The sequence below is a fragment of the Microbacterium sp. 05N427 genome (genome assembly GCF_056397105.1).
Genome location: NZ_JBFTMT010000002.1, coordinates 167,780 through 253,962, shown reverse-complemented (window position 1 = coordinate 253,962; position 86,183 = coordinate 167,780). Strand labels below are relative to the sequence as shown.

Genomic DNA, 86,183 nt, shown 5'->3' with positions numbered 1-86,183 from the left:
GTACGAGAAGCGAGCGTTTCGGACCTGGTTCGACCCCGACGGGATCCGCCGCGCCTCGATCGCGTTCGACGACGAAGGCGGCGCCTACCTCGACACGATCTTCAACGCCGCACTCCGCCCCCGCCGCGGCGGACCCCGATTCGTCGACCCCTCCGAGCAGACATCCGCGGCCGACCTCGCCGCGGATCCCCGGACGAACGACCAGCTCTCCTACGACCTGCTCCTSGACCTCATCCGTGCGGGCACCCTCGCCGACCCCACCGCCGTGTTCGGCACCCGRCAAGCCGGMMTCCGCCTCATCCAGACCATTRCCSCRGACGGCACACCAGCCCCGGTCGCCATCACCGAAGACGGCCTCACCGCCCTCCCCGCGACGGTCACAGAGCGACGGATCTGCGACACCGGGSTGGTGCCGGTCACCRTCGACACSWGCGGGAACCCCCTCGACGTCGGCCGCGAATCACGRCTCTTCACCCCGAAACAACGCATCGCCCTCGCCATCCGCGACGGCGGCTGCCGATGGACCGGCTGCGACCGCCCCGCCTCCTACTGCGAAGCCCACCACATCGACGAATGGGCCAGAGACGAGGGTCACACGGACATCGACCGCGGCATCCTGCTCTGCCGCTTCCACCACATGCAACTCCACCACGGGCAATGGACGATCACCCGCGACCAGAAACACGACTTCATCCTCCACAGCGCTGACGGGCACCAGACCGTCCTCACTGGGCGGTTGCCCCTGCGCTACCTCTGGGGCGACGTGGACCCACCACCCCCACGCTTCCACCCCGCCGCCTGACCACGCCAAAACCGCGGTAGAGGTCAGACGCGTCTGGCGTGCGTGCGGCTCAGCATGAGCATGACGGAACGTGCAGTTCGGCCGGATGCGGGCGGCGAGCCGACCTCACGGCGAACGACCTGCATGCATAGACAGATTCCGGGACGACGAGCATACGAGCAGTCTGCGCAAATGAGTCCGTGAGCACACACGCGAACGTGCCATCCGCACAGACGATCGATCGATCATGCGCGACACAGCCCGCCGTAGGCCCCGCGAACTCAGGCCCCGGAAACGGCGTTGGGAGTATCGACCGCCCCGCCGAAACGTCGGTCACGCGAGAGATAGACCCCGATCGCCCGCCACAGCTCCTCGCGGGAGAAGTCGGGCCACAGCGTGTCCAGAAACACCGTCTCCGCATACGCCGACTGCCAGAGCAGGAAGTTCGACGTGCGCTGCTCCCCCGAGCTGCGCAGGAACAGATCCACGTCGGGCATGTCAGGGACGTACAGGCGCCGACGGATCGCCTTCTCCGTGATCGCGCTCGGGCGCATCCGCCCTGCCCTCACGTCCTCGGCGATCGCGCGCATCGCATCGACGAGCTCGATGCGCCCACCGTAGTTGATGCACATCGTGAGCGTGAGCGTGTCGTTGCCGCGCGTCAGCTCCGACGCGTACTCGAGCTCCTTGATGACCGAACCCCACAGGCGCGGCCTGCGCCCCGCCCAGCGGATCCGCACACCCCACTCGTTGAGCTGGTCGCGACGACGGTGCAGCACATCGCGGTTGTACCCCATGAGGAAACGCACCTCCTCCGGAGAGCGCGCCCAATTCTCCGTCGAGAACGCATACACGCTGAGATGCTTGACACCGGCCTGGATCGCACCGGCCACGACGTCGAGCAGCACCTCCTCGCCCGCCTTATGCCCCTCGATGCGGTTGAGTCCGCGGCGGTTCGCCCAGCGGCCGTTGCCGTCCATGACGATCGCCACGTGGTTCGGCACGGCGGGGAACGCGGGCGGCTGCGCGCCGGTCCAGTCCAACGGCCGGTACGGGACGGCGTCCTTGTGCGTGTACGGCTTGGGACTCAACGGGTTCCCTCCATGAGCGAGAGCGAGCGGATACCCCGCTCGAGATGCCACTGGGCATAGGCGGCGATGACGCCGGAAGCGGCCGCTGTATCGTGATCGGACGCGGAGTCCACGCGCTCCCAGTCCCCCGCGATCAGGGCGCGAAGCACCTCGATCGCCGTCGCGGGCATGCGCGGACTGCCCACGGGCGCGCACTCGTCGCAGACGATGCCGCCCATCTGGGCCACGAAGACCGAGTGCGGGCCGGGCTTCGCGCAGCGCGCGCAGTCGTCGAACGACGGCGCCCAGCCCGAAAGCGCCATGACCCGCAGCAGATAAGAGTCCAAAATGCTGCGAGACGCATGCTCGCCACGCGCGAGAGCACGCAGACCACCCACGAGCAGCAGATACTGCTCCGGCGTCGCCTCGGAGTCGTTCAGACGGTCCGCCGTCTCCACCATCGCGTTGGCGGCCGTGTAGCGGTCGTAATGCAGCGCGATGTCGGCGCCATAGGAACCGAGCGACTCGGCCTGCTGCACGATGTCGAGCGAACGCCCCTGGTACAGCTGCACGTCCGCCACCATGAACGGCTCGAGCCGCGAGCCGAACTTCGACGAGGTTCGGCGCACCCCCTTCGCCACAGCCCTGACCTTGCCGTGCGCACGCGAGAGCATCGTGACGATCCGGTCAGCCTCGCCGAGCTTGTGGGTGCGCAAGATCACCGCTTCGTCTCGGTAGGTGGGCATTCCTCGATCATCCCACTCCCAGGGACAATAGAGCTGTGACCGAACCGACCTTCACCATCCCGCTGTGGGCCGATCTGCTGGGCGTAGGCCTGGGCGGAGTGCAGGGCGCCATGTTCGCCTCCGGCTTCCAGGGGCAGCGCCGACTGGACCTGCTCGGCGTCGCGATCATCGGCATCATGATCGGCATGGGCGGCGGGCTCATCCGCGACATCCTGATCGGTCAGACCCCGGCTTCGCTGCAGAGCAACTGGTACCTGATCACGGCGACCGGAGCAGCGCTGGTCGGAATGCTGCTCGCCGGCGTCCTCAGTCGCGTGAACACGTTCATCGTCGTGCTCGACGCCGTCGTCATCGGCATGTTCGGCGCCTTCGGCACGAGTAAGGCCATCGCGTTCGGGCTGCCCGAGGTCCCGGCCGTGTTCATCGGCGTCTGCGCGGCCGCGGGCGGCGGGATCCTCCGGGATGTCCTGATGGGGCTGCCGGTTTCGATCATGCATGTCGGCTCGCTGTACGCGGTCGCCGCCGGCGCAGGGTGCACGTTCATCGTCGTGGCCCACGCGCTCGGCATGGACATCGTCCCCGCCGCGATCATCGCCATCGTGGTCACCGCGGTGATCCGCGTGCTCGCGGTCGTCTTCGACGTCTCCCTGCCGGAGCAGCGGCGACTCTACCGGCGCAGGGTGGCGGCGGAGACCGGCATGATCCCGATCATCAAGCCGTGATGACGTGCCACGGCAGGCGGGGGCACCCCCAGCCGTGACCTGCGCAGGCGCGTTCCGGGTATGCGCCTGCGCCCCGGACACGGCGGGTCAGCCGGTTCCGGGGCGCAGCGCAGTGACGCGGACGGTTAGGTCGCGGACTGTTCCTCCGCACGCGGGGTGACGGCGCGGAAGAGGATCTGGCGTCGGCTCAGGCGCCGACCAACTCCGCCTCCGAGGCCTGACGCGCGCGGATGGAGCGGTTCACGCAGGACACGATGGCCTTGAGCGACGCCGTGGAGATGTCGCCGTCGATCCCGACCCCCCACAGTCGCTGGTCGCCCACCTGCAGCTCGACGTATGCCGCCGCCTGCGCGTCTCCGCCGGTCGAGAGCGTGTGCTCGACGTAGTCGTACAGCGAGATCTCGAAGCCGCGCTCGCGCAGAACCTCGATGAACGCCGCGACAGGGCCGTTGCCGCGCCCCTCGGCCTCGACGCGCTCCTCGTCGTCGCGCAGCACGACGTCGAGCGTGACCTCGCCGGACATGTCGCTGTTCGTGCGCGTGCCGAGCAGCTCGAACCGGCCCCACTTGGCATCGTCGGCCGAGGCGGGCAGGTACTCGTCGTTGAAGATCGCCCAGATCTGCTCGCTGGTGACCTCGCCGCCCTCGGCATCGGTCTTGCCCTGCACGACGCCGGAGAACTCGATCTGCAGCTTCCGGGGCAGATCGATCGCGTGGTCCGTCTTCAGCAGGTACGCGACGCCGCCCTTGCCGGACTGGGAGTTGACCCGGATGACGGCCTCGTAGGACCGGCCCAGATCCTTGGGGTCGACCGGCAGGTACGGCACACCCCATTCGATGTCGTCGACCGTGACGCCCTGCGCCTCGGCTCGCGCTGCCATCGCCTCAAAGCCCTTCTTGATCGCGTCCTGGTGGGACCCGCTGAACGCCGTGAACACCAGATCGCCCGCCCAGGGGCTGCGCTCGGGCACGGGCAGCTGGTTGCAGTACTCAGCCGTGCGCTTGACCTGGTCGATGTCGCTGAAGTCGATCTCGGGGTCGATGCCCTGCGTGAACAGGTTGATGCCCAACGCGATCAGGTCGACGTTACCGGTGCGCTCGCCGTTGCCGAACAGGCATCCCTCGATGCGGTCGGCACCGGCCATGTAGCCCAGCTCCGCCGCCGCGATCGCGGTGCCGCGGTCGTTGTGCGGGTGCAGCGAGAGGATCACGTTCTCGCGGTGATTCAGGTGACGACTCATCCACTCGATCGAGTCGGCGTAGACGTTGGGGGTCGCCATCTCCACCGTGGCCGGCAGGTTGATGATGACCTTGCGACCAGGGCTCGGCTGCAGGATCTCCAGCACCTCGTTGCAGACCTCGACGGCGTATTCGAGCTCGGTGCCGGTGTAGCTCTCGGGCGAGTACTCGTAGTAGACCTCAGTGTCGGGGATCCGCTTCTCGAACTCGCGGCACAGCCGTGCTCCCTCGAGCGCGATCTGCTTGACGCCTTCGCGATCGGAGCGGAACACGACCTCGCGCTGCAGCACACTGGTGGAGTTGTAGAAGTGCACGATGGCTTGCTTGGCGCCGGCGATCGCCTCGTAGGTGCGCTCGATGAGGTGCTCGCGGCACTGCGTCAAGACCTGGATCGTCACATCGTCGGGAATCAGATCCTCTTCGATGAGCTGGCGCACGAAGTCGAAGTCGGTCTGGCTCGCCGACGGGAATCCGACCTCGATCTCCTTGTAGCCCATACCGACGAGCAGCTCGAACATGACGCGCTTGCGCTCGGGGGACATCGGGTCGATGAGGGCCTGGTTGCCGTCGCGCAGGTCGACCGCGCACCAGCGCGGCGCCTTCGTGATGCGGGCGGAGGGCCAGGTGCGATCAGGCAGGTCGACGCGGATCTGCTCGTGGAACGGCCGGTACTTGTGGATCGGCATCGCGGAGGGGCGCTGGTTGTTCATCATGAGGGGTTGCTCTTCTCATCGCTTCAAGTGTGGGGCGGGCCAACACGAACACCGCGACGAGTGGGGCCCTCAGTTACGGGACTCGTCGCGGCAGCTAAGAAGAAGCAAACCGCTTGCGCGCATGCCGCCATGCTAGCACGGCGTCATCCGGGCCCCGGGGCTGTGACGGACCTGCGAGAATCAATGCACACGGATCCGCACGCCCACGCGCGGATCCGAGACGCCCGACTTTCGAGGAGCAACTCGTGCAGTACATCTCCACCCGCGGTGGCGGGGAGCCGAAGACCTACAGCGAGGCACTCCTGGAGGGGTTGGCCGTCGATGGCGGCCTGCTCATTCCGGAGCAGCTGCCGAAGGTCGACGCCGCGATCCTCGAATCCTGGCGCGCACTCGACTACGCGCAGCTGGCGACCGAGGTGCTCGGCCTGTTCGCCACCGATATCCCCCGCGAGGATCTCGCGGCGCTCTGCGCCGCCGCCTACTCCCCCTCCGTCTTCGCGACTCCCGTGCCGCTCACGCCGATCGGGGGCGGGATCACGCTCGTCGGCCTCTCCGAAGGTCCGACGCTGGCGTTCAAGGACATGGCGATGCAGTTCCTCGGGCAGGCCCTCGAGTACGCGCTCGAGCGCACCGGTGGCGTGCTGAACATCGTGGGCGCCACCTCGGGCGACACCGGGTCGGCAGCCGAGCACGCGCTCCGCGGCAAGGACCGCATCAGCGTCTTCATGCTCTCGCCGCAGGGGCGCATGAGCCCCTTCCAGCGCGCACAGATGTACTCCCTGCAGGACGCGAACGTGCACAACATCGCCGTCGACGGGGTGTTCGACGACTGCCAGAACCTGGTCAAGGACCTCGCCGGAGACCTCGACTTCAAGAACGCGCAGCACCTCGGCGCAGTGAACTCGATCAACCTCGCCCGCATCACCGCACAGGTCGTCTACTACTTCTGGGCGTGGCTGCGCGCGACCGACCGCCTCGACGCGGCGGAGCGTGAGGGCTTCGAGGTGTCGTTCACGGTGCCGTCCGGGAACTTCGGCAACATCCTCTCCGGCTTCTTCGCCCGCGGCATGGGTCTGCCGATCCGCCGGCTCGTGCTCGCCGCCAACGAGAACAACGTGCTGGACGAGTTCTTCCGCACAGGGGTCTACCGCCCCCGCAACGCCGCGCAGACGCTCGCGACGTCGAGCCCCTCGATGGACATCTCCAAGGCATCGAACCTGGAGCGCTTCATCTACGACCTCGTCGGCCGTGACCCGCAGCGCCTCGTCGAGGCCTGGGACGACCTCGCCCGCACCGGCGCCTTCGACTTCACCGCGGATCTGCCGCGCTTCGCCGAGGAGTTCGGCATCGTGAGCGGCACCAGCACCCACGCAGACCGGCTCGCCACGATCCGCGCCGTGCACGAGGAGAGCGGCACGATCATCGATCCGCACACGGCCGACGGCGTGCGAGTCGCGCGCTCGTTCGTAGAGGACGGCGTGCCGATGCTCGTGCTCGAGACCGCCAAGCCGGAGAAGTTCGGCGAGACGATCACCGAGGCGCTCGGCATCGAGCTGCCGCTGTCGGACGAGCTGCAGACCCTGCTCGCCGCCCCGCAGCGCGTCACCGAGATCCCGAACGACGAGGCAACGCTGCGCACGATCATCGAGACGAGCGCGCTGCACTGATCGTCGCAACGCCGCGACGGTGCATCAGAGCGCCGCACCGGAAACCGAGGAGCTCGGAGCGGGGGTCGCGCCGGATAGTCTGGCAGGCATGACGGCTCGACTGCGCGCCCGGCTGCTCGCCCTGTTCGGCGCCCTCGCCCTCGTGCTGGCCCCGCTGCTGGCGGCGCCCGCCGCGCACGCCGACACGAACGACTTCTCCTATGCGTCCTGGGATGCGCAGTACCGACTCAGCCGCGACGCCGACGGCCGCGCGATGCTGGCGGTGACCGAGACGCTCGTCGCGGACTTCCCCGACTTCGACCAGAATCATGGCATCGTCCGTGGCCTCCCCACCTGGTACGAGGGTGCGCCGCTCGGACTGCACGTCCTCTCGATCACCGACGGCGCGGGCAAAGCCGTGCCTTACGACGACAGCGAGACCGACAACAGCGAGCGTCAGCTGAAGATCGGCGACCCTGACGTCTTCGCCCACGGACGCACCACCTATGTGATCCGCTACACGATGCGCGACGTCGTGCACCGCCCCACCGACAGGGCGATCGACGAGTGGTACTGGAACCTGCTCCCGTTGAACTCCACACAGCCGATCGCTCACTTCTCTGCCGAGCTCTCCTTCGCCCCGCCCGTCGCTGCCGCCATGATCGATGGCGCCTCCTGCTACTCCGGGTCGGCCGGTTCCACCACGTCGTGCACGCTCACCCCCGCACCCGCCGGCTTCGCCGTGGCCCAGGACGACGTCCCCGCCGGATCCGGCGTCACCGTCGCCTTCCCGATGAAGGCGGGAACCTTCGCGCAGGCCCCGGCACGACAGCCGGATCCGATGACGGATGTGGCACCGTACCCCGTCGCAGGCCTCGCCGCGCTGCTCGCGATCGGCGGCCCGATCCTCGGCATCGGGCTGCTGCGCAGGAGCGGGCGCCGCAGCGGGCGCGGCATCGTGGTCGCACAGTACGACGTGCCCGATGCGCTTCCGCCCGTCCTCGCCGCCGAGATCGAGGGGCGCCGACCCGTCGCGGATTCCGCGGAGATGGTGCACCTCGCCGTCCACAAGGCGATCCGCATCTCCGACGGCGCGAGCAAGCCCGTGCTCGAGCTGCTCGACCCGTCCATCGCCCCCGATGCGCTGGACGCAGAGGCGCTGGGTGCCCTGTTCCCGGGAAGCCCCGTGGGCACGACATTGCATCTCGAAGTGCCGAACGATGCGCTGGTCACCCGGCTCAAGGCTCTCTCCGGCTCCGCCCATGTCGCGGCGTTCGAGCGCGGACTGCTCACCCGGCGGCGTTCGACGCTCGCGGTGCTCCTGAGCGCGTTCGGAATCGCCGCCGGCCTCGGTGCGATCGCGCTGGCGGTTCCCGGCATGGCGGTGGGCCGTCCCGCAGCCATCGCGACGTTCGTGGTCGGGATCGTCGCGTCTGCGATCGCGCTCGTCGCCCTCCTCGTCTCGCTGCCGCGCCGTGCGGTGCTCACGCCGCAGGGCGCCGAGACGCGCGAATACCTGCTCGGGGTGCGCGAGTACATCCGGCTGGCCGAAGCGGACCGGATCCGCATGCTGCAGTCCTACAGCGGCGCGGAACGCCGCACGGACGGCACGGTGGACGTCATCGTGCTGTACGAACGGCTCCTGCCCTACGCGATGCTGTTCGGCATGGAGCGCGAGTGGGGCCAGGTGCTCGCCGTGCAGTACGAACGGGACGGCATCACGCCCGGTTGGTACTACGGCTACACCGGCGCGAGCTTCGCCGGATCGCTCAGCGGCATGAACAGCTCGCTCAGCCCGACCCCCACGCCCAGCACATCCTCCAGCTCCAGCGGCTCCTTCGGGGGCGGGTTCTCCGGCGGCGGAGGCGGAGGCGGATCCTCCGGCGGGTGGTGAGCCGCGGAGCCGTCGTCCGGGGGCGCCAGAATCTCTGAGATCCCGCTCGGGACCTCAGCCGTCCGTCAGGGGATCAGTGCGAGCTTGCCGCCGGGATGCCCCTCGGCGAGGAAGCGCGTGGCCTCGACGGCCTCGGAGAGCGGATAGGTGCGGGCGAGCGGCACCTCGAGTCTGCCCTCATCGGCCAGGCGGACGAGCTCGCCACGGATCCCGTCCCGGAAGACCGCGCTGGAGGGCTGCGATCCGGCGATGGCCTGGAAGCCGTGCTCTGCGGCGCGACCGGGAGCCGCGATCGTGACGATCCGCGCGCGATCCTCGACCAGTTCGAGGGATACATCGACCGCCTCGTCCGTGCCGACGGCATCGAGCGCCGCATCCACAGAGACGTCCGGGGTGCGCACCCGGTCCAGGAGACCGTCGCCGTGCGCGATCGGGATCCCGCCGAATCGGCGCACGCGCTCCGCACCGGCCTCGCTCGTCGTCCCGATCACCCGGATGCCGCGCAGCGCGGCCAGCTGCAGCACCATGACCCCGACCGCACCCGAAGCGCCGTGCAGCAGAATCGTCTCGGCCGCGGCGGCGTGCACGCGCTCGAGCATCTCCGCCGCCGTGGTGCCGACGAGCAGCAGGTTCGCCGCCTCGGCATGCGAGAGCGGCGCCGGCTTGCGGAACGCCTTCTCGGCGGGGAACGTGAGGGCGGTCGCATAACCGCCCTGCACGCGGAACGCGACGACCTCGTCGCCGACCTGCGCCTCGCCCGATCCGATCCGGGTGCCCGGTCCGATCGCGAGGATCTCACCGGAGACCTCGTAGCCGATCGGCACCGGCAGCGCGACGCCGGGTCTCGGCGCAGACAGGTGCTTGCGGTCGGCCGGGTTCATCCCGGCAGCACGCACGCGGATCGTGACCTCGCCCTGTTGCRGATCCGCCGCCGTCGTGTCGGCCAGCCTCCAGCGCTCGGGACCGCCCCACTCCGTGGCGATCCACTGCTGTGCGGCGACGGCCACGTCAGAACCCCAGCCGACCGAGCTGCTTCGGGTCGCGCTGCCACTCCTTGGCGACCTTCACGTGCAGGCCGAGGAACACCCGGGTTCCGAGCAGCTCCTCGATCCCGGCGCGGGCGGTCGCACCGACCTCGCGGAGCCTGGCGCCCTTACGCCCGATGATGATCGCCTTCTGGCTGTCCCGCTCCACGACGATCGAGGCGTGCACGTCGGTGAGGTCGGAGTCCTCGCGCCGCGCGATGTCGTCGACGACGACCGCGATCGAGTGCGGCAGCTCGTCGCGGACGCCCTCGAGCGCCGCCTCGCGGATCATCTCGGCGATGCGGTCCTCGGTGGACTCGTCGGTCACGATGTCCTCGTCGTAGAGCGACGGCCCCACCGGCATGAGCGAGAGCACCTCGTCCGCGAGCACGTCCAGCTGCACCCGCGTGAGCGCGGAGAGCGGGATCACCGCCGCCCAGTCCTCGCGCAGGGAGTCGACCTCCATGAGCCGCTCGGTGATCTCGTCGCGTTCGGCGATGTCGACCTTGGTCACGATCGCGATCTTCTTCGCCCGCGGGTAGCCGTCCAGCGATGCGGCGATCCGCCTGTCGCCGGGGCCGACCTTCTCGGTCGCCGGCACGCAGAAACCGATCACGTCGACGTCGCCGAGCACCTGCCCGACGAGGTCGTTCAAACGCTCTCCCAGCAGCGTCCGCGGGCGGTGGATCCCCGGGGTGTCCACGATCACGAGCTGCCCGTCCGGACGGTTCACGATGCCGCGGATGGCACGCCGCGTGGTCTGCGGCTTCTCGCTGGTGATCGCGATCTTCTCGCCGACCAGCGCGTTGGTCAGCGTGGACTTGCCGACGTTCGGCCGGCCCACGAACGTCACGAACCCGCTGCGGTGCGGGGTCGGGGTCTCGGTGTCGCGCTCATCGCTCATCGTGGTTCTCCTTGTTCTGATCCCCCGCGAGCGGCTCCTCGGCCCGCTCCACGAAGACGTATTCGATGCCGCGCCCGCGGCCCCGCGAGGCGCCGCCGGTGAGGAGCAGCCCGCGTACGACGGCCGTCGCACCGGGAGTAGGGATGCGGCCGAGCTCCTTGCCCAGGAGCCCGCCGATGGAGTCGACGTCGTCGTCCTCCAGCTCGACTCCGAAGAGCTCGCCCACGTCCTCGAGGCTCAGCCGCCCGCTCACCCGGTAGTGCCCCGGCTCGAGCTCGACGACCTCGGAGCCTGGCCGGTCGTATTCGTCGGAGATCTCCCCGACGAGCTCTTCGATGAGGTCCTCCATCGTGACCAGCCCGGCGATCCCGCCGTGCTCGTCGATCACGATGCACACGTGCACGGCCTCGCGCTTCATCTGCTGCAGGAGGGTCTCCGCGCGCATGGACTCCGGCACGAACACCGCGGGGCGGGCGAGCCGGCGCACCGAGGCGGCTCGCCAGCTGCGGTCGTCCCGATAGGCGAACTGCACCAGGTCCTTGAGATAGAGCACACCGACGATGTCGTCGGCCTCGTCGTCGACGACCGGGATGCGGGAGACGCCCCGGTTGAGGAAGAGGTCCATCGCCTCCGACGTCGTCGCGGTGGCGTCCACCGTGACCATGTCGGGGCGCGGCACCATGACGGCGCGCACGAACTGGTCCGTGAAGTCGAAGACGGAGTGGATCAGCTCGCGGTCATCCGCCTCGATGAGGTCATGCGAGGCCGCCTCGTCGACCATGCTGAGCAGCTGCGTCTCGGTCGCGAACGTGCTCCGCCCCGCCCCCGGCGTGACCCTGCTGCCGAAGACGGCGAGCCCCTGCGCGACCGGCCCGAGGATCACGCGCACCGCGCGGATCGTGGGAGCGCACGCCCGCAGCATCGCGTCGGCGTGCTGACGTCCGAAGGATCGGGGGCTCGCCCCGACCAGGACGAAGGTGATGCCCGTCATGATCACCGCGGCGGCCAGCATCGCCCACCAGATCTGATCGTCGAACAGCAGCACGAGGGCGACCGTGACGAGCACCGCCGCCGCGGTCTCCACGAACACGCGCATGAACGCGACCGCGTTCGCGTGCGGATCCGGATCCGCCGCGATCCTGGCGAGGGCCGGCGCATTCCGCCCCTCGGATCCCATCTCCTCCAGATCCGCACGGGAGGTCACCGAGAGAGCCGCGTCGATCGCGGCCATGAGCCCGCCGAAGGCGACGAGGAGGATCGCGCCGGCGAGCAGGAGGAATGGAGTCATCGACCCTGGGAGCGCTCGTCCGCGGCGAAGCCGGCGATGAGCTCGCGCTGCAGGCCGAACATCTCCTTCTCGTCCTCGGGCTCGGCGTGGTCGAATCCGAGCAGGTGCAGCAGTCCATGCGTCGTGAGAAGGATCAGCTCGTCCATGAGCGTGTGCTTGGCGGCGGCGGCCTGAGTCTCCGCGACCTGGGGGCAGAGCACGATGTCGCCGAGCAGCCCTGGCGGAGTGGGACGGTCGATCGTGCCGGGACGGAGCTCGTCCATCGGGAAGCTCAGCACGTCGGTGGGGCCAGGCTCATCCATCCACTGCACGTGCAGCGCCTCCATGGCGCCCTCGTCGACGAGGACGATGGCGACGTCCGCATCCGCACTGACGTTCAGCTGGCCGAGGTTGCGCTCGGTGAGGCGCAGAAGCACCGTCTCGTCGATCGCGATGGCCGACTCGTTGTTGATCTCGATCATTTCAAGCCTCGTTTCGGCATGCGGTCTCGTGGTCCTGGGCGCTGCTGCCCCGCGCGGCGCTCGGCGCGGTTGGCGAACTCCGCCGCCTGCTCGCGCTCGGTGCGGACCGCTGTGCGCTGCTCGTCGTACTCGGTGTACGCATCGACGATGCGCCCGACCAGCGAGTGGCGCACCACGTCGTCGCTCGTCAGCCGGGAGAAGTKGATGTCGTCGATGTCCTTCAGCACGCGGGTGACCACGCGCAGGCCGGAGGCCCCCAGAGGGAGGTCGACCTGGGTGATGTCGCCCGTGACGACCATGCGGGTGCCGAATCCGAGCCGGGTGAGGAACATCTTCATCTGCTCCGGCGTGGTGTTCTGCGCCTCATCGAGCACGACGAACGAGTCGTTCAGGGTCCGGCCGCGCATGTACGCGAGCGGGGCGACCTCGATGGTGCCGCTCGCCATCAGGCGGGGCACGATCTCCGGATCCATCATCTCGTTCAGGGCGTCGTAGAGCGGGCGCAGATACGGGTCGATCTTGTCCGTGAGCGTCCCGGGCAAGAACCCGAGCCGCTCCCCCGCCTCGACGGCCGGGCGCGTGAGGATGATCCGCTCGACCTCCTTGCGCTGCAGAGCCTGCACGGCCTTCGCCATCGCGAGGTACGTCTTGCCGGTACCGGCGGGGCCGATGCCGAACACGATCGTGTTCTCGTCGATCGCGTCGACGTACTCCTTCTGGCCCAGCGTCTTCGGCCGGATCACCCGTCCGCGCGTGGACAGGATCGCCTCGCCGAGCACCTCGCTCGGGCGCACGCCCTCGCGCTCCAGCATGCGCGCCGACTGCGCGACATCACTGGGGGCGAGCGCATGCCCGGAGCGCGTCAGCTCGATGAGCTCGTCCACGAGCTTCTGCGCCGAGCGCACGGCGGCAGGCTCTCCGGTCAGGGTGACCTCGTTGCCGCGCACCATCACGTCGACCGCGGGATGCTCCTTCTCGAGCATGCGCAGCAGCCGGTCCTGGGGGCCGAGCAGCTGCACCATCGCGACCCCGTCCACCTCGATGCGGGCCGAAGTCATCGACTCCGCCATGTCGTCAGAAGCCAACGAGCTTGTTCTCCTCGAGATTGCCGAGCACGTGAGCGTGCACGTGGAAGACGGACTGCGCGACGCTCGCGCCGTTGTTGAAGATCAGTCGATACTCGCCGTTCGCGTGCTCGTCGGCGATCTCCTTGGCCGCGGCGACCATCTTCGCCATGAGCTCGGGGTCGCCCGCGGCGAGTTCGGTGACGTCGCGGAACTGCTCGGCCTTGGGGATCACGAGCACGTGCAGCGGCGCCTGCGGGTTGATGTCGCGGATCGCGAAGACGTCATCGGTCTCCAGCAGGATCTCGCCGGGGATCTCCCCGTTCAGGATGCGCGTGAAGATCGAGGGTTCGCTCATTCGTCCAGTCTATCGGCGCGGTGCTGCGCGACGGCGGACTACCAGCGCCCGCGCGCCACGTTCAGGACCGCGATCGCGGCCGGACCCGCGGTCGACGTGCGCAGCACGGTGTCGCCCAGGAGCACGCGCTCCGCACCGGCGGCGACGAGCCGCTCGATCTCCTCGGGCGCGATCCCGCCCTCCGGTCCGACGACCAGCACGATGTCGCGCTCGTCCGGAATCAGAGCGGACAGCGCCGCGGGCGCCGCGGGATCCAGGATCAGCACGCGCTGCGTCGCCGCACGGCGCGCGAGGTCTCCGGTCGTCTCGATGGCGGTGACCTCAGGAATCCAGGAGCGGTGGGCCTGCTTGGCGGCCTCGCGCACGATCGTCGACCAGCGCTCACGCCCCTTCGCAGCCTTGGCGCCCTCCCACCGGGAGACGCTGCGCGCCGCCTGCCACGGCACGATCTCATCGACGCCGAGCTCGCAGGCGGCCTGCACCGCGAGTTCGTCGCGATCGCCCTTCGCGAGCGCCTGCACGAGCAGGATCCGAGGATCGGGGCGCGGATCCTGACGGCGAGAGAGGATGCGCACCTCGACGAGCCCCGGCGCCGCCGAGGCGACCTCGCCCTCGAGCCAGGTGCCCGCCCCGTCGCCGAGCGTGATCGGCTCCCCGATCCGCACCCGGCGCACGACAGCCGCATGCTTGGCCTCGGCGCCGGTGAGGGCGACGACGGATCCGGCCGTCGCCGCCGTCGCATCGGGCGTCACGAAGTGCAGCGCCATCGCGGATCAGCCCCGGAAGCGGTCGCGCAGCTTGGAGAACAGCCCCTGGTGGAACTCGGCGAGCCTGGGTGCCGGCGCCTTGGTGCGCTTGGCGAAGTCCTCGATGAGCTGGCGCTCCTTGTGGTCGAGCTTCGTCGGGGTGAGCACCTGCACGCCCACGCGCAGGTCGCCCCGCTGGCTTCCGCGGAGCGGCGTGATGCCGCGGCCCTTGATCGTCAGCACGTCACCCGACTGCAGTCCCTGGCGGATCTCCAGATCCACGGGCCCGTCGAGGGACTCGATCGTCGTCGTCGCGCCGAGGATCGCATCGCTCATCGCGACCTCGAGGGTCGCGAGCAGGTCATCGCCGTCACGGCTGAATCTGGCGTTCGGAGCGACGGAGACCTCGACGTACAGGTCGCCGTTCGGACCGCCGGCGCGGCCGACTTCGCCGGAACCGGGCAGCTGCAGGCGCAGGCCGGTCTCGACGCCGGCGGGAATGTCGAGCCCCACCGTGCGGCGCGAGCGCACCCTGCCCTGGCCGTTGCAGGTCTGGCACGGGAACGGGATCGTCGTGCCGAAGCCCTCGCAGGAGCCGCACGGCGCGGTCGTGATGACGTTRCCGAGCAGACTGCGCACCTGCTGCTGGACGTGGCCCGACCCTCCGCAGATGTCGCACGTGACGGGCGAGGTGCCCTCCTGGCAGCACGATCCCTGGCATGTCTCGCAGAGCACAGCCGTGTCCACCTCGATGTCGCGGTGCACGCCGAACACGACGTCGCCGAGTTCGAGCGTGACGCGCACGAGGGCGTCTTGACCGCGCTCCCGGCGCGAACGGGGACGGGCCGCGCGCGCCCCTCCGCCGCCGAAGAAGGTCTCGAAGATGTCGCCGAACCCGCCGAAACCTCCGAAGCCGCCGTTGCCGTTCTGGTCGCCGCCCATGTCGTAACGGCGCCGCGAGTCCGCGTCGCTCAGCACGTCGTAGGCGTGCGTGACGAGCTTGAACCGCTCCGCCGCGTCCTCACTGGGATTCACATCGGGGTGCAGCTGACGTGCGAGCCGCCGATACGCCTTCTTGATCTCATCCTCGCTCGCATCGCGCGAGACGCCGAGGACCTCGTAGTGATCCGTCACCATCGCCTTTCCGGGCCGCCGTGCGGCGGCGCGTGTGTTCTGCGGCCGCTCAGCGGCCGGACTCGTCCTCTTCGAGCAGCCTCGACAGGTAGCGGGCCACGGCCCGCGCCGCCGCGAGATTGCTCGGGTAATCCATCCGGGTCGGCCCCATCACGCCCACGCGTGCGGTACCGCCGTGCGTCATGTAGTCGCTCGCCACGATCGACGCCTCGCCGAGGCCGAAAGCGGCGTTCTCCGTGCCGATGCTCGCCGCGAGACCATGCTCGTCGACGCRCATCTCGCTCATCAGCCGCAGCAGCGTCACCTGCTCCTCGATCGCCTCGAGGAGGGGGTGGATGCTGCCGCGGAAGTCGTGCTCCCGCCGGGCGAGGGTCGCCGCTCCCGCCATCACCAGGCGCTCCTGGCGGAACTCCGCGAGCTCCTCCGCCACGGCGCGCAGCACGGCGGCGCGGGCCGCGTCGATACGAGGGCCGTACGACGTCTCGCCCGCCGCCTCCACGCGTTCGGCGCCGTGGCGCACCGAGCGGCCGGTCAGCAGCTCGGTGATGACGGCGCGGAGCATCCCCAGTTCGGAGTCGTCCAGCTCGACCGGCAGCGGCACGATCCGCTGCGACACGCCGCCCGCGTCGGTGACGAGCACGATCAGCAGCCGGTTCGGGGCGAGGGCGACGAGCTCGACGTGGGAGATATGGGCTCGGGCGAAGGACGGGTACTGCGCGAGGGCGACCTGGCCCGTGAGCCGCGTGAGCACGCGCACAGTGCGCACCATGAGGTCGTCGAGATCGGCGGGATCCGCGAGGAAGACCGTGATCGCGCTGCGCTGGGCCGCCGTGAGCGGTCGCACCTGCGCCAGGTGGTCGACGAACACGCGATAGCCCTTGTCGGTCGGCACCCGCCCCGAGGAGGTGTGCGGCGCCGCGATGAGGTCCTCGTCCTCGAGCTGGGCCATGTCGTTGCGGATCGTCGCGGCGGAGACGCCGAACGCGTGCCGGTCCACGATCGATTTACTGCCGACCGGCTCATTCGTCTCGACGTAGTCCTCGACGATGGCGCGGAGCACCTGGAGTCCGCGTTCCGAGACCATCGCTCCTCCTCACCGTTGGCACTCCTGCATCCTGAGTGCCAATCCTATCCTGCCGGGCCCTTCGACAGGCTCAGGGACCGGACAAGTCGAGGATGCGGCACTGCCTAGGATGTGGCCATGGACCAGGACGTCGTGCGCGCAAGGATCTCCTCCGGTGAGCTGATCGGCCGACGCGTCGACGGCATCGATCGGTATCTCGGCGTGCCGTACGCGGCACCCCCGTTCGGAGAAGGCCGTTTCCGGTCGCCCCGGCCCGTCGACRCGTGGTCCGCGCCGCGCGACGCCGTGGCGTTCGGCCCGACGGCTCCGCAGCTGCCGTACACGGGGGCGACCGCGGAGATCCTCAGCAGCCTCCGCATCGCCGGCGACGACATCCTCACGGCGAACGTCTGGGCACCGGCGGGCGCGGACGCCGCACCTGTGGTGCTGTGGATCCACGGCGGAGCCCTCGAACGCGGCACGGCGGCGCTGTCGATGTACGACGGCACCGAGTTCGCGCGGGACGGCGTCGTGTTCGTCAGCGTCAACTACCGGCTGGGGTCCGAGGGCTTCTCCGTCCTCGCGGACACACCGCGCAACCTGGGGCTCCAGGACGTCGCGGCGGCCCTGCGCTGGGTGCGCGATGAGATCGCGGCGTTCGGCGGCGATCCCGGCCGGATCACGCTCATGGGCGAATCCGCGGGCGGAGCGCTCGTCGCCGCGCTGCTCTCGCGTCCGGACACCCGGTCGCTGGTGCGCGGCGGGATCGTGCAGTCCGGCCCGCTCGAGGCGCAGACCCCCGAGCGCGGCGGCCGCGTGACCCGGCAGCTCGCGAAGCGGCTCGGCGTCGCGGCGACACGCGAGGCGTTCGCCGCGCTCGCCCCGGACGCCCTGCTCGAGGCGCGACGAGCCCAGGCCGCCGGCTCGTCACCGCTCGGCGGCGCGCCGGGCTTCCAGCTCGTGCGGGATCCCGAGTCGCTGCCGCACTCGCCGCATGAGGCGCTCGCCGATGCCGACGTGCCGCTGCTCATCGGCACGAACACGGACGAATACCGGCTCTGGTTCCCCCCGGAGGCCGTGATGGGGATCCGCCCCTCGAAACTCCTGCTCGCCCGCCTCGCCCTGCGGATCCCGGCCGCAGCCGCCAGGGCCGTGCGCGCCGATCATCCCGGCGCGAGCACCGGAGAGGTCTTCGGCCAGCTGGCCACGGATCTGCTGCTGCGCGCGCCGGCCACACGGACCGCACGGACCCGGCCCGCCCCCACCTTCCTGTACGAGTTCTCCTGGCCCAGCCCCGTGCGCGATCTGCGCGCGGCGCACGCCCTCGAGATCCCGTTCGTGTTCGACCGACTCCATGATCCGGAGAGCGCGAAGATCGCGGGCGCCGCGCCGCCGCAGCCGCTCGCCACCGCGATGCACGACGCCTGGGTGCRCTTCATCGTCGACGGGGACCCTGGCTGGCCTGCGTTCGATGCGCAGCGCACGGCGGCGCTGTTCGACGGTGCGGGCGACGACCCCGTGGTCGGACCGCAACGGCGGACGGCCGTGGCAGACCTGCTGCCGGCCGAGAAGGGCTGACAACCGCGCCGCACCCGGCGCAATGGTGGTGCGACGCCTGCACGAGCGAGCGACGCATGCAGGTCCGATCGGGCGGATCCATCGTGCAGGCGTCGCCAGATCGTGCAGACGTCGCACGCTCCGGCGCCCGCAGCGAGGCACGCGCCGTCGGGCGGGCTGGCTCCTCAGTCGGTCAAGGCCCGGACCACGGCGTCGGCGAGCAGCCGTCCGCGCAGCGTGAGCACGAGGGTGCCGCGCAGGGCGGCGCCGGCATCGACCAGTCCGTCCGCGATGAGCCCCGCGACCCTGGTGCGTGCGTCGGTCGCGATCGCGCTGAGAGGCATCCCCTCCGACATCCGGGAGCGCAGCAGGATCCGCTCTAGCTGCGCGGCCTCGGCGTCGGGGCGCTCGGTGGCGGCAGCCGGAGACTCCCCCGCTGCGAGCCGCTGCGCATAGGCGGCCGGGTGCTTCACATTCCACCACCGCAGGCCGGCGACGTGGCTGTGGGCTCCGGGCCCGAAGCCCCACCAGTCAGTGCCCCGCCAGTACGCCATGTTGTGCCGGGAGCGCTGGTCCGCACCGCCGCCCTCGCCCGGCCGACGGGCCCAATTGCTCACCTCGTACCAGTCGAAGCCGGCCTCGCCCAACAGGCTGTCGGCGAGCTCGTACATGTCGGCCTGCAGATCGTCATCGGGAGCGGGCACCTCGCCGCGACGGATCTGCCGGGCGAGCTTGGTGCCGTCCTCGATGATCAGCGCATACGCCGAGATGTGATCCGGATCCAGGCCGATCGCGGTCGTCAGCGAGGAGCGCCAGTCGTCCAGCGATTCCCCCGGCGCGCCGTAGATGAGGTCGACGCTGACGGCCAGCCCGGCAGCACGGGCCGCGTCGACGGCGGTGCGCACGTTCTCCGGCCGATGCGTACGGTCGAGCGCCGCGAGCACGTGCGGCACGGCCGACTGCATGCCGATCGACATCCGCGTCACGCCGGCGGCCGCGAGCTCCTCGGCGACCTCGGAGGTCACCGTGTCGGGATTCGCCTCGACGGTCACCTCGGCACCGTCCGCGATGCCGAACGCGCCGACCACGGCGCCGAGCATGCGGCCGAGGTCGCCCGCCGGCAGCAGCGTGGGCGTGCCGCCCCCGAAGAACACCGTGCTCAGCGGGCGCAGCGGACCGCGTTCGGCGAGCACCTCCCGTGCCAGGTGGATCTCCTGGATCAGCGTGTCGGCATACGTGTCCTGGCGCGCCCCGCGCAGTTCGGACGCGGTGTAGGTGTTGAAGTCGCAGTAGCCGCAGCGCACACGGCAGAACGGCACGTGCAGATAGGCCGAGAACGCGGCTTCCGGCTCGATCCGCAGATCGGCGGGAAGCCGGCCGTCCGCAGGCGCCGGATCTCCGAGCGGCAGGGGGCCGGCCATCAGGACTCCGCCATCAGACGGGCGTCGCGTACAGCGGGGAGATCGCCCGCAGATACCGGGCGAAGAGCTCCCGACGGCGGCGCTTCACCAGATAAGGGAAGGTCCGGTACAGGAAGCTGTTCGGGCGGTCGAAGGCGCGCACCGTGAACCACACCTCGTCGGCGTCGTTCCACTCGATGTCGAACGACTCCTCACCGCTCACGACGGATCCGGCGACCGTGCCCAGCACGAAGCCGATCCGGTGCGTCTGCTCGGTCACCGAGATCACCCGCAGCTCGGCGTCCGCGCGCATGCCCGAGACCCGTCCGTGCAGTTTCAGCGTCATCCCGGGACCCGCCCATGGGGTGCCGTCCTCGTCGTAGCGCGGCTCGACCTCGGAGGGGCTCGGCGCGATCGGAGCGCCCTCGGCGTCGAAGCTGACACCGGCGTACCCGGGGCTCGAGGCGGGACGCACGTCGGTGAGCTGCAGTCCGGCCGCACGCTGCGCCGTCCAGGAGAGCAGCGCATCACCGGCGGTGCGGAACCGCTCCTCGCCGCTGCCGAGCCGCCACGACTCCTCGGCGGGGACGCTGCGCTCCGGCGGATACTGCATCAGGTCGGGCGCGTGGGTCGCCCCCACGGCGGCATAGTCCACCGTTCCTTCTCGGAATGTCCCGCGACGCATGACAACCAGACTACTGGCCGAGCCCGACGGACTCATCCAGGTTCTCCTAAGGCTGGGATGCTGCTCGCGCGGGCGCGCGCGAGTCGTCCCGCGTCTCCTCTGGTGTCTGGTCGACGGTGGGAGGGCGGTTGTCGCCCAGTCGCAGCACGGAGGCCGCCGCCCCGAGCACGAGCCCGACCGCGCCCGCCACGGAGAGCGGCTCACCCAGCACGATCAGCGCCGTGACGGCCGTTGCCGCGGGGATCACGCTGAACAGGATCGACGCGGCATCCGCTCCGACGGCGCGCACGAGGGCCGAGTACAGCACGGTCCCGCCCAGACCGATCGCGACGATCCCGCCGAGGAGCGCCCAGGACGCGAGGCCGGAAGGCGGACGCGGGGGCTCGGTCAGCGCCAGCGCACCCACGACCGGCGTGGAGACCACGACGCCGATCAGGGTGAACATCGCCGGGTGGACCTCGCGCAGGGACCGCCCCTGCCAGAGCGCCCCGAGCGAGACCCCCAGCAGAGATCCGCCCACGCTGAGGATCATCGGACCGATCCGTGGATCCGCGAGCGCGATCGGCAGGCAGGCGACGATGACCGCGGCCGCTCCGAGCGCGGTCGACAGCAGAGCCCGGCGAGAGGCGCGCCGACGCAGGATCAGACGCGACAGCAACGCGGTCACGACAGGGTTCATCGCGATCACGAGAGCGGTGAACCCCGCGCCGACGCCGTGCCCGAGCGCCCAGTAGGTGCCGACGAATTGTCCCGCCTGCGACAGCAGCCCGGCGCCGGCTGCGGCCGCCAGGAGGCGACCGCGCGGAACGGGCGTGCGGAGCAGCGCGCACGCCACGAGCAGCACGAGCACGGAGAGCCCGAAGCGCAGCAGGAGCAGCAGGAACGGGCTCATCGTGCGCAGGGCGAGCGAGGTCAGTGCATAGTTCACCGCATAGAGCGTCACCATGGTGCACGCGGAGACGGCGACGGTCGTTCTGGTCATGCCGCCAGGTTCGCCGCTCGCCGCTTCCGTCGACGCATCACATCACGAATCCTGATGGATAGCCCTACCTGTCGTCGCGGTGCCGCAGGATGGATCCATGAGCAGCATGGAGATCGCTGAGCTGCGCAGCCTCATCGCGGTCGCGGCGTTCGCCGGCGTCGGCCGGGCGGCGACCGCGCTGCACCTCTCCCAGCCCACGGTCTCGGCGCACCTGCGCCGCCTCGAGGCCACGCTCGGCCTTCCCCTCGTCGAGCGGCGCGGACGCAGCATCGCGTTCACCGTCGCCGGCGAGTCGCTCGTGCGCGACGCGCACCGCATCGTCGCGCTGCACGACGAGGCCCTCGACCGGATCGTCGGGACACCCGGGGATGACATCGTCGTCGCGTCGACCGACATGGCCAACGCCTCCATCCTGCAGACCGTGACCAGGGTGCTCTCCGATCGGCACCCCGAGCGGAGGGTCCGATTCCGTTTCCACCGCACCGACAGCCTGCGCCGCTTCGTCCGCGCGCACACCGCCGACGTCGTCCTCGGCTACGGCGACCTCGGCCCTGGGCGCATCGACATCGGCCCCGTCCCGCTCGCCTGGTTCGGCGCGGTGGGCACCCCCGCGGACGCCGGGCTCATCGTGTTCTCGCCGCCGTGCACCCTGCGCGACGCGATCCTCGCCGCCCCTGCGGGCGAGCGGCGCACGGTGGTGCGCGAGTGCCTCGACCTGTCCAGCGTGCTCGCGACCGTGCGTTCCGGGGCGGGGATCACAGCACTGCCGGCGTTCCACCGGACCGAATCGCAGCTCCGCGAGCTCGACCTGCCGGCTCCCCCGCCGCTCCCGCTGACGATGGTCGCCTCGGAGCGCATCCCCGCGGACACGCGGAACTCCCTGATCGCGGAGCTCCGCCGAGCCGTGGCGAGCGTCTGAGGCTGCCGCCTACTTCTTGTCCTTGCCTTCGACGTCTCCCGAGAGCGCGGCGATGAACGCCTCCTGGGGGACCTCGACGCGGCCGACCATCTTCATGCGCTTCTTGCCCTCCTTCTGCTTCTCGAGGAGCTTGCGCTTACGGGTGATGTCGCCGCCGTAGCACTTGGCGAGAACGTCCTTGCGAATGGCTCGGATCGTCTCGCGAGCGATGATGCGGGCGCCGATCGCGGCCTGGATCGGCACCTCGAACTGCTGCCGCGGGATGAGCTTGCGCAGCCGCTCGGCCATCATCGTGCCGTAGGCGTATGCCTTGTCGCGGTGCACGATCGAGCTGAACGCGTCGACCTTGTCGCCCTGCAGCAGGATGTCGACCTTGACGAGATCCGCCTCCTGCGATCCGGCGGGCTCGTAGTCCAGCGAGGCGTAGCCCTGCGTCTTGGACTTGAGCTGGTCGAAGAAGTCGAACACGATCTCGCCGAGCGGGATCATGTAGCGCAGCTCGACGCGCTCCTCGGAGAAGTACTCCATGCCCAGCAGCGATCCGCGCCGGGTCTGGCAGAGCTCCATCACGGTGCCGACGTAGTCCTTGGGCAGCAGGATGGCCGCCTTCACCATCGGCTCGGAGACGGATCCGATCCGTCCGTCCGGGTACTCGCTGGGGTTCGTGACGGTGACCGTCTCCCCCGTGTCTGAGGTGAGGACCTCGTAGATCACGCTCGGCGCGGTCGTGATGAGATCCAGCCCGAACTCGCGCGACAGGCGCTCGGTGATGATCTCCAGGTGCAGCAGGCCGAGGAATCCGCAGCGGAACCCGAAGCCGAGTGCGACCGAGGTCTCCGGCTCGTACTGCAGCGATGCGTCGGAGAGCTTGAGCTTGTCCAGTGCTTCGCGCAGCTCCGCGTAGTCGCTGCCGTCGATCGGGTAGATGCCGCTGAAGACCATCGGCTTCGGGTCGGTGTAACCGGCCAGGGCGACGGATGCCGGCTTCCTGGCGGTCGTGACGGTGTCACCGACCTTCGACAGGCGCACGTCCTTGACACCGGTGATCAGGTAGCCCACCTCCCCGACACCCAGGCCCTGGGTCGGGGTCGGCTCCGGGCTGGACACGCCGATCTCGATGAGCTCGTGGTTCGCCCCCGTCGACATCATCTGGATGCGTTCCCGCGGTGCCAGCGAGCCGTCGATCATGCGGACGTAGGTGACCACTCCCCGGTAGGCGTCGTACACCGAGTCGAAGATCATGGCGCGGGCCGGCGCATCCGCATCGCCCTTCGGCGCGGGGATCTCCTGCACGATCCGGTCGAGCAGCTCCTCGACTCCGGCGCCTGTCTTGCCCGAGACGCGCAGGACGTCCTCCGGCTTGCCGCCGATGAGCGAGGCGAGCTCCTTCGCGTACTTCTCCGGGTCCGCGGCCGGCAGATCGATCTTGTTGAGAACCGGGATGATGTGGAGGTCGTTCTCGAGCGCGAGGTAGAGGTTGGCGAGCGTCTGCGCCTCGATGCCCTGCGCGGCGTCGACGAGGAGGATGGCGCCCTCGCACGCCGCAAGCGACCGGGACACCTCGTACGTGAAGTCGACGTGCCCTGGCGTATCGATCATGTTCAGCGCGACGGTCTCGCCACCGATCTGCCACGGCATGCGCACGGCCTGGCTCTTGATCGTGATGCCGCGCTCGCGCTCGATGTCCATGCGGTCGAGATACTGGGCACGCATGTCGCGGTCCGACACCACGCCGGTGATCTGGAGCATCCGGTCGGCCAGGGTCGACTTGCCGTGATCGATGTGGGCGATGATGCAGAAGTTGCGGATCTGCTGCGGGGGCGTGGCGGCCGGCTGCAGCGGAGTGAGGGCGCGAGGTGACATGGGGTCCTGAACGATGCGGGTCCGGCGGGCGGATCGGGCTGGCCCGGGAGTGAACCGGGTATCCCGACGATTCTACGGGAGTGCTCGGCGGGCCATCCCGCATGCCCTTCCCGCGCCTTCCACACGCGCAGACTGAGGCGAGCCTCATCCCACATCGCGCCCGGCCGGTGATAGTCTCGCGAAGTTGCCGCGCCCCCGGAACCGGGTCTCAGCGGTGACAACACTCCGTCCCGCGCTGCGCGGGGTGGAGCACCGTGTCACCGGTTCGGGTCGTGTTGATATGGCAACGACCCAGCGCTGCGTCGGAGATCCCGCGCGGTGTCTGTGACAAGAGAGAGAACACCATCTTGATCAAGTATCTGCTGCGCCGAGCACTCGGCTGGCTCCTCATGATCGTGGTGGCGACCAATGTCACGTACTTCCTCGCGTGGGCCTTCCTCGATCCCCGCAGCAATTACGTCGGACGTCGCCCTCCGCTCAGCGAGGACCAGATCAATCGACTCCTAGAACCCCGCAACCTCAGCGACACCACGCCGCTGCTGCAGCGCTGGTGGGGCTGGTTCACGGACATCGTCCTGCATTGGAACTGGGGCATGAGCCCGACCGGACAGTCGGTGAACGCTCAGATCTCCTACCGCATGTGGGTCTCCGGCGAACTCGTGCTCGGCGCGACCATCCTCGCGGCCGTGCTCGGCATCGCGGTCGGCGTCTACACCGCCTCGCGGCAGTACAAGGTCGCGGATCGGGTCTGGCAGGGCATCTCGATCGTCACGATGAACATCCCGATCATCGTCGCGGCCCTCGGCATCGTCCTCGGCGCGATCGCGATCAACGACGCGCTCGGCTTCCGCCTCTTCTACGTCACCGGCGCCTCGAGCGATGGCGTGACCGGCTTCTTCCCGGTGCTGATCGACTCGCTGCAGCACCTCATCCTGCCGACCATCGCGCTCGTGTTCATCGGGTACTCGAGTTATCACTTCCTGCAGCGATCCCTGCTGCTGGACAACATCAAGGCCGACTACGTGCGCACCGCACGGGCGAAGGGCCTGACGAAGCAGCAGGCGATCCGCAAGCACGCGCTGCGCACATCCCTGATCCCCGTGGCGACACAGCTGGCGTTCAGCATCCCGACCGTCTTCACCGGAGCCGTGCTGACCGAGACGATCTTCGCGTGGAACGGCATGGGCCGTTACTTCGTGCAGACCATCGGCACGAACGACGTGCACGGAGTGGTGGCCATCGCCGCCTTCACCGCCGTGCTCACCGCGATCGGCGCGATCCTCGCCGACGTCGCCGTGGTGGTCCTCGATCCGCGAGTGAGGGTGAGCTGACATGACTTCCGCAACCATCCAGCCCCCTGTCGGGCCCGACACCACCGCAGCGCGCATCCCGCGCAAGCGCATCGGCACGTTCCGGCTCTACTACCGCCGCTTCGTGCGCAACCGCCCCGCGGTCGCGGGCGTGTTCGTCTTCGCCTTCCTGGTGCTGTTCGCCGTCGCGGGGCCGCTGATCGCGCAGTTCAGCTTCAGCGAGCTCGACTTCCTGGCACTCGGCACCCCGCCCGACGGCACCCACTGGTTCGGCACCGCCGCCGACGGCGGCGATCTGTTCGCACAGACCGCGGTCGGCCTGCAGCGCTCGCTGATGATCGCGCTCACGGTCTCGATCGGCACCACGGTGATCTCCGCGATCGTCGGCACCGCGGCCGCCTACTTCGGTGGCACGACCGAGCGCATCATCCTCCTGATCATCCACTTCCTCATGGTCGTGCCGACGTTCCTGATCCTCGCGCTGGTGTCCTCCAACGCGGGCGGCGACTGGCGCGTGATCTCGGCGGCGATGATCTTCATCAGCTGGTTCTTCCCCGCGCGGGTCATCTGGACCATGGCCCTGTCGCTCCGCGAGCGCGAGTACGTGCATGCCGCGCGCTACATGGGCGTGCCGGGTATGAAGATCGTGCTCCGCCACCTGCTGCCGAACATCGGCTCGCTGCTGGTGATCAACTTCACGCTCGGCGTCGTCGGCGCGGTCATCACCGAGACGGGGCTGTCCTTCATCGGCTTCGGCGTGAAGATCCCCGACGTCTCGCTCGGATCCCTCATCGGCATCGGCGCGAACTCGCTCTCCAGCGCGCCGTGGACCTTCTACTTCCCCGCGCTCGCGCTGACTCTGCTCACCGTCTCGATGGCGCTCGTCGCCGACGGTCTGCGTGACGCGCTCGATCCCACCTCGGCGGCGGGAGGCCGCGCATGACCACTCCTCTTCTCTCCGTCCGCGATCTGCACGTCAGCTTCGCCTCCGAGGCCGGCCGCGTCGACGCCGTCCGCGGCGTCTCCTTCGACCTCGAACCCGGTCGCACGCTCAGCATCGTCGGCGAGTCCGGATCCGGTAAATCCGTCACGTCGCTCGCCATCATGGGCCTGCTCGACGACAACGCCAAGGTCACCGGCTCGATCATGTTCGACGGCATCGAACTCGTCGGCAAGGGCGACAAGGAGCTGTCCACGCTGCGCGGCAACGGGATCGCGATGATCTTCCAGGATCCGCTGACCTCGCTCACGCCCGTCTACACGATCGGCGATCAGCTCGTCGAGGCGCTCACGGTGCACCGCAGCATGTCGCACGCGGATGCGAACGCGCGTGCGATCGAGCTTCTCCGCATGGTCGGCATCCCGAGCCCGGAACGGCGGCTGAAGTCGTTCCCGCACGAGTTCTCGGGCGGAATGCGCCAGCGCGTCGTCATCGCGATCGCGATGGCGAACAATCCCAAGCTGATCATCGCGGACGAGCCCACCACGGCGCTCGACGTGACGATCCAGGCGCAGATCCTCGATCTCATCGCCACCGCGCAACGGGAGACCGGCGCCGCGGTCATCATGATCACGCACGACATGGGCGTGGTCGCGAAGACCGCCGACGATGTGCTCGTGATGTACGCCGGCAAGCCCGTCGAGCAGGCGCCCGTGCGCGAGCTGTTCCACGAGACCCGGATGCCGTACTCGATCGGCCTTCTGGGAGCGATCCCCCGCGTCGACAAGGCGGAGAAGTCTCCGCTGGTGCCGATCAAGGGCAACCCGCCCCTGCTCGTGAACCTGCCCGACGAATGCCCGTTCGTGGCACGGTGCCCGATCGCGACCGAAGCGTGCCGCGTCCGCGAGCCCGAACTGCGCCCGATCGCGACGGCCGAGGGCGGCGCGCACCTGGTCGCCTGCGTCCGCGCGGACGAGATCGAGAACGGGATGATCGGCGGAGCACCCGTGTATCCCGTGCCCGAGCTTCCGACGAGCGCGCTGGACCGCGTACCCCGCGAGGACCGGCCCATCACGCTCGACGTGAAGAACATGCAGAAGACGTTCCCGCTCACCAAGGGCGCGTTCCTCAAGCGCAAGGTCGGCGAGGTGCACGCGGTCAAGGGCCTCACCTTCGACATCCGCGAGGGCGAGACCATGGCCATCGTCGGCGAGTCCGGCTGCGGCAAGACGACGACGCTGCTGCAGATCATGGATCTGGTGAAGCAGACCGACGGCGAGATCACGATCGCGGGCACCAAAGTCTCCGAGCTCCACGGCGGCAAGGCCGAGCGCACGGTCCGTCGCGATCTGCAGATCGTGTTCCAGGACCCGATGGGCGCCCTCGACCCGCGTCTCACCGTCGCGGACGTCATCGCAGAACCGCTGCGCGCGATCGGAGTGCCGCGGACCGAAGCCGACGTGCGGGTGGACGAGCTCATGGACCTCGTGGGCCTGGACCCCGCGCATGCGAGCCGGTTCCCCGGCGCGTTCTCCGGCGGTCAGCGCCAGCGCATCGGCATCGCCCGCGCGCTCGCGACCAACCCGAAGATCGTCGTTCTGGACGAGCCGGTGTCGGCGCTCGACGTGTCGATCCAGGCCGGAGTGATCAACCTGCTCGACGAGCTCAAGGTCAAGCTCGGCCTGTCCTACCTCTTCGTCGCGCACGACCTCTCCGTGGTGCGGCACATCGCCGACCGCGTCGGCGTCATGTACCTCGGCGAGTTCGTCGAGCACGGCGACGTGGACGCGATCTTCGACAACCCCCAGCACCCGTACACGCAGGCGCTGCTCTCGGCCATCCCTGTGCCGGATCCCGACATCGAGCGCACCCGCGAGCGGATCGTGCTGCAGGGCGACCTGCCGAGCCCCACGGACCGCCGTGACGGCTGCTCGTTCGCCTCACGCTGCCCGCTGTACAAGATGCTCCCGCCGGAGCAGCAGTCGCGCTGCGAAACCGAGGCTCCGACCCTCAAGGGATCCGATGTGCACGCCAACGCGTGCCACTTCCGTTGACATCGAATCAATAACGGTATCGAGCCGCCTCCGGCGAATCTGGTTCATGCCGGTTAACTGTGTCTGTCCCCAAAAGAGCCGAAAGGCAATAGAAGGAGAACCATGAAGAAGCAGCACAAGCTGTGGGGCGTCGTCGCCCTCGGCGGGGCGCTGGCAATCGCCATCAGCGGTTGTTCAGCGGCCGGAAGCGCGGGCAACGGGAGCACCGACAAGCCTGCAGAGACCAAGACCGCGGACTACAACCCTCAGCCGCGCGAGAACCTCAAGCAGGGCGGCGAAGCACACTTCTGGATTGCAGAAGTGCCGCCGCAGATGAACTTCATGAGCGGCGACGCCTCCGCCGACACCGCGCGCCTGGCCGCGTGGTACATGCCGCAGGTGTTCCTCATGGACCCGGACGGCACCGTCAAGGCCAACCCCGCCTACCTCGACAAGTGGGACACCTCGGTCAAGGACGGCAAGACCGTCGTGACCATGAAGGTGAACGACAAGGCCGTCTGGAACGACGGCACTCCGATCGACTGGACCGCGTTCGAGACCACCTGGAAGGACAACAACGGATCCAACCCGGACTTCAAGGCCAACGCGACCGACGGCTACAAGGACATCGAGTCCGTCACCAAGGGCGCGACGGACAAGGACGTCATCGTGACGTTCAACCGTCAGTTCGCCTGGCCCGCGATGCCCTTCCTCACGGGCATCCTGCACCCCAAGGTGAACACGCCCGCGCTCTTCAACGACGCGTTCAACGGCAACGCGCGCCCCGAGTGGGGCGCCGGTCCGTACAAGCTCACGAACTACGACGTCAACGGCCAGAAGATCACCCTCGAGCCGAACGAGAAGTGGTGGGGCGACAAGCCGCTGCTGGACAAGGTCACCTTCGCGGGCATGGACCGCGCGGCCTCGCTCAACGCCTTCAAGAACGGTGAGGTCGACCAGGTCGAGACCACGTCCGCCGACGCGATCAAGCAGGTCTCGGGTGTCAAGGACGCTGTCACGTACCGCGCCCAGCAGACGGCCAAGACCGTGCTCCAGCTCGACAGCACCAAGCCGCAGCTGAAGGATCCGAAGGTGCGTCAGGCCTTCTTCTCGGCGATCGACATCGCTCAGCAGGAAAAGATCGCCTGGAACGGGCTGAACTACACCGAGCCGGCCGCGGGATCCCTGGTGCTCTACAACTTCCAGAAGGGCTACAAGGACTCCTTCAAGGAGGCCGGCCTCACGCACGACGTCGACGCCGCCAAGAAGCTGCTCGACGACGCCGGCTGGAAGGCGGGTTCCGACGGTATCCGCGAGAAGGACGGCGTCAAGCTGAGCGTCGTCTACCCCGTGTTCAGCGACAGCCCGGTTCAGGCCGCGCTCGCGAAGGCTCTGCAGCAGCAGGAGAAGGCCGTGGGCATCGATCTCAAGATCGAGACGCGCCCGTCGTCGAACTTCTCGACCGACCTGAGCACGAAGAACTGGGACGCCGTGAGCCTGCGTTTCACGGACTCCGACCCGTTCGGTCCGGCCTGGTTCTGCCAGATGTACTGCTCGGACAGCCAGCTGAACCTGTCCAGCACCGGCACCAAGGCGATCGACGAGAAGATCAAGAGCGAGATCGAGTCCCAGACCACGCCGGAGGCGTGGACCGAGGCCGCGATGAAGCTCGAGCCGGAGATCATGAAGGAGACCTGGGGCGTCATCGCGCTCTACAACGGTCCCGAGATCATCACCGCCAAGAAGGGTCTCGCCAACCTGACCCCGGAGACCTACGTGGGTCTCGACCTCTACGGCGTCACGCCGGTCGAGAACGTCGGCTGGGAGAAGTAACCACCCGTTGTTGCGGAGCGGGGTCGGTGGTTCGCCACCGGCCCCGCTTCGTCGTCAGCGCCGGCCGAGCGCGCCTAGAATGACGCGCATGCGCCGCTCCCCCGACTCGGTCCCGCCGGTCTCGGTCGTGCTCGTGCACGGGATCCGCACCTCGGCCACGATGTGGCGTGCGCAGGAGGATTTCCTCGCCGAACGCGGCAACCCCGCGATCGCGATCGACCTGCCCGGCCACGGTACCCGCATGGACGAGCCGTTCTCGCTCGATGAGGCGATGCGCACGATCGACGCCGCCGTGCGCGGCACCGATGGACCAGTGCTGCTGGTCGGACACTCGATGGGCGGGCTGCTGTCGACCGCATACGCCGGGGCAGATCCTGCGCCGCCGATCGCCGGCTTCATCGGCGCATCGTGCACCGCGCTCCCCCGCGGCGCCGGACTCGCCGCCTATCGCGTGCTGGCGGGCGCGCTGAACGCGATGCCGGATCGAGGGTTGTGGCTCAGCCAGCAGGTGCTCGACGCGACGCTCCCCTCCTCGACGCGCGAGGACTTCGGCGCGGGCGGCTACGCCATGGCGGCGCAGGACGAGGCGCTGCGCTCGCTCGCCGTGCTGGATCTGGTCTCCGCGGTTCCTCGGATACACGTCCCGACCTGGTACGTGAACGGACAGTTCGACCAGCTCCGCACGCACGAGACGCTGTACCGTCGGCTGGCGCCGCAGGCCGAGTTCATCATCGTTCCCCGCACGACGCATCTCGTGACCGCGATGCGTCCCCGGGTGTTCAATGCGGTGCTGCAGCTGGCACTGGCGACGCTGGAGACGACGCTCTGACCGCGTAGGTCATCGCCGCCCCCACGACCGAGAGCGCGGCCGCGGCGCCGAACAGCAGCCAGAACCCGCCGACGAGGGCGACGAGGCCCGCGCCGAGAAGCGGGCCCAGCAGCTGCCCGAGCTGCGCGGAGACGTTGACGAGTCCGAGGTCGCGCGCGTGGTCGTCCGGATCCTTCAGCAGATCCGTCGCGAACGCCAGGYTCACCGCCATGTACGCGCCGTAGCCCGCCCCCATGATCCCGGCGGCGACCGCTGTCATCTCGAACGAGGGACTGATCAGGATCACCACGCCGGAGACCGCCTGCACGACCGCGGAGACGGCGGTGATGGTACGGCGACGGCGCAGTGGGCTCGCGGAGGGTCGATCCGAGAGGATGCCGGCGATGACCGAGGCGATCACGACGAAGACCGTGTAGATCACGATCAGGATCAGCAGGTCGTCCTGGGCCGCAGCAGACGGGACGCGGACGCCGTAGAGCAGGAAGAACAACAGCAAAGAGGTGCCGAAGGCGTTGCCGATGTTCACCACGAAGCGGCTGATGAGCAGCCACAGGAAGTCGCGGTCACGCCACGACGCGGTACGGGAGGCGGTGCGCGGAGCGGGAAGGGCGAGCTCGTGCGCCGGCGCGTCCGGCAGCAGCAGCGCGGTGCCGGACCCGATCACCGCGATGATCGCGGCGAGCAGGTAGTAGGACTGCTCCACGTTCAGCCCGATCAGCACGACGGCCCCCACGCCGACGACGATGCCGACCGCCTGCGCAGAGCTCGCGGCGGCGGCGGCCGCGCCGCGCTGGGTAGTGAGCTGATCCGCGATCATCGCCGTCAGGGCCGCGGAGGCGACAGATACGCCGACCGAGACGACGATCCAGGCGCCGCCGAYGGCGACAGGACCCGTCACCAGGCCCGTGAGCACGAGCCCGACGGCAGCGACCAGGGATCCGCCGATCGCCCACGGCCTCCGCCGGCCCCAGCGCGAGCGGGTGCGGTCGGACCAGCGGCCGGACACGGGTGCGGCGACGATGCCGACGAGTCCGCCCACCGACAGCACGACGCCCGCCCACACGACGCCGGCGATCCAGTTCTCGCCCGGTGCGCCGGTGTCGAGTTGCAGCGGCAGGAGGAGCTGGATCGGTGTGAGCTGGACGGTCCAGATCGCGAGCCACGCGAGGGTGAACAGCGTCATCCAGAGCGGGCCGACCCTCCTCGCCGCGTTCGTGGCGGGGGTGCCGGAGTGTTCGGTCACGAGCGTGCCTCCTCGATGAGCGCGCGGTACCAGGAGTACGAGGCCTTCGGAGTGCGCTGCCCCGTGGCCATGTCGACGTGCACGAGTCCGAACCTCTGCGTGTACCCGTCGGCCCACTCGAAGTTGTCCAGCAGCGACCACACCGTGTACGCGTCGACCCGCACCCCCGCGCGCATCGCCGCGAGCACCGCGGCGAGGTGGCCGTGCAGATACGAGATCCTCGCGGCATCGTCGATCGGTGCGTCCACGTGGTCTGGCTCCGGGAATGATGCACCGTTCTCGGCGATCACCACCGCGGGCAGCGCGGCACCGTAGCGCTCTTTCGCATCGACGAGGAACGCGGTCAGCGCCTCCGGCACGATCGGCCAGAGCGGGCCGAACCCGGTGACGGGCGCACCCGGCGTGGGGACGACCTCGAAGGGAACCGGCCCCGCCGATGCCGCCACCGTGGTCGGGTTGTAGTAGTTCACGCCGTACAGCTCGCAGGGTGCGCTGATCAGGGCGAGGTCGCCGTCCTGCACGGGCAGCACGACGCCGAGCGGCTCCAGGTCGGGATAGCGACCGAGCAGCACCGGATCGGCGTATATCCGGTTGTGGATGAGGTCGTAGACATACGCGGCCTGCTGGTCGGCCTCGGAGTCGGACGCGGGCAGCACCTGCGTGTGGTTGTTGACGATCCCGACGCTGGTCGCGCCGCGCGCGTGCAGGATGCGCGCCGCATACCCGTGCGCGAGCAGCTGGTGATGCACGGTCGGCAGCGCATCGAAGAGCAGCGCGCGCCCCGGCGCGAGCTCCCCGATCGCGTAGCCCTGCAGCGTCGTGGAGACCGGTTCGTTGATCGTGTACCACTGCCGCACCCGGTCGCCGAGGGCGTCGGCGACCACCTCGGTGTACTGCGCGAACCGCTCCGCGGTCGTGCGGTTCAGCCAGCCGCCCGTCTCCTCCAGGCGGGAGGGCAGATCCCAGTGATACAGAGTGGGCGTCGGCGTGATCCCGGCGTCGAGGAGGCGATCGACGAGGCGGTCGTAGTAGGCAAGGCCCTGGGGACTCGGACGTCCGTCGGGGAGCACGCGCACCCACGACATCGAGAACCGGTACTCGTCGACGCCGAGCCTCGCCAGCAGTGCGACGTCCTCGTCGCCGCGATGGTAGCTGTCCGGTCCCGGATCCGCCGTGCTGCCGTCGCGCACGCGGCCCGGCGTCTCCACGAAGTCGTCCCAGATGGATCTGCCGCGGCCGTCCTCATCCCTCGCCCCCTCGATCTGGAAAGCCGCCGTCGCGGCGGAGAAGCGCAGCCGGCGAAGCGATGCGCGATCGAGCGGGGGCACGTCAGGGGTGACGGATTCGGGCATGGACGACTCCTTCGGGTCCGTCGCCAGCATGCACCATGGTGTGCCGCCGGTGCCATCACGACGCGCCCGGGACCCGGCCTGTGCTCCGGCGCTTCGCCGGTTCGGCATCAGACGGGATCCCTGATAAGATCGGTGATTGGCTTGCGTGTCAGGTCCCACCCCTGCACGCTGCCGGAGGCGCCCCTCTACCGCCAGGCCGGCACAACCATCCATCACTCGAACGAAGGTTTCCATCCGTGGCGAACATCAAGTCGCAGATCAAGCGCAACAAGACCAATGAGAAGGCGAACGAGCGCAACAAGGCCGTCAAGAGCGAGCTGAAGACCGCCGTCCGCAATACCCGCAAGGCTGTCGCCGGTGGCGACAAGGCCGCTGCCGAAGCCGCGCTGAAGACGGCGACGAAGAAGCTCGACAAGGCCGTCAGCAAGGGCGTCATCCACGCGAACCAGGCCGCGAACCGCAAGTCGTCGATCGCGAAGCAGGTCTCCGCTCTCTGAGCCGGATCCGACTCTGACGAAGGCCCGTTTCCCCTGGGGAGCGGGCCTTCGTCGCACCCTGGGCTTCGTCATGCCCCGGGCTCGTCGTCCGGGGGCTCGCCGTCCGCGTGATCCGTTTTCGGGGCGCCGATCCACGTTTTGGGGCGCGCCCCACCACGGAATCGCGGCGAGGCACGCCCCAAAACGCGAGGATGCGCCCCATTCGGGGCGAGGGCGCTCCCACGCGGGCGTTAGCGGACGGACTCGCCGTAAGGCGCGCGGGTCGCGATCACGGTGATCATGCGCTCGAGCGCGAAGATCGGGTCGCGGGCCGCACCCTTGACATCGGCATCCGCTCGCGCGGCGGCCTGGATCGCGAGGCCCAGGCTGCGTTCGTTCCAGCCGCTCAAGTCGCGGCGGGCACGATCCACCTGCCAGTCCTTCATGCCGAGCCGCGCTGCGAGGGCGGCGTTGGACTCCCGGGATCCCGCCACGCGCGCCATCGACCGCAGCTTCATCGCGAACGCGGCGACCATCGGCACCGGATCAGCACCGGACGCCAGCGCGTGCCGGAGCGCGATGAGCGCGTCGCCCAGGCGTCCCGCGATGGCCGTGTCGGCTACGACGAAGGCGGAGACCTCGACGCGCCCTCCGTAATAGCGCTCGACGAGGTCGGGGGTGACGTCCCCCTGCACATCATTGATGAGCTGCTGACAGGCCGCGGCGAGCTCGGTGATGTCGTCGGAGAATGCGGAGACCAGCGCTCGCAACGCCTGCGGCTGGATCCGGCGTCCGGCGACGCGGAACTCGCCCGCGGCGAAGTCGGCCTTCTCGTCGTCGCGCTTGATGGCGGGGCACGCGATCTCGATCCCACCGCCGGCGCCGGCACGGATCGCGTCGAGCAGCTTCTTGCCGCGGACGCTCGCACCGGTGTGCCGGAGCACGACCGTCGCCCCCTCCTGCGGATGCTCGAGATACGCGACGGCCTCGGCGAGGAACGCGTCGGTGCAGCGCTCGACCCCGGAGATGCGCAGYAGTCGCGGCTCGCCGAACAGCGACGGCGAGGCAAGGCCGAGCAGACTGCCGGACTCGTAGTCGTCGGCGCGCAGATCGCTGACCTCGAGCGCCGGGTCCTCGGCGCGCAGGTAGGCGCGCAACCCCGCGATCGCGCGCTCGGCGCAGATCTCCTCGGGTCCGGACACCAGGACGATCGGCGCCGGCCTCGGCTCACGCCATGGCACCTGCGGGATTTTCGCGCCCTTGCCCCCACGTCGTGCGGCGGAGGACGAGCGCGATGCGGGCATGGTTCCAGAGTACCGGCGGGCGCGGACGTCGACGGCGCCCCGAAGACGCTGGGATGCCCTGAGCCCGCTCACTTTCGGCACCGCGGGCCGGATCTGCATTCGGTCCAGATATCGACTTCCCTTCGTCGTCAGTTTCAGGTAGCCTGAAAGAGAGGCAAGGTCGCCTCCGTGCTCCGCACGAAGCGATGAAGCGATAAGGAGTGCCATGACTGCTGCGGACGTCTCCGTGACCGTCGAGGATCTGCCGGGCCTGGAGGGTGCCGAGTTCGGCCCGTCCTCGTGGCGCGAGGTCACCCAGGAGGAGGTGGATCTCTACGCCGTGGTGTCCGGCGACGACAACCCGATCCACATCGACGAAGAATTCGCCGCGACCACGCCGTTCGGCACGCGCATCGCCCATGGCCTGCTCACCCTGAGCCTCGTGGTCCCGCTCATGCGCGAGGTCTTCGAAGTCTCCGGCGCGAGCATGGGGATCAACTACGGCATGAACAGGGTGCGGTTCCCCGCCCCCGTTCCCGTCGGATCCCGTATCCGCCTGAGCGGACGGGTGGACGCCGTGACGGACATCGGCGGAGGGTGGCAGCTCGAGGTACCCGTGACTTTCGAGATCGAAGGCGGCGAGAAGCCCGCCTGCGTGGCCGAGCTGGTGCTGAGGTACTACCGATGAGCGGCGCGATCCGCCTGGACGGCAAGGTCGCGATCGTGACCGGCGCCGGCCGCAGCCTGGGGCGCGCCTACGCGATCGCCCTGGCCCAGGCAGGGGCCGCCGTGGTCGTCAATGATGTCGATGCCGGAACGGCGGCTCAGACCGCTGCCGACATCGAGGGCGCTGGGGGACGCGCCGCGGTCGTGGTGGGGCCGGTCGGTCCCACCACGACCGCCGAAGAGCTCGTCGCCACCGCGATCTCCTCCTTCGGACGGCTCGACATCCTCGTCGCGAACGCCGGTGTGCTGCGCGACCGGGTGCTGTGGAAGATGGAAGACGACGACTTCGACGCGGTGATCGGAACCCATCTTCGCGGATCCTTCACCTGCGGACGCGCCGCCGCGGTGGCCATGCGAGAGCAGGGATCTGGCGGGCGCATCGTGCTCATCGGCTCGCCCGCCGGTCAGTTCGGCAGCTTCGGCCAGACCAACTACGCTGCGGCGAAGGCCGGGCTCGTCGCGATGGCGCGCACCTGGTCCCTCGAACTCGCCCGCGCGGGGATCACCGTGAACGCCGTGGTCCCGACGGCCCTCTCCCCCATGACCGCGACGATCCCGGCCTACACACAGGTGTACGAGGACTACGTCGCGGGCGGGGAGATCCCCGTCGAATACCGGCGCGATCACGCGCTCGGCACTCCCGAGGACGTCGCCTCGCTGATCGTGTGGCTGGCCTCCGACGCTTCCGGTGAGGTGACAGGACAGGCGATCGGCATCGGCGGCGACCGGCTGACGCTCTATTCGCATCCCGCAGCGCTGCGAACGCTCGACCACGACGGCGGCTGGACCGCGGCGGAGCTCGACGACGCCTGGCGCGAGGATCTCTCCGCTGACGCCCAGCACTCCGGCCCGCCGCAGGGCTGATCGATGCGCGCCCACTACACAGATCTCTGGCAGGCCGTCGCGCGCGCCCTGCCCGACCGCATCGCGATCCTCACCCCGCAGGACACCTGGACCTACGAGCGCCTCGTCCGCGAGGCCGGCGCACTCGCCGGCACTTTCGCACGGCGGGGCCTGCGCTCCGGCGACGTGGTCGCGATTCTCCTGCACAACCGGCCGGAGTTCCTCATCACGCTCTTCGCGTGCCTCGCGACCGGCCTCATCCCGGTGCCGGTGAACTTCCGCTTCCGCGCCGGCGAGATCGCGACGCTCCTGGACGACTCCGGCGCCTCAGCGATGGTGCATCCGACCTCGCTCGCCTCGATCGCCCGGGATGCGGCCGCTCAGGCATCCGCCGACGTGCTGCTCGTGAGCGTGTCGGACGACGACGGGGACGCTCCTGGACTTGCCTGGGCCGACGCCATCGCCGAAGAGGCGCCCCTCCCTCCGAGGGCACCGGAGGGCACGGAGCTCTGGATCTACACCGGGGGCACGACGGGGCAGCCGAAAGCCGTGCGCTGGGCGGAGCTGGATCTCTTCGAGGGCCAGATGTTCCCCACCTACTCGATGTGCGCCCTGCCGTGGCCGCGCACGAGTGAGGAAGCGCTCGCGATCGCGATCGATCCCGCGGGTCCGCATCCGGTCACACTCCCTCTTGCACCGCTCATGCACGGCACCGCACTGACGATGTCGATGAACACGTTCACTCTGGGCGGCACGGTGCTGCTCACCTCCTCCGCACGCCTGGACGCGGAGAGCGCGCTGAGGTTCGCCGGTGCGCATGGTGCGACCCGGATCATCGTCGCAGGCGATGCCGTCGCCCTCCTCCTCGCGGAGGCTGCGGAGCAGGCCGGCGGAACGCTGGGTGCCGTCACGTCGATCATGAGCTCCGGCATGCGCTTCAGCCCTGACACCAAGCGCCGACTGCACACCCTCGGCCCGCTCACCATCTTCGATCTGCTCGCCTCGTCTGAGGGCGGCGGCCTCGCGGTGACCGTCACCGCGGGCGTGGCCGATCTGCCTGGCCGGCCGCGGCTGCTCCCCACCGCGGTCGTCCTCGACCAGGACTTCGCCGAGATCCAGGATCGGCCTGGGGCACTCGGCGTCCTCGCCCAACGTGGGGCGCTGCCGCTCGGATACCACCGTGATGAGGAGAAGACCAGAGCGGCGTTCCCCGTCATCGGCGGGGTACGCCATGTGATCCCCGGCGACTGGGTGCGCGTCGAGGACGACCGCCACGTCGAGTTCCTCGGGCGCGGCAGCGCGGTCGTCAACACGGGCGGCGAGAAGGTCTACCCCCTCGAGGTCGAGGAGGCGCTCCTGACGCATCCCGCGATCGCCGACGCCGTCGTGCTCGGCGCTCCCGACCCGCGGTTCGGGGAGATCGTCACCGCGGTGGTCGAGCGCTCTGGCGAGGTCACCGCCGAGGAACTGCTCGCGCACGTGGACGGCCTCCTGGCCGGGTACAAGCGGCCACGGCACATCCTGTTCCGTGCGTCGATGGACCGGACGCCGACAGGGAAGGTGGATCTGGTCCGCCTCCGCGAGGAGATGATCCGCGCCCGCGGAGAGGGAGGATCCGCATGACCGCCCTCGGGAGCATCACGGCGATCGACACGCACGTGCACATCCAGATCGATGACACCGGCCGATTCGGCGCCTCCGCCGAGCAGCGCGAGGCCATGGATCGCTATTTCGGCACCACGGACCCGGCCAAGACCGTCGATGAGACCGCCGCCTACTTCCGCGAGCGCGACATGATGGCGGTCGTGTTCACCGTCGACGCGACGACGAACACCGGTCACGCGCCGAACAGCATCGACGACATCGCCTCGGGCGCGGCGCGCAACCCTGACGCACTGATCGCGTTCGGATCCGTGGATCCGCTGCAGGGGCCGGCGGCGCTGCGCGAACTGGACCGACAGGTCTCGCAGCTGGGCGTCCGCGGTTTCAAGTTCCATCCAACCCTGCAGGGGTTCGACCCGTCGGCGACGGAGTTCGATCCCCTCTTCGGGGCGATCGAGGATCTCGGGCTCCCCGTCGTCGTGCACACCGGGCAGACCGGCGTGGGCGCGGGCGTCCCCGGCGGCCTCGGGCTGCGGCTGGGTCTGTCCAACCCGATCCTGCTGGACGATGTCGCGGCGCGGCATCCCCGCCTGCAGATCGTCATGGCCCATCCCAGCGTTCCCTGGCAGGACGAAGCGCTCTCCGTCGCGACGCACAAGGCCAATGTCTGGATCGACCTCTCGGGATGGTCACCGAAGTACTTCAGCGCCGGGCTCGTACGTGCGACCCGCACCTATCTGCGGCACAAGATGCTGTTCGGCTCCGACTTCCCCGCCCTGACGCCCGACCGCTGGCTGAGCGACTTCGCGGCGCTGGAGATGCCGGAAGAGGTGGAGCGCCTCGTGCTGCGGGAGAACGCGATCCGCCTGCTCGGCCTCGACGGCGGAGTCGCCTGATGGGCATTCCTCACGGCGACAGCGCTCCCGCCCTGCACATCGAAGGGCTCAGCGTCCGATACGGACGATCCATCACGGCTCTGCGAGACATCTCGCTCACCGTCGCGGACGGCGAAGTCGTGACGCTGATGGGATTGAACGGCGCGGGCAAGTCCACCCTCGCGCGGGCGGTCACCGGACTCCTTCCCGCGCAGGGCGGGTCGATCTCCGCGGGCACGATCACGAGCCTCGGGGCCCCTCTGACGCGTCGCTCCCCCCGCGCCATCGTGCGCCATGGCGTCGCCCAGGCGCTCGAAGGGCGACGGATCTTCGGCGCGATGACCGTGGCGGAAAATCTCGACATCGGCGGGACCACCGTGGGCGCGAGCGAACTCAAGGCCAACCGCAGCCGCATGATGGACCTGTTCCCCCGTCTCGCGGAGCGGCAGGATCAGGCGGCGGGCCTGCTCTCCGGCGGAGAGCAGCAGATGCTCGCGGTCGCCAGGGCGCTCATGTCCTCGCCGCGGCTGCTCATCCTCGACGAGCCGACGCTCGGCCTCTCCCCCAAGCTCGTCACCCACGTGAGGGACACCATCCGCGCCATCCGGGCCGCGGGGGCGAGCGTACTGCTCATCGAGCAGAACGCCACGATGGCCCTCGCCGTCGCCGACCGCGGCTACGTGATCGAGCACGGCCGCATCGTCCACGAGGCCGCGGCCTCGGAGCTGCGAGCCGACACCGGCCTCCAGCGGCTGCTGCTCGGTCTGGGATCGGAGGACGTCGCATGACCACCCCTGCCGCACCACTGCTCGAGGTGCGCGACGTCGAGCTCCGGATCGGCGGCCTGCACATCCTCCGCGGGGTCACCTTCGACGTGCGCGAGAACGAGTTCTTCACCGTCATCGGTCCCAACGGCGCGGGGAAGACCTCCCTGCTGAACGTCCTCAGCCGCATCTACCACCCGACCGCCGGATCCGTCGTCTTCGACGGGCAGTCCCTGCTCGACGTGCGACGCACCGGTCTGGCCGACCTGGGCATCGCCCGCACCTTCCAGAATCTCGCGCTCTTCGAGCACATGGACGTCATGGACAACGTCGTTCTGGGCCGCCAGCGCCTGATGCGGTCCGGGGTGCTGACCGGCGCGGTGTGGTGGGGCCGCGCCCGCCGTGAGGAAGCGGAGGCTCGCCAGGCGTGCGAGCCGCTGATCGACCTGCTGGGGCTCGGCGACTTCCTGAACCGCCCGATCCGCGACCTTCCCTACGGCATCAAGAAGCGCATGGAGCTCGCCCGCGCCCTCGCCGTCGAGCCACGCCTGCTGCTGCTCGACGAGCCCGCCGCAGGGATGAACGACGAGGAGACGGACGAGCTCGCCGGCTGGATCCTCACCGCCAAGCGGGAACTGGATCTCACGATCGTCATGATCGAGCACGACATGGGCATGGTCACCCGCCTCGGCGACCGCTCGCTGGTCCTCGACTTCGGAACCGTCGTCACGATCGAATCGCCCCGCGCGGCGATCGCGGACCCGCGCGTCATCAGCGCCTACCTCGGAGATGAGAACGAGGAACCGGAAGATCCCACGGCGACCGGGAACATCGCGCTCAGCATCCCTCGCAGCAAGGACCGGAAGGAGAGGCGCGCATGACCGAGTTCCTCCAGACATTGACCTCCGGCATCGCGCTCGGATCGCTGTACGCCGTGCTCGCTCTCGGGTTCGTGATCGTGGCACGGGCATCCGGCATCCTGAACCTCGCGCAGGGCAGCTTCGTCGTCCTCGGCGCCTACCTCGCCTATGCGCTCATCCATCAGGCCGGCCTGCCGTTCTGGGCGGGTGTGGTCGTCGCGATGGCTGTCGTCGCACTGTTCGCCGTGCTCCTGGAGGCGTTCGTCCTGCACCGCGTCAGCGATCACTTCGCCGCGCTTCTGGTCACCTTCGGAGTGACGATCGCCGTCGCGCCCGTCGTGACGGGGATCTGGCCGGGCGACTCCCTGAACCTCGGCGATCCGTGGGCGCTGAGCGTGCTGCGGATCGGCGGCATCGGCATCACCGCACGTGATGCCACGCTCATCCCGATCACCGCGGTGCTCCTGCTCGGGTTCTTCCTGTTCTTTCGCTATACCCGCATCGGGCTCAGCCTGCGCGCGACCGCGATCGACAGCGAAGCCGCCATGGCACAGGGCGTCAGCACGCGGTTCGTCTACGGCATCTCCTGGGGAATCGCCGGAGCCCTCGGAGCCTTCGGCGGGGTCATGCTCTCGACCACCGTCGGCGGCGGCGTACGCCCGGGGCTCGAGGTGTACGCGTTCCTCGCCCTTCCGGTCATCATTCTCGGCGGGCTCGAATCGCCGCTCGGAGCGGTCGTGGGAGGCCTCATCATCGGTATCGTCCAGCAGTTCGCCGTCTCCCTCGTGCCACAGAGCTGGGGTTCGGGATTCTCCGAGGTCGTGCCGTATCTCGTCATGCTCGCGATCCTGCTCATCCGCCCCGCCGGATTGTTCGGCCGAAGAGAGGTGCGCCGCGCATGACCACCACGACACCCGGATCCGTCCTCGCACCGCGCACGCGGGCAGGCGCCCCACGACTCTTCGACACTCCGATGAGGAAGATCCTCGCGATCGTCTTCCTCGTCGCGATCGTCGCGATCCCGCTCAACGTCGCCGACAGTTACATCCTGACCGTGCTGACGACCGCGGCCATCGCCGCGATCGCCGCGACCGGACTGAACCTCCTCACCGGATATGCGGGGCAGATCTCCCTCGGGCACGCGTTCTTCGTCGGCGCCGGGGCGTTCTGCGGGCAGGTCCTCGGAGGCCAGCTCGGCCTGCCCTTCCTGCTCTGGCTCCCCCTGGCCGCGCTGTTCGCCGGCGCGCTCGGAGCGGTCGTCGCACCCTTCGCCCTCAGGCTCAAGGGTCCGTATCTGGCGATCGTCTCGCTCGGGCTCGTCTTCATCGGCATCTACGCGGCGCGGAACCTGCCCGCCCTCACCGGCGGCCTCAACGGCACCGTCGTGACGGCACCGGTATCGATCGGCCCGCTGGACTTCGCCGCACTCAGCGTCGGACCCTTCCTGCTCTCCCGCGAGCAGGGCATGTTCATCCTCTGCTGGCTGGTCCTCGCGCTCATCCTCCTGGCGACCGCCAACATCGTGCGCTCGCGGTCGGGCCGCGCCATGCAGGCGTTCCGGGACCACGACCTCGCCGCCGAGGTGCTCGGCGCGCGGCGGCTGCCGACGATGATGAACGCGTTCGTCGTCTCCTCCGCGTTGGGCGGCCTGTCCGGAGGACTGCTCGGCGTCGAGCTGCAGTACATCCGTCCCGAGAACTTCGGCCTGGACCTCTCGATCCAGTACGTCGCGATCGTGGTCATCGGAGGACTCGCGAGCATCTGGGGTCCGGTGCTGGGCGCTCTCTTCATCGGGCTGGTCCCCGTGATCGCGATCCGGCTCGCCGACGTCCTGCCCTTCATCTCGAAACCCGGCGAGCAGGGCGGCGTGAGCGTGTCCGGCTTCGGACTCATCGTCTACGGCGTCCTCATCGTCGTCTTCCTCCTCTTCCGGCGCGGCGGCCTGATCTCGTTCTTCCGCCGTCCGGAACGGCGACGCCCTGCGGCGTCGACCAAGACGCAGGCCGTGCCCGCGGCCTCGCCCCCCGAACCCGCACCAGGGATCACGACACATGAGAAAGGACACAGCCTGTGAGAAAGAGAACTCCCGGCGCCATCGGCATCGTCGCCGTTGCCGCGCTGCTACTCACGTCCTGCGCCGTTCAGACCGCTCAGAGCGGCGGTTCCACCACCGCCTCCACGACACTGGCAGCGGTGCCAGGTTTCAGCCTGTCCGACGGCGTCATCCACGTCGGCGAGATGACCGCGCTCAGCGGTCCGATCGCGCCCTCGGCGAATGAGCAGGTCGCCGGGCAGCAGGCGTACTACGACATCGTCAACGCGAAAGGCGGCATCGCCGGTAAGTACCCGGTGAAGGTCATCACCGCGGACAATCAGTACAACCCGCAGCTCGCCGTCCAGGAGTACCAGCGGATCAAGGACCAGGTCGTCATGCTGTCCGGCATCCTCGGCGACGCCTCGACCGAGGCCCTGCTGCCGATCCTGAAGCAGAACAAGGCCGTCGCCCTCCCCTCGACCCAGAGCTCGCGCTTCACCGCGCAGGAGAACCTGGGCATGACCTTCACGTCCTACCAGTCGAATGTGTGGAACGCGCTGTCCTACCTGTTCGAGAAGGGCAGGATCAGCAAGAGCTCCACCGTCTGCTCCATGGTCCAGGCGGACCAGTCGGGGCAGGCCCGCCAGGACGCGCTCGAGCACGCGGGCAAGAAGCTCGGCTTCACCGTGGGTCCGAAGACGGAGTTCGCGCCCACGGACACCGCGTTCACCGCGCAGATCCAGACGCTCAAGACCGCGAAGTGCGACCTCGTGGTCTTCGGCGGCGCCAACGGCAACGTGCCCAACGTCGTGGCGGCGGCGACCCAGCTCGACTACGCGCCGATCTGGGAGACCGAGTTCTTCTCGATCGCCCAGTCCTTCAAGGACACGGACATCGCGACCTACCTCAAGGACAACTTCGTGGTCACCGGCCTCGCCGGAGACCTCGACGACACCTCGATCGAGGGCATCAAGCTACTGACCGACAAGCTCGGGAAGACGCCGACGATGCAGAACGTCTACGGATTCATGCAGGCGATCACCGCGACGACGATCCTCGAGAAGGCCGTCCAACTCGGCGATCTGTCGGGTCCCGGCCTCATGAAGGCCATGGACGGGATCGAGAAGATCGAATACCTCGGCTTGAACGGCGACATGACCTACGGCCCGGTCGCGAAGCGTCTGCAGCCCGATACGTCATCGATCTTCTCGTACGATCCGACCGCGCCGGGCAGTCTCAAGGCGCTCACGGCCCAGTACGTGGCGCCGAAGGGGCGCGGCCCCGGGTTCTGAATCTCAGGCGAAGGGCCCGTCCGCGTTCACCGCGGGCGGGCCCTTCCTCGTGCGCCGGGAGGTCAGTCCATCGTGCGCAGGAGGGCGATCACCCCGTCGAGGTGAGCGCGGGTGGCCGCCTCAGCAGCGTCCGGATCCCCCGCGAGGACGGCATCGATGATCGCGGCGTGCTCCGGCGCCGAGGTCGCGGCGCGGCCCGGCAGGAATCCGAGACGGAACTGGTGCCGCGCTGACTGCGCCTGCAGCCGCTCCAGCAGCAGCGTCGCCGTCTCGTGGCCGCTCAATGAGCGCAGGAGCCGATCCAGATCCTGATTCAGGCGCGAGTATCCGATGAGGTCGCCCGTCGACACCGCGGTCTCGAGTGCGGCGCAAAGCGTGCGCAGTTTCTCGGCGCCGTCCTCCGTGAGATTCTCCGCGGCCTTCCTCGCACACAGCGACTCCAGTCCGACGCGCACCTCGACGATCTCGATCGCCTCGCCGATGCTGATCGCACGCACGCGTGCCCCGCGGTTCGGGAGCCGCTCGATCAGCCCTTCGCCCGCAAGGGTGAGCAGTGTCGTGCGCACCGACGCACGGGTCGCGCCGTACTGAGCGCTGAGGTCCGCCTCGACGAGACGCTGATGCGGCGCGAACTCCGCATTCAGGATCGCGTCTCGCAACTGCGCGGTCAGTTCGGGGCGCGCACCGGCGCCCCGCTCGGCTGCCGTCATGACTCCACGCTCCCGCCCGCGCCCGCCATGGCACACGGCGACCCGCTTCGCCCCGAAGACTATCGTTCGGGGCGAAGCGGGAACGGGCCGGGGTCAGCGTGTTCCGATGTCCTTGCGCCGACGACGCGCTGCCGTCAGGAGGAGCAGACCGGCCAGGATCCCGCCCGCGGCGATGAGCGATACGAGCAACGGTCCCTCGGATCCCGTCGCGGCGAGCCGGCCGGACGCGCCGGTATCGGCGGCAGAGCCGGTTGAACCGCCGGGTGCTGGCGTCGAGCTCGGCGTCGGCGAGTCGCTCGGGACGACGGTCGGCGAGGGGCTCGGGCCGGGACCTCCTGTGCCGCCCGGTTCCGTCGGCACGCCGGGTGCCTTGCGCGTAATCCGTCCCTCGATCACGGGCGCCACCGGACTGTGCGCCACGATGTAGTCGCTGAGCATCTCGGTCACGCCGGGGTACTCCGCGAGGACCGTTCCGCTGAGGGCGCTCGCCGCGCCGGTGGTCGTCACCACCGTGTAGCTCGCATCGGGCTCCAGCGGCTTCCCGCCCACCTTTACCTGATGCACCTTGGATGTCGCCCCGTCCGGATCCAGGACGACCGACAACCCGGTCACCTGAGCGAAGGATCCGGACGGCGTCGGGTAGCTCGCATAGAGCGTGTTCAGGAGGCGGAGCAGCTCGGAGCCGGCGAGGACCTTCTTCGTGACCGCGGTCGGGGCCCGGGACAGCGTGAGGACGTCTCCGCGGGTGATCGGTCCCGGCTCCTGGCGTCCGCCCACGTATCCCGCGGGAAGCAGCGTGATCTCCGCGCCCGTGGCTGCGGTGATCGCGTCCGCGAACATGTTCCCCAGCGCCGTCTCCTGCGTGCGGACGATGTCGCGGGTGCCTTCGAGCAGCACGGAGGTGCTGCCGATCGGCGCGGCGAAGTACGCCTCCGACACCGTCCGGAACGCCTCCACCGCGGCCTTGGTCTCCGCCTTCTCCGGGACGTTCGCCACCTCGCTGCGCGAGACCAGTCGCGCGGCCGCGCTCGTCACCTTCCCGTCCACGATGCCCAGGTCCACGACGCCCAGGTTGCGCCCGAACTCTCCTGTCTGCACGATCAGGGTGCCGTTCTGCAGCCGTCCCTGGGGCAGCGTGCTGTGACTGTGCCCGTCGATGATGACGTTCATGCCGGTGACCGCGTCGGCCACCTTCAGGCTCGTCATCGCGGGATCCTGATCGCCCAGATGCATGAGACCGATCACGAAGTCCACGCCCTGCGCGGTGACCTCGTCGACGAGTGCCTGGGTCGTGACGATCGCGTCCCGATAAGCCACGTCCTGCGACCCCATCGCCGCAGAGGCGGGCGCGGTGATCCCGATGACCCCCGCCTTCATGCCGTTCGGCAACGTGACGATCGCGTACCCCGGCAGCACCGCCTGCCCGGTCGCCGAGTAGACGATGTTGCCGGCCAGCATCGGGTGGTCGAGGCGCGACGCGAGCTCCCGGAGATAGGCCGAGCCATAGGAGAACTCGTGGTTGCCCGCGGTCATCGCGTCGATGCCCAGAGTGTTCACGATCGGCACGATGCTCGACCCGCGGTCGATCGCCGTGTACTTCGACCCGGAGAACGTGTCGCCCGCGTCCAGGAACAGAGTGTTCGGGTTGTCGGCCCTCAGTTGATCGACGTAGCCGCCGATCCTGGCATAGCCGATCTCGGTGGCGGTCTCGAAGACGTTGCCGTGCACGTCGTTCAGATGCGCGATCGACACGGTGCCGGTGAAACCGGACGCCGCGTACGCGGGGGGCGCGAGCGCGCCGCCCGCCCCCAGTCCGAGCAGGGCGGTGAGCCCGAGGACCAGGACTCCATGGATTCTTCTCGTACGCTTCATCGCGTTCTCTTCCCCAAGGAACGGATCCTCCTCGCTGAGGATCCGGGATGGTACGGACCGGGCCGCGGGATGCGGCCGGTCGCGGATTCGCTCGGACGCAGTCAGCGTTCGAGCACGACGGCGAGTCCCTGCCCGACGCCGATGCAGATCGCCGCGACGGCGACGCCGCCACCGCGACGGGCGAGCTCGTGCGCGGCGTGACCGATGATCCGCCCGCCCGAAGCGCCCAGCGGGTGCCCGATCGCGAGCGCCCCGCCGTGCCTGTTGACCTTCTCCGGATCCAGTTCCGGCCAGCCTTGGATGCACGCGAGCGTCTGCGAGGCGAAGGCCTCGTTGAGTTCGACCACGTCGACGTCGGCCCAGGTGCGGCCCGCCCTGGCGAGCGCCTTGTTCGCGGCTTCGATCGGCGCGATCGGGAAGTCGTCGGGGTCCACTCCGTGCGCGGCCCGCGCGGCGATCCGGGCCAGCGGCTCGGCGTCCAGGACTCCCTCCGCGCCGATGAGCACGGCGGAGGCTCCGTCGTTGATGGGCGAGGAGTTCCCCGCCGTGACCGAACCGTCCGCAGCGAAGAGCGCCTTCAATCCGGCGAGGCGCCGCACCGTGGTGTCATCGCGGATGCCCTCGTCCCGGCCCAGCTCCGCGCCGGGGACCTGGACGATCTCATCCGCGTAGACGCCCTCGGCCCACGCCGCAGCAGCGAGCCGATGCGAGCGCACGGCGAAGCCGTCCTGCTCCTCGCGCGAGATGCCGCGCTCGCGGGCGATCTTCTCGGCGGACGCACCGTTGGAGATCGTCCAGTGCGCGGGCAGACCAGGGTTGACCATCCGCCAGCCGATCGCCGTGTTCCACAGCGTCTGGTTGCCGACGGCCGGCCACGCCTTCGCCGACTTCTCCACGACGAACGGCGCGCGGCTCATCGACTCGACGCCACCGGCGAGCACGATGTCGGCGTCGCCGGCCTCGATGGCCCTCGACCCCTGCACCACGGCCTCCACCGACGATGCGCAGAGACGGTTGACCGTGGTCCCGGTGACCGACGTAGGAAACCCTGCGAGCAGCGCGGACATGCGCGCCACGTTCCGGTTGTCCTCGCCCGCCTGGTTCGCGTCGCCGAGGATCACATCGTCGATGTGGGCGGGGTCGAGCCCGGTGCGCTCCACGATCGCCCGCAGCACGACCGCGGCCAGATCATCCGGACGCACGCCCGACAGCGCTCCCCCGGCGCGGCCGAACGGCGTGCGGACAGCGTCGTAGACGAACGAGGCGGTCATCGCAGCACCAGCCCGGTGATCTCGGCGAGCTCCGCGATCGTGGCGCCGAACGTCTCGCGGACGACGAGGCCCTCCGCGGTCACGTCGAACACCGCGTGGTCCGTGTAGATGCGGGTCACGCATCCGACGCCCGTCAGCGGATAGGTGCACCGGGGCACGAGCTTCGACGCCCCGGAGCGCGTCAGCAGATCCGTCATCACATACACCTGCTTCGCGCCGATCGCGAGATCCATCGCGCCGCCGACGGCGGGGATGGCGTCCTCCGCGCCGGTCGACCAGTTCGCCAGGTCACCGGTCTCGGAGACCTGGAAGGCACCGAGCACACACACGTCGAGGTGACCGCCGCGCATCATGCCGAAGGAGTCCGCGTGATGGAAGTATGCGGCGCCCGGCAGCGCCGTGACGGGCTGCTTTCCCGCGTTGATGAGATCGGGATCGATGTTTCCCTCGACCGGGGCCGGACCCATGCCCAGCATCCCGTTCTCGGTGTGCAGTACGACCTCCCGCCCTTCGGGGAGGAAGTCCGCGACCAGGGTCGGCGCGCCGATCCCGAGGTTCACGTACGAGCCCTCGGGGATGTCCGACGCGATCCGCGCGGCCAGTTGCTCCCGGCTGATCCTGGTCACGAGGCCGCCCTGCCTTCCCGGTCGACGCCGCCGACGAAGACGCCGTCGTCGAGCCACGCCCGCTCCCCCACGGCCACCACCCGATCGACGAAGATGCCCGGGGTCACCACACCCTCGGGATCGAGAGCGCCGAGCGGCACGATCTCATCCACCTGTGCGATGGTGGTCGTCGCCGCCGCGGCCATCACCGGCCCGAAGTTGCGCGCGGTCCCGCGGTAGACGAGGTTGCCCCAGCGATCGCCCTTCCGTGCCGACACCAGGGCGTAGTCGGCCCGGATCGGGTGCTCGAGCACGTACTCGCGGCCGTCGATCACCCGGTGCTCCCGTCCGTCGGCCAGATGCGTGCCCACCCCCGTCGGCGAATAGAACGCCCCGATTCCGGCGCCCGCCGCGCGGATCCGCTCGGCGAGGTTGCCCTGAGGCACGAGTTCGAGCTCGATGCGCCCTGACCGGTACAGGCCGTCGAACACCCCCGAGTCGGACTGCCGCGGAAACGAGCAGACGATCCGCCGCACCCTGCCCGTGGCGAGCAGCGCCGCCAGGCCGGTGTCCCCGTTGCCTGCGTTGTTGTTCACGATCGTGAGGTCTCCCGCGCCCTGCTCGATGAGGGCGTCGATCAGCTCGACCGGCTGCCCCGCTCGCCCGAAGCCGCCGATCATCACCGTCGCGCCGTCCGGGATGCCGGCGACCGCCGCGGCCGCGTCCCGCACCGTCTTGTCGATCACGGCGCCTCCTCCGCGAGGACCCCTGCGGCTATCCGGAAGGCGGTGTTCGCCGCCGGCACGCCCGCATACACCGCCGACTGCAGGATGACCTCGCGGATCTCGGCGACGGTGAGCCCGTTGCGTCGCGCAGCGCGCACGTGCATCGCAAGCTCCTCGTCGTGGCCCAGGGCGATGAGGCTCGACAGCACGGCGATCGAGCGGGACCGGCGATCGAGCCCAGGCCGGGACCACACGTCGCCCCACGCGACCCGCGTGATGAAGTCCTGGAAGTCGGCGGTGAAGTCGGTCGTGCTCGCGATCGCACGCTCGACGTGCGCGTCCGAGAGCACCTCGCGCCTGACGGCCATGCCCTGCGCGCGGCGTTCCGCATCGGTCTGTCCGGTCATCTCGGGGTCCTCTCAGGGATAAGGAATCCGCCCAGCAGCCGGATCACTGCGGCCGGGTCGTCGACGGGCGCGAGGTGCGATGCGTCGGGGATCCCGACCGCGCGGCCCGCGCGCACGCCGTCTGCGACCTCGCGCGCCGAGGCCTCGGGCGTCACCGCGTCGTGCGCACCCCAGACCGCCAGGACCGGAGCGGCGATCTCGCCGAGACGTTGTCGCACGTCAAATGCGGCGAGGGCCTCGCACGCCAGGGCGTAGCTCTCGTCATCGGTGTTCTGCAGCGTGTGCAGGAGGCGGCCGACGAGGTCGCGATGCTCCGCGACCGAGCCGGGCGCGAACCAGCGCTGTGCGGATCCGACGACGAGCGAGGAGGTCGATTGGGCGCGCACCTGAGCCGCCCTGTCGCTCCATCCCTGCGGCGTACCGATCACGGCGCCGGAGCAGAGGATCGCGGCGCTGCCGATGAGCTGCGGGTGCCGCAGCAGGAGCTCGAGCCCCACGGCGCCGCCGAGGGAGACGCCCGCATAGTCGAACCGCCTCACCCCGAGGCTGTCGGCAAGGGCGAGGACGAGGGCATCCGCGAGGTCTGCGACAGAGAACGGCTCCAGCGCGGGCTCTGAGGCCCCGTGACCGGGCAGCTCCCATGTGATGACCCGATGGTCCTGGGCGAGAGCAGGCAGCACCGCTTCCCAGAGGATGCTCGTCGTCCCGAGAGACGGACCGAGGACGAGCAGCGGAGCGTCCTCGGGTCCGACCGCCGCCGACACCGCGACCTCGATCATCGGATGCCCTCGTCTCGGGCGGCGCGGACGGCCTCGTCGACGAGGGCACCGGAGCGCCCGGTGTACCGGGCCGGATCCAGCAGGTCGTCCACGTCCAGCTCCGCCGTCTCAGGCAGCGCGCGCAGCAGTTCAGCGAGTGGTTCGCCGGCCGCGGCCCGGTCGATCACCTCGGCGAACCGGGCGGCGCCGAGGCGGGGCTTCAGGACGAGGGCGAGGCGTTCCGACACGATCAGCCCGTCGCTGAGTGCGAGGTTCGCCCTGGCGCGCTCCGCATCGAAGGTCAAAGCGGCGCACAGGTCCCGTGTGCGCGCAGCCGCGCCGACGAGCAGTCGCAGCAGCTCCTGCAGCGCCGGCCACTCGGCGTGCCAGGCGCCGTCCGGGCGCTCGTCGCCGGCGAGGCCCGCAGCGAGATGGAGCTGCCCGATCAAGGCCGGGGCGCGCATCGCGGCCGACCGCACGAGCACGGCGTCGACCGGATTGCGCTTCTGGGGCATCGTGCTGGATCCGCCGCCGCGCGAGACGGACGCCTCCGCGATCTCGGGGCGGGTGAGGCTCACGACGTCCGACGCGAGGGCGCCCATCGCCGCGAGCGCCGCGCCGGCGGCGTGCGCGAGACCGAGGATCGGGTACCGGTCGGTGTGCCATGGCGCGGGCGGCGCTGCGAGGCCCGTGGCCGCCGCGAAGGCGGACGGCAGCCGCGTCGCGAGCTCGGATCCGAACAGCTCGACGAAGGACGCCTGGGTTCCCGCGGCTCCGCCGAGCTGCGCGGGCAGGGCCGCCGCAGTGTCGAGGAGCATGCGGCGGGCGCGCACGAGGGCGCGCAGCCGGCCGGCGATCCGCGCCCCGACCGTGATCGGGACAGCGTGTTGTCCGAGGGTCCGCGCGGCGGCCGGATCGTCACGATGCGTGAGCGCCAGCGCGACGAGGTCCGACGCCGCGGCGGCGACTTCCTCGACGGCCGCGCCGATGCCGTCCTTCGCGACGAGCATGAGCGCGGTGTCGAGGATGTCCTGACTCGTCGCGCCGCGATGGATCCAGCGCACAGCGTTCGCGTCGTCGGTGCGATGGCGCAGCTCCTCGACGAGGGGCACGACCGGGTTGCCGGTCTCCAGAGCCGACGACGCGAGCGATCGCACGTCAGGTCGGAACCCGGGCGCGACCTCCGCGGCGAGAGCGCGGGGCATGACGCCGAGCTCGGCGTAGGCCGCGAGTAGGCCCCGTTCCGCTCGCACGAGCGCGGAGGCGACGTGCGCGTCGCCGGCGATCCCCGCCCCGCCGTCAGGGCGCGCTTCGGCGGCGGAACCGGCGAGCACCGGATCCAGAAGGCCGAACACGCCCGACCGGAGCGCGCTGTCGGTCGCGTCGTCAGTAGGCAAGGAACACCGTCTCCCGATCCCCCTGCAGCCGGATGTCGTGGCGCAGGCTCCCGTCCGCCTCTCGGGTCGCGACGAGGGTCGCGCGCTCCTGCGTGGACAGCGACGCCAGGAACGGATCGCCCTCGGCATCGGGCAGGTAGATGCGGGTGTGCAGCTTGTCGGGCAGCCCTCGCGCGTAGATGATCGCCGCGAAGAAGGGCGCGCCGGGTCCCGATGGCCCCGGCTCGCGGGTCCAGAACTCGTAGCGGCCGTCATCCGTCGTGAAGGAGCGGCCGAATCCGGTGAAGGTGTGGTCGTCGCGGCGGAACGCACCGCGAGCGCGCGAGACCGTGCCGTCGGCGTCGGCTCCCCAGATCTCCACCATCGCGTCAGGGATGGGCGCGCCGGCCCCGTCGTACACCGTGCCCGAGAGCACGATCGAGCCCGGGCTGTGCGGGAAGACGACCTCGTGCATCCGGTCGTACTCGGTGCCGTAGGCGAAGAACGGCCCGACGGTCTGTCCCGCCGTGGGCTCGAGACTGGGCTTGAGGGTCGGGTCGAGAGTCACTGGTCCTCCTCCTGCTCGGACCACGTCGCATCGGGTCCGCCCACGACGATGTCCCAGCGGTAGCCCATCGAGAACTCCGGCACCGTCGCGTCGTGGTCGTACGCCGCGATCATCCGCTCTCGATCCGACGCGCGCCGGATCGAGTTGTAGATCGGGTCGAGGGCGAACAGCGGATCACCCGGGAAGTACATCTGGGTGACGATGCGCTGGGTGAAGGCGCGGCCGAACACCGAGAAGTGGATGTGCGCCGGGCGCCACGCGTTGACATGGTTCTTCCACGGATACGGACCCGGCTTGATGGTCGTGAAGAGGTACTCGCCGGCCTCGTTCGTGATCGCCCGACCCGCACCCGTGAAGTTCGGGTCGAGAGGCGCCGGATGCTGATCGCGCTGGTGGATGTAGCGCCCGGCGGAGTTCGCCTGCCAGACCTCGATCAGCTGGTTCGCGAGCGGCCGGCCCCACGAGTCCAGCAGCCGGCCCCGCACGGTGATGCGCTCCCCGAGCGGCTCCCCGATGTGCTGCAGAGTCAGGTCGGACTCGATCGCGGCCACGTCGCGCTGCCCGAAGGCGGGCGAGAGCAGTTCGATCGTCTCAGGATCGACGAGTTTCGGATTCTTCGTCGGGTGGCGGAGGATGCTCGACCGATACGGCGGGAAGTCGTGCATCGTGCGAGGCAGCGACTCGCCCGCCGCCTCGCGGCGCGTGTACTCGGCGTGCGCGGTCTGGATCTCGGCGGTGATCTCCGTCTGCGTGACCTGGTCGGGCGCGGCGAGCAGCGACTCGGGTGCCGCGGCGGTGTCGTACATCGTGGTCTCCTTCGACCTTTTGGGAACAGCAGAATCGTGCGTCGCGGCTGCGCTGCGTGGTCACGGATTCTCACCCAATGGGAATCGGCTCCGAGCAGTGGCATCCTGGATCCATGGCGAACTCCCCCTCCGGCGACTCGGTGACCGACCGGCTGCTGCGCGTGCTCGAGACGTTCACCCCGACGCGCACCGTGCAGACGGCCGCCGAGATCGGGCGGAGGGCAGGCCTGCCCACCTCCACGGCGCACCGCATGGTGGGCGAGCTCGTCGACGCGGGTCTCCTGGAGCGCGATGAGGATCGGCGAATCCGCATCGGCATGCGGCTGTGGGAACTCGCGACCCGCTCCTCGCACGCGCTGCGGCTGCGCCAGGCGGCGATGCCGTCGATGGAGCGCGTGCAGAGCCGGCTGCGCGAGCACACGCAGCTCGCGATCCTGGAGCAGGACGAGGCGCTTTTCCTGGAGCGCCTGTCCGGCCCGGAGTCCGGCGCGAACGTCACACGGATCGCCGGCCGTCTGCCCCTGCACGCCTCATCCTCCGGTCTCGTTCTTCTGGCGTTCGGCACGCGCGACCTGCAGGAGCGGATCCTCGCGGGACCGCTCGTCCCCGTCACAAGAGAGACCATCACGGAGGCGGGAGCGCTGCGCCGCGCGCTCGCCGACATCCGGCGCCTCGGGCACGTCGTCGCGCCCGGGTACATCGAGGACGTGTCGACCGGGGTCGCCGTGCCGATCCGCGATGAGACCGGTGCGGTGATCGCCGCCCTCTCCGCCGTGCTCCCCCGCGACGCGCAGACCGACATCGCGCTGTACGAGCTGCACGCTGCGGCCCGCGACATCGAGCGGTCACTCGGCTTCCGTCGCTGACCTCCAAATCCCGTTCAACGGGAACGGTCGGCACAGACCGCGGACCGGACCGGGTGAGCGACAAAGGCAGCCGAGCCGAGTGGGTCGCCCCAAGTTCCGAGTCGTCCCCACCAGCGCACGCCCTGGACTCCGCTCACGGGGACGACCCGAGGGTGGTTGCCCCGACATACCGAGTCGTCCCCACCAGCGCACGCTATGGGCTCCGCTCACGGGGACGACTCGGAGGGGGTGACCCGGGGGTGGGCACGGGGACGGCCCGGAGGGGGTGGGCGGATGCGGGAATGGGGCGCTCGGGCGCGCATGTGGACGACGCTGAGGTGCTCATACGAGCGACGGGAGAAAGTTCACGCGCGCTTTGTTGTCGCCGTCATCCGGGCGTGGTTGCATCGGTCCTCATGACAGATGAAACACATCTCCACCGCCACGCCGACGCCCCGCAGCCCCGCTGGTGCTCGTGCGCCGTCCCCGACGACGTCGAGCAGGAGCGCCGCTCAGGGCTGAGCCGGCGCGGATTCCTCACCGGCGTCTCCGCGGCGAGCGCCCTCGCCGCGGCGGGCTGGGTCGCCACCAGCTCGGATTCGGCGTCCGCAGCCGCGGGCGGTGTCGGCAAGTCCGTGACGATCACGATCATGGGATCCTCCGACATCCACTCGCACGCGGTCAACTGGGACTACTACAAGGACGCGGAGTACTCCGACAAGGCCGGCAACGTCGTCGGCCTTGCGCGCGTCTCGAGCGTCGTGAACCAGATCCGCGCCGACCGCGGACGCGACCGCACGCTGCTCTTCGACGCCGGCGACACGATCCAGGGCACCCCGCTCGGCTTCTACTACGCGACGGTGGATCCGATCACCAAGAGCGGCGCGATCCACCCGATGGCCGCGCAGATGAACGCGATCGGCTACGACGCCGTCGCCCTGGGCAATCACGAGTTCAACTACGGCCTCGACTTCCTCGACACCTGGATCTCCCAGATGAAGGCACCCGTGCTCGGTGCGAACGCCGTGCGGGCGGGGACCACCGTGCCCGCGTACACGCCGTACACGATCAAGACGCTGCACCCCAAGGGCGCCAAGCCGATCCGGGTCGGCGTGCTCGGCCTCACCAACCCGGGCATCGTGATCTGGGACAAGGCCAACGTGAGCGGCAAGCTCGAGGTGCTGGACATCGTCGAGACCGCGAAGCGCTGGGTGCCCGTGATCCGCGCCCAGGGCGTCGATCTGCTCGTCGTGAGCGTGCACTCCGGCGACAGCGGCACCTCGTCCTACGGCAGCGACCTGCCCAACGAGAATGCGGCGGGGATCCTCGCCGAGCAGGTCCCCGGGATCGACGCGATCCTGTTCGGGCATGCGCACAAGGACATCCCGCAGCGCTTCGTCGCCAACGCGACCACCGGGCAGCAGGTCGTGCTCAGCGAGCCGATGTGCTGGGGCCAGCGGCTCAGCGTGTTCGACATCGAACTGCAGCAGGTCAAGGGCCAGTGGACCGTCGTGTCGAAGAAGGCCACGAACGTCAACACGAACACGGTTCAGGACGATCCGGCCCTCGTCTCGCTCATCAAGGCGCAGCACGACGCCGTGGTCGCGTACGTCAACAAGCCGGTGGCGAACTCCACCGAGGAGCTGTCCGCCGCCGAGTCCTGCTGGAAGGACACCGCGATCCTCGACTACGTCAACAAGGTGCAGGTCGACACCGTGGCGCAGGCCATCGCCGGCACCGCGGAGGCGGCGCTGCCGATCGTGTCGATCGCGGCGCCCTTCAACCGGCAGGCGACGTTCCCGGCCGGAGAGGTGACGATCCGCGACGTCGCGGGGCTGTACATCTACGACAACACGCTCATGGCCTCGGTGCTCACCGGTGCGCAGATCAAGGACTACCTGGAGTACTCCGCGAAGTACTTCCAGCAGGTGGCCCCCGGCGCGCCGGTGGATCCGGCGAGCTGGACGAACGCGCTGAACACCCCGGACTACAACTACGACCAGTTCTCGGGTGTGACCTACGACGTCGACATCGCGCAGCCGCAGGGATCCCGGATCCAGAACTTCTCCTGGAACGGCGCCCCCGTCGACCCTGCGCAGAAGTTCGTGGTCGCGGTGAACAACTACCGTCAGTCCGGCGGCGGCGGCTTCCCGCACATCGCGACGGCGCCCGTCGTCTACAACGCGCAGGTCGCGATCCGCGAGGCCATCGTGGCGTACGCCTCGGCGGCGGGCACGATCGATCCGAAGGACTTCCACATCCTGAACTGGCAGCTCACGCGCGCGGGAGCCCCGGTCTTCTGATCACCCACCGACGCCCCTCCGTCCCGATCTCGGGGCGGAGGGGCGTCGTCGTTCCCGCACTACTTCACGGTCGGCGGCGCGGGGATCGCGTAGCCGGACGGGGCGATGTTCGCATCGAGCGACTTCTTCCACGCTCCGGAGGAGATGTACTCCTTGAGCGCCGCGCGGACCTTGTCGAGCCGGTCGTCCCCCTGCTTCAGGCCGACGCCGTAGTTCTCGTCGGTGAAGCCCTTGCCGATCACGCGCAGCACGCCTTTGTACTCGGGCTGCGTCGCGAAGCCGGCGAGGATGAGGTCGTCCGTCGACACCGCGTCGACCGTGCCGGCGGCGAGGTCACGGACGCACTCGGACCAGGACGGCACCTTCACGACGGTGATCTTGCCCCGGTAGTGCGAGGTCAGGTAGTCGATCGAAGTCGTCCCGGCGGCCGCGCACACCTTCTTCCCGTCCAGCGTCTCCGGCCCGGTGATCGTGTCGTCGTTGCGGCGGATGAGCAGATCCTGATGAGCGACGAAATACGGTCCCGCGAACGCGATCTCCTTCTCTCGCTCGGCCGTGATCGAGAACGTCGAGACGACGAGATCGACCTTTCCCGAGGTGAGCGCGCTCACCCGTTCGGACTGCTCGATGCGCTGCCAGGTGATGTTCTTCGTGGGCACGCCGAGCTTGCCCGCGACGTAGTTCGCGGTGTCGATGTCGAACCCCGCATAGCCCGCGTCGGTCTTGAGGCTCACACCGGGCAGGTCGTCTGCGATGCCGATCGTGAGCGTGCCGGATCCGGTGGYGCTGTTGTCTCCCGTGCTCTGCGGGGTCGCGGACGAACAGCCGGCGACGAGGACCGATGCGGCGACGAGGCCGATCGCGACAGTGCTGAGACGGCGCATGTCACCGGCCCCCTTCGCTCTTGTCGCCGGCGTCATCGGGCGGATTCTTGTCCGGCTCCTCGAGGTTGTCCCACTCGTGCATCTCGACCTCGACCGGCCCGATCTCGATGCCGTCGTCCTCTTCGTCCTCGTCCCGACGGTGCACGTCGAACTGCACCGTGCCGATGGCTGCGATCGACTCCGTGCGCGGGCCGGGTTCCCGCGGCGGATAACGCAGGCCCGTGTCCGTCCACTTGCTCAGCATGCGCCCGTCGGCGTGCGCCGACACCCGCCCCTTCACGATCAGCCAGCCGAGTTCGAAGATCACGAGGAGCACGGGGATCCCGACGACGACCACGACGAATCCGGTCTTGTGCCAGAAGTACGGCGACGCCTGCCATCCGGAGATCGCCATGCCGACGATCACGAACACGAGGAACGCGAGACCCAGATAACTCGTCCATGGAGTGCCGGGCGCGCGGAACGTGCTCGCCGGGAGCACCCCCCGGTCGCTGAGCTTTCGCAGGCGCAACTGGCAGATGAAGATCGTCCCCCAGGTGAACACCACGGCGATCGAAGCCGCCTCCAGCGCGATCTCGAACGCGTCGGGGCTCACCGCGTTCAGGATCGATCCGAACACATAGACGACGGCGGTCATCACGATGCCTGCCCACGGGACGCCCGACCCGCTCATCTTCAGCGTGAACCCTGGCGCCTGCTTGGCCATGCCGAGGCTGCGCAGCACCCGACCTGTCGTGTACAGCCCGGAGTTCAGCGACGACATCGCCGCGACGATGAGGATCGCCTGGATCACATTGGCCATCCAAGGGATGCCCATCCGGCCGAAAACGGTCACGAACGGGCTGATGCCCGGCGTGAACTCACTCGTCGGCAGGATGCACACGAGCAGGAGCAGCGCGCCGCAGTAGAACACGCCGATCCGCACGATGACGGCGTTGACGGCCTTGGGGACCTCTCGCTTGGGATCCTCCATCTCGCCCGCCGCGATACCGACCATCTCGATCGCGGCGTAGGCGAACACGACGCCCGACATCACGATGATCGGCCCGTACCAGGCGAAGCCGTTGCCACTCGGCCAGAAGCCGCCGGGGTTCGACCACAGGTTCTGGATCCCGGCCTTGTGTCCGCCGACGTCCATGCTGAACACCACGACGACGAGCCCGACCGCGATGAAGACGACGATCGCCGTCACCTTGAGCACCGACGCCCAGAACTCGAACTCGCCGAACGCCTTCGCGGAGAGCAGGTTGACCACCAGCACCACGGCGAGCGCGATCAGCACCGTGGCCCACGTGGGCATCTGCGGCCACCAGTACTGGACGTAGAGGCCGACGGCGCTGAGTTCGGCGATGCCGGTGAGCGCCCAGTTGGTCCAATACATCCACCCCGTGTAGTAGGCCGCCTTCTCACCGAAGAACTCGCGCATCCACGACACGAAGGCGCCGGAGGTGGTGCGGTACAGCACGAGCTCGCCGAGCGCCCGCATGAGGAAATAGGCGATCACGCCGACGAAGGCGTAACTGAGCACGAGGGCGGGCCCGTTGCTGTGCAACCGGGAGGCCGACCCGAGGAAGAGGCCGGTGCCGATCGCGCCCCCGATCGCGATCATCTGCACCTGACGACGGTTCAGGCTCTTCTTGTACCCGGCCTGTTCCGCATCGTGCTCTGCGCCGTGGTCCTCCGCGTGCGTGAGGTTCCTGGCATCGGTCTGCGACATGCGATCCCCCTGTCGTTCACCCGTGGTCACCGGTGGGGCGGGTCGCTGGACGGCTCGGAGCATCGGCGCTGGCGTGGTACTGAGGATGCCACGGTTTCTGGACCGAGGGCAATCGGTCCGCGGCGCGTTCCCGTTCCGGAACTCAGTCCTCCCGCTCGGCGATGTCCTTCACGCTGCGCACGACGCTGTCCCACATCGTCGTCGAATGCAGCGCAGCGGCCTCGTCGGGGTTGTTGTCCTGGCTCAGCGTCAGCTCGACCGGACCGTCTCCCGCGATCGTCCACGTGAGCGTGTGGTAGTTTTCCGGGACGTCCGGCTTCCCCGTGAGCGGGCTGAAGTGCGTGCAGACGAGACGCCGGCCCGGCTCGGCCTCGAGAATCACGCCCTTGTCCTCATAGGAGCGTCCCTGCCACTCCCCCTGCCAGCGGATCGGCCCGCCGACCGTCCAGTCCGTGACGACTGTCGTCCCGAACATGAACTCGCGGGCGGCTTCCGCATCGGTCAGCACTTCCCAGACGCGATCGGAGGACGCCTCGATCGTGATGCTCGCTGTGGCGACGTGGTCCTCTGGCATGTTCTGCTCCCGTTCGCTCGGCCCCCGCCCCATGATCCGCCGAAACTGTCGGCGCGTACAGAGCCGCTCGCGGACCCGGTCCCGCACCGTGTCGCGGTCGCACGGCAAGATGAGGTGCAGGGAACCGGACTCGGATCCCTTCCCGGCGAAAGGCTCCGCGCGTGGCAGGCGACAACATTCAGGACTGGGTACGGGCGCGTGCCGACGAGCTCCCCGGCGTCACGGTGGATCAGCCGTTCGGGCCCGACGTGGATGTCTACCGCGTGCGCGGACTGATGTTCATGGCGCTCTCTCCGTCGACGTCGACACGCGTGACGCTCAAGTCGGCTCCCGAGGACGCCGAGGCCCTGCGCGGCACGTATCCCGCGATCATCCCCGGCTATCACATGAACAAACGGCATTGGATCACGCTGTTGCCCGACGGCAGCCTCGAGCAGGGTCTCGTCGAGGAGCTCGTGACCGAGGCCTATCGCCTCGTGGTGGCGAAGCTGCCCAGGGCGCAGCGCCCTGTGGATCCGGAGATCTTCGGGCGGGTGTGATCCGCCGTCAGTCCGCTGTGACGACCACCTTGCCGACGGTGCGTCCCGCGGCCAGATGGGCGAGGGCTGCATCGGCCTCAGCGAGCGGCCACGTGCGCTCGATGACCGGAGCGATCCGGCCGTCCGCGGCGAGCGCGAGGAGTTCGCGGAGCACGTCGGGCTTGGCGGTCGCGGCCAGCGGACGCAGCGGGCGCCGGGAGAAGAGCGAGAGCGCGGCTGCGCGGGCGATGCGAGGAATCGGCCCGAGTACGCGCCCGCCCTCGCCCGCGATCAGGACGGCGGATCCGCCATCACGTACGAGCCGCCGCACAGCACGCAGCGGATGGTCTCCCGCGATGTCCACGACGACGTCGAAGCCGCCTTCGGGCAGATCGGCGAGCGACACGGTCTTTCGGTCGTAGGTGGTCGATGCCCCGAGCGACGCGACGAGCGCGCGGTTGCCCTCGGAGCACATCGCGTGCACCTCCGCGTCACGCAGTGCGGCGAGCTGGACCGCGAACGTGCCGACGCCGCCGGACGCGCCGAGCACGAGCACGCGATCGCCCGCTGCCACGACGGCCCATTCGAACGCCTGCCATGCGGTGCCGCCGGCGATCGGCAATGCCGCGGCCGCCACGGGGTCGACCTCGGCAGGCCGTCGAACGAACCGCGCCGCCGGAGCGATCGCGTACTCGGCGAGTCCGCCGCCGCCGGGGAGCTCCCCCACCACCTCGTCGCCCTCAGCGATCCCCCAGGCGTCGGGACCGACGGCGACGACGGTGCCCGCCACGTCCAGACCTCGGACCGGCTGCTTCGGGCGCGACCAGCCGAACGCGCTGCGCAACAGCAGCGGCTCGCCGGTCATGATGTGCCGGTCCGCGGCGTTCAGCCCGGTCGCCCGCACGCGCAGCAGGACCTCGCCGCGCTGCGGCCGGGGGATGTCGATACGAGTCCGTGCGACCTCTCCCACGCCTCCGTAACGCGACTGGGTCCATGCATCCATGTCGTTCATTTCATGCCTCCGGGTATTGGAACACGTCGTCGAGGGCGACCTCGAAGACACGGGCGAGCTGGAATGCGAGTTCGAGGGTCGGCGAGTACCGGCCCGCCTCGATCGCGATGAGAGTCTGGCGCGTCACGCCGACGCGGGAGGCGAGTTCGGCCTGGGTGAGACCGCGGGCGTCGCGCAGCACGCGGATCGAGTTCGTGACCCTGGTCGGCTTGACCATCACAACCCCCGCCGATAGGCGACAAGCCGTGCGATGCCGCCGACGATCGCGGCCACCGCGAAGCCGAAGAACATCGTCTGGGCGACCCAGAACCAGTCGGCTCTGACGGCGCACAGGATGAGCACTCCGACGCCTGCGATCGTGAGGAAGGCCTGCTCGACGCGCGCACCCATCCGCGCGATGTCGCGGTCGCGGACATCGCTCTTCCCGACGCCGTCCGGCTCGCGCATCCCCGCGACGATGCCCCACAGGATGCTGATGACGATCGTGACCGCGATGCTGACCCCGATCGTCCACAGCATGATCGGCGCCCAGTCGACAGCGGTCAGCGGGCCGCTGCCCGCCTGGCGGAGCACGGTCACGATGTACACGGCCATGGCGATGACCGTGACGATGAGGCCTGCCCAGACGTTGCGCTCCTCGTAGACCATGAACCGCTCCTTATGTCAAAGATTCTTTACACGTGATCGTACGGAGGCGCGATCGAGAATGTCAAGAATCTTTTACAGCAGAGTCGGAGAGAGCTGCCGCTCGCCACCGCCGCGCCAGCTTTCGAACCACTGGCGAAAAGTTCTCGGGGGATTCTCCGTCACGATCCGGATGGGTCGCGGTCTCTCTGTGCATCGGCATACGAAACCCGAGAAGTGAGTGCACGTGAACCAAGAGAACCGGACCGGACGACCGCGATCGCGGAGCGATCTGCGGCGCGCCCGCCTCCGCCGACGGCGGCAGACGGCGGCCGCCGTGTTCGGAGTCCTGCTGCTCGTGGGCGGAGTGTTCGCCATCGTCGGCAGCACGAGAGCGTCGGCCGTGACCTCCGACCCGGCCGCGCAGCCCGCTGCGACGTCCACCCCGGATCCGAGCACGTCGGCGCCCACCCCTGCACCGGCCCCGACGCCGAGCCCCGCACCCGCGCCGAGCCCCTCGCTCACCCCCGCGCCGAGCCCGTCACCCACATCGACGCCGACCCCCTCACCGTCGGTCAAGACCACGGCCCCGATCGTGAGCCCGCTGTCCCGCGCCGCGCCCCTGGCGCTGGCTGCCGCCACCGCTCCCGCATTCGGGTGCGGATCGAGCTACGTCTACTCCGTGACGAGCCCGGGCGGCATCTTCCAGACGAATGCCACGACGGGAGCATCGACGGCGAACGGCGCGTTCACCGTGCCCTCGGGCGATATCGTCAACGCCCTCGCCCTCGGCAAGGCCGGCAACTACATCTGGGCGCTGGATCGGACCGCGGGCACGATCCTGCGGTACGACGCGTCGACGGGGCAGACCACGACGTACGGCACCAACGTCACCGGATCGCTTCTCAACGTGATCGCGGGCGCGATCGATCCGCTGACCGGGATCTACTACTACGTCTGGGTACCGGACACCCCGACCGGCGTCTGGTACTTCTACGGGTTCAACACGACCACCAACACTCCGATCGGGTACATGGGCTCGATCAGCGGGATGGGCTCGTCCGCGAACGGCGACATCGCTTTCGACGCGGCCGGCAACCTCTACATCGTCTCCAACGCGAGCGACACCGCGTCGGGGATCGTCTCCCGGGTGAACGGCCCGCTGCCGACGACCCAGGGGAACGTCGCGCTGACCGCGACCACGATCACGAATTCGCTCCCGGCCAACGCCGGGCAGTACAACTCCGTCGCGTTCGGCCCCAACGGCAACCTGGTAATCGGCTCCGCCCTGTCCTCCGGCGCATCGTCGACCATCAAGCAGGTCGATCCGGCCACCGGCGCCCCGCTCTCCTCTTCTGCGGGGCCGATCGCCTGGGTCGATATGGCGAGCTGCATCTACCCGAACACGATGGTCCTGCAGAAGAACCTCCCGCAGGGGCGCTACGGGTCCGGCGACCAGTTCACGCTCACGATCGGCAACGTCACCAGCTCCGCGAACACGGCGACGACCACGGGCAGTACGACCGGGATCCAGAGCGCCATCGTCGGTCCGCTGCTCGGGCGGAGCGGCCAGACCTACACGATCTCGGAGACCGCGGCATCCGGCAGCCTCAGCAACTACACGAGCACGTGGTCGTGCGTCGATCAGGCCAATGCCAATGTCGTGGTCGCATCGGGCAGCGGTACGAACGGTAGCTTCACGATGCCGAACAACATCGCCGGCGGGGCGAAGGTCGTGTGCACGATCACGAACACGGCTCTGCCCTCGACCGCGACGGTCACGCTCAGCAAGCAGGTCACCGACGTCAACGGCAACAACCCCACCGCCGCCCAGGGGTGGACGCTCGGCGCCACCACGACCGCGACCACGGGCACGGTGACGGCGTCCCCGACGGGGACGACAGCCGTGACCGCCGCCGGCGGATCGACGGCGCCGTGGACCTTGACCTTCGGATCCGCCGCGTCGCGCGCGACGGTCGCGGTCTCGGAGACGCAGCAGACCGGCTACACGTTCAAGTCGGGGACCTGCACGGTCACGCCCTCGACCGGCAGCCCGACGACCTACACGCTCACCAGCGCCGCGTCCTTCCCGCTCACGAACATCGCCGGTGGCGCGAACGTCGCCTGCACGTACGTCAACCAGCCCACGGCCGGGACCATCTCCTGGCAGAAGGTCGATGCCGCGTCGACGTCGCACTACCTCGCGGGGTCGGAATGGACGCTTCGTGGCCCCGGAGCATCGGGACCGACGATCACCGTGAAGGACTGCACCGCGACACCGTGCACGGGCACGAACGACACCGACGCGCGAGCCGGCTACATCACCGTCGGGGGCCTGGCGTGGGGTGCGTACACCCTCACGGAGACGAGGGCGCCCGCAGGCTACGTGCTCGACACGACTCCTCGCACGGCGACGATCGGCGCGAGTTCTCTGACGGTGGCCCTCGGCGCGATCAAGAACATTCAGCAGACCGTGCCCGCGATCCCGCTGACCGGCGGGATCGGCGCGGACGCCTATCTGATCGCGGGAGTCCTGTTCGCCGCGCTCGCCCTCGCCCTCGCGTCGCTGCACTTCTGGCGACGCCATCGAGGACGAACCCTCTAGCCCGTCCGGGTCTCGCCCGAGTCCCGGACCCCAACGTCACGCCGCGCCGCGTCGTGATCCACCAGAAAGAAAGAGACAGATGATGTCTAACTCACCAATGTCAGCGGTGCGGACGCGCCGGGTGATGGTCGCGGCGACTGCGCTGTCGCTCGGCCTGCTCACCGCGGGGCTTTCGGCCACGGCCGCCAGCGCGGCCCCTGTGCCCGGCCCCGTCACCAACCAGACCGGGTCGCTGACCATCCACAAGTACGCCTACCCGGCCAACGGTTCCCAGAACCCGTCCGGCACCGGAACGAACCCGACGACGTCGCCGATCGACGGCGTGACGTTCCAGGTGTGTGCGATCAACAACGTCACGTCCCTCACCGACACGTCCAACCTCGGCTGGACGCAGGTCAAGAACCTGCAGAACGTCGCGGGCGCGCAGACGGCGACCGCCCTCACGGGCACCACGGCCGGAGTCGACACCACCACGAACTTCCCGCTCGGCACCTGCACCAACGTGACCACTGCGGGTGGCGGCATCGCGACGGCCTCGGGCCTCGCGGTCGGCGCCTACCTCGTTCGCGAGATCAGCGCGCCGGCGAGCGTCATCACGATGTCGTCGCCGTTCGTCGTGACCGTGCCGACCCCCGCCGACTCGACCGCGGGCGCCGCGAACACGGGCCTGTGGGAGTACAACGTGAACGTCTACCCGAAGAACGCCACGGGCACCTCGCCGCAGAAGACGGTCGGCGACCAGAGCTCCAACGGGTACACCCTCGGCTCGCAGGTCGACTTCACGGTCTCCCAGCTGATCCCGTCGCTGCCGACCGGGCAGGCCTACACGAAGCTCATCGTCTCCGATGCGCTTGACCCGAAGCTGACCCCGAACACCAGCTACGTGCCCGTCGTGAAGATCGGCGCGACGACCCTGGCCAACCCCGGCGACTACACCTTCACCTGGTCGGGTCAGACGCTCACCGTGACCCTCACCGCATCGGGTCTCGCCAAGCTCACCGCCGGTCAGACCATCTCTGTCGGCTTCCGCGCTACGGTCAACGCCGTCGGCGCGATCGACAACACCGCGACGGTGAACCTGAACGACCTGAAGCTGGACGGCAACACGAGCCCGACGCCGACGAACACGGTCACCACCCGCTGGGGCAACGTTCTCGGAACCAAGACCGACGCAGGCAACCCGACGCACACGCTCGTCGGAGCCACGTTCACCGTCTATGAGACCACCACGACGACGGGCACCTGCGCCGTCCCCGCGGGCGGCGTCACCGGTCTCACTCAGGTCACCCAGCCGAACTCGACCAGCCCCCTGGTCGTGACCTCGAACGCGAGCGGATCGATCGCCATCGCCGGGCTCTGGGTCGGTGACACGACCACCGCGGCCAACGACGTGACCAACCGTTGCTACATCCTCCAGGAGACCGCAGCGCCGGCCGGCTACGTGCTTCCGGCAGGCAACGCGGCACTGACCGCGGTCAACGTGCAGTCCGGATCCACCGTGACCACGCCGACCTTCACCGTCACCAACAACCAGCAGCTGGTCCCCGGCCTGCCGCTGACCGGTGCCGACGGACAGATCATCCTCACGACCGCGGGCATCGCGCTCCTGCTCGTCGCCGCCGGCGGTGTACTCCTGGTCATCCGCCGCCGCGCACACGCGGAGAGCTGAGCTCCCGCGCCCCAGCCGGGTGGGGGGCCGCCGCTCCAGATCGGTCGGCTCCCACTCCGAACGCGGGGGGACAGTTTCCCATTTTCCCTGTCCACCCGCTCCTCCCATAGGCGGGTGGTCGCGACTCCCAGACAAGCGACCACCCGCCTCTTCTGCATCGATAGGACGCCGTGAACCTCGACGATGTGCAGCCGCTCCGCAGAGAGCGCCACCGTACGCGCCGGGTACGACGCTGGAAGCCGAATGGCCTGCTGATCGTCACCACGCTCGTCGCCGTCATCGGCACCACGACACTGATCTACTCCAGCGCGGCGAGCTGGGTGTCGACGCTCAACCAGTCACAGGTCGTGAAGGGCTATCAGCTCTCCGTCGAGCACACCGAACCCAGCGCCGCGGAACAGCTCGCGGCCGCCGACTCGTACAACGCGACACTCGCGTCCGGCGTGGAGATCGAGGCGAACACCCGCAAGCCCATCGGCGCGGGCACCTCGACCGGGAGCGTTCCAAGCTACGCAAGCCTGCTGAGCACCCCGACGGGCATCATGTCCCGGATCCAGATCCCCAAGATCGGCGTGGATCTGCCCGTCTATCACGGCACGAGCGACGCCACCCTGCTCCGCGGCGCGGGGCATCTCGAGGGCACTTCGCTCCCGGTCGGCGGCAAGGGGACACTGTCCGTTATCACCGGCCACAGGGGTCTGGCCGAAGCGACCATGTTCACCGATCTCGACCGGATCCAGCCCGGCGACACCTTCACCGTCACCACCTTCGGCCGCGTGCTCACCTACCGGGTCTTCGACACCCGGGTCGTCGAGCCATCCGACACCGCATCACTGCACCCGCAGCAGGACCGCGACCTCGTCACGCTCATCACGTGCACGCCGCTCGGCATCAACTCCCACCGCATCCTCGTCACCGGTGAACGGGTCCACCCCACACCGGATGCGGCCGTCAAGGCGGCTCAGGCCCCGCCCGTCACGGTGCCCTTCCCGTGGTGGCTCGTCTTCTACGTCGCCGGACTCGCCCTGATCGGGCTCTATCTGTGGTGGGGCGGCCGCGTGCGCGGCGTTCGACGACAGCCGGATCGGCGCCCACATTTCGCCACGGCCGCGCGCTGACAGAGGTCACGGCAGCGGGGCGAACCTGCGCAACGGCAGTCCGTCGCTCACGGGACGGCGAGCGTGGCGGTGAGTCCGTATCGACCCGCATCGGCGTAGCGGACGTCGACGGTGATCGCGGTCCCGGCGCCCCTCGGCACGGTGAGCTGACCCGTGGTGTCGAGCACGCCGGGCGTCCATGCTCCGCCATCGGTGCGCAGTTCGACGCCCGCGCCCGCGTCACCCGCGACGACAACGTTGTTCGAGGCGGGCGCAAGGGAGAGAACGGGGGCGTGCAGCGGCGCGTCGACGCTGAGGGGCGCTGACGTCTCCCCCGCCGTGGCCTGCGTGATCGTGACGGTGTTGTCGCCGGCGACGAGCCCGTCGACGATGGTCATCGTCCAGTCCCCCTGCGGATCCACCGACCCGGTCGTGTCCGCGGATCCGACGGTGGCGTGCACCGTCGCACCAGGGGTGCCCGTCCCCGTCAGGAGCGGGAAGAGCCGCCCACCACCGTCGATCGACGTCACCGCGACGTCGGACGGCGTGCGACCGACGGTGACCGGCACCGATGCCGGCTGACTGAACTGGAGCCCACGGGACGCGACCACGGAGAGCGTGTACTGCCCGTCGGGGACGCCGGTGATCTTCATCGGCGTGGTCCACATCCCGGAGGGGTTCGCGGAGTCGGCGGCCTGGGCGACGATCTGCCCCGCGGCGGCGACGAGTTGCACGGTGATCGCGACGTTCGCGTCCGAGCTTCCGTGCACGAGGAGCAGATCCGACTTCACCGTGCCCTTGCGCGGTGAGACGATCACCGGCACCGCGAGCGCCGCAGCCGATGGCGGGACGATCGCCGGTGCCGCCGGCACGCTGGCCGACAGCGGAGCAGGCGCTACGGGCGCGCTGGCCGATGACGACGACGCACCTGCGCCGGCCGCTCGCGCCGCGCTGACGGGACCGGCGGGCAGAGCCGGAACGGGGGGCTCGGGCGATGGCGCCACGGCCGGAGGCGCTGTGAGCGTCGGGGCTCCCGCCGCCGGTCCGACCGGGATCGATGCGACCTTACCCGGCCGAGGTGCCGGCGGAACAGCCGTCTGGCCGCTCATGGCGATGGCCGGGGGCTCGGCTTCCGGAGCGAGAGCCCCGACGAGGGTGACCGCCATCGACGCCGCGACCGCACCGGCCAGGACGAGGGCCGAGACCTTGAGTGCGATACCCGTGGACGTGGACGCGATCGGGGCAGACGGAGAGAGCACAGTCCCGCCGGACAGCACTCCCTCCGCCGCAGAGGCGGATGCCCCGCCGGAGGTCGCCATCCACGCCGTGTAGGCGGCGGCTCCCCCGACACCGGCGGCGAGCGGGAGGAGGACGAAGCCGATGTGCCGATTGGCGTCGTCGGCTTCCTCCGCGACGATCGGGCACGTGGGGCAGGTCTCGAGGTGCACGTCGACGCGGCGCTGGTTCGGCTTCGTCAGTCTCTTCCGGAAGCTCGCACCGAGGTGCTCGATCGTCCACCTGCAATCGGACTCTGCCGGCAGCGACGCGAGATGCACCTGGATCCAGGATGCGCGCAGCGCTTCCCGCGCCCGGTACGCCAGAGCAGCCACGGCGTTCGGGCTCATGCCCATCAGCGGAGCCACATCGCGGGGCGGCATCCCCTCCACCTCGGTGTACCACAGGACTTCCTGCCACTGCGAGGGGAGCGTGCGGAACGCCTGTGCCGCCAGCGACCCGTTGAGCGCGGTCAGCTGATTCTCCTCGGTGAACCGGACGTCCGGGATGCTCTCCGCGTACTCCATCGGTATCTCGCGGGATCCTCGCCCCCAGCTGGAAGCGGTGTTCCGGATCGCGGTGAAGAGGTAGGGGCGGAAACCGGCGGTCGGGCCGCCGCCCCGGGAGATCGTGGTGAAGATCTTCGTGAAGGCCTCCGACACCAGATCATCGGGATCGAAGGTCCCTGTGAACGCGCGCGCGACGGCGAGGCCGGCACGGTAGTGCCGGCCCCAGAGCTCCGCGTACGCGGCACCATCCCCTCCTCGCGTGCGGTCGACGAGTTCGGTGTCGGACAAGGCATCAACGGACTTCGTCAAGTCCTGCAGGCGTGACACGGTGTAGCGCTCCAGATGTGTTCCCCAGGGTGCGGAGCTCTCCCATTGAGCTCCTGCTAATAGAGAGACGCGCGGATGACCTTTCTATGACGCAAAAGTCATCTTGGGTTCCCTGGTTTGGGCGCAACTCCGCGTTTTGGGGCGCGCCCCGACCTCGGAACACGTTGAGGCACGCCCCAAAACAACGGAGTGCGCCCCGAAACGACACGACGCGCCGACGAGTGGAGCGGACCGAGCCGCGCCGTCCGTGGCGCGGTCGCTACCCCGCGACCCGCAGATCCCGCATCAGGGCGGCGGTGTACGCCTCGAAGTCCGCGACCAGGTCGATGCGCTCGGGATCCAGCAGCCATTGGGTCTGCAGGCCGTCCATGACCGCGATGATCTGCCGTGCGATCTGGTCGGGATCGATGTCCGCGCGATACTCGCCCGACTCGATGCCGCCGCGCACACTGGACGCCATCGTCGCACCGACAGTGCGGTAGCGCTCGCGCGCCCACTCGGCCGCCGGATGATCCACCGTCACCGACTCGCCGATCACGACAGCGAACAGCCGTGCCAGGTCGGGCACCGTGACGTTGAGTTCGAGCAGGCGCCGGTTGTATTCGAGATCCGCCTTCCCGACGGGCCGGCCGGCCGCCTCCCAGTTGCGATCCGATACGCGGTCGCGGTCGCGCAGGATCTCGACGAGGAGCTCGTCCTTCGATCGGAAGTGATGACGCAGACCGGCCTCGGAGATCCCTGCCCGCTCTGCGATGCGCGTCATGGTCGAGCCGCGGTACCCGTGCTCGGCGAACTCGCCCAGCGCTGCGCCCTGAATTCTGGCGCGCGTGCGCTGGCCGACGGGATAGCCGTGCGCCCGCGTCTCCGGGGAGGCCTGGACTTCTTCTGCGGGCATGACAGCGAGTCTAGGCGAGCCCATAATCTCGTTTCGGTAACAAACCACGATGCTTCACGGTTTTTACGTCTACGCTCGTAGCGAACCTGAGCTGAGGGGGCACTGGTGCCCGGAACTCCCCTGACCAAGACCAAGACCGCGAGTCCGCGAGCGACGCGCACTCCCCTGAGTTACGACGCCTGGATCGACGAGAAGACGCTCCGCGAGGTCTACCTCGTCCCGAGGCTCTCCCTGGACACCGCGCTCCCCCGCTCTTGATCTCCACCCACCCGAAAGGTGAACCCATGGCTCTCAACGACGAAGCCTCCACTCCGACCCTCACGCCCGAGATCCCCGCCGCACCGTCCCGTCCACGACTGGGCACGCTCGCGATCACCCTTCCGACGACCATGATCGTCCTGTTCATGGTGTGGACAGCGGTGCCGAGCATCCTCCTCCCGGTGCAGGTGCAAGCACTCACCGGATCCACGGACGCTGGAGCGCTCGCGATCGCGAGCGTGCTGGGCACCGTGGCCGCCGCGATCGCGAATCCGGTCTTCGGCCACCTCTCCGATCGCACCCGCTCGCGATTCGGTCGACGCACGCCGTGGATCGTGGTCGGTGCGGTCAGCGGCGCAGCCGTGCTGCTGCTGCAGATCGCGGCGCCGTCGATCGCCGTGCTCGGATTATGCTGGGCCTCGACCTGCCTCACGCTCAACGCATTCCAGGCCGCGTTCATGGCCGTCGTCCCCGACCAGGTGCCGACGGCGCGCATCGGCCTCGCGTCGTCGCTCATCGGCACTGGACTCAACGCGGGCGTTCTCGTCGGGTCGCTCATGTTCGTCGTGTTCCCCGGACTCGCCGGTTCTGGCGGCTATGCCCTCCTGGCGATCCTCATCGTCGCGGTTGCGGTGCTGTTCGTCGTGGTCAGCCCCGACACCGATTCCCGGGCGTTGCCCCGTGAGCCCTTCCGCCTCCGCGACTTCTTCGCGATGTTCTGGGTCAGCCCGCGCCGCTACCCGGACTTCGCCTGGGTCTTCATCGCGCGGGTGCTGCTCATGCTCGGCTATTTCCTCCTCTTCGCGTTCCTCATGTTCGCCCTGCAGGACTACGTCGGGCTCGCGCAGGACCAGGCTGTGCCGCAGGCCGCTCTGCTCTTCGCGATCAACGGCGCCGCATCCGTGGTCGGGTCGATCCTCGCCGCCCCGATCGCGGATCGCACCGGGCGCCTCAAGGTCTTCGTGCTGATCGCCGGCGCCGGTCTCGCGGTCTCGCTCGTGATTCCGCTCGTGCAGGCCAGCATGTTCGCGATGTACGTCTTCGCGGTGGTGAATGGCATCGCGTTCGGCATCTACATGTCCGTCGACACCGCCCTCGTGAACCGTGTCCTGCCCAACCCGGAGAGCGCGGCCAAGGACCTCGGGATCATGAACCTGGGGATGGTGATCCCGCAGGTGCTCTCCGCCTCGATCGGCGCGATCGTGGTCACCCTCGTCGGCTACGCGGGCCTGTTCGCGATCGCTGCGGTGATCGCGGTGATCGGCGCCCTCGCGATCCTCCCGGTGCGCAAGGTGGTGTGAGGCGAGGCCCACCGCCGTGATCGCAGGACGCGCATTTCTCTCGCAAGACAATCGTCTGCACAAATCACAATTCGTCTCATCCTCGCCGACTTTCGTACAATCCCGTCGCACATCCTGGGGATCTCGCCTCCGGCTCGCAGAGAAGCCGAAATCGACATAAGAGACCTATTCGCATATATGACGAGAGAAAATCGTATGACAGCCGGGATCTCGTTGAACTCATGCTATTCCTGATCGATGCATGTCAAGGATCTGGGGGGCCATGAACAAGAAGATCGGTGCGGACATCTTCGTCGACGAGCAGCGTCTGCGTTCTTTGGGGTGGAAGTCCCTCGATCGCCGCTTTCCCCGCATCGTCGCGCACTCCGCGACGTCGCAGAAGTGGGCGGCGAGTCGCATCTGGTCTTCGGCATCTCGGCTGACGAGCACGACAGCACCCCGGCGACGAGCCGCCCGCATCGTCATCGGCATCGAAGGGACCGGACGTGTGGCGGTCCGCGACCGCTCGTACGACCTGCCGCCCATGCACATCGTCGTGGTCCGCGCCGACTCGCCGGTCGTCATCTCGTGCGAGAAAAGCTGGGCGCGCTTCTACTGGGAGTTCGATGACCTGGAGCGCGGAGACAGGCTGCTGCTGCATGCTCTGCACGGCCCGCGTCGGCTTCCCGACCTGTACTGGAACCTCATCGCGGCGACGACGAACACCGTGGTGACCCGGGCGGGGAAGAGCGACATCCGCTTCGACGATCCGTTCCTCCACGAGTCCGTGCTCACGCTGTTCTCCGCCGCGATCGTGAACTCCCTTGCCGTGGAGGCGCTGCGCAGTGACGACCTCTCCCGCCGATTCCTCGAGGCGATTCAGCTGATCGAAGCCCGTCACTCCGATCGGGCACTCAATGTGGCACAGCTCGCGCGCCTGCTGGACGTCTCCATCCCCCACCTGCATCGGATCTTCGCCGCGCAAGACACCACGCCAGGGCGGGAGATCGAACGCCAGCGCGTGCTCTCGGCACAGGCCCTGATCACCTCGCGCCAGCGGAACGGACGGCACTCTGTCGAGGCGGTCGCACGGCTCGCCGGCTTCACGTCGACGCGCCGCATGCGGGACGCGCTGCAGCGGTATGAAGTGGACAACGCCACGTCCCTGGGCGCATAGCGCGGACCGAGCCTCCGTCTGAGCCGGTAGAGCCCGGGCGGGGCGGCGCGCTCGGGCCTTAAGCTGCCACCCCACCCGGACCCGCCGGAACCCGGCGAAGCCCCGGACTCCCATAGTCCGGGGCCACGGACGCTCGAAGATCGCTGACCTTTCGAGCGTCCGCCCCCATGCCGGTGATTCGTGCCGGAACCCGTACTCGAATCACCGGCACCACAAAGGAATAGCACAACGCGGGTCACTCCCGTCGCATACTCGACGACTTCCTCTCGCACTTTTGGCGAATTGCTCTCTGATTTCGGTTTCACCGCGGGTTCGCAACATTCCAGACGATGGAATGGGCCAAATGCATTCTCGTCCCGCGGCAAAAGCCGGCGGGCCGATACGACATTGCACGAAGGGGAATCAATGGACGAGTGGAACACCAGCGAGCCGCAGAAGAGCTCAGCATCCGATCCGGGGGGATCGTCGAGCCGCCTCATCCGGCGTCGGGCGATCGTGAAGGGCGCAGCCTGGTCCCTCCCCGTTCTGGCCGCCGCCGTCGCGGTGCCGGTAACCACCGCATCCACCGTGCCCGCCTGCGCAACGCAGAAGACCTTCTTCACGCTCCCGAACTCGCCGAGCGCAGCGGGGATCACGACGGCGTTCGTCGTTCCCGCCAAGGTGAAGCTGCTCACCGTGACCGTGGCGGGCGGCGCGGGCGGCGGCTCGTTCGGACCCAAGGGATCGATCCGGGGCGGGAACGGTGGGCTGACCACCGCGACAATCCCGGTGGTCGCAGGTGAGACGCTGACGCTCCATGTCGGACAGGGCGGGGCTTCGCGTACCGCGGTGACCTCCACGCCCTCCRTTCTGGACGGTGGCGGCGGCTTCGGCGTCGGTGGTGCTGCAGACCCCCGTGCCGACAACCCGGCGACCGGCTCCGGTCTTTGGTGGGGCGGAGCTTCCGGCGGCGGAGGATCCGCGATCCTGCGCGGCACGCAGCCACTTGTGGTCGCAGGAGGAGGAGGTGGCGCAGCTGGGTTCTACAGCAGCGGCCCCTACACCTACTACTATGGCGGCCGCGGCGGCAATGCGGGGGCCGACGGCGAAGCGAACTGGGCCCGTGTTGGTACCCGGAGCATGAAGAACCCCGGTGGCCTGGTCGGCGGTGGGGCTGCCGGATCCGGAAGTTCGACACCCGTCGGCGCCTACTTCCTCCTGCCGGGGCTCGCCACTACCTCCGCTCGGGATGGTGCCGTCGGCGCGGGCGTTTCGAATACCTATGCCGGTCAGCTGTTGGTTGCCGGCGCCGGTGCCGGCGGCGGCGGCTTCGCCGGCGGCGGGAGCGGCGCGAGAGGCGGTGAATCTTCGGCGGCGGATGGCGCCTACACCGTGCAAGGCGCGGGCGGCGCCGGTGGCACCAGCTACCTCGACAGCGCAGCCGGCGTGGTCGGCACGACGTCGACCTGGAAGCAGTCCACCACGACCCGCGCACGCCAGGGCGGCACCATCACGATCGAGTGGTGCGCCTAGCAACAGGTTTCGGCACCGGTATCCGAAGCCGATGAAGCGACTCCTTGCGTCCCAACCCCAGAGGGCGCAAGGAGTCTTCGGCTCTTCGGCGACGCACCTTACGAGGCGGATCTCCGCTGTGCGTGTCGAATATCATCCGGGCCATGGCCGCGCAATCCCCTCGCCACCTCGAGGCTCGCTCGTTAGCGTGAAACACGAACGCACGATCGCCCCGAAAGGATGGCCATGGCCGCGAACACCAGCAGCACCCGCTCCAGCACGAAGAACCGTCGGCGCTCCACACGGGGCGGCTCCGGCGCTCAGCTCACTCAGGAACGCAGTGCGGAGTCCGGCTTCACCGCGTCCGAGACGCTGAGCGAGAGCCTGCAGCGGGTCCTCGTCGACCTCATCGAGCTCTCGCTGCAGGGAAAGCAGGCGCACTGGAACGTCGTCGGCACCAACTTCCGCGACACGCACTTGCAGCTGGATGAGATCATCGAGGCCGCGCGCCTCTTCGCCGACACGGTCGCGGAGCGGATGCGAGCCCTGCACGCGCTCCCGGACGGCCGCAGCGATGTCGTCGCCGACACCACGACGCTCCCTGAGTTCCCGCAGGGCGAGATCGCCACGACCGAGGTCATCGACCTGATGACGGAGCGACTCGACGACGTGGCCGCCACCTGCCGTGAGGTGCACGACGCGGTCGACGAGGAGGATCCGACCAGTGCCGATATCCTGCACACCATCCTGGAGCGCATCGAGCAGCTCTCCTGGATGGTCAGCGCGGAGAACCGCAAGCCTCGCGCACGCTGAGCGGGCCGGCCGGCCCGGTGGCGGAACACTGACGTTCTCGCCGATCCCCCTCTCTGGTGCCGACGTCGGTCGCTCCGTAGGCTGGATGCGTCGAAGGAGATCGCCATGGCAGTCGAGATCGAGGTCGTTCCGCTGGACAAGCCGGACGACGTGAACGTGATCGTCGGGCAGTCGCATTTCATCAAGACCGTCGAGGACCTGCACGAAGCTCTCGCCGGGGTCGGCGGCGTGCTGAAGTTCGGCGTCGCGTTCTGCGAGGCATCCGGCGATCGCCTCGTCCGGCGCACCGGCAACGACGACGGGCTCGTCGAGCTGGCCGTCGATGCCGCAGTCGCGATCGGCGCGGGTCACGCGTTCGTGATCATGCTGCGCGACGGCTTCCCGGTGAACGTGCTCAACCAGGTCAAGGCGGTGCCGGAGGTGTGCACGATCTTCTGCGCCACCGCCAACCCGGTGCAGCTGCTCGTCGCCGTCACCGAGGCCGGCCGCGGCGTCACGGGCGTCATCGACGGCGAGCCGCCGGTCGGGGTCGAGACCGAGCAGGACGTCGCCGAACGCAAGCAGCTGCTCCGGGCCATCGGCTACAAGCTCTGACGCCGAAGCCGAGGCCCCTCGCCGGCCACGGTTACGGCACGATCCAAGCGGTCCTTACGAAGCGACCACGCTCAGCCGGTTCTCGCGCAGGAGCAGCAGGTCCGGAGTGAGCGGCTGCCCGAGCCCCTGCGGGTCGGCGGTGCTGTCGCGATGCATCGTCGTCGCGATCGCTCGGAGTCCGTCCATCGCCTCTCGATCCTTCGATCCGCAGACGTGGAGAAACGCTCTGCTTCCCACCGCGAAGATCGGATCGCCGTCGATGGCGACGCTGGTGAGCCAGGCATCGGCGATGAGCATGAAGGAGGCGGTGAGATCCGGGTTGCTAGGAAGGTGCAGGCGGAAGCGTCCGCCGCTCCCTTCGATCTGCAGTCCACTCGCGGCGGTGCGCAGACGCGCCCGCGCACCGGACTCGGCCAGTTCCCGAGTGATCCCCATCTCAGCAAGATGACTGGCAGTGAGCGTCACGAAACGGTCGCCCTGGTCGAGCCCGAGGGTGGAGACGACCCCGGGCACCACGCTCTCCGACAGAGGGAGGTCGGCGTCACCTGCCCCCCGCGCGGCAAGGGCCGAGTTCATCCGCTGCAGGTCGCCCGTGCTGCGCAGGAGCAGATCGATGGGCGGAAACGGCGTGGTGGTGCCGGATGCAGGATTCAGCAGCATCAGTGTGCGGAGATCGCCCTGCCGCGCCTCCACGAGCTTCGCGTACTGCGGTGTCGTGCGAGGGCGGCTCGCCTGTCGCCTTCCGAAGATTCCCATGAGTCGATTCTTACAGTGGTCGATGACAGGCGCGCCCGCTACCGGGCGCGCCTGTCATCCGTCACGAAGCCTTCCCTGGTCTGTCGCTGCTCCAGCGTCTCGAGCTCCTGAAAGAACGTGATCTGCCAACCGGCCGGCCCCTGGACACGGGCGTTGATCGTCCTGAACGGCGTCTCCACGGGTTGCGCCAGTACTTCCGCCCCCGATTCTTCGGAGACCGTGACGGCGTGAGCGGTATCGGCCACCTCGAGTGCGACGCGAAGCGTGGGCCCGTCGACGGAGGGAGCGTTCTCTATCGCGTCGATCGCGTGCACGTGCGTGCGCGTGGCGAGCTCGATCGTCGCGATGCCCGCGTGCAGGATCGACACGCGATCGTCGCCGGCGGTCGCGAACGCCGGCTGCTCGGGCATCCCGAGGACGTCGCGGTAGAACCGCACCGCCTCATCGAAGTCGTCGGTCTCGATGATCAAACGGAGCTGCCGCGGTGCCTGTGGAAGAGTCATGGTCACCACCCTGCACGCTGACACGGGTGTCAGGTGCAAGTCCCAACCGAGCACGCATGCGCCGCAAAGCGAGCAGTTCGGCTTCGATCGATTCCTTCTCGCTCTCCAGCCTGGCCGCCGCCGCCTCGAACGCCGTCGTGAGCTCCTCGGCGTCCGGTGCCGGCGAGCCGAGCGCCGGCAACAGCTCTCGGATCACGGAGCTGCAGAAGCCCGCCTCGAACAGCTCCCGGATCTGAACGACCAGAGCCAGATGCTCCGAGGAATAGACGCGCTGACCCCGGGCCGTTCGGGCAGGAGCGAGAAGTCGTTGCGCCTCGTAGTAGCGAAGCGAGCGCGCGCTCACTCCGCTCCGGGAAGAGAGTTCACCGATTCTCACTCCCCGATTCTTGCCTATCCTGTCGCCCGCGAGATCGAGGCCCGGGACGCTCCGATCAGCCCAGCCGCGATGCGAGGTCTGAGAGGACGTCGATCAGTTCGGACACGGCGTGCGGGATGGATCCCGATTGCGTGACGACCGATGTGCGACGCACGCCGAGATCCTGCACCGCCGGGTGCAGCCGGACATCGAACCGCGTGTCGACCGCTGCAGCAGTCATGAGCCCGAGGCCGAGTCCGGCCGCCGCGAGTCCATGGATCATGTTGAGGTCGTCGGTCCGCATGAGCACCCGGGGTTCGAAACCCGCGGCCAGAGACACTCGACGCAGCACACGATCGGACGCCTCGTCCTGATTGCGACTGCAGATCCAGCTGGCGTCGGCGAGGTCGTTGAAGTCGAGAGCTTCTCCATCGACATATCCCGTGATCTCGCCACTCGCCGTCAGCACGCGCCAGGGCTCCTCCAGCAGCACCGTCAGCGACAGGTCACGCGCGGAGTCGAAGACGGGATCATCGGCGAAGTCGTAGATGATGCCGGCGTGCACCTCCCCCGCGCGCAACAGCCGCACGATCTCGCTCGGCTCGTCTGCAACGACCTCGACCTGCACATGCGCACGGCGCTGCAGTTCTCTGATCGCCGGCGGGATGAGTCGGGATCCCATCGAGGCGTAAGTCCCCACCCTCAGCGTCACGAGTCCGGCATCCCGCTGTGCCGCGATGAGCCGCTCCGCCTGGGCCATGCGCAAGAGGATCTGCTCAGCTTCTCCGGCCAGCGATTCACCCAGCGGCGTCAGCCGCGCTCCTCTGCGATCGCGGTCGACCAGCCTCGCGGCCACCGAGCCTTCGAGCGCCGCGAGGTGGTGAGCGATGGTGGGGACGCCGTAGTTGAGCGCGGCCGCTGCCGCAGTCAACGAACCGTTCTCGCGGATCGCCAGCAGCACGCGCAGCTGCTGCGGGGTCATCATGAAATACAATCTATGTCACTGACAGTGAACACTTGGTATTCCCTCGAAACAAGCGCGTGAATACGCTCGGCCACGTGCCCCTCGCCCCGCAGACCCTGACGGCTTCACCGTCCACTGTCGATCACCGTCGCCACGACCACGCTCCGTATGCGGAGGCGCTCCAGAGTCTCGCCGTCATGGACTGGGCACGCCTGCATGTTCCCGCCCACCAAGGTCTTGCCGCGAACGCGCCCGGTGTCGCCGCGCTGATCGGTGAGCGCGCACTCGCTCTCGACTTCCCCATGAGCGTCGCCGCGATCGATCGCGAGACGTGGCGCGCGGCCGAGCCGGGGCATCCCACTCCCCTGGCTCAGGCCGAGGAACTCGCCGCGGATGCCTGGGGCGCTCGTCGCGCCTGGTTCCTCACGAACGGCGCCTCCGGCGGCAACCACATCGCGACGACCGTCGCCCGGGCGCTGGGGACGACGGCGATCGTGCAGCGCAGCATGCACTCCAGTGTGATCGACGGCATCGCCCACGTCGGGCTCGATCCGGTGTTCGTATCGGGCTCGGTGGATCACGGCCTCGCCGCTGCCCACGGGGTCACCGCTTCTCAGATCGCCGACGCGTTGGACGAGCGCCCGGACGCGACATCGGTCTACATCGTCAGCCCCAGCTATTTCGGCGCCGTGGCCGACATCGCGGCGATCGCCGATGTCGCCCACGCCCACGACGTCCCGCTCATCGTGGACGAAGCATGGGGCGCGCACTTCGGGCTGCATCCCGAGCTGCCCGCGAACGCCGTCCGGCTGGGCGCCGACCTCGTGATCTCGAGCACGCACAAGGGAGCGGGATCGCTCACGCAGTCGGCCATGCTCCACCTCGGACACAGCGCACAATCGCGGCGGATGGAGGTCGCCGTCGATCGCATCGTGCGGTCGTACCAATCCACAAGCTGCAGCGCCCTCCTGCTCGCCTCGCTCGACCTGGCCCGACGGCACCTCGTGATCGACGGCGAGAAGGCGATCGCGGCGGCCGTGGCATCCGCACAGACGATCCGGGACGGAGTGAGGGCGAGCGCACGATTCCGGGACGCCACGCCTGACCTCCTCGGGTCGCCCGACGTCATCGCCTACGACCCCCTCAAGGTCGTCATCGACATGCGCGGGGCAGGGATCACCGGCTCCGAAGCACGACACCTGCTCATCAAGGATCACCAGGTCTACGCCGAGATGGCGACCCCGGCAGCCCTGGTGCTGCTCATCGGGGCCACCTCCCCCGCTGACGCGCAACGCATCCTCACCGCCCTGCACGCGCTCCCGACCCTGCCGGGAGAACGTGATCGGATGCTCCCGCTCCCGGACCCCGGTCCTCGTGTACTGGATGTCCGCGAGGCGTTCTTCAGCGCGACACGCCTCGTGCCGTGGACGGACGCGGTCGGCCAGGTGAGCGCCGACTCGCTGGCGTCGTATCCGCCCGGGATCCCGAACGTCCTTCCCGGGGAAGAGCTCACGTCCGAGGTCATCGRCTACATGCGCGCGATGGCAGCCACGCCTTCCGGCTACGTGCGCGGCGCGCACGATCCCCTGCTCGACGCGTTCCGCGTCGTCGATCGCCCGCACCGATCTGCACCGCCGCAACGACGCGGCATCACTCAATGAGGAGGAACCCACCATGGTCACACCCCGCACCACGCAGCAGGAAGCGCCACCGGAACAATTGCATCGCGGTCTGAAGAACCGCCACCTCCAGCTGCTCGCCATCGGCGGCGCGATCGGGACCGGGCTGTTCATGGGCTCGGGGCGTCTCGTCTCCGTCTCCGGCCCCTCGATCATCTTCGTTTACACGATCATCGGCCTGTTCGTCTTCCTCATCATGCGCGCGCTGGGCGAGCTGCTGCTCTCCAACCTGGGCTACAAGACGTTCGGTGACATCGCGAAGGACATGCTCGGCCCCTGGGCCGGGTTCTTCGTGTCCTGGAACTACTGGTTCTCCTGGGTGATCGCCTGCGTCGCCGACATCACCGCGATCGCCGCCTACTGCCAGTTCTTCTGGCCGAAGCTCTCCCCGTGGATCCCCGCGCTGATCGCTGCATCGCTCCTGCTCCTGCTCAACCTGCAGCCCGTGAAGTGGTTCGGCGAGATGGAGTTCTGGTTCGCGCTCATCAAGATCCTGGCGATTCTCGCTCTCATCGGCACCGGCATCCTCTTGCTGATCACGGGCTTCACGAACAACGGAGTCGCGGCATCCGTCACCCACTTGTGGGACATGGGCGGCATGTTCCCGATGGGCCTCAGCGGCTTCGTGTTGGGCTTCCAGATGGGCGTCTTCTCGTTCATCGGTGTAGAACTCGTCGGCACAGCGGCCGCCGAGACCGAGAACCCGCGAAAGAACCTGCCGAAGGCCATCAACTCGATCGTGGTGCGCATCATGCTCTTCTACGTCGGTGCGCTCACCATCATCATGAGCATCACGCCCTGGTACGAGCTCAAAGCCGGAGAGAGTCCGTTCGTGCAGACGTTCCTGCTGGCCGGGTTCGTGCCGGCAGCCCTCGTCATGAACCTCGTCGTTCTGACCTCAGCGGCCTCCAGCGCCAACTCCGGAGTGTTCTCCGGGACGCGCATGGTGTTCGGGCTTGCGAAAGACGGCCACGCGCCGAAGAAGCTGGCGCTCACGGATGCACGCGGCGTACCGACCCGCGCGGTGCTCTTCACCGCCATCCTGCTGTTCACGTCCGTGCCGCTGCTCTTCGCCGGAGACAACGTCGCCGCGGCCTTCGACTTCGTATCGACCATGTGCGCCACGCTCGTGCTGTTCACCTGGGGATCCATCGTCGTGAGCTACATTGTCTACCGTCGGCGCTACCCCGAACGTCATGAAGCGTCGGCTTTCAAGATGCCGTTCGGTTCGGTGACCCCCTGGCTCGTGCTGGCGTTCTTCGTGTTCCTCCTCGGCGCATTCCTGTACAGCGAAGGAACCCGCTGGGCGACGTTGGCGACACCGCTGTGGTTCGGACTGCTCGCGATTCTCTGGAAGATGCGCAAACGCGCCCTGATCCGCGACGGCCGCCCACTCACGGGAGCGATCCCCACGATCACGCACGACGACTTCTGAGTTCGCTTCGCCGCCCGGGGTGCCGTTCTGCGGCACCCCGGGCGGATCTACTGATCAGACCGGCAAAGGTGCCGGCTCGGCTTTGCGATTACTCACCAGCATGCCGATCACGAAGCAGAGCGGCACGATGGCGAGTAGCACGACGGCCGTGACGAGTTCGCCACCGATGAGCGTGGCGAAGTTCGAGACCACGAGATAGAGCGTGCCGACCAACAGCAAGCACGATGTCGCGGGCGCGATGACGGTCGACCACAACCGGCGCCCACCCGGACCGCGGTCGCGATCACGCGCGAAGTACGCGAGCACCGCGATCGAGCAGAGCACGTAGAGCACCACGAGGGCGGCGACGGCGACGCCGCTCAGCCACGAGAAGAGGGTGAGGATCGGGTCGAGCCCGAGCACCGCGAACGGAGCCACGAGCACAACGGCCATGATCGTTTGCACCCACGCCGCCGCAGCCGGTGCCTTCTGGGAATTGGTCCGGCCGATGCGGGCGGGCAGCGACCCATCGACCGCGAGCGAGTGAAGGTAGCGATTGATGCCGTTGTGGAACGCGAGGATCCCCGCGAACAGCGAAGTGACGAGGAGAATGCTCGCCGCGACGCCCGACCATCCGCCGAGGATGTTGTCGAGCGGACCGAACACGAACGAGGTCGAATCGCCCGACTTCACGGCGTCGCCTGCGGCAGCGGCGGCCTTCGACGCACCGTAGTAGGTGACGTACATCCAAGCGACGAACGCCAGGAACAACGAGATGACCGTCACCGAGAGGTAGGTGGCGCGCGCCACCGTCCTCTTGTGGTCCTTGGCCTCGCCCGAATAGATCGCCGTCGACTCGAACCCGAACATCGAAGCGACCGCGAACATCAGCGCGATACCGGGAGCACCGGAGATCACCGCCGACGGCGAGAAGCTCGCCGCGACATCGATCCCCTCCGGGCCGCCTCCCCTCAGCAGAACGCCGAAGGCGAAGAGCAGCAGGATCGCGACCTCGCACGCCACCAGCACCGCGAGCACCTTCGCTCCGAGCTCGATATTGAGCGAACCCAGCACCTGCACGAGCGCCAGCGTGACCAGCACGGGGACCCACCAGGGAAGGGAGACGCCCAGATTGCTGAACAGCGCGCTCACGGAGACGCCGTACAGGCCGTACATCGCGGCCTGCACGGTGGCGTACGCAAGGACCGCCAGCCAGGCCGCACCCGATCCGACCCGGCGACCGAATGCCGCGCCCACATACGCGTAGAAGGCACCGTTGAGCCGTACTCGGCGGGACATCGCGATGAACCCGACGGCGAACAGCGCGAACACGACGCCGATCGCGATGTACGCGCCGGGCGCGCCTGCGCCGTTGCCGAGCAGCACGGTCAGCGGCAGCGCACCGGCGATGGCCGTCAACGGCGCCTGCGCGGAGAGGACGAAGAACAGGATGCCGACCACCCCGACGGCATTCTCCCTGAGTGCGCTCTGAGGCGCCCGCGATTCGTGGTCGGTGTGCATGGGGGGCGTCGAACTGGTCATGTGATCTTCCTCGATCGTTGCGGGCGGGAACCGCCGGGTGAGTCCGACATGCAGAGGCCGGATTCGGGGAACCGGAAGCGAATGGTCCAAACTAAGCATTCGCTTAGCCGCGCGTCAAGAGTCAATTCGACGACGCCCGCAGAGTTGAAGCGGTCGGATCTGCACAGAGCACAGCCTCGCCCCCGGCGCGATCATGCGAGTCGGCGCACCGGTGGTCAGCGGGATCCAAGGATCCGGAGCCGCGAGCATGGAGCCGGCGAGTCGCCGTCAGGAGGGGATCGAGCCCACCCTCGCGCGCAGAGAGACCCAGAGGCTGTGCACGGCCGCACGCAGCTGCTCCTCATCGACGCCGGCGATGTACTGCATGACGATGCCGTCCAGCGTGGCGAAGGTGCTGCGCGCAGCGGCCGAGAGGTCCTCTTCGATGCCGAATCGTCGCAGGCTCTCCTCCGCGACCTCGTGGTACCGGTCGTAGAGGCGCAGGACCGGCGCGCGGAAGCGCTCGTTCCGGCGGCCTTCGAGGATCATCTCGTACTGGAACGTGTGCAGCTCCGGGCGCTCCTCGAGCGAGGCGAACAGCGCATCCGCGTACGTCGCGTCCAGGATGAGGTCGAGGAGACGGGTGAGCTCGATGGCCTGCTCCACGGCCCAGTCCAGTGCAGCCGCGAGCAGGTCCTCACGAGTGCCGAAATGATGCGCGACCAAGGAGTTGTTCACGCCCGCACGCTCCGCCACGGCACGGAACGTCAGTCCGCGCAGCCCCTTGTCGGCAACCACGTCGACCGTCGCTTCAATGAGCTTGTCTCGCCCGCCGCCGTACGGCACTTTCCTCGCCATAAGCCCATGGTAGTTCGCGAAAAACAGGCCTTGCAATCAGAACTAAGCATCTGCTTAGCTGTCTGCATGCGCGACGAGGCACATCTCCAAGACGGAACGGCGACGTCCGGGGAGCCCTCGATCGCGGACCACCCGAAAGGATCACCTCCGATGAACCCCGATCAGCCCCTGACCGACCCGAACCAGAACGTCCAGACCCAGGACTTCGTCCCGCAGGAGGACTGGCCCTCCGTGGCGACCATGCTCGACGGCTTCGGCGACCCCAGTCTTCCCGCTTCCGAGGCGCTCGCCGGCCGCACCATCGACATCGACTACGAGAACGGCTGGACGATCCGCCACCGCTTCCACTCCCCCGCCGAATTGAGCTGGGAGATCATCGCCGGCCGGGGCGCCGGAGAGTCGGGCACGCACTCCTATCGGGCGATCGAGGCACGCCCCGGCATCTTCTTCGTGAACTTCCTCAAAGGCGAGGGGCTCGACACGCACTGCGTCTCGATGGTGATCAACCTCGAAGACGGACGCATCACCACAGCGGACAGCGCCATCACGACGGATACGGAGAGCCCGCGGACGACCACGGAGTTCCTCTCCGGACGCATCACGGGAACGGGCCCCATCGAACCGCGCACGCGCACCGACGCGCTGGTCGGCAAGCGGATCTACTACCGCTACAGCCCGACAGAGCGTTACGAGCACATCTACCTGAACAACGGCACGTTCGTCTGGCACTGCATCGAGGGCGGCGAGCGCGGTCTCGCCGACGTCGACGAGACCCGCACTTTCGAGCTCGCCGACGACCTGTACATCTTCTTCTGGACCGAGAGCGTCATGCCGGTGGAGAGCTTCCTCGTGATCGACCTCGCGAAGGCGCGCTCGATCGGCCGCATGTTCTGCTGGCAGGACTCCACGCACGAGGTCGTGCATATCCCCTTCGACAGCCGGTTCACCGTGCTGAACGAAACCGTCTACCCCACCGACTGACGCCGAGGAGCGAACAATCATGTCTGAATCCACCTACATCAGCAGCGCGCGCATCGACCGCTCCACCGCCGAAGGATTCGAGGTCGGGACCGTGCAATGGACCCGACGCCCCGGCGACGGAGACCGCGAGATCCTCTCGGCGGGTTTCTGGTTCATCTCCCCCGACGAGACGCCCGGCCCGATGGAGGTCATCGGTCACGCCGACGAGACCGTCTACATCGTGGAGGGGCGTGTCACGATCCAGCCGGCGGACGGCGATCTCATCGAGCTGACCGCCGGATCCACCGCCTCCCTGAACAAGGGCGTGCCGGCGACCTGGACGGTGCTCGAGCCGACCGTCGAGTTCTTCGTGTACTCCTGAGCGATACCGAGCACCCATGAAGATGCACTACGACACCATCGTCGTCGGCGCCGGCTTCGCCGGCCTGACGACGGCGCGAGAGCTTTCGCAGAACGGGCGGAGGGTCGCGGTCCTCGAAGCCCGGGACCGCATCGGCGGCCGCACCTGGTACGCGAACCGACTCGGCCGGGAGCTGGAACTCGGCGGCACCTGGGTGCACTGGATCCAGCCGCACGTGTGGGCAGAGCTCGCACGATACGGCATCGACGTCGCGCCCAGCCCCGTCCCTGAGCAGGCCTATTGGTGGGATGGTCGGCACACCGTCGCGGGCAACCCCGACGAGCTGCTCGAACTGCTCGATCAGCCGAACGAACTGCTCGGAGCCGCCGCACGAGACGCGTTCCCGCAGCCGTTCCGCCCCTTGTCCTCCGCAGAGGCCGTGCGCTGGGACGACGTCACCCTGGCAGATCGGATCGCGACCCTTCCGTTGCGAGACGACGAGCGCGCCCTGCTGGCCTCGTTCTGGACGCTCAACTTCAACGGCCGTTTAGACGATGCCGCCCTGACCCAGGCTCTGCGCTGGATCGCTCTCGCGAACGGCGACTGGAAGGTCATGTTCGAGGCGTGCGCGACGTACAAGATCGCGGGCGGGACGCGCGTGCTGGCGGATGCGATCCGCGCGGACGCGCACG

At 68.9% G+C, this 86,183-nt stretch carries 81 protein-coding genes (1 of these 81 cut by a window edge); 38 read left to right on the top strand and 43 right to left on the bottom strand.

Annotated elements, in window-relative coordinates:
• Window positions 1-802, top strand: an 802-nt coding sequence (locus AC1DG4_RS03800; RefSeq protein ID WP_477421082.1) for an HNH endonuclease signature motif containing protein, incomplete at its 5' end; no start/stop codon positions are given.
• Between the two features lie 260 nt (window positions 803-1,062).
• Here the strand turns inward: AC1DG4_RS03800 and AC1DG4_RS03795 are convergent.
• Window positions 1,063-1,872 carry an isoprenyl transferase gene (locus AC1DG4_RS03795; protein WP_477421081.1) on the bottom strand — a complete coding sequence of 270 codons (810 nt, stop codon included), beginning with the start codon at window positions 1,870-1,872 and terminating at the stop codon, window positions 1,063-1,065.
• Complete coding sequence (gene recO, locus AC1DG4_RS03790) at window positions 1,869-2,597, bottom strand: DNA repair protein RecO (protein WP_477380425.1); 729 nt, start codon at window positions 2,595-2,597, stop codon at window positions 1,869-1,871. The genes AC1DG4_RS03795 and recO overlap by 4 nt, the downstream gene beginning before the upstream one ends.
• 35 nt (window positions 2,598-2,632) lie before the next feature.
• On the opposite strand from recO, the gene AC1DG4_RS03785 reads away from it, so the two are divergent.
• Window positions 2,633-3,319, top strand: coding sequence for a trimeric intracellular cation channel family protein (locus AC1DG4_RS03785; protein ID WP_477380427.1), 687 nt, complete (start codon window positions 2,633-2,635; stop codon window positions 3,317-3,319).
• Between the two features lie 187 nt (window positions 3,320-3,506).
• On the opposite strand, the gene leuA is transcribed toward AC1DG4_RS03785, so the two are convergent.
• On the bottom strand, window positions 3,507-5,270 hold the full coding sequence (leuA, locus tag AC1DG4_RS03780) for a 2-isopropylmalate synthase (protein ID WP_477380429.1): 1,764 nt from the start codon (window positions 5,268-5,270) through the stop codon (window positions 3,507-3,509).
• Between the two features lie 245 nt (window positions 5,271-5,515).
• Between leuA and thrC the strand changes: the two genes are divergently transcribed.
• Window positions 5,516-6,937 (top strand): threonine synthase, encoded by a 1,422-nt coding sequence (gene thrC / locus AC1DG4_RS03775; RefSeq protein ID WP_477380431.1) that lies wholly within the window; start codon window positions 5,516-5,518, stop codon window positions 6,935-6,937.
• Window positions 6,938-7,025: 88 nt separating this feature from the next.
• Entirely contained in the window at window positions 7,026-8,810 is a 1,785-nt protein-coding gene (locus AC1DG4_RS03770; protein WP_477380433.1) for a DUF2207 family protein, read from the top strand.
• A 65-nt stretch (window positions 8,811-8,875) separates the two neighbouring features.
• Here AC1DG4_RS03770 and AC1DG4_RS03765 read toward each other — a convergent pair whose 3' ends face one another.
• From AC1DG4_RS03765 to hrcA, 9 genes are read right to left on the bottom strand one after another with little or no spacing between them, the layout of a single operon-like run.
• Window positions 8,876-9,817: an NADP-dependent oxidoreductase gene (locus AC1DG4_RS03765; protein ID WP_477421080.1), complete on the bottom strand. Its 942-nt coding sequence runs from the start codon at window positions 9,815-9,817 to the stop codon at window positions 8,876-8,878.
• A 1-nt stretch (window position 9,818) separates the two neighbouring features.
• Window positions 9,819-10,739 carry a GTPase Era gene (era, locus tag AC1DG4_RS03760; protein ID WP_477380437.1) on the bottom strand — a complete coding sequence of 307 codons (921 nt, stop codon included), beginning with the start codon at window positions 10,737-10,739 and terminating at the stop codon, window positions 9,819-9,821.
• The gene (locus AC1DG4_RS03755) at window positions 10,729-12,027 is read right to left on the bottom strand and encodes a hemolysin family protein (RefSeq protein ID WP_477380439.1); all 1,299 of its coding nucleotides are present in this window, start codon (window positions 12,025-12,027) and stop codon (window positions 10,729-10,731) included. Before AC1DG4_RS03755 ends, era begins: the two co-directional genes overlap by 11 nt.
• A complete protein-coding gene (gene ybeY / locus AC1DG4_RS03750) occupies window positions 12,024-12,488 on the bottom strand; it encodes an rRNA maturation RNase YbeY (RefSeq protein WP_477380441.1) in 465 nt (154 codons plus the stop codon). The genes AC1DG4_RS03755 and ybeY overlap by 4 nt, the downstream gene beginning before the upstream one ends.
• On the bottom strand, window positions 12,485-13,558 hold the full coding sequence (locus AC1DG4_RS03745; RefSeq protein ID WP_477421085.1) for a PhoH family protein: 1,074 nt from the start codon (window positions 13,556-13,558) through the stop codon (window positions 12,485-12,487). The genes ybeY and AC1DG4_RS03745 overlap by 4 nt, the downstream gene beginning before the upstream one ends.
• A 4-nt stretch (window positions 13,559-13,562) precedes the next feature.
• On the bottom strand, window positions 13,563-13,910 hold the full coding sequence (locus tag AC1DG4_RS03740) for an HIT domain-containing protein (RefSeq protein WP_477380445.1): 348 nt from the start codon (window positions 13,908-13,910) through the stop codon (window positions 13,563-13,565).
• Between the two features lie 38 nt (window positions 13,911-13,948).
• Complete coding sequence (locus tag AC1DG4_RS03735; protein WP_477380447.1) at window positions 13,949-14,677, bottom strand: 16S rRNA (uracil(1498)-N(3))-methyltransferase; 729 nt, start codon at window positions 14,675-14,677, stop codon at window positions 13,949-13,951.
• Between the two features lie 6 nt (window positions 14,678-14,683).
• A complete protein-coding gene (gene dnaJ / locus AC1DG4_RS03730; RefSeq protein WP_477380969.1) occupies window positions 14,684-15,790 on the bottom strand; it encodes a molecular chaperone DnaJ in 1,107 nt (368 codons plus the stop codon).
• Between the two features lie 49 nt (window positions 15,791-15,839).
• On the bottom strand, window positions 15,840-16,874 hold the full coding sequence (gene hrcA / locus AC1DG4_RS03725) for a heat-inducible transcriptional repressor HrcA (protein ID WP_477421079.1): 1,035 nt from the start codon (window positions 16,872-16,874) through the stop codon (window positions 15,840-15,842).
• Between the two features lie 117 nt (window positions 16,875-16,991).
• On the opposite strand from hrcA, the gene AC1DG4_RS03720 reads away from it, so the two are divergent.
• Window positions 16,992-18,431: a carboxylesterase/lipase family protein gene (locus AC1DG4_RS03720; RefSeq protein WP_477421078.1), complete on the top strand. Its 1,440-nt coding sequence runs from the start codon at window positions 16,992-16,994 to the stop codon at window positions 18,429-18,431.
• Window positions 18,432-18,595: 164 nt separating this feature from the next.
• Here AC1DG4_RS03720 and hemW read toward each other — a convergent pair whose 3' ends face one another.
• The 3 genes from hemW to AC1DG4_RS03705 are packed head-to-tail and all read right to left on the bottom strand — an operon-like array spanning window position 18,596 to window position 21,477.
• A complete protein-coding gene (gene hemW, locus AC1DG4_RS03715; RefSeq protein ID WP_477380453.1) occupies window positions 18,596-19,831 on the bottom strand; it encodes a radical SAM family heme chaperone HemW in 1,236 nt (411 codons plus the stop codon).
• Between the two features lie 13 nt (window positions 19,832-19,844).
• Window positions 19,845-20,495: a DUF1990 family protein gene (locus AC1DG4_RS03710; RefSeq protein ID WP_477380455.1), complete on the bottom strand. Its 651-nt coding sequence runs from the start codon at window positions 20,493-20,495 to the stop codon at window positions 19,845-19,847.
• Between the two features lie 46 nt (window positions 20,496-20,541).
• Entirely contained in the window at window positions 20,542-21,477 is a 936-nt protein-coding gene (locus AC1DG4_RS03705) for a DMT family transporter (protein WP_477380457.1), read from the bottom strand.
• 97 nt (window positions 21,478-21,574) lie between these two features.
• Here AC1DG4_RS03705 and AC1DG4_RS03700 point away from each other — a divergent pair, with 97 nt between their 5' ends.
• Entirely contained in the window at window positions 21,575-22,396 is an 822-nt protein-coding gene (locus AC1DG4_RS03700) for a LysR family transcriptional regulator (RefSeq protein WP_477380459.1), read from the top strand.
• A 9-nt stretch (window positions 22,397-22,405) separates the two neighbouring features.
• Here the strand turns inward: AC1DG4_RS03700 and lepA are convergent, their stop codons facing one another.
• On the bottom strand, window positions 22,406-24,259 hold the full coding sequence (gene lepA, locus AC1DG4_RS03695; protein ID WP_477380461.1) for a translation elongation factor 4: 1,854 nt from the start codon (window positions 24,257-24,259) through the stop codon (window positions 22,406-22,408).
• Window positions 24,260-24,606: 347 nt separating this feature from the next.
• On the opposite strand from lepA, the gene AC1DG4_RS03690 reads away from it, so the two are divergent.
• The 5 genes from AC1DG4_RS03690 to AC1DG4_RS03670 all read left to right on the top strand — a co-directional run bounded on the left by AC1DG4_RS03690 (window position 24,607) and on the right by AC1DG4_RS03670 (window position 31,204).
• A complete protein-coding gene (locus tag AC1DG4_RS03690; RefSeq protein WP_477380463.1) occupies window positions 24,607-25,590 on the top strand; it encodes an ABC transporter permease in 984 nt (327 codons plus the stop codon).
• A 1-nt stretch (window position 25,591) separates the two neighbouring features.
• Complete coding sequence (locus AC1DG4_RS03685) at window positions 25,592-26,512, top strand: ABC transporter permease (protein WP_477380465.1); 921 nt, start codon at window positions 25,592-25,594, stop codon at window positions 26,510-26,512.
• Window positions 26,509-28,563, top strand: coding sequence for an ABC transporter ATP-binding protein (locus AC1DG4_RS03680; protein WP_477380467.1), 2,055 nt, complete (start codon window positions 26,509-26,511; stop codon window positions 28,561-28,563). Before AC1DG4_RS03685 ends, AC1DG4_RS03680 begins: the two co-directional genes overlap by 4 nt.
• Before the next feature lie 102 nt (window positions 28,564-28,665).
• Window positions 28,666-30,375, top strand: coding sequence for an ABC transporter family substrate-binding protein (locus AC1DG4_RS03675; RefSeq protein WP_477380469.1), 1,710 nt, complete (start codon window positions 28,666-28,668; stop codon window positions 30,373-30,375).
• An 88-nt stretch (window positions 30,376-30,463) separates the two neighbouring features.
• Window positions 30,464-31,204: an alpha/beta fold hydrolase gene (locus AC1DG4_RS03670; RefSeq protein ID WP_477380471.1), complete on the top strand. Its 741-nt coding sequence runs from the start codon at window positions 30,464-30,466 to the stop codon at window positions 31,202-31,204.
• Here the strand turns inward: AC1DG4_RS03670 and AC1DG4_RS03665 are convergent.
• Window positions 31,155-32,447 (bottom strand): MFS transporter, encoded by a 1,293-nt coding sequence (locus AC1DG4_RS03665; protein WP_477421077.1) that lies wholly within the window; start codon window positions 32,445-32,447, stop codon window positions 31,155-31,157. The two genes, AC1DG4_RS03670 and AC1DG4_RS03665, sit on opposite strands and share 50 nt — an antisense overlap.
• A complete protein-coding gene (locus tag AC1DG4_RS03660; RefSeq protein ID WP_477380475.1) occupies window positions 32,444-33,799 on the bottom strand; it encodes a GH1 family beta-glucosidase in 1,356 nt (451 codons plus the stop codon). Before AC1DG4_RS03660 ends, AC1DG4_RS03665 begins: the two co-directional genes overlap by 4 nt.
• Before the next feature lie 236 nt (window positions 33,800-34,035).
• Here AC1DG4_RS03660 and rpsT point away from each other — a divergent pair, with 236 nt between their 5' ends.
• On the top strand, window positions 34,036-34,296 hold the full coding sequence (rpsT, locus tag AC1DG4_RS03655; protein ID WP_477380477.1) for a 30S ribosomal protein S20: 261 nt from the start codon (window positions 34,036-34,038) through the stop codon (window positions 34,294-34,296).
• 230 nt (window positions 34,297-34,526) lie between these two features.
• Here the strand turns inward: rpsT and holA are convergent, their stop codons facing one another.
• Window positions 34,527-35,579 carry a DNA polymerase III subunit delta gene (holA, locus tag AC1DG4_RS03650; RefSeq protein ID WP_477380479.1) on the bottom strand — a complete coding sequence of 351 codons (1,053 nt, stop codon included), beginning with the start codon at window positions 35,577-35,579 and terminating at the stop codon, window positions 34,527-34,529.
• Between the two features lie 205 nt (window positions 35,580-35,784).
• Between holA and AC1DG4_RS03645 the strand changes: the two genes are divergently transcribed.
• The 9 genes from AC1DG4_RS03645 to AC1DG4_RS03605 are packed head-to-tail and all read left to right on the top strand — an operon-like array spanning window position 35,785 to window position 44,555.
• A complete protein-coding gene (locus AC1DG4_RS03645) occupies window positions 35,785-36,246 on the top strand; it encodes a MaoC family dehydratase (RefSeq protein ID WP_477380480.1) in 462 nt (153 codons plus the stop codon).
• Entirely contained in the window at window positions 36,243-37,148 is a 906-nt protein-coding gene (locus AC1DG4_RS03640; protein WP_477380482.1) for an SDR family NAD(P)-dependent oxidoreductase, read from the top strand. Before AC1DG4_RS03645 ends, AC1DG4_RS03640 begins: the two co-directional genes overlap by 4 nt.
• 3 nt (window positions 37,149-37,151) lie before the next feature.
• On the top strand, window positions 37,152-38,750 hold the full coding sequence (locus AC1DG4_RS03635; RefSeq protein WP_477380484.1) for an AMP-binding protein: 1,599 nt from the start codon (window positions 37,152-37,154) through the stop codon (window positions 38,748-38,750).
• On the top strand, window positions 38,747-39,625 hold the full coding sequence (locus tag AC1DG4_RS03630; protein WP_477380486.1) for an amidohydrolase family protein: 879 nt from the start codon (window positions 38,747-38,749) through the stop codon (window positions 39,623-39,625). Before AC1DG4_RS03635 ends, AC1DG4_RS03630 begins: the two co-directional genes overlap by 4 nt.
• Window positions 39,625-40,392, top strand: coding sequence for an ABC transporter ATP-binding protein (locus AC1DG4_RS03625; RefSeq protein WP_477380488.1), 768 nt, complete (start codon window positions 39,625-39,627; stop codon window positions 40,390-40,392). Before AC1DG4_RS03630 ends, AC1DG4_RS03625 begins: the two co-directional genes overlap by 1 nt.
• Window positions 40,389-41,249 carry an ABC transporter ATP-binding protein gene (locus AC1DG4_RS03620; RefSeq protein ID WP_477380490.1) on the top strand — a complete coding sequence of 287 codons (861 nt, stop codon included), beginning with the start codon at window positions 40,389-40,391 and terminating at the stop codon, window positions 41,247-41,249. Before AC1DG4_RS03625 ends, AC1DG4_RS03620 begins: the two co-directional genes overlap by 4 nt.
• Complete coding sequence (locus AC1DG4_RS03615; RefSeq protein WP_477380492.1) at window positions 41,246-42,130, top strand: branched-chain amino acid ABC transporter permease; 885 nt, start codon at window positions 41,246-41,248, stop codon at window positions 42,128-42,130. The genes AC1DG4_RS03620 and AC1DG4_RS03615 overlap by 4 nt, the downstream gene beginning before the upstream one ends.
• Window positions 42,127-43,302, top strand: coding sequence for a branched-chain amino acid ABC transporter permease (locus tag AC1DG4_RS03610; RefSeq protein ID WP_477380494.1), 1,176 nt, complete (start codon window positions 42,127-42,129; stop codon window positions 43,300-43,302). Before AC1DG4_RS03615 ends, AC1DG4_RS03610 begins: the two co-directional genes overlap by 4 nt.
• The gene (locus tag AC1DG4_RS03605; protein ID WP_477380496.1) at window positions 43,299-44,555 is read left to right on the top strand and encodes an ABC transporter substrate-binding protein; all 1,257 of its coding nucleotides are present in this window, start codon (window positions 43,299-43,301) and stop codon (window positions 44,553-44,555) included. The genes AC1DG4_RS03610 and AC1DG4_RS03605 overlap by 4 nt, the downstream gene beginning before the upstream one ends.
• 62 nt (window positions 44,556-44,617) lie before the next feature.
• On the opposite strand, the gene AC1DG4_RS03600 is transcribed toward AC1DG4_RS03605, so the two are convergent.
• The 10 genes from AC1DG4_RS03600 to pcaH all read right to left on the bottom strand — a co-directional run bounded on the left by AC1DG4_RS03600 (window position 44,618) and on the right by pcaH (window position 53,653).
• Window positions 44,618-45,265 (bottom strand): GntR family transcriptional regulator, encoded by a 648-nt coding sequence (locus AC1DG4_RS03600; RefSeq protein ID WP_477380498.1) that lies wholly within the window; start codon window positions 45,263-45,265, stop codon window positions 44,618-44,620.
• A 93-nt stretch (window positions 45,266-45,358) separates the two neighbouring features.
• On the bottom strand, window positions 45,359-47,137 hold the full coding sequence (locus tag AC1DG4_RS03595) for a bifunctional metallophosphatase/5'-nucleotidase (protein WP_477380500.1): 1,779 nt from the start codon (window positions 47,135-47,137) through the stop codon (window positions 45,359-45,361).
• Between the two features lie 101 nt (window positions 47,138-47,238).
• The gene (locus AC1DG4_RS03590; protein ID WP_477380502.1) at window positions 47,239-48,408 is read right to left on the bottom strand and encodes a thiolase family protein; all 1,170 of its coding nucleotides are present in this window, start codon (window positions 48,406-48,408) and stop codon (window positions 47,239-47,241) included.
• Window positions 48,405-49,034 carry a 3-oxoacid CoA-transferase subunit B gene (locus tag AC1DG4_RS03585; RefSeq protein WP_477380504.1) on the bottom strand — a complete coding sequence of 210 codons (630 nt, stop codon included), beginning with the start codon at window positions 49,032-49,034 and terminating at the stop codon, window positions 48,405-48,407. Before AC1DG4_RS03585 ends, AC1DG4_RS03590 begins: the two co-directional genes overlap by 4 nt.
• Window positions 49,031-49,759, bottom strand: coding sequence for a 3-oxoacid CoA-transferase subunit A (locus tag AC1DG4_RS03580; protein ID WP_477380506.1), 729 nt, complete (start codon window positions 49,757-49,759; stop codon window positions 49,031-49,033). The genes AC1DG4_RS03585 and AC1DG4_RS03580 overlap by 4 nt, the downstream gene beginning before the upstream one ends.
• On the bottom strand, window positions 49,756-50,145 hold the full coding sequence (gene pcaC / locus AC1DG4_RS03575; RefSeq protein WP_477380508.1) for a 4-carboxymuconolactone decarboxylase: 390 nt from the start codon (window positions 50,143-50,145) through the stop codon (window positions 49,756-49,758). Before pcaC ends, AC1DG4_RS03580 begins: the two co-directional genes overlap by 4 nt.
• The gene (locus AC1DG4_RS03570; RefSeq protein ID WP_477380510.1) at window positions 50,142-50,924 is read right to left on the bottom strand and encodes an alpha/beta fold hydrolase; all 783 of its coding nucleotides are present in this window, start codon (window positions 50,922-50,924) and stop codon (window positions 50,142-50,144) included. Before AC1DG4_RS03570 ends, pcaC begins: the two co-directional genes overlap by 4 nt.
• Window positions 50,921-52,300, bottom strand: a complete 1,380-nt coding sequence (locus AC1DG4_RS03565; protein WP_477380512.1) for a lyase family protein — start codon at window positions 52,298-52,300, stop codon at window positions 50,921-50,923. Before AC1DG4_RS03565 ends, AC1DG4_RS03570 begins: the two co-directional genes overlap by 4 nt.
• Window positions 52,290-52,847 (bottom strand): protocatechuate 3,4-dioxygenase subunit alpha, encoded by a 558-nt coding sequence (pcaG, locus tag AC1DG4_RS03560; protein ID WP_477380514.1) that lies wholly within the window; start codon window positions 52,845-52,847, stop codon window positions 52,290-52,292. Before pcaG ends, AC1DG4_RS03565 begins: the two co-directional genes overlap by 11 nt.
• Complete coding sequence (gene pcaH / locus AC1DG4_RS03555) at window positions 52,844-53,653, bottom strand: protocatechuate 3,4-dioxygenase subunit beta (RefSeq protein ID WP_477420369.1); 810 nt, start codon at window positions 53,651-53,653, stop codon at window positions 52,844-52,846. Before pcaH ends, pcaG begins: the two co-directional genes overlap by 4 nt.
• Window positions 53,654-53,766: 113 nt before the next feature.
• On the opposite strand from pcaH, the gene AC1DG4_RS03550 reads away from it, so the two are divergent.
• Both AC1DG4_RS03550 and AC1DG4_RS03545 read left to right on the top strand, forming a co-directional pair.
• Window positions 53,767-54,519, top strand: coding sequence for an IclR family transcriptional regulator (locus AC1DG4_RS03550; RefSeq protein WP_477380518.1), 753 nt, complete (start codon window positions 53,767-53,769; stop codon window positions 54,517-54,519).
• A gap of 395 nt (window positions 54,520-54,914) precedes the next feature.
• Window positions 54,915-56,801 carry a bifunctional metallophosphatase/5'-nucleotidase gene (locus tag AC1DG4_RS03545; RefSeq protein WP_477380520.1) on the top strand — a complete coding sequence of 629 codons (1,887 nt, stop codon included), beginning with the start codon at window positions 54,915-54,917 and terminating at the stop codon, window positions 56,799-56,801.
• Between the two features lie 59 nt (window positions 56,802-56,860).
• On the opposite strand, the gene AC1DG4_RS03540 is transcribed toward AC1DG4_RS03545, so the two are convergent.
• From AC1DG4_RS03540 to AC1DG4_RS03530, 3 genes are all read right to left on the bottom strand, one after another.
• Window positions 56,861-57,721, bottom strand: a complete 861-nt coding sequence (locus AC1DG4_RS03540) for a glutamate ABC transporter substrate-binding protein (protein ID WP_477421076.1) — start codon at window positions 57,719-57,721, stop codon at window positions 56,861-56,863.
• On the bottom strand, window positions 57,687-59,402 hold the full coding sequence (locus tag AC1DG4_RS03535) for an amino acid permease (protein ID WP_477380524.1): 1,716 nt from the start codon (window positions 59,400-59,402) through the stop codon (window positions 57,687-57,689). Before AC1DG4_RS03535 ends, AC1DG4_RS03540 begins: the two co-directional genes overlap by 35 nt.
• 142 nt (window positions 59,403-59,544) lie before the next feature.
• Window positions 59,545-59,976 (bottom strand): SRPBCC domain-containing protein, encoded by a 432-nt coding sequence (locus tag AC1DG4_RS03530; protein WP_477380526.1) that lies wholly within the window; start codon window positions 59,974-59,976, stop codon window positions 59,545-59,547.
• Window positions 59,977-60,137: 161 nt separating this feature from the next.
• Between AC1DG4_RS03530 and AC1DG4_RS03525 the strand changes: the two genes are divergently transcribed.
• Window positions 60,138-60,515 carry an MmcQ/YjbR family DNA-binding protein gene (locus AC1DG4_RS03525; RefSeq protein WP_477380528.1) on the top strand — a complete coding sequence of 126 codons (378 nt, stop codon included), beginning with the start codon at window positions 60,138-60,140 and terminating at the stop codon, window positions 60,513-60,515.
• 7 nt (window positions 60,516-60,522) lie between these two features.
• On the opposite strand, the gene AC1DG4_RS03520 is transcribed toward AC1DG4_RS03525, so the two are convergent.
• From AC1DG4_RS03520 to AC1DG4_RS03510, 3 genes are read right to left on the bottom strand one after another with little or no spacing between them, the layout of a single operon-like run.
• Window positions 60,523-61,497 (bottom strand): NAD(P)-dependent alcohol dehydrogenase, encoded by a 975-nt coding sequence (locus AC1DG4_RS03520; RefSeq protein WP_477421075.1) that lies wholly within the window; start codon window positions 61,495-61,497, stop codon window positions 60,523-60,525.
• A 10-nt stretch (window positions 61,498-61,507) separates the two neighbouring features.
• Window positions 61,508-61,723 (bottom strand): helix-turn-helix transcriptional regulator, encoded by a 216-nt coding sequence (locus AC1DG4_RS03515; RefSeq protein ID WP_477380532.1) that lies wholly within the window; start codon window positions 61,721-61,723, stop codon window positions 61,508-61,510.
• The gene (locus tag AC1DG4_RS03510) at window positions 61,723-62,154 is read right to left on the bottom strand and encodes a hypothetical protein (RefSeq protein ID WP_477380534.1); all 432 of its coding nucleotides are present in this window, start codon (window positions 62,152-62,154) and stop codon (window positions 61,723-61,725) included. Before AC1DG4_RS03510 ends, AC1DG4_RS03515 begins: the two co-directional genes overlap by 1 nt.
• 313 nt (window positions 62,155-62,467) lie before the next feature.
• Between AC1DG4_RS03510 and AC1DG4_RS03505 the strand changes: the two genes are divergently transcribed.
• The 3 genes from AC1DG4_RS03505 (at window position 62,468) to AC1DG4_RS03495 (ending at window position 67,522) form a co-directional block, all read left to right on the top strand.
• The gene (locus AC1DG4_RS03505) at window positions 62,468-64,735 is read left to right on the top strand and encodes a SpaA isopeptide-forming pilin-related protein (RefSeq protein ID WP_477380536.1); all 2,268 of its coding nucleotides are present in this window, start codon (window positions 62,468-62,470) and stop codon (window positions 64,733-64,735) included.
• A gap of 82 nt (window positions 64,736-64,817) precedes the next feature.
• Window positions 64,818-66,404, top strand: a complete 1,587-nt coding sequence (locus AC1DG4_RS03500; RefSeq protein ID WP_477380538.1) for a SpaH/EbpB family LPXTG-anchored major pilin — start codon at window positions 64,818-64,820, stop codon at window positions 66,402-66,404.
• A 170-nt stretch (window positions 66,405-66,574) separates the two neighbouring features.
• A complete protein-coding gene (locus tag AC1DG4_RS03495) occupies window positions 66,575-67,522 on the top strand; it encodes a class C sortase (protein ID WP_477380540.1) in 948 nt (315 codons plus the stop codon).
• Window positions 67,523-67,569: 47 nt separating this feature from the next.
• On the opposite strand, the gene AC1DG4_RS03490 is transcribed toward AC1DG4_RS03495, so the two are convergent.
• Window positions 67,570-69,573 (bottom strand): sigma-70 family RNA polymerase sigma factor, encoded by a 2,004-nt coding sequence (locus tag AC1DG4_RS03490; RefSeq protein WP_477380542.1) that lies wholly within the window; start codon window positions 69,571-69,573, stop codon window positions 67,570-67,572.
• A gap of 298 nt (window positions 69,574-69,871) precedes the next feature.
• The gene (locus tag AC1DG4_RS03485) at window positions 69,872-70,507 is read right to left on the bottom strand and encodes a TetR/AcrR family transcriptional regulator (RefSeq protein WP_477380544.1); all 636 of its coding nucleotides are present in this window, start codon (window positions 70,505-70,507) and stop codon (window positions 69,872-69,874) included.
• Window positions 70,508-70,612: 105 nt separating this feature from the next.
• On the opposite strand from AC1DG4_RS03485, the gene AC1DG4_RS03480 reads away from it, so the two are divergent.
• The 6 genes from AC1DG4_RS03480 to AC1DG4_RS03455 all read left to right on the top strand — a co-directional run bounded on the left by AC1DG4_RS03480 (window position 70,613) and on the right by AC1DG4_RS03455 (window position 76,120).
• Window positions 70,613-70,765: a hypothetical protein gene (locus AC1DG4_RS03480; protein ID WP_477380546.1), complete on the top strand. Its 153-nt coding sequence runs from the start codon at window positions 70,613-70,615 to the stop codon at window positions 70,763-70,765.
• A gap of 26 nt (window positions 70,766-70,791) precedes the next feature.
• A complete protein-coding gene (locus AC1DG4_RS03475) occupies window positions 70,792-72,066 on the top strand; it encodes an MFS transporter (RefSeq protein WP_477380548.1) in 1,275 nt (424 codons plus the stop codon).
• 262 nt (window positions 72,067-72,328) lie between these two features.
• Complete coding sequence (locus tag AC1DG4_RS03470) at window positions 72,329-73,222, top strand: helix-turn-helix domain-containing protein (RefSeq protein WP_477380550.1); 894 nt, start codon at window positions 72,329-72,331, stop codon at window positions 73,220-73,222.
• A 405-nt stretch (window positions 73,223-73,627) separates the two neighbouring features.
• Window positions 73,628-74,734: a hypothetical protein gene (locus AC1DG4_RS03465; protein WP_477421074.1), complete on the top strand. Its 1,107-nt coding sequence runs from the start codon at window positions 73,628-73,630 to the stop codon at window positions 74,732-74,734.
• A 225-nt stretch (window positions 74,735-74,959) separates the two neighbouring features.
• On the top strand, window positions 74,960-75,526 hold the full coding sequence (locus AC1DG4_RS03460; RefSeq protein WP_477380554.1) for a Dps family protein: 567 nt from the start codon (window positions 74,960-74,962) through the stop codon (window positions 75,524-75,526).
• Between the two features lie 105 nt (window positions 75,527-75,631).
• Complete coding sequence (locus tag AC1DG4_RS03455) at window positions 75,632-76,120, top strand: adenosine-specific kinase (protein ID WP_477380556.1); 489 nt, start codon at window positions 75,632-75,634, stop codon at window positions 76,118-76,120.
• A gap of 54 nt (window positions 76,121-76,174) precedes the next feature.
• Here the strand turns inward: AC1DG4_RS03455 and AC1DG4_RS03450 are convergent, their stop codons facing one another.
• Genes AC1DG4_RS03450 through AC1DG4_RS03435 form a run of 4 tightly spaced genes read right to left on the bottom strand, consistent with a single transcriptional unit; the run spans window position 76,175 to window position 78,719 of the window.
• Complete coding sequence (locus AC1DG4_RS03450; protein ID WP_477380558.1) at window positions 76,175-76,876, bottom strand: hypothetical protein; 702 nt, start codon at window positions 76,874-76,876, stop codon at window positions 76,175-76,177.
• Window positions 76,877-76,914: 38 nt separating this feature from the next.
• A complete protein-coding gene (locus AC1DG4_RS03445; RefSeq protein WP_477380560.1) occupies window positions 76,915-77,379 on the bottom strand; it encodes a VOC family protein in 465 nt (154 codons plus the stop codon).
• A complete protein-coding gene (locus AC1DG4_RS03440) occupies window positions 77,318-77,755 on the bottom strand; it encodes a MerR family transcriptional regulator (RefSeq protein WP_477380562.1) in 438 nt (145 codons plus the stop codon). The genes AC1DG4_RS03445 and AC1DG4_RS03440 overlap by 62 nt, the downstream gene beginning before the upstream one ends.
• Before the next feature lie 55 nt (window positions 77,756-77,810).
• Window positions 77,811-78,719, bottom strand: a complete 909-nt coding sequence (locus tag AC1DG4_RS03435; RefSeq protein ID WP_477380564.1) for a LysR family transcriptional regulator — start codon at window positions 78,717-78,719, stop codon at window positions 77,811-77,813.
• A gap of 74 nt (window positions 78,720-78,793) precedes the next feature.
• Here AC1DG4_RS03435 and AC1DG4_RS03430 point away from each other — a divergent pair, with 74 nt between their 5' ends.
• Together AC1DG4_RS03430 and AC1DG4_RS03425 are read left to right on the top strand one after the other, a co-directional pair.
• Window positions 78,794-80,359 carry an aminotransferase class I/II-fold pyridoxal phosphate-dependent enzyme gene (locus tag AC1DG4_RS03430; protein WP_477421073.1) on the top strand — a complete coding sequence of 522 codons (1,566 nt, stop codon included), beginning with the start codon at window positions 78,794-78,796 and terminating at the stop codon, window positions 80,357-80,359.
• Window positions 80,360-80,372: 13 nt separating this feature from the next.
• Window positions 80,373-81,812, top strand: a complete 1,440-nt coding sequence (locus AC1DG4_RS03425; RefSeq protein WP_477380568.1) for an amino acid permease — start codon at window positions 80,373-80,375, stop codon at window positions 81,810-81,812.
• 54 nt (window positions 81,813-81,866) lie between these two features.
• Here AC1DG4_RS03425 and AC1DG4_RS03420 read toward each other — a convergent pair whose 3' ends face one another.
• Both AC1DG4_RS03420 and AC1DG4_RS03415 read right to left on the bottom strand, forming a co-directional pair.
• Window positions 81,867-83,333: an APC family permease gene (locus tag AC1DG4_RS03420; protein WP_477380570.1), complete on the bottom strand. Its 1,467-nt coding sequence runs from the start codon at window positions 83,331-83,333 to the stop codon at window positions 81,867-81,869.
• A 267-nt stretch (window positions 83,334-83,600) separates the two neighbouring features.
• Window positions 83,601-84,170 carry a TetR/AcrR family transcriptional regulator gene (locus tag AC1DG4_RS03415; RefSeq protein WP_477380572.1) on the bottom strand — a complete coding sequence of 190 codons (570 nt, stop codon included), beginning with the start codon at window positions 84,168-84,170 and terminating at the stop codon, window positions 83,601-83,603.
• Window positions 84,171-84,320: 150 nt separating this feature from the next.
• On the opposite strand from AC1DG4_RS03415, the gene AC1DG4_RS03410 reads away from it, so the two are divergent.
• The 3 genes in view from AC1DG4_RS03410 to AC1DG4_RS03400 are tightly spaced (at most 19 nt apart) and all read left to right on the top strand, a layout consistent with a single transcriptional unit that may run on beyond the window.
• Window positions 84,321-85,151: a MoaF C-terminal domain-containing protein gene (locus AC1DG4_RS03410; RefSeq protein ID WP_477380574.1), complete on the top strand. Its 831-nt coding sequence runs from the start codon at window positions 84,321-84,323 to the stop codon at window positions 85,149-85,151.
• 19 nt (window positions 85,152-85,170) lie between these two features.
• Window positions 85,171-85,512: a cupin domain-containing protein gene (locus tag AC1DG4_RS03405; RefSeq protein WP_477380576.1), complete on the top strand. Its 342-nt coding sequence runs from the start codon at window positions 85,171-85,173 to the stop codon at window positions 85,510-85,512.
• A 16-nt stretch (window positions 85,513-85,528) separates the two neighbouring features.
• On the top strand, window positions 85,529-86,183 hold the 5' end (the start) of the coding sequence (locus tag AC1DG4_RS03400; RefSeq protein ID WP_477380578.1) for a flavin monoamine oxidase family protein. The gene runs 665 nt beyond the window's last position; 655 of the gene's 1,320 nt are visible here — the first part of the coding sequence; its start codon is at window positions 85,529-85,531; its stop codon lies beyond the right edge, outside the window.

What these genes read in the sequence shown, in the direction of transcription:
- recO (WP_477380425.1), bottom strand. Translation starts at nt 2,597, where the DNA reads ATGCCCACCTACCGAGACGAAGCGGTGATCTTGCGCACCCACAAGCTC.
- leuA (WP_477380429.1), bottom strand. Translation starts at nt 5,270, where the DNA reads ATGATGAACAACCAGCGCCCCTCCGCGATGCCGATCCACAAGTACCGG.
- AC1DG4_RS03770 (WP_477380433.1), top strand. Translation starts at nt 7,026, where the DNA reads ATGACGGCTCGACTGCGCGCCCGGCTGCTCGCCCTGTTCGGCGCCCTC.
- era (WP_477380437.1), bottom strand. Translation starts at nt 10,739, where the DNA reads ATGAGCGATGAGCGCGACACCGAGACCCCGACCCCGCACCGCAGCGGG.
- AC1DG4_RS03755 (WP_477380439.1), bottom strand. Translation starts at nt 12,027, where the DNA reads ATGACTCCATTCCTCCTGCTCGCCGGCGCGATCCTCCTCGTCGCCTTC.
- ybeY (WP_477380441.1), bottom strand. Translation starts at nt 12,488, where the DNA reads ATGATCGAGATCAACAACGAGTCGGCCATCGCGATCGACGAGACGGTG.
- AC1DG4_RS03740 (WP_477380445.1), bottom strand. Translation starts at nt 13,910, where the DNA reads ATGAGCGAACCCTCGATCTTCACGCGCATCCTGAACGGGGAGATCCCC.
- AC1DG4_RS03735 (WP_477380447.1), bottom strand. Translation starts at nt 14,677, where the DNA reads ATGGCGCTGCACTTCGTGACGCCCGATGCGACGGCGGCGACGGCCGGA.
- hemW (WP_477380453.1), bottom strand. Translation starts at nt 19,831, where the DNA reads ATGGCCGGCCCCCTGCCGCTCGGAGATCCGGCGCCTGCGGACGGCCGG.
- AC1DG4_RS03710 (WP_477380455.1), bottom strand. Translation starts at nt 20,495, where the DNA reads ATGCGTCGCGGGACATTCCGAGAAGGAACGGTGGACTATGCCGCCGTG.
- AC1DG4_RS03705 (WP_477380457.1), bottom strand. Translation starts at nt 21,477, where the DNA reads ATGACCAGAACGACCGTCGCCGTCTCCGCGTGCACCATGGTGACGCTC.
- AC1DG4_RS03700 (WP_477380459.1), top strand. Translation starts at nt 21,575, where the DNA reads ATGAGCAGCATGGAGATCGCTGAGCTGCGCAGCCTCATCGCGGTCGCG.
- lepA (WP_477380461.1), bottom strand. Translation starts at nt 24,259, where the DNA reads ATGTCACCTCGCGCCCTCACTCCGCTGCAGCCGGCCGCCACGCCCCCG.
- AC1DG4_RS03685 (WP_477380465.1), top strand. Translation starts at nt 25,592, where the DNA reads ATGACTTCCGCAACCATCCAGCCCCCTGTCGGGCCCGACACCACCGCA.
- AC1DG4_RS03680 (WP_477380467.1), top strand. Translation starts at nt 26,509, where the DNA reads ATGACCACTCCTCTTCTCTCCGTCCGCGATCTGCACGTCAGCTTCGCC.
- AC1DG4_RS03675 (WP_477380469.1), top strand. Translation starts at nt 28,666, where the DNA reads ATGAAGAAGCAGCACAAGCTGTGGGGCGTCGTCGCCCTCGGCGGGGCG.
- AC1DG4_RS03670 (WP_477380471.1), top strand. Translation starts at nt 30,464, where the DNA reads ATGCGCCGCTCCCCCGACTCGGTCCCGCCGGTCTCGGTCGTGCTCGTG.
- AC1DG4_RS03660 (WP_477380475.1), bottom strand. Translation starts at nt 33,799, where the DNA reads ATGCCCGAATCCGTCACCCCTGACGTGCCCCCGCTCGATCGCGCATCG.
- AC1DG4_RS03645 (WP_477380480.1), top strand. Translation starts at nt 35,785, where the DNA reads ATGACTGCTGCGGACGTCTCCGTGACCGTCGAGGATCTGCCGGGCCTG.
- AC1DG4_RS03640 (WP_477380482.1), top strand. Translation starts at nt 36,243, where the DNA reads ATGAGCGGCGCGATCCGCCTGGACGGCAAGGTCGCGATCGTGACCGGC.
- AC1DG4_RS03635 (WP_477380484.1), top strand. Translation starts at nt 37,152, where the DNA reads ATGCGCGCCCACTACACAGATCTCTGGCAGGCCGTCGCGCGCGCCCTG.
- AC1DG4_RS03630 (WP_477380486.1), top strand. Translation starts at nt 38,747, where the DNA reads ATGACCGCCCTCGGGAGCATCACGGCGATCGACACGCACGTGCACATC.
- AC1DG4_RS03625 (WP_477380488.1), top strand. Translation starts at nt 39,625, where the DNA reads ATGGGCATTCCTCACGGCGACAGCGCTCCCGCCCTGCACATCGAAGGG.
- AC1DG4_RS03620 (WP_477380490.1), top strand. Translation starts at nt 40,389, where the DNA reads ATGACCACCCCTGCCGCACCACTGCTCGAGGTGCGCGACGTCGAGCTC.
- AC1DG4_RS03615 (WP_477380492.1), top strand. Translation starts at nt 41,246, where the DNA reads ATGACCGAGTTCCTCCAGACATTGACCTCCGGCATCGCGCTCGGATCG.
- AC1DG4_RS03610 (WP_477380494.1), top strand. Translation starts at nt 42,127, where the DNA reads ATGACCACCACGACACCCGGATCCGTCCTCGCACCGCGCACGCGGGCA.
- AC1DG4_RS03600 (WP_477380498.1), bottom strand. Translation starts at nt 45,265, where the DNA reads ATGACGGCAGCCGAGCGGGGCGCCGGTGCGCGCCCCGAACTGACCGCG.
- AC1DG4_RS03595 (WP_477380500.1), bottom strand. Translation starts at nt 47,137, where the DNA reads ATGAAGCGTACGAGAAGAATCCATGGAGTCCTGGTCCTCGGGCTCACC.
- AC1DG4_RS03590 (WP_477380502.1), bottom strand. Translation starts at nt 48,408, where the DNA reads ATGACCGCCTCGTTCGTCTACGACGCTGTCCGCACGCCGTTCGGCCGC.
- pcaC (WP_477380508.1), bottom strand. Translation starts at nt 50,145, where the DNA reads ATGACCGGACAGACCGATGCGGAACGCCGCGCGCAGGGCATGGCCGTC.
- AC1DG4_RS03570 (WP_477380510.1), bottom strand. Translation starts at nt 50,924, where the DNA reads ATGATCGAGGTCGCGGTGTCGGCGGCGGTCGGACCCGAGGACGCTCCG.
- pcaH (WP_477420369.1), bottom strand. Translation starts at nt 53,653, where the DNA reads ATGTACGACACCGCCGCGGCACCCGAGTCGCTGCTCGCCGCGCCCGAC.
- AC1DG4_RS03550 (WP_477380518.1), top strand. Translation starts at nt 53,767, where the DNA reads ATGGCGAACTCCCCCTCCGGCGACTCGGTGACCGACCGGCTGCTGCGC.
- AC1DG4_RS03545 (WP_477380520.1), top strand. Translation starts at nt 54,915, where the DNA reads ATGACAGATGAAACACATCTCCACCGCCACGCCGACGCCCCGCAGCCC.
- AC1DG4_RS03535 (WP_477380524.1), bottom strand. Translation starts at nt 59,402, where the DNA reads ATGTCGCAGACCGATGCCAGGAACCTCACGCACGCGGAGGACCACGGC.
- AC1DG4_RS03530 (WP_477380526.1), bottom strand. Translation starts at nt 59,976, where the DNA reads ATGCCAGAGGACCACGTCGCCACAGCGAGCATCACGATCGAGGCGTCC.
- AC1DG4_RS03520 (WP_477421075.1), bottom strand. Translation starts at nt 61,497, where the DNA reads ATGGATGCATGGACCCAGTCGCGTTACGGAGGCGTGGGAGAGGTCGCA.
- AC1DG4_RS03515 (WP_477380532.1), bottom strand. Translation starts at nt 61,723, where the DNA reads ATGGTCAAGCCGACCAGGGTCACGAACTCGATCCGCGTGCTGCGCGAC.
- AC1DG4_RS03510 (WP_477380534.1), bottom strand. Translation starts at nt 62,154, where the DNA reads ATGGTCTACGAGGAGCGCAACGTCTGGGCAGGCCTCATCGTCACGGTC.
- AC1DG4_RS03500 (WP_477380538.1), top strand. Translation starts at nt 64,818, where the DNA reads ATGTCTAACTCACCAATGTCAGCGGTGCGGACGCGCCGGGTGATGGTC.
- AC1DG4_RS03485 (WP_477380544.1), bottom strand. Translation starts at nt 70,507, where the DNA reads ATGCCCGCAGAAGAAGTCCAGGCCTCCCCGGAGACGCGGGCGCACGGC.
- AC1DG4_RS03475 (WP_477380548.1), top strand. Translation starts at nt 70,792, where the DNA reads ATGGCTCTCAACGACGAAGCCTCCACTCCGACCCTCACGCCCGAGATC.
- AC1DG4_RS03470 (WP_477380550.1), top strand. Translation starts at nt 72,329, where the DNA reads ATGAACAAGAAGATCGGTGCGGACATCTTCGTCGACGAGCAGCGTCTG.
- AC1DG4_RS03460 (WP_477380554.1), top strand. Translation starts at nt 74,960, where the DNA reads ATGGCCGCGAACACCAGCAGCACCCGCTCCAGCACGAAGAACCGTCGG.
- AC1DG4_RS03455 (WP_477380556.1), top strand. Translation starts at nt 75,632, where the DNA reads ATGGCAGTCGAGATCGAGGTCGTTCCGCTGGACAAGCCGGACGACGTG.
- AC1DG4_RS03450 (WP_477380558.1), bottom strand. Translation starts at nt 76,876, where the DNA reads ATGGGAATCTTCGGAAGGCGACAGGCGAGCCGCCCTCGCACGACACCG.
- AC1DG4_RS03445 (WP_477380560.1), bottom strand. Translation starts at nt 77,379, where the DNA reads ATGACTCTTCCACAGGCACCGCGGCAGCTCCGTTTGATCATCGAGACC.
- AC1DG4_RS03435 (WP_477380564.1), bottom strand. Translation starts at nt 78,719, where the DNA reads ATGATGACCCCGCAGCAGCTGCGCGTGCTGCTGGCGATCCGCGAGAAC.
- AC1DG4_RS03425 (WP_477380568.1), top strand. Translation starts at nt 80,373, where the DNA reads ATGGTCACACCCCGCACCACGCAGCAGGAAGCGCCACCGGAACAATTG.
- AC1DG4_RS03420 (WP_477380570.1), bottom strand. Translation starts at nt 83,333, where the DNA reads ATGACCAGTTCGACGCCCCCCATGCACACCGACCACGAATCGCGGGCG.
- AC1DG4_RS03415 (WP_477380572.1), bottom strand. Translation starts at nt 84,170, where the DNA reads ATGGCGAGGAAAGTGCCGTACGGCGGCGGGCGAGACAAGCTCATTGAA.
- AC1DG4_RS03410 (WP_477380574.1), top strand. Translation starts at nt 84,321, where the DNA reads ATGAACCCCGATCAGCCCCTGACCGACCCGAACCAGAACGTCCAGACC.
- AC1DG4_RS03405 (WP_477380576.1), top strand. Translation starts at nt 85,171, where the DNA reads ATGTCTGAATCCACCTACATCAGCAGCGCGCGCATCGACCGCTCCACC.